Source organism: Gemmatimonas sp. (assembly GCF_046594945.1).
GTDB lineage: Bacteria > Gemmatimonadota > Gemmatimonadetes > Gemmatimonadales > Gemmatimonadaceae > Gemmatimonas.
The window spans coordinates 1-115,343 of record NZ_JBKJRB010000010.1 but is presented as its reverse complement, the minus strand read 5'-3'; the positions used below and the strand labels follow the sequence as shown (position 1 = coordinate 115,343).

88 protein-coding genes, 1 tRNA gene and 4 pseudogenes (1 of these 93 running past the window's edge) are annotated in these 115,343 nt (G+C 64.3%); 52 read left to right on the top strand and 41 right to left on the bottom strand.

Translation table 11 applies throughout. The features are described from left to right. Together ACLL97_RS01700 and ACLL97_RS01695 are read right to left on the bottom strand one after the other, a co-directional pair. On the bottom strand, positions 1–1,416 hold the 5' portion of the coding sequence (locus tag ACLL97_RS01700) for a SusC/RagA family TonB-linked outer membrane protein (protein ID WP_411278740.1). 1,758 nt of this gene lie to the left of the window's left edge; only the first 1,416 of its 3,174 coding nucleotides appear in the window; its start codon is at positions 1,414–1,416; its stop codon lies off the left edge, out of view. Positions 1,417–1,864: 448 nt separating this feature from the next. After that, on the bottom strand, positions 1,865–2,332 hold the full coding sequence (locus tag ACLL97_RS01695; RefSeq protein WP_411278739.1) for a c-type cytochrome: 468 nt from the start codon (positions 2,330–2,332) through the stop codon (positions 1,865–1,867). Between the two features lie 116 nt (positions 2,333–2,448). On the opposite strand from ACLL97_RS01695, the gene ACLL97_RS01690 reads away from it, so the two are divergent. Together ACLL97_RS01690 and ACLL97_RS01685 are read left to right on the top strand one after the other, a co-directional pair. Continuing rightward, on the top strand, positions 2,449–3,906 hold the full coding sequence (locus tag ACLL97_RS01690) for an FAD-dependent oxidoreductase (RefSeq protein WP_411278738.1): 1,458 nt from the start codon (positions 2,449–2,451) through the stop codon (positions 3,904–3,906). Further along, positions 3,906–4,262, top strand: coding sequence for a hypothetical protein (locus ACLL97_RS01685; protein ID WP_411278737.1), 357 nt, complete (start codon positions 3,906–3,908; stop codon positions 4,260–4,262). The genes ACLL97_RS01690 and ACLL97_RS01685 overlap by 1 nt, the downstream gene beginning before the upstream one ends. On the opposite strand, the gene ACLL97_RS01680 is transcribed toward ACLL97_RS01685, so the two are convergent. Genes ACLL97_RS01680 through ACLL97_RS01670 form a run of 3 tightly spaced genes read right to left on the bottom strand, consistent with a single transcriptional unit; the run spans position 4,159 to position 9,070 of the window. Then, positions 4,159–5,175 (bottom strand): MBL fold metallo-hydrolase, encoded by a 1,017-nt coding sequence (locus tag ACLL97_RS01680; RefSeq protein ID WP_411278736.1) that lies wholly within the window; start codon positions 5,173–5,175, stop codon positions 4,159–4,161. The two genes, ACLL97_RS01685 and ACLL97_RS01680, sit on opposite strands and share 104 nt — an antisense overlap. Continuing rightward, positions 5,172–5,735, bottom strand: coding sequence for a PepSY domain-containing protein (locus ACLL97_RS01675; protein WP_411278735.1), 564 nt, complete (start codon positions 5,733–5,735; stop codon positions 5,172–5,174). Before ACLL97_RS01675 ends, ACLL97_RS01680 begins: the two co-directional genes overlap by 4 nt. Beyond that, positions 5,732–9,070, bottom strand: coding sequence for a PDZ domain-containing protein (locus ACLL97_RS01670; protein ID WP_411278734.1), 3,339 nt, complete (start codon positions 9,068–9,070; stop codon positions 5,732–5,734). Before ACLL97_RS01670 ends, ACLL97_RS01675 begins: the two co-directional genes overlap by 4 nt. Before the next feature lie 274 nt (positions 9,071–9,344). Here ACLL97_RS01670 and ACLL97_RS01665 point away from each other — a divergent pair, with 274 nt between their 5' ends. Both ACLL97_RS01665 and ACLL97_RS01660 read left to right on the top strand, forming a co-directional pair. Beyond that, the gene (locus ACLL97_RS01665; RefSeq protein ID WP_411278733.1) at positions 9,345–10,553 is read left to right on the top strand and encodes a TonB-dependent receptor plug domain-containing protein; all 1,209 of its coding nucleotides are present in this window, start codon (positions 9,345–9,347) and stop codon (positions 10,551–10,553) included. Between the two features lie 4 nt (positions 10,554–10,557). Then, a complete protein-coding gene (locus ACLL97_RS01660; RefSeq protein ID WP_411278732.1) occupies positions 10,558–10,983 on the top strand; it encodes a surface-adhesin E family protein in 426 nt (141 codons plus the stop codon). On the opposite strand, the gene ACLL97_RS01655 is transcribed toward ACLL97_RS01660, so the two are convergent. Then, the gene (locus ACLL97_RS01655; protein WP_411278731.1) at positions 10,922–11,833 is read right to left on the bottom strand and encodes a DMT family transporter; all 912 of its coding nucleotides are present in this window, start codon (positions 11,831–11,833) and stop codon (positions 10,922–10,924) included. The genes ACLL97_RS01660 and ACLL97_RS01655 overlap by 62 nt on opposite strands. Positions 11,834–11,912: 79 nt before the next feature. On the opposite strand from ACLL97_RS01655, the gene ACLL97_RS01650 reads away from it, so the two are divergent. The 3 genes from ACLL97_RS01650 to ACLL97_RS01640 all read left to right on the top strand — a co-directional run bounded on the left by ACLL97_RS01650 (position 11,913) and on the right by ACLL97_RS01640 (position 17,739). Then, positions 11,913–15,239 carry a glycoside hydrolase gene (locus ACLL97_RS01650; protein WP_411278730.1) on the top strand — a complete coding sequence of 1,109 codons (3,327 nt, stop codon included), beginning with the start codon at positions 11,913–11,915 and terminating at the stop codon, positions 15,237–15,239. A 114-nt stretch (positions 15,240–15,353) separates the two neighbouring features. Next, positions 15,354–15,914, top strand: a complete 561-nt coding sequence (locus ACLL97_RS01645; RefSeq protein ID WP_411278729.1) for a DUF305 domain-containing protein — start codon at positions 15,354–15,356, stop codon at positions 15,912–15,914. A gap of 49 nt (positions 15,915–15,963) precedes the next feature. Then, a complete protein-coding gene (locus ACLL97_RS01640) occupies positions 15,964–17,739 on the top strand; it encodes an LVIVD repeat-containing protein (RefSeq protein ID WP_411278728.1) in 1,776 nt (591 codons plus the stop codon). Between the two features lie 64 nt (positions 17,740–17,803). Here the strand turns inward: ACLL97_RS01640 and ACLL97_RS01635 are convergent, their stop codons facing one another. Then, a complete protein-coding gene (locus ACLL97_RS01635) occupies positions 17,804–21,091 on the bottom strand; it encodes a sialidase (RefSeq protein WP_411278727.1) in 3,288 nt (1,095 codons plus the stop codon). A gap of 77 nt (positions 21,092–21,168) precedes the next feature. After that, the gene (locus tag ACLL97_RS01630; RefSeq protein WP_411278726.1) at positions 21,169–22,386 is read right to left on the bottom strand and encodes an NADP-dependent isocitrate dehydrogenase; all 1,218 of its coding nucleotides are present in this window, start codon (positions 22,384–22,386) and stop codon (positions 21,169–21,171) included. Positions 22,387–22,596: 210 nt separating this feature from the next. Between ACLL97_RS01630 and ACLL97_RS01625 the strand changes: the two genes are divergently transcribed. Then, complete coding sequence (locus tag ACLL97_RS01625; RefSeq protein WP_411278725.1) at positions 22,597–22,878, top strand: rhodanese-like domain-containing protein; 282 nt, start codon at positions 22,597–22,599, stop codon at positions 22,876–22,878. A gap of 19 nt (positions 22,879–22,897) precedes the next feature. On the opposite strand, the gene ACLL97_RS01620 is transcribed toward ACLL97_RS01625, so the two are convergent. From ACLL97_RS01620 to rpsP, 4 genes are read right to left on the bottom strand one after another with little or no spacing between them, the layout of a single operon-like run. Further along, positions 22,898–23,386, bottom strand: a complete 489-nt coding sequence (locus ACLL97_RS01620; RefSeq protein WP_411278724.1) for an asparaginase domain-containing protein — start codon at positions 23,384–23,386, stop codon at positions 22,898–22,900. Next, positions 23,383–24,228: a tRNA (guanosine(37)-N1)-methyltransferase TrmD gene (trmD, locus tag ACLL97_RS01615; protein WP_411278723.1), complete on the bottom strand. Its 846-nt coding sequence runs from the start codon at positions 24,226–24,228 to the stop codon at positions 23,383–23,385. Before trmD ends, ACLL97_RS01620 begins: the two co-directional genes overlap by 4 nt. 22 nt (positions 24,229–24,250) lie before the next feature. Next, complete coding sequence (rimM, locus tag ACLL97_RS01610; protein ID WP_411278722.1) at positions 24,251–24,772, bottom strand: ribosome maturation factor RimM; 522 nt, start codon at positions 24,770–24,772, stop codon at positions 24,251–24,253. Between the two features lie 13 nt (positions 24,773–24,785). Beyond that, on the bottom strand, positions 24,786–25,094 hold the full coding sequence (rpsP, locus tag ACLL97_RS01605; RefSeq protein WP_411278721.1) for a 30S ribosomal protein S16: 309 nt from the start codon (positions 25,092–25,094) through the stop codon (positions 24,786–24,788). 146 nt (positions 25,095–25,240) lie between these two features. Here rpsP and ACLL97_RS01600 point away from each other — a divergent pair, with 146 nt between their 5' ends. Continuing rightward, complete coding sequence (locus tag ACLL97_RS01600; RefSeq protein WP_411278720.1) at positions 25,241–26,503, top strand: putative glycoside hydrolase; 1,263 nt, start codon at positions 25,241–25,243, stop codon at positions 26,501–26,503. A gap of 34 nt (positions 26,504–26,537) precedes the next feature. Next, entirely contained in the window at positions 26,538–28,295 is a 1,758-nt protein-coding gene (ggt, locus tag ACLL97_RS01595) for a gamma-glutamyltransferase (RefSeq protein ID WP_411278719.1), read from the top strand. 634 nt (positions 28,296–28,929) lie between these two features. On the opposite strand, the gene ACLL97_RS01590 is transcribed toward ggt, so the two are convergent. From ACLL97_RS01590 to ACLL97_RS01570, 5 genes are all read right to left on the bottom strand, one after another. Then, complete coding sequence (locus tag ACLL97_RS01590; protein ID WP_411278718.1) at positions 28,930–29,502, bottom strand: DUF2911 domain-containing protein; 573 nt, start codon at positions 29,500–29,502, stop codon at positions 28,930–28,932. A gap of 97 nt (positions 29,503–29,599) precedes the next feature. After that, positions 29,600–30,049 carry a TerB family tellurite resistance protein gene (locus tag ACLL97_RS01585; RefSeq protein WP_411278717.1) on the bottom strand — a complete coding sequence of 150 codons (450 nt, stop codon included), beginning with the start codon at positions 30,047–30,049 and terminating at the stop codon, positions 29,600–29,602. 9 nt (positions 30,050–30,058) lie between these two features. Then, on the bottom strand, positions 30,059–33,163 hold the full coding sequence (locus tag ACLL97_RS01580) for a hypothetical protein (RefSeq protein WP_411278716.1): 3,105 nt from the start codon (positions 33,161–33,163) through the stop codon (positions 30,059–30,061). 72 nt (positions 33,164–33,235) lie between these two features. Further along, on the bottom strand, positions 33,236–34,873 hold the full coding sequence (locus ACLL97_RS01575) for an N-acyl-D-amino-acid deacylase family protein (RefSeq protein ID WP_411278715.1): 1,638 nt from the start codon (positions 34,871–34,873) through the stop codon (positions 33,236–33,238). Beyond that, a complete protein-coding gene (locus ACLL97_RS01570) occupies positions 34,870–36,555 on the bottom strand; it encodes an N-acyl-D-amino-acid deacylase family protein (protein WP_411278714.1) in 1,686 nt (561 codons plus the stop codon). The genes ACLL97_RS01575 and ACLL97_RS01570 overlap by 4 nt, the downstream gene beginning before the upstream one ends. A 149-nt stretch (positions 36,556–36,704) precedes the next feature. Between ACLL97_RS01570 and ACLL97_RS01565 the strand changes: the two genes are divergently transcribed. From ACLL97_RS01565 to ACLL97_RS01555, 3 genes are read left to right on the top strand one after another with little or no spacing between them, the layout of a single operon-like run. Further along, the gene (locus tag ACLL97_RS01565; protein ID WP_411278713.1) at positions 36,705–38,318 is read left to right on the top strand and encodes a SulP family inorganic anion transporter; all 1,614 of its coding nucleotides are present in this window, start codon (positions 36,705–36,707) and stop codon (positions 38,316–38,318) included. An 18-nt stretch (positions 38,319–38,336) separates the two neighbouring features. Further along, complete coding sequence (locus ACLL97_RS01560; RefSeq protein ID WP_411278712.1) at positions 38,337–39,107, top strand: carbonic anhydrase; 771 nt, start codon at positions 38,337–38,339, stop codon at positions 39,105–39,107. A gap of 9 nt (positions 39,108–39,116) precedes the next feature. Continuing rightward, positions 39,117–39,608, top strand: a complete 492-nt coding sequence (locus ACLL97_RS01555; RefSeq protein WP_411278711.1) for a hypothetical protein — start codon at positions 39,117–39,119, stop codon at positions 39,606–39,608. A 15-nt stretch (positions 39,609–39,623) separates the two neighbouring features. Here ACLL97_RS01555 and ffh read toward each other — a convergent pair whose 3' ends face one another. Next, complete coding sequence (gene ffh / locus ACLL97_RS01550) at positions 39,624–41,009, bottom strand: signal recognition particle protein (RefSeq protein ID WP_411278710.1); 1,386 nt, start codon at positions 41,007–41,009, stop codon at positions 39,624–39,626. A 291-nt stretch (positions 41,010–41,300) separates the two neighbouring features. On the opposite strand from ffh, the gene lon reads away from it, so the two are divergent. After that, positions 41,301–43,760 (top strand): endopeptidase La, encoded by a 2,460-nt coding sequence (gene lon, locus ACLL97_RS01545; protein WP_411278709.1) that lies wholly within the window; start codon positions 41,301–41,303, stop codon positions 43,758–43,760. 12 nt (positions 43,761–43,772) lie between these two features. Here the strand turns inward: lon and ACLL97_RS01540 are convergent, their stop codons facing one another. From ACLL97_RS01540 to ACLL97_RS01525, 4 genes are read right to left on the bottom strand one after another with little or no spacing between them, the layout of a single operon-like run. Next, positions 43,773–45,092, bottom strand: a complete 1,320-nt coding sequence (locus tag ACLL97_RS01540) for a DUF445 domain-containing protein (protein WP_411278708.1) — start codon at positions 45,090–45,092, stop codon at positions 43,773–43,775. A 4-nt stretch (positions 45,093–45,096) separates the two neighbouring features. Then, a complete protein-coding gene (locus ACLL97_RS01535) occupies positions 45,097–46,425 on the bottom strand; it encodes a hypothetical protein (RefSeq protein ID WP_411278707.1) in 1,329 nt (442 codons plus the stop codon). A gap of 11 nt (positions 46,426–46,436) precedes the next feature. Further along, a complete protein-coding gene (locus tag ACLL97_RS01530; RefSeq protein WP_411278706.1) occupies positions 46,437–47,282 on the bottom strand; it encodes a prepilin peptidase in 846 nt (281 codons plus the stop codon). A 51-nt stretch (positions 47,283–47,333) separates the two neighbouring features. After that, positions 47,334–48,101 carry a TrmH family RNA methyltransferase gene (locus tag ACLL97_RS01525; RefSeq protein WP_411278705.1) on the bottom strand — a complete coding sequence of 256 codons (768 nt, stop codon included), beginning with the start codon at positions 48,099–48,101 and terminating at the stop codon, positions 47,334–47,336. A gap of 111 nt (positions 48,102–48,212) precedes the next feature. Between ACLL97_RS01525 and ACLL97_RS01520 the strand changes: the two genes are divergently transcribed. Continuing rightward, positions 48,213–49,034 carry a M48 family metallopeptidase gene (locus ACLL97_RS01520; protein ID WP_411278704.1) on the top strand — a complete coding sequence of 274 codons (822 nt, stop codon included), beginning with the start codon at positions 48,213–48,215 and terminating at the stop codon, positions 49,032–49,034. A gap of 16 nt (positions 49,035–49,050) precedes the next feature. Here the strand turns inward: ACLL97_RS01520 and ACLL97_RS01515 are convergent, their stop codons facing one another. From ACLL97_RS01515 to ACLL97_RS01500, 4 genes are read right to left on the bottom strand one after another with little or no spacing between them, the layout of a single operon-like run. Continuing rightward, complete coding sequence (locus tag ACLL97_RS01515) at positions 49,051–49,881, bottom strand: purine-nucleoside phosphorylase (RefSeq protein WP_411278743.1); 831 nt, start codon at positions 49,879–49,881, stop codon at positions 49,051–49,053. A 41-nt stretch (positions 49,882–49,922) separates the two neighbouring features. Next, positions 49,923–50,993, bottom strand: a complete 1,071-nt coding sequence (add, locus tag ACLL97_RS01510) for an adenosine deaminase (RefSeq protein ID WP_411278703.1) — start codon at positions 50,991–50,993, stop codon at positions 49,923–49,925. Then, the gene (locus ACLL97_RS01505; RefSeq protein ID WP_411278702.1) at positions 50,990–51,286 is read right to left on the bottom strand and encodes a hypothetical protein; all 297 of its coding nucleotides are present in this window, start codon (positions 51,284–51,286) and stop codon (positions 50,990–50,992) included. The genes add and ACLL97_RS01505 overlap by 4 nt, the downstream gene beginning before the upstream one ends. A gap of 17 nt (positions 51,287–51,303) precedes the next feature. Beyond that, positions 51,304–54,513, bottom strand: coding sequence for a 5'-nucleotidase C-terminal domain-containing protein (locus ACLL97_RS01500; RefSeq protein WP_411278701.1), 3,210 nt, complete (start codon positions 54,511–54,513; stop codon positions 51,304–51,306). A 174-nt stretch (positions 54,514–54,687) separates the two neighbouring features. Here ACLL97_RS01500 and udk point away from each other — a divergent pair, with 174 nt between their 5' ends. The 3 genes from udk to ACLL97_RS01485 all read left to right on the top strand — a co-directional run bounded on the left by udk (position 54,688) and on the right by ACLL97_RS01485 (position 57,591). Continuing rightward, complete coding sequence (udk, locus tag ACLL97_RS01495) at positions 54,688–55,356, top strand: uridine kinase (protein ID WP_411278700.1); 669 nt, start codon at positions 54,688–54,690, stop codon at positions 55,354–55,356. A 12-nt stretch (positions 55,357–55,368) separates the two neighbouring features. After that, complete coding sequence (locus tag ACLL97_RS01490; protein WP_411278699.1) at positions 55,369–56,085, top strand: response regulator; 717 nt, start codon at positions 55,369–55,371, stop codon at positions 56,083–56,085. Positions 56,086–56,172: 87 nt separating this feature from the next. Further along, on the top strand, positions 56,173–57,591 hold the full coding sequence (locus ACLL97_RS01485; protein ID WP_411278698.1) for an ATP-binding protein: 1,419 nt from the start codon (positions 56,173–56,175) through the stop codon (positions 57,589–57,591). 113 nt (positions 57,592–57,704) lie between these two features. Here the strand turns inward: ACLL97_RS01485 and ACLL97_RS01480 are convergent. Further along, positions 57,705–58,517: pseudogene (locus ACLL97_RS01480) on the bottom strand (SIR2 family NAD-dependent protein deacylase); the annotation flags it as partial. A 213-nt stretch (positions 58,518–58,730) separates the two neighbouring features. Between ACLL97_RS01480 and ACLL97_RS01475 the strand changes: the two are divergent. The 10 genes from ACLL97_RS01475 to ACLL97_RS01430 all read left to right on the top strand — a co-directional run bounded on the left by ACLL97_RS01475 (position 58,731) and on the right by ACLL97_RS01430 (position 71,036). Continuing rightward, positions 58,731–61,505, top strand: a complete 2,775-nt coding sequence (locus ACLL97_RS01475) for a carboxypeptidase regulatory-like domain-containing protein (protein WP_411278697.1) — start codon at positions 58,731–58,733, stop codon at positions 61,503–61,505. A 184-nt stretch (positions 61,506–61,689) separates the two neighbouring features. After that, entirely contained in the window at positions 61,690–63,438 is a 1,749-nt protein-coding gene (locus ACLL97_RS01470; RefSeq protein WP_411278696.1) for a hypothetical protein, read from the top strand. A 91-nt stretch (positions 63,439–63,529) separates the two neighbouring features. Then, positions 63,530–64,165 (top strand): hypothetical protein, encoded by a 636-nt coding sequence (locus tag ACLL97_RS01465; protein ID WP_411278695.1) that lies wholly within the window; start codon positions 63,530–63,532, stop codon positions 64,163–64,165. Beyond that, positions 64,165–65,286 (top strand): phosphate ABC transporter substrate-binding protein PstS, encoded by a 1,122-nt coding sequence (pstS, locus tag ACLL97_RS01460; protein WP_411278694.1) that lies wholly within the window; start codon positions 64,165–64,167, stop codon positions 65,284–65,286. Before ACLL97_RS01465 ends, pstS begins: the two co-directional genes overlap by 1 nt. Positions 65,287–65,342: 56 nt before the next feature. Then, the gene (gene pstC / locus ACLL97_RS01455) at positions 65,343–66,299 is read left to right on the top strand and encodes a phosphate ABC transporter permease subunit PstC (protein WP_411278693.1); all 957 of its coding nucleotides are present in this window, start codon (positions 65,343–65,345) and stop codon (positions 66,297–66,299) included. Further along, entirely contained in the window at positions 66,296–67,177 is an 882-nt protein-coding gene (gene pstA, locus ACLL97_RS01450) for a phosphate ABC transporter permease PstA (protein WP_411278692.1), read from the top strand. The genes pstC and pstA overlap by 4 nt, the downstream gene beginning before the upstream one ends. After that, a complete protein-coding gene (locus ACLL97_RS01445) occupies positions 67,170–67,958 on the top strand; it encodes a phosphate ABC transporter ATP-binding protein (protein ID WP_411278691.1) in 789 nt (262 codons plus the stop codon). Before pstA ends, ACLL97_RS01445 begins: the two co-directional genes overlap by 8 nt. Further along, positions 67,955–68,731 (top strand): phosphate ABC transporter ATP-binding protein PstB, encoded by a 777-nt coding sequence (pstB, locus tag ACLL97_RS01440; RefSeq protein ID WP_411278690.1) that lies wholly within the window; start codon positions 67,955–67,957, stop codon positions 68,729–68,731. The genes ACLL97_RS01445 and pstB overlap by 4 nt, the downstream gene beginning before the upstream one ends. Beyond that, the gene (gene phoU / locus ACLL97_RS01435) at positions 68,731–69,444 is read left to right on the top strand and encodes a phosphate signaling complex protein PhoU (protein WP_411278689.1); all 714 of its coding nucleotides are present in this window, start codon (positions 68,731–68,733) and stop codon (positions 69,442–69,444) included. Before pstB ends, phoU begins: the two co-directional genes overlap by 1 nt. After that, the gene (locus ACLL97_RS01430) at positions 69,441–71,036 is read left to right on the top strand and encodes a Ppx/GppA family phosphatase (RefSeq protein ID WP_411278688.1); all 1,596 of its coding nucleotides are present in this window, start codon (positions 69,441–69,443) and stop codon (positions 71,034–71,036) included. The genes phoU and ACLL97_RS01430 overlap by 4 nt, the downstream gene beginning before the upstream one ends. A gap of 110 nt (positions 71,037–71,146) precedes the next feature. Here the strand turns inward: ACLL97_RS01430 and ppk1 are convergent, their stop codons facing one another. From ppk1 to ACLL97_RS01410, 4 genes are all read right to left on the bottom strand, one after another. Continuing rightward, positions 71,147–73,300: a polyphosphate kinase 1 gene (gene ppk1 / locus ACLL97_RS01425; RefSeq protein WP_411278687.1), complete on the bottom strand. Its 2,154-nt coding sequence runs from the start codon at positions 73,298–73,300 to the stop codon at positions 71,147–71,149. Positions 73,301–73,361: 61 nt separating this feature from the next. Next, positions 73,362–74,399, bottom strand: coding sequence for an anion permease (locus ACLL97_RS01420; RefSeq protein ID WP_411278686.1), 1,038 nt, complete (start codon positions 74,397–74,399; stop codon positions 73,362–73,364). A gap of 7 nt (positions 74,400–74,406) precedes the next feature. Continuing rightward, entirely contained in the window at positions 74,407–75,018 is a 612-nt protein-coding gene (locus ACLL97_RS01415) for a DUF47 domain-containing protein (protein ID WP_411278685.1), read from the bottom strand. Positions 75,019–75,155: 137 nt separating this feature from the next. Next, entirely contained in the window at positions 75,156–75,926 is a 771-nt protein-coding gene (locus ACLL97_RS01410; protein ID WP_411278684.1) for a rhomboid family intramembrane serine protease, read from the bottom strand. Positions 75,927–76,118: 192 nt separating this feature from the next. On the opposite strand from ACLL97_RS01410, the gene dnaK reads away from it, so the two are divergent. Then, on the top strand, positions 76,119–78,059 hold the full coding sequence (gene dnaK, locus ACLL97_RS01405; RefSeq protein ID WP_411278683.1) for a molecular chaperone DnaK: 1,941 nt from the start codon (positions 76,119–76,121) through the stop codon (positions 78,057–78,059). Positions 78,060–78,193: 134 nt separating this feature from the next. Then, positions 78,194–79,714, top strand: coding sequence for a trypsin-like peptidase domain-containing protein (locus ACLL97_RS01400; RefSeq protein ID WP_411278682.1), 1,521 nt, complete (start codon positions 78,194–78,196; stop codon positions 79,712–79,714). A gap of 74 nt (positions 79,715–79,788) precedes the next feature. Here the strand turns inward: ACLL97_RS01400 and ACLL97_RS01395 are convergent, their stop codons facing one another. Continuing rightward, positions 79,789–80,790 carry an alpha/beta fold hydrolase gene (locus ACLL97_RS01395; RefSeq protein ID WP_411278681.1) on the bottom strand — a complete coding sequence of 334 codons (1,002 nt, stop codon included), beginning with the start codon at positions 80,788–80,790 and terminating at the stop codon, positions 79,789–79,791. Between the two features lie 95 nt (positions 80,791–80,885). On the opposite strand from ACLL97_RS01395, the gene ACLL97_RS01390 reads away from it, so the two are divergent. From ACLL97_RS01390 to ACLL97_RS01375, 4 genes and pseudogenes are all read left to right on the top strand, one after another. Continuing rightward, a tRNA-Leu gene (locus tag ACLL97_RS01390) sits at positions 80,886–80,967 on the top strand. 214 nt (positions 80,968–81,181) lie between these two features. Then, positions 81,182–81,514, top strand: coding sequence for a hypothetical protein (locus ACLL97_RS01385; RefSeq protein ID WP_411278680.1), 333 nt, complete (start codon positions 81,182–81,184; stop codon positions 81,512–81,514). A 51-nt stretch (positions 81,515–81,565) separates the two neighbouring features. Then, a complete protein-coding gene (locus ACLL97_RS01380) occupies positions 81,566–81,976 on the top strand; it encodes a HipA N-terminal domain-containing protein (protein WP_411278679.1) in 411 nt (136 codons plus the stop codon). Next, positions 81,973–82,569 (top strand): annotated as a pseudogene (locus ACLL97_RS01375) (type II toxin-antitoxin system HipA family toxin). The gene ACLL97_RS01380 and the pseudogene ACLL97_RS01375 overlap by 4 nt, the downstream one beginning before the upstream one ends. A 404-nt stretch (positions 82,570–82,973) precedes the next feature. Here the strand turns inward: ACLL97_RS01375 and ACLL97_RS01370 are convergent. From ACLL97_RS01370 to ACLL97_RS01360, 3 genes and pseudogenes are all read right to left on the bottom strand, one after another. Next, positions 82,974–83,294 (bottom strand): annotated as a pseudogene (locus ACLL97_RS01370) (transposase); the annotation flags it as partial. A 206-nt stretch (positions 83,295–83,500) separates the two neighbouring features. Continuing rightward, positions 83,501–83,686: an AbiEi antitoxin N-terminal domain-containing protein gene (locus tag ACLL97_RS01365; protein ID WP_411278742.1), complete on the bottom strand. Its 186-nt coding sequence runs from the start codon at positions 83,684–83,686 to the stop codon at positions 83,501–83,503. 202 nt (positions 83,687–83,888) lie between these two features. After that, on the bottom strand, positions 83,889–86,117 hold the full coding sequence (locus ACLL97_RS01360; protein ID WP_411278678.1) for a protein kinase domain-containing protein: 2,229 nt from the start codon (positions 86,115–86,117) through the stop codon (positions 83,889–83,891). Between the two features lie 236 nt (positions 86,118–86,353). On the opposite strand from ACLL97_RS01360, the gene ACLL97_RS01355 reads away from it, so the two are divergent. The 6 genes from ACLL97_RS01355 (at position 86,354) to ACLL97_RS01330 (ending at position 95,177) form a co-directional block, all read left to right on the top strand. Then, entirely contained in the window at positions 86,354–89,176 is a 2,823-nt protein-coding gene (locus tag ACLL97_RS01355; protein ID WP_411278677.1) for a protein kinase domain-containing protein, read from the top strand. Between the two features lie 717 nt (positions 89,177–89,893). Continuing rightward, entirely contained in the window at positions 89,894–90,772 is an 879-nt protein-coding gene (locus tag ACLL97_RS01350) for a PEP-CTERM sorting domain-containing protein (protein WP_411278676.1), read from the top strand. Positions 90,773–91,116: 344 nt separating this feature from the next. Further along, positions 91,117–91,638 carry an OsmC family protein gene (locus tag ACLL97_RS01345; RefSeq protein ID WP_411278675.1) on the top strand — a complete coding sequence of 174 codons (522 nt, stop codon included), beginning with the start codon at positions 91,117–91,119 and terminating at the stop codon, positions 91,636–91,638. Position 91,639: 1 nt separating this feature from the next. Then, complete coding sequence (locus ACLL97_RS01340; protein ID WP_411278674.1) at positions 91,640–92,458, top strand: class I SAM-dependent methyltransferase; 819 nt, start codon at positions 91,640–91,642, stop codon at positions 92,456–92,458. A gap of 609 nt (positions 92,459–93,067) precedes the next feature. Continuing rightward, positions 93,068–94,147, top strand: coding sequence for a hypothetical protein (locus tag ACLL97_RS01335; RefSeq protein ID WP_411278673.1), 1,080 nt, complete (start codon positions 93,068–93,070; stop codon positions 94,145–94,147). A 52-nt stretch (positions 94,148–94,199) separates the two neighbouring features. Next, positions 94,200–95,177, top strand: coding sequence for an NAD-dependent epimerase/dehydratase family protein (locus ACLL97_RS01330; RefSeq protein WP_411278672.1), 978 nt, complete (start codon positions 94,200–94,202; stop codon positions 95,175–95,177). Positions 95,178–95,291: 114 nt separating this feature from the next. On the opposite strand, the gene ACLL97_RS01325 is transcribed toward ACLL97_RS01330, so the two are convergent. Continuing rightward, positions 95,292–96,947, bottom strand: a complete 1,656-nt coding sequence (locus ACLL97_RS01325) for an Ig-like domain-containing protein (protein WP_411278671.1) — start codon at positions 96,945–96,947, stop codon at positions 95,292–95,294. Positions 96,948–97,131: 184 nt separating this feature from the next. After that, positions 97,132–97,872 carry a hypothetical protein gene (locus ACLL97_RS01320; protein ID WP_411278745.1) on the bottom strand — a complete coding sequence of 247 codons (741 nt, stop codon included), beginning with the start codon at positions 97,870–97,872 and terminating at the stop codon, positions 97,132–97,134. Here ACLL97_RS01320 and ACLL97_RS01315 point away from each other — a divergent pair. After that, positions 97,866–98,207 carry a hypothetical protein gene (locus ACLL97_RS01315; protein ID WP_411278744.1) on the top strand — a complete coding sequence of 114 codons (342 nt, stop codon included), beginning with the start codon at positions 97,866–97,868 and terminating at the stop codon, positions 98,205–98,207. The genes ACLL97_RS01320 and ACLL97_RS01315 overlap by 7 nt on opposite strands. Here ACLL97_RS01315 and ACLL97_RS01310 read toward each other — a convergent pair. After that, a pseudogene (locus tag ACLL97_RS01310) lies at positions 98,156–98,491 on the bottom strand (protein kinase domain-containing protein); the annotation flags it as partial. The gene ACLL97_RS01315 and the pseudogene ACLL97_RS01310 sit on opposite strands and share 52 nt — an antisense overlap. A 144-nt stretch (positions 98,492–98,635) precedes the next feature. Between ACLL97_RS01310 and ACLL97_RS01305 the strand changes: the two are divergent. Then, the gene (locus tag ACLL97_RS01305) at positions 98,636–98,878 is read left to right on the top strand and encodes an FmdB family zinc ribbon protein (protein WP_411278670.1); all 243 of its coding nucleotides are present in this window, start codon (positions 98,636–98,638) and stop codon (positions 98,876–98,878) included. Between the two features lie 18 nt (positions 98,879–98,896). Next, on the top strand, positions 98,897–99,904 hold the full coding sequence (locus ACLL97_RS01300) for a dipeptide epimerase (RefSeq protein ID WP_411278669.1): 1,008 nt from the start codon (positions 98,897–98,899) through the stop codon (positions 99,902–99,904). Here ACLL97_RS01300 and solA read toward each other — a convergent pair. Continuing rightward, complete coding sequence (solA, locus tag ACLL97_RS01295) at positions 99,901–101,043, bottom strand: N-methyl-L-tryptophan oxidase (RefSeq protein WP_411278668.1); 1,143 nt, start codon at positions 101,041–101,043, stop codon at positions 99,901–99,903. The genes ACLL97_RS01300 and solA overlap by 4 nt on opposite strands. Positions 101,044–101,295: 252 nt before the next feature. Between solA and ACLL97_RS01290 the strand changes: the two genes are divergently transcribed. The 8 genes from ACLL97_RS01290 (at position 101,296) to ACLL97_RS01255 (ending at position 111,877) form a co-directional block, all read left to right on the top strand. Next, the gene (locus tag ACLL97_RS01290; protein WP_411278667.1) at positions 101,296–104,322 is read left to right on the top strand and encodes a SusC/RagA family TonB-linked outer membrane protein; all 3,027 of its coding nucleotides are present in this window, start codon (positions 101,296–101,298) and stop codon (positions 104,320–104,322) included. 13 nt (positions 104,323–104,335) lie between these two features. Then, positions 104,336–105,592 carry a hypothetical protein gene (locus tag ACLL97_RS01285; RefSeq protein ID WP_411278666.1) on the top strand — a complete coding sequence of 419 codons (1,257 nt, stop codon included), beginning with the start codon at positions 104,336–104,338 and terminating at the stop codon, positions 105,590–105,592. A 361-nt stretch (positions 105,593–105,953) separates the two neighbouring features. Beyond that, positions 105,954–106,931: a phytoene/squalene synthase family protein gene (locus ACLL97_RS01280; protein WP_411278665.1), complete on the top strand. Its 978-nt coding sequence runs from the start codon at positions 105,954–105,956 to the stop codon at positions 106,929–106,931. Between the two features lie 12 nt (positions 106,932–106,943). Then, the gene (locus ACLL97_RS01275; RefSeq protein ID WP_411278664.1) at positions 106,944–107,909 is read left to right on the top strand and encodes a carotenoid biosynthesis protein; all 966 of its coding nucleotides are present in this window, start codon (positions 106,944–106,946) and stop codon (positions 107,907–107,909) included. A gap of 70 nt (positions 107,910–107,979) precedes the next feature. Further along, the gene (locus tag ACLL97_RS01270; protein WP_411278663.1) at positions 107,980–108,270 is read left to right on the top strand and encodes a hypothetical protein; all 291 of its coding nucleotides are present in this window, start codon (positions 107,980–107,982) and stop codon (positions 108,268–108,270) included. Positions 108,271–108,317: 47 nt separating this feature from the next. After that, positions 108,318–109,829 (top strand): phytoene desaturase, encoded by a 1,512-nt coding sequence (locus ACLL97_RS01265; RefSeq protein WP_411278662.1) that lies wholly within the window; start codon positions 108,318–108,320, stop codon positions 109,827–109,829. Positions 109,830–109,961: 132 nt separating this feature from the next. After that, the gene (tig, locus tag ACLL97_RS01260) at positions 109,962–111,206 is read left to right on the top strand and encodes a trigger factor (protein WP_411278661.1); all 1,245 of its coding nucleotides are present in this window, start codon (positions 109,962–109,964) and stop codon (positions 111,204–111,206) included. A gap of 56 nt (positions 111,207–111,262) precedes the next feature. Next, positions 111,263–111,877 carry an ATP-dependent Clp protease proteolytic subunit gene (locus ACLL97_RS01255; RefSeq protein WP_411278660.1) on the top strand — a complete coding sequence of 205 codons (615 nt, stop codon included), beginning with the start codon at positions 111,263–111,265 and terminating at the stop codon, positions 111,875–111,877. Between the two features lie 112 nt (positions 111,878–111,989). Here ACLL97_RS01255 and ACLL97_RS01250 read toward each other — a convergent pair whose 3' ends face one another. Continuing rightward, a complete protein-coding gene (locus tag ACLL97_RS01250; RefSeq protein ID WP_411278659.1) occupies positions 111,990–113,399 on the bottom strand; it encodes a cytochrome P450 in 1,410 nt (469 codons plus the stop codon). Continuing rightward, positions 113,392–114,126, bottom strand: coding sequence for a hypothetical protein (locus ACLL97_RS01245; protein WP_411278658.1), 735 nt, complete (start codon positions 114,124–114,126; stop codon positions 113,392–113,394). The genes ACLL97_RS01250 and ACLL97_RS01245 overlap by 8 nt, the downstream gene beginning before the upstream one ends. Before the next feature lie 309 nt (positions 114,127–114,435). Between ACLL97_RS01245 and clpX the strand changes: the two genes are divergently transcribed. Further along, on the top strand, positions 114,436–115,343 hold a 908-nt coding region (gene clpX / locus ACLL97_RS01240; RefSeq protein WP_411278657.1), incomplete at its 3' end, for an ATP-dependent Clp protease ATP-binding subunit ClpX.

Genomic DNA, 115,343 nt, shown 5'->3' with positions numbered 1-115,343 from the left:
ACGCCACGGTCCTCCGAGTGCGTCTACCATCAGGCCGTTGCCGTTGTCTTCGTTCTGCGGAAGGCGCAGTTCGCTGTTCACATAGCCGCTCGACGCCTGTACGAACAGACCCTTGCGGAGCTCGGCGTTCACGTTGGCGCGGAAGCTGTTACGCGCCAGCGCGTTCGGACGCATGATGTTGGAGGGGAGTTCGCTCACGCCGCGGCGCGCCTTGAGACGCGTCACTTCGTTGTCCGGCATCTTGTAAATGCCCGTCTCGCCTTCGGTCTGCCCCGACACGAAGAACTGCACCTTATCGTTGCCGCCCGACGCCTGGAGATTGTACTGGCGACGGCTGCCGTCGCCGATGGGCGTGAGGCCTGGGATGTTGAGCACATTACCACGCGACAGCGAGTCGGTGGAGGTGCAGGCGCCCGACGCGACGGCGGTCAGCAGACACGGCACCGAGCGAGTCGGAGCGGCGGCCGTGCGGCCCCACAGCGACCACAGGTCCGGATACTTCGCCGTGTTGTTAATCTGGCCGTTTTCGATGCTCAAATTGTAGACCGTCTTGCCCGACTTACCGCGCTTGGTCGTGATGACCACCACGCCGTTGGCCGCTTCGGTACCGTACAGCGTGGCCGCTGACGGGCCCTTCACGATTTCGATAGTCTCGATTTCGGACGGATTGATGTCATCGAGGCGTGACGGACCCGAGCCACCGACACCGAGGCCGTTGTTCGTGGTTGACGTGGCGCGCACACCGTCGATAACGACGATGGGATCGTTCGACAGCGAGAACGAGTTCTGGCCGCGGATACGAATACGTGAGCCGGTACCGGTGGCGCCGGTTTGCACGACCTGCACGCTGGAGGTACGACCCGAAAGCAGGCTGCCCATGTTCGACACGGGGAGCTCGGCGAGCTTTTCGGCCACGTTGATCTGCGCGGTGGCGTTGGCCAGTTCGACCTTACGCTGCTGACCGGTCACCGTGGTGACGACGGCCGCGAGCGAGAAGGCGGCCTGCTTGATCTGCACATCGGCAACCGACGGCGCGGCCGCCGTGACGTTGACCGTGATCTTCTGTGCTTCGTAGCCGATGCGATTCACATCGAGCGTCACCGAACCGACCGTGGTCACGCGAAGCGTGTAGCGGCCGTTGTCGGCGGTGAGTGTACCGTTCTGCGTGCCGGCAACCAGTACGCGAACCTGTGCGACCGGGTTGCCGGTGGCGGCGTCAGTGACGCGTCCGGAGATGGTTCCGCCGGCAGCCTGCGCATCTACGCGCGGAGCCGCAAGCAAGGAGGCGCCGACGAGTCCGGTAAGCAGGGCAAGGCGTGCGCAAACAGCGGCCAGTGGGCGGCGAAAAACGGAATGATGCGACGAGCAGCTTCGCTGCTCGTCGCGATCAGTCGCGACGGGTCCGAACAATCGCATCTCGTGACTCCCTCAGAGAGCTGGATCACTCAACGGCCACCCAGTGTGGCCGAACATGGTCACGGCCAACACCAATCGCGCGCCGAAGGGCCTGCGATCCGGTTAACCATGCCACTACTATGCACGGGCGTGTGAACACCCGATTGGCGCGAGGGGAACGGAAGGACGCTGCGAAGATCGCGCATCGCTCCCGGGTGCGTGGCAAGCACGCGGCGGGAAACTGCGGTGATAAGAAAACAGTATTCGGAGGGACAACAGTCCGAACTGACAATCCGTCACCGAGGGCTGCGAAATCGCACGCGCCGCTATGAGACTGAGACAGTAGGACCGCGTGAGGGTACGATACGGTACATCCCCTGTCAACATGGAAGGCCATCAACCATGCATACAATTAAACAATGACATTCCCGTCGACGGACGAAGCGTCCGCCGACAGGGACGACGAGGATTACGGCACAAAATGAGGCGGCGGCGGCAGCTCGAACTTGAGCGTCGACATCGTCGCCGAATCGGACACCAGCGGCGTCTCCCCGGCCGGCAGTCCGTTGAGCTTCAGGATGTAGACCACCGAATGCAAGTACTGCTCAGGCGTCAACGTGCCCGGACCGTCGTCCGGCATGGTGGTCCGGATTTGCTCGTACATCTCGAACAGAGAACGCCCGACCCACTTCGTCCGGAAGTCGGCGCTGGTTACATCCTTTGTTTCATGACATCCGGAGCAGGTCGCGGTCCAGACCTTCGCCCCCTCCTCCGCTTGCGCTTCGGTATACAGCTTCGCACTGTCGACCACGAACATCGCCGCGCTCAACGGCGCGACCGCGAGCGGACGCTGGGCAGACATGCGGCTCCCGCCGAATACGCTGGCAGAGACCACGGTGGCGAGGAACGCGCTGGGAAGATAATTACGCATCGTCATAGCCCAGTAACGTGTGTCGCGACCCAAACGCTGACAAGCTGTGATCTACGCGGCATCTGTTAATCCTTTCGTGAAAGTCGATTGCGATTGTGCGCGGCCGTGGACATGTTCGCCCCATGACGATTACCCCGCTTGTCCCTGAACGTTTGGATTCCGCTGAAGATCCCGCGTCCCTCCCGCGCCGAGACTTTCTCCGAATCGCCGGAGTCGGTGCCGGCGCGCTGCTCGCATCAGGCTGCGCGTCGGCCGGCGCCTTCGCCTCGGCCGACCCCGTCCGTGGCATCGAACGCGGCCGCACCAAGGACGGCGGCGTCGGGCACGTCATCGTGATCGGCGCCGGCGCGTGGGGTGGCTGGACCGCCTACCATCTGCGCGAGCGTGGTGCCCGCGTCACACTCATTGACGCCTACGGACCCGGCAACTCGCGTTCCACCAGTGGCGACGAAACCCGCGGTATTCGCTCCTCCTATGGAGATCGTGCCGTCGGCGAGCTGTGGACACCTTGGGCCCGGGCCGCCATCGAACGGTGGCGCCTGTTCGAGAAAGAATGGGCACCCGTGTTCCGGACGTCATACTTCCATCCAACGGGCGACGTGATCATGCGGGCCACCGCCGAGCCGTTCATTACGAAGACGCTCGACTTGTGGAAGGCGAACAACGTGCCACACGAAGTGCTCAACGGCGCCGAGTTGCGAAAACGCTATCCGGTTATCAAAGCCGACGACATCACTATCGCCATTACCGAGCCCGACGCCGGTGTCGTGCGCTGCCGTGCGGCCACGCAGGCCGTGGCGGCGGTCGGTGGAAAGATGGGCGTGAAGCTCGTCATCAGCCGAGTACGTCCCGGACCGATCGTGAACGGATCAATGGACGGGGTGATCCTGGAAGACGGGACCACCATGCGAGGCGACTCGTATGTGTTCGCCTGTGGTCCGTGGCTGCGCAAACTCTTTCCGTACATGGAAAACAGAATGCGCGTCCCTATCGGCGTGGCCTGCTATTTCGGTGTACCCGTCGCCGACTCGCGCTTCACGTTCCCGAATTTGCCCAGCTTTAACTTTCCCGGTGTGACCGGCTGGCCCGTGCTCCCCGTCGATTCGCGCGGCTTCCGCGTGCGTGGGGCCATCGCACCGCCGGTACCGCCCGTTGGCACATCCCCAGCCGCAACACCCGCCGCCGTTGGGCCTGCCGCCGTTGGGCCTGCCGCCGGTGCACCGGTAGCGGCCGATCCGTTGCAGCAGGATCCGGACACCAGCAACCGCTGGGCCAGTCAGGATCGCATCGATGGGTCCCGACGATTCCTCGCGGCCCGTTTCCCGGCGCTCGCCAATGCCCCACTGCTCGAGACCCGCGCCTGTCACTACGAATCGAGCGTGAATGGCAACTTCATCATCGACCACGTGCCCGGCACCTCGAATGCCTGGATCGCCGGCGTCGGTCAGGCCGAAGGCTTCAAGTTCGGTCCGGTCGTTGGCGAGTACGTGGCGCAGCGCGTGCTCGGCATCACTGGCGACCCGAAGCTCGTGGCAGCGTTCAAGCTGCCGACCGAGGAATACGAGAAGCCGCCCGGATAATGCGACGCCCCGCATTGCTCGTGTTCGCGGCGCTCTTCTTCGCCTACGAACAGTGGTCGTTCTACACGTGGATGCAGATGCACGGCTCGGCATCGGCCGGGCTCGCGCACGCGTGGATGACCCTCCGTCAGGATCCCATGGTGTTCATGGCCTGGAACGATATGGGGGTGTTTACCGCCATCGTACTCGTGTGGCTGGCGCGCGATCTGCGCGCCCGTGGCCGCGCCATTTGGTGGTGGCCGGCCACGCTCGTCATGGGATGTCCGCCGCTGCTGGTGTATCTGGCAACCGGTAGCGACGCGTCTCCCCGTGCCGAAGCACGCGAAATCGATCCAGCGGCAAGCCGCGCGCGGTGAGCGCCGCCGCGAGATCGCGCGGCGGCTGATCCAGCGGCTCGTCGGTGAGCGCAAAGGTGCCCCAATGCACGCCGATGGCTTCCGACGCATTCACCTCGAGCATCACCTGCACCGCTTCGTCCGGGTTCACGTGTTGCGTGCGCATGAACCACCGCGGCTCGTACGCGCCGATCGCAATCGCGGCGGCGTCGAAGTGTCCGAAGCGCGCACCGATGGCACGCGGCTCATTGGAGTAGCCGAGATCACCGGAATACCAGAATCGGAAATCGGGATGGACGATGGCCCAGCTGCCCCACAACGACTGGTTGCGGTCGAGCATCGTGCGATTCGACCAATGCTGCACCGACAGAAAATGCAACTCGACATCGCGCGTACGTCCGGGCCAGCGCACCACGTCATCCCACGCGCAGCCGATCACCCGGGCACCTCGTGCCGCGCGCGGGAGATTCGTCGCAAACCACGACTCAGTACCGCGCGGTACGATGAACGCCGGCGCGCCACCCGTCTGCACCGCCACGTCACGCATGGAACGTCGGTCGAGATGATCGTAGTGATTGTGCGACAATAGCACGGCGTCGATGCGCGGCAACTGGTCGGCGCGAAGCCCAGGCGCTTGATGGCGTTTCGGACCGGCGAACCACACCGGTGAAGCTCGCGCACTGAACACAGGATCGACCAGCAGGTTTATACCGTCGATCTGCAACAGCAGCGACGAGTGGCCGATCCACGTAAGAGCGGGTTCGTCACGATTCTCATGAATGAACGCCAGATCTGGCGCCACACCCACGATCGATTGCTCCGGCGCACGGGGCAGTCGGTTACGCGTGCGCTGCACCATCCACGTCCCGGCACCGGCACCATCCACGTTGACGCCGGATCGATTCGAATACGGTGGGCCGGATGGCTCGGTCACGCAGCCGACGACGTCGCGGACGACGACGTCGCGGACGATGACGTCTCGCGCCGCTTCTTGGCGCGCGCGCGGAACGGCAACAGAAACAGATACATCCCCGTGATCCACAACCCGAGCACAATCACCGCGGCGGGGAGGAAGACCCAGAGCTTCACCAGTGGATGAAAGAATGATCCGTCGTGAATGCTCTCGATCAGATCCGAACGACGATACGCCGACTGCAACAGCGCACCGGTGGCAAGCTCCATCTGGAGCTCCCAGTTTGTAATCGTTGCCACCTTCACGATGCCCTTGCCCGGACGGACGTCGAGCCGATCGATGTCCGCCCAACTCGACACGTTCGCCTCGGGCACCGACTGCGCAGTGGCGAGGATCTGTTCCATCGTCACCGTTGGTACATGCACCGCGGTTTTCTGCTCGGTCGGCTGCACCCACGTGAGCTGCTTCTTGAGCTGCAGGAGCAGGCCGGTGCAAAGCACGATCACGAACGGCAATGCGACCGCAATGGAGCCCCAGCGGTGCAGCTTCCGATTCCAGATGCGTGGATTGAATGGGCTCACGGTTTCCGTTTACCCCACACCGGGGGCAAAGGCTCCTTCGTCGCGCGATCATTCTTCCACGTGGAGAGCAGACGCATCGCTTCCTGCACCGCGCGCTCCAGCTGCGGATCACGGCCGGCGATCACGTCTTTCGGAAAATTTTCGACATCGATATCGGGCGCCACGCCCTCGTTCTCCACGGCAAACTTGTCGTCGCGCGAGAAAAATCCGAAACGCGGTGCGATCATCGAGCCGCCGTCCACGAAGTTCGGCGTATCGGTCGTCGCCACCAGTCCGCCCCAGGTCCGCGCACCGACCAACGGTCCGAGTTTGCGACGTTTGAACATGTACGGCATCAGATCGCCGCCCGATCCCGCCATTTCGTTGATGATCATCACCTTCGGCCCCCAGATCCCGTTCGCGGGGCTGGTAAAGGGATAGCGATCACCGACCGGGTTGTTGAAGTACCCGTCGTAATCGCGCCCCAACAGATCCACGATGTAATCAGCCGCCGATCCGCCGCCGTTGTAGCGCTCGTCGACCACCACACCCTGACGGTCCTGCTGCGCGAAGTAGTAGCGATTGAAGCTGGTGTATCCCGGCTGACCCGTGTTCGGGAGATACACATACGCCAGCTTGCCGCCCGAGAGCGAATCGACCTTGCGACGATTGTGCTCCACCCACGCTCTGGTGCGCAGTCCCTGCTCGTTCGCGATCGGCATCACGGTCACGGTGCGCGCGCCCTGCAACTCGGGGCGCGCATTCACCGTGAGAATTGTCTGCCGGTTGGCGGTGCCATCGAGCAAACGAAAAATATTGTCGGGCGCGCGCAGCTCCACGCCGTTGATCGCCAGCACATAGTCGCCAGTGCTCACGTTCACGCCAGGCACCGCCAGCGGTGCCCGCAGCTCCGGATTCCAGCTCTCGGCGTCGTAGATGCGCGCCAGACGGTAGCGACCATTGTCGATCGTGAAGTCGGCGCCGAGCAGGCCGCCCGTGTTGGACGGCACGTCGGGGATGTCGCCACCGCGCACGTACGAATGCCCGATCGCGATTTCGGCGCCCATGTTGTCGATCAGATAATTCAGATCGGCGCGATGATTCACGTGCGCCAGCAACGGTTCGTACATCTGCTTCACGGCGGGCCAATCGGCGCCATGCGCGTTCTTCACGTACAAATTGTTGCGTTGATTGCGCCAGCCTTCGTTGAAAATCTGACGGAACTCTTCACGTGGGTCGATGTACGCGCGCAACGTGGCCGTGAGGCGACCAGCGCCGGCCGTCGGCACGGCGCGGTCGGCATCCACCAGGTAGAGTCCACCCTGCGCACCACCCGTGCGATACAACAACTTACGGCCGTCAGCGCTCACCACGTACTGCGCCACATCGGTGACGAACGGGGCCGCGCGGCGCGTGGAGAGCTGGAAGCGGTGCAATGTATTGCCGCGTGGCGCACCCGCGCCGCCCGTACCCGTCGCCGCCACCGACTCGAGAAAGAACACCGACCCCGCCGGACCGGCGCGCAAGGCGCCGTAATCGCGCTCGGTCACGCCCTGCACCGCGATGATGCGCTGCTGAATACCATCGAAATCGATACGCACCGCACGAGGCACCGGCACCACCGCCGGCCGCGTGCTGTCGGTGCGCGCCGATGCCGCGGACGCGGCCGGCGGCGTCGCACTATCGCCACGCGTGCGCGCCGCTTCTTCGTCGCTCTCCGGAAGCAACGGCGACGCGTCGCTCTTGGCCAGCACGGTGAGGTACAGCGACCGCGTTTCCGGACGATCGTACTTCGACATATCCAGCAGCGAAGAATTCAGCGCAAAATTTGTCGACGCGAGGAACCACAGGTATTTGCCACCCGCATCCCAAGCCGGTGCCGTGGCATCGGCGAGGCCGTCGGTGATCTGCTGCACCGCACCGCTCTCAGCGTCGTACACGAAGATTGCGCGGAACAGCGATTTGAGCCGCTTCGGATATGCCATGTAGCGCGAGTCGGCACTCCACACCGGCACGATCGATCGGTCGGCCATGAAATACGGATCGGTATCCGCCACCTTCGATTGCCCGCTCGCCACGTCGACCATCCAGATACGGAAGTGCGTATCCTGAAACGCGATCTTCCGCCCGTTCGGCGACCAGCTCGGCGCATATGGACGACTCGGCTCCGGCAGCGTGATCGCTCGACGAACGCCCAATCCATCTTGCGGCGCAATCACCAGCGTGTACTCGCCGCTGGCATCGCTGAAATACGCCAGCGACTTGCCGTCGGGTGACCACACGGGCGCGATCTCGGCCGCTCCGCTCGTATTCGTAAGGTTCCGCACGTCACCCTTCTCGGCGGGGATCGTGAAGATCTCTCCGCGCGCTTCGACCGCCGCGCGCTTGCCGGTGGCCGACAACGCCAGACTGGTGATACGCGATGACACATCCTTCCACGATGCCATCATCCACGGGAAGTCGCCGGTTGCCGTGATGTTCACCACGTGCGCACGGCCCGTTTTCGCATCGAGCTCGTGCACGTAGCCGGCCTGCTCGAATACGACCGTGCCCGCCCATGCATCGAGTGCCTTCACGTCGAAGTCACGAAACTTCGTGACCTGCGCCAGCTGCTTCGACTTCGTGTCGTACGCGAACACGTTGGACACGCCGTCGCGATCCGACAGGAAGTACACAGCGTCGTTCACCCACACCGGGTCCATTTCCTTCGAGTTCGTGAACGGCGTCGAGTCGAGCGCAAAGCTCTTGAGATCGAGAATCCAAATCGGTTTATTTTGTCCACCGCGATAGTTGCGACGTTCTTCATCCCATGAGCTTGGCATGCGATAGGCCACACGATTTCCATCGGCCGAAAGCTTGCCTTGATAAGCACGCGGCATTGACATCGGCGTTTCTACGCCGCCCGCTACCGGCACGGTCCAGAAACGCTGCGCGGCCGAGGGCGCCCACGAGGCACGCGGGCTCGCGAACATCACCGACGTCCCGTCGGGCGTCCATCCCTGCACTATGTCCGCCGACGGATGCCACGTGAGTCGCTTCGGCTGTCCACCACCCACCGGCACCGTGTACACGTCGGTGTTCCCCGCGTATTCGGCGCTGAACGCCACCAGTGAACCGTCGGGCGAGAGCTTGGGATTCTGCGCCTGTCCCTGAAAGCTGGTGAGCCGCCGCGCGGCGCCACCGGCGCGCTCGACGACCCAGATGTTGTTGGCATAGGCGAAAGCGATATGCTGCGCGCTCACCGTGGGGGTGCGCAGCAAACGCGTGCCGGACTGCGCACGCGCGGGAACGGCCGAAACGACAAAGAGAGCGAGCGCGGGAAGCGCTGCTCGCGAGCGGGCGATCAGTCGTGACATAGGGACGCCAGAGGGGGCCGCGAGATCGGGAGGGAATACACCGAGCACATCGCTTCAATGTTACTCAGTGGAGAGCAGCTGAGTTAGCCTTCCCGACCTGACTCCGCGTCGCGGCGCAGGAGATCATCGCCGCCTTGTGGCCAAGGAACACAGGCACGGGCACAGGGATTAACAGAAGGTGCCTTATGGTCCTCTTGATGAGCCGGGTGGCGCTTGGCATCATTCACCGGTTATCCTCACGGCTGGACCACACAAGCCAAACGCTCGGTCTCCCATGCCGCACTGGTCGTCCCTTCTGTTCATTGCGCGCGTAAAGCCGCCCCGCCGCCGCGGTTCCCGCGTCGTCACGCTCGCGTGGGCGACGTTGCTGGTGGGTCTGTGTATCGTGCCCGGCACGGCAATGCCGGCGCAGGTCGCGACACCGGTCCTTACCGGGACGGTCAAAGGCTCCGTGGTCACCGTGGCGCGGATCCCACTGGTGGGCGCGCAGATCCGATTTGGCAGCGCTACCGACGTCGCCGAATCGGATGACGCCGGTCAGTTCATCGCCGCCCGGGTAGGTGCCGGAGCGATGTGGGTGCGCGTCCGGCGCATCGGCTACCGCCCGGAGTCCCTGTTGGTCACCGTGCTCGCCGGTCAGTCCATCGAGCCCACGGTGGTAATGACCCAGATCGCCCAGAGCATTGCCGCCGTGAAAGTGGTTGGCCGACGGGATATCACCGGACCGATGGCAGGATTCTACAAACGATTGCAGGGCGGAGGCGGCCGCTACTTCACGCAAGCCGACATTGAACGGCGTAATCCCAGCAACATGACGGACCTACTCCGCACCGTGCCGGGCGTCCGAATCGAGACCCGCGGTTTCGAGAACAAAGTGCGTGTACGTGGTAGTCGTTGCTCGCCCTTGGTCTGGCTCGACGGCCAGGGGCTTTTTGCCGCCGAGTTCGATCTCGATGCGCTGGACCCGCGCACGTTTGAGGGGATAGAAGTGTACAGCGGACCCGCCAGCGTCCCCATGGAATTTCAGGGGAATCAGCGGATGAGCAGCAGTTGCGGAACCATTGTGCTCTGGTCGCGCCGCGGCGAGTTCCGGGAAAAGAAGGCGAAAAAGGGCGATCTCACCCCCGCCGCGCGCATCGCGCAGCTTCTCGAAGAGTCGACGATCTTCACCGCCGCCGACGTCGACGCCGGAGCACGCGTGGACTCCTCGACGATCGTGCGACCGTTCTACCCCGACTCCCTGTTCGACGCGCAGGTCGCCGGCGAACTGATCGCCGAGTTCGTGGTCGGCACCAACGGATCTGCCGTCATGGAAACGTTCAACGCGATGACGACCACGCATCGTTCGCTCGTGGAGCCGGTACGCCGTGCGGTGCGCGAGCAGCGCTTTGTGCCGGCAATGCGTAAGGGGCGGGTTGTGCAGCAAGTCATGCAGTTGCCATTCACGTTCGTACCGGACTCCACCGCCCGTCGCCGCCGCTAACCGCATGCACACTCACCTGTCCGTCACTGTCTGCGGCGCGATCACGCTCGCCGCCTCCCTCCTGATGGCGTCGTCCGCGCCAGCGCAGAAACTTGTGGAGATCGGCAAGACGTCGGTCGGCACGCCGGTGTTTCTCGAAGCGAAGTCGGACACGCGCAGCAACGGCATCGTCACGGCCACGGTGCGCGTGCGCTTGCAACCGCCGCTCAAGCACGCATTGGGGGATCTACGCAGTTCGCGCACGATCGCGATGTACGACTGCGCCAAGCAGACCGTGGCGACGAAAGAAAGCTGGTACTATCTCGACGACGCCGGCCAGAAGGTCGGTATGCACAAGCAAGTGAAAATCCCCGGTTTCGGTCCGTCGTTCAAAGGCTCGCTGGCCGACGTGGCGATGCGGCACCTGTGCGCGACTCCCCAGCCGCGCTGAGTAACACGCCGGCGATCACGGTGGCGGCGCCGGCCAGTCCCAGCGGCGACAGTCGCTCGCCCCACACGACATACGCGGCCACCACCGCGATGACGGGTTCCAAGGTGGCGATTGTGGCCGCGCGCGCTGACGGCAGTCGCTTCACCCCCTCGGCGTAGGCCAGGTACGCCGCGTACGTGCACACCACGGCCAGAAACGCTACGCCACTCCACGCCGATCGCGACAGCGATTGAAACCGCACGAACGGCACCATCGTGGCGGCGCCGATACTCAGCGCCCACGCCATGACGCGCGACGACGCGTTGTGTGAGAACAGCCGCCGCCCCACGAGAAAGTAGAGCGCGTACATCGCGCCCGAGAGCAGTCCCCACCCTACGGCGCCCGGCGACCAGCGCACCGCGCCGCTTCCACTGGCCAGCGCCACCATTGCGACGCCGACCAGCGTGAGGGTGAGGGCGGCCGTGGCCCGTGCATTCAGTCGCTCCTGAAAAAAGATCCACCCACCGATCGCAACCCAAATCGGCGCCGAGTACATCAGGATGGAGGACAGCGCCACACCACCCTGCTCGATGGCGTTGAGGTACGCGAAGTACAGCACCGCAACGCCGGCCACGCCGAGGAACAGGGCAGCGGGGCGATCAGCGCTTCTCAGGGGCTCAGCACGTGTGACGGCAGCGTGAACCGTGAACAGCGCGGCCGCAATCGCCGCCCGCCAGAAAGCGACCGTAAGCGGTGGTGTGCCATCGGCCATCGCCACGCGCGACATCACCCCCAGCAGCCCCCAACACAGGACCGCCAACAGGATGGCGATCGAGCCGAATCGAATGGTCGCGGGTGTGGGGTGAGTCATCGCACGGAATCTAGCAGCCGCTGATATCCAGCCCCATGTTGCACGGGTCCCGCACCCTCATCCTCCGCTCAGGCTACCCGTGCGCTTCCCGCGCTCTTTGCAGGCTCGCTGCTCGCTCGCGCTGTCCGTCGCGATCGCGCTCTTACCGATTGCGCGAGTACTCCCGGCGCAGTCCGCCCCGGGCTTCAGCGCGCTGCATTGGCGCGCCATCGGCCCTTTGCGCGCCGGTCGTGCGCGCGCGCTGGCCGGTGTGCCCTCGCAGCCCAGTGTGTTCTATGCCGGATTCGACAACGGCGGCGTGTGGCGCAGTACCGATTACGGCTCGAACTGGGTGCCCTTGTTCGACGACCAGTCCACCGGCTCGATCGGTGCGATCGCCGTGGCACCCTCGAATCCAAATATCATCTACGTGGGCAGCGGCGCCGGCATCATCCGTCCCGACCTCGCCGTCGGCGATGGCATGTACAAATCGATCGACAACGGAAAAACGTGGGCCCATCTCGGCCTGCGTGAGTCGCAGATGATCGCGATGGTCGACGTCGATCCGAAGAATCCGAACCGGCTGTTCGTGGCCGCGCTCGGCCATCCGTATGGCCCGAACAGCGAACGCGGGGTGTTCCGGTCGGTCGATGGGGGCGCGTCGTTTCAGCGCGTGCTGTACAAAGACGAATACACCAGCGCCAACGATGTACGCATCGATCCGCAGAATCCCGACATCGTGTACGCTACACTCTGGCAACAGCAACAAAGCTTCATTGAAGGTCAGGGTTTCGGCGGCGGCGGCAACGGCATCTTCAAGTCCACCGATGGCGGCACCACCTGGAAGCAGCTCACCGTCGGACTGCCGTCGATCCTGCAGGCGAACATCGCGTTCGCGCCCGGTAATCCCAAGGTGCTGTACGCCATGGTGGCGGCGGCACCACCCGCTGGTTCGGCGGCCGGCGCATCGGGTCCGATCGGTTTCTACAAGTCGACCGACGCGGGCGAGCATTGGTATCTCGCCGTGAACGGCCCGGGTTCAGTCGTCGGTGCCGCGCCGAAGTTCGTGGACAATCGTCCGCTGGCGCGCATTGGTGGTGGTGACCTCCCCACGATTACGGTGGACCCGAGTAACGAGAACGTGGTGTACAGCGCGTCGGTCGTGATGTGGCGCACCGAAGATGGCGGTCTCACCTGGTCGGCCGTACGTGGCGCGCCCGGTGGTGATGACTACCAGAAAATCTGGGTGAATCCCAACAATCCCGATCTCATCTTCACGGTGTCCGACCAAGGCGCGGTGGTGTCCGGAAATCGCGGCGCGTCGTGGAGCAACTGGTACACGCAGCCCACCGCCGCGATGTATCACGTGACCACCGACAACGCGTTTCCCTATCGCGTGTGCAGTGGACAACAGGACAACGGATCAGCCTGCGTGAAGAGTCGCTCCGACGACGGACGCATCACGTTTCACGATTGGCATCCGGTCAATATTCAGGAGTATGGCATCGCCGCGCCGGACCCGCGCGATCCCGAGGTGATCTTCGGCAGCCAGCGCACGAACGTCTCGAAGTATGACCGTCGCACCGGACAGACCGTGTTGGTCGGCCCCGACCTCTCGGTGCGCGGCCCCAAGGGCGAGAACTTCGGCCGCAACGTGCGCACGATGCCGTTGCACTTCTCACCGGTCAACCCCGACGTGCTGTACTACGCGTCGAACGTGGTCTGGAAGACACTCGATCGCGGACAGCGCTGGACGCGCATCAGCCCCGATCTGGCGCGGCAAACGTGGGACGTCCCGGCCACCGCCGGCCGGTACACCAGTAGCGTCACGCCGGCACCGGTTGGTGCGATTACCGCGTTGTCACCGTCGCCGCGCAGCGCGAGCGTGCTGTGGGCCGGCACCGACGATGGACAGGTGCAGGTCACCACGAATGGCGGCACGACCTGGAAAAACGTGACGCCGGGCGCAGTCAAGGCGTGGACGCGCATCTACAACATCGACGCCGGACACTTCGACGCCGGCACGGCGTATATCGCGGCCAATACGTTCCGCCTCGACGATTTGCGCCCGCACTTCTATCGCACGCACGATGGCGGCGCCACGTGGACCGAAATCAGCACCGGCTTACCAGGCAATGCGCCGGCCAACGCGATCCGAGAGGATCCCAAGGTAAAGGGGCTGCTCTACGGCGCCACTGACACGCAGGTGTGGGTGTCGTTCGACGACGGCGATCATTGGGAGTCGCTGCGCATCGACATGCCGGCCATTGCCGTGCGTGATCTGCAAATCAAGGATGACAGCAGCTGCCTCTGCAGCGATCTGATCGCCGGCACGCACGGTCGTGGTTTCTACATTCTCGACAACGTCACGCCGCTGCGGCAAATGGCGGCCGCGCGGAGTGCCGTCGCCGCTCGCGAGGCCCATCTGTTCGCGCCCGCGACGGCCGTGCGGGTGCGCTTTGCGACCAATGATCCCACGCCGTGGCCGCCGGAAATGCCGTCGGGCGAAAGCGCCCCGTCGGGCGCGTTCATCGACTACATGCTGGCCGCCACAGCGTCGTCACCGGTCACCCTCGAAATTCTCGACGCATCGGGCAAGTTGGTACGCTCGTACTCCAGCGCGCAGAAGGCCCTCGACCCGCATCCGTACACCGATCGCACACGCTACAACGAGGTGTGCAAGACCACGCCAACCGCGCCGTATTGCGGACTCCCGCTCTACTGGCCCGGCCCGCCGCAGGCCCTGTCCGACGACGCCGGACTGCATCGCTTCACGTGGGATCTCCACTTTGATCCGGTCACGCCGGAAGATGCGATTCCGCAAGGAGACGATGACGCCACCGGCGCTGTACCGGGTCGCACGTTGCCCGTGGTAAACGCCCCGTGGGCCCCGCCGGGCCGGTACACCGTGCGTCTGACCGTCAACGGCAAGCGGTTCGAGCAGCCGCTCACGCTCCGGCTGGATCCACGCGTGAAGACACCGGCCGCCGCTCTGTCGCGTCTGCATGCGCTTACCACCGAGATGTATCGCGGCGCCGTCGAAACGCACCGCGCCTTCGTGAGTGCCCGGGCCGTCGTCATGCAGTTGAACGGCATGAGCGGCGCCGATGTCGACGCGCTCAAGGCGCGGCTGGAAACGGTTGCGCCGTCGTCGGCCACCGCCCGCAATGTGCGCGGTTTCCGTCGTCGGGGCGCGGCACCCGTCTCGACCTCACTCGAAAGCGCGAGCACGGCGATGCTGGCCGCCGCGATGGCCATGCACAACGCCGACGTGGCGCCGACCGCTACCCAAATAGCGGCCTGCGCTGCCGCGCGCGCGATGGGGGTCAACGTATTGCCCACGTGGAACGCGCTGCGGACCACAAGCATCGCGGCCTTCAACACGAAGCGCAGGGCCGCCGGGCTTCCCACTCTCACGCTCCCCTAATCCATGACTACTCGCGCCACCGTCAGCTTCGCCCTGCTCGCGATCGTTGCGCTGCTCGGCGCCTGCGCATCGGGCAGCGTCCCGCGCGCCGGACGTCCGCTCACCCCAGCGCAAATGGCCGCGCAGGACGGCGGGATCCCACCGTACACGAAGGCGGATGTCTCCTTCATGCAGGGGATGATCAGCCATCATGCGCAGGCGGTGACGATGTCGGCGTTCGCCGAGCCGAATGGCGCCAGTTCGGAAGTGCGCGTGCTCGCCGGTCGCATCACGGTCGCTCAAACCGACGAAATCGCTTTCATGAAAACGTGGCTCGGAAAACGAAAGCAAACCGTGCCGGCCGGTGACATGGAAACGATAGCCCACGCCCATCATGCCGGAATGGATATGTCGACCATGGGCGGCAACGCCGCTGGGAGGATGATGCCCGGCATGCTCTCGCCCGCGCAGATGGACACGCTGAAAGCAGCCAACGGACCGGCCTTCGACTGGCACTTTCTGACCTTCATGATCCAGCACCATCGTGGAGCGATTAGCATGGTCGATGAGTTGATGAGTGCCAAAGGCGCCGCCAACGATGACGACGTGTTCAAGTTCGTCTCCGACGTCGTGGCCGATCAGAGTACAGAGATCGACCGCATGGAGTTGCTGCTGAAAGCGCGTTCCCGACCGTAGGCACCTGCATCGCAGACGTCCCTTTCCTTCCTCTCTCCCACTCGCTCCGATGCGAACGCTTCTTCGACCTCTCCTCGCCGGCGCGCTGCTAGTGGCCGGCAACGCGGCCGCGCCGCAGATGGTCCTCGCGCAACCGACACCCGACCCGCGCGTCGGCCTCAAAGCCGGATGGTTTGACGCTGGCGAAGCCGCGTGGAACATCAAGCTCGTCTCCACCACCAAGCCATCGGAATCGTTTCTCAACATGAGCACGCCCGGCGACGCGCGACTCAAGAACTCCGATCTCGCCTTCAGCGGCAATCTGGTCTTTCAAGGCAACTACAGCGGTTGGCAGGTGTGGGACATCGGCAACCCGCGCAAGCCGAAGTTGCGAACGGCGTTCGTCTGTCCAGGATCACAGAGTGACGTCACGGTTTACGGCAACCTCCTCTTCGTATCGGCCGAGGCGGTCGCCGGCCGCGTCGACTGTGGGCTCGGAGGCGTCGAAGCCGAAGTTAGCAAAGACCGCGCGCGTGGCATCCGTATCATCGATATCAGCGACGTTGAGCATCCGAAAACGGTGACCACCGTGCAAACCTGCCGCGGGTCGCACACCAACACGCTGGTGACCGATCCGAAGGACCCCGACAACGTATACGTCTATGTGTCGGGTTCGGCCGGCGTGCGCTCCAGCGACGAATTGGCGGGCTGCTCGGCGCTCTCGCCTGACGTCGATCCGAATTCGGCGCTCTTTCGGATCGAAGTCATCAAAGTGCCGGTGAAGAATCCGGCGGCCGCCGCGATCGTGAGCTCACCGCGCATCTTCGAAGGACTGGCCGAAGCCACGCGCCACGGTGATGCGGCGGCCGATCGGCGCGAGCGTCCTGCCGGCGCGCCGGTGCGCCCCTCGGTGGCGGGGCGCGGCCCCACGCAGTGCCATGACATCACGACCTATCCGGCGGTCGGTCTCGCCGGGGGCGCCTGCAGCGGCTACGGCATTCTGCTCGACATCAGCGACATCCAGAATCCCAAGCGCCTGTACGCCGCAGCCGACACGAACATGTCGGCGTGGCACTCGGCCACGTTCAGCAACGACGGCAGCAAAGTGCTCTTCTCCGACGAATGGGGCGGCGGAAGTTCGCCGCGTTGCCGTGCCACGGACAAGAAGGAGTGGGGTGCCGATGCGATCTTCGTGCGCAATGGCGACAAACTCGACTTCAAGAGCTATTTCAAACTCCCCGCTGCACAAACGAGCAACGAGAACTGCGTGGCCCACAACGGCTCGCTGATTCCCATTCCCGGTCGCGAAGTGATGGTGCAGTCGTGGTATCAGGGCGGCATCAACGTGTTCGACTGGACCGATCCGAATCACGCGTACGAAATCGCGTTCTTCGATCGTGGCCCGATGGACTCCACCGCGCTCGTTGGAGGCGGGCATTGGTCGGCCTACTGGTACAACGGTCTGATCTACGGATCCGAGATCTCCCGTGGTCTCGATGTGTGGGCGCTCACGCCCAGCGAGCACATCTCGAAGAACGAACTCGAGGCCGCCACGCTCGTGAAGTACGCGTACTTCAATCCGCAGGAGCAGCCGCAAGCGGTGTGGCCGGCGGCATTCGTGGTGGCGCGCGCGTACACCGATCAGATGGCTCGCAACAGCGCGGTGCCGAGGGCGTGGCTTGACGGGGTGATGGCGCAACTGGCAACGGCCGAGAAGGCCAAGGGCGACAAGCGCGTGACGGCGTTGAACACGCTCGCCACACAACTTGATACGGATGCCGCTGCCAGCCCGGAGGCGAAACGTGTGACGGCGCTTAGTGCCGTCGTAAAGGCTCTCGCCAAGTAGAGCGAGAACGAAACGCGGCGGGCCCTCGTGAACGGACCCGCCGCGTAACTCATTGTAGTGAATTCTACGGCACGATGCGCAGCGTCGGCCCTGCCCGATCCACGACCTTCGGCAGCCCCTTCGCATCCAGCTGCGCATTCAATGGGGCCAGCTCACTCGCCAGCACTCCGTCGATCAAGGCGAGATGCTGCTTGAGCTGCTCGCGCAGTATCCCATCAACCTCCACATGCTGTGTCGTCGGCGTGAAATCCGAACTCGACATGCCGTTCGCGAGATACCCCATCTTCGAGATGAGCATTGAGCCGAAGCGCACACCGTCCTGTCCCTGACCGGTCTGTCGCAAGTCTACGAGCTTCATCTCGACATCGAGTAGCTTCGTATCGAGCGCGCGAATGGCGCGGGCGACCTCGGCGTCGGTCGCGAGACGCTGCACTTGCTGCAACTGCAGACGTACCGACTCCACGCGATGCACCGCCGATCCCGCATCGTTGAGCTGCTGCTTGATGCCCGCCAGCAGCGCTACTTGCGCCGCGATCTCCGCCTCGGTGCCGCCGCTGTTCGGATCCTTGCGCACCTCCAGCGGCTGCGACTGCACGGTGCCGTCGACCGTGAGGCGCACCGAGTACACTCCTGGTGGCATCAGGATAGCGAGACGACTGGTTCCCGGCGCCGTGCGGCCCTGCGGGCCCGCCACGATATGCTCGGCGTACAGCGGGCTCGTGAGCAGCCGCACCTCCAGGCTCGGCTCATCGCGCAGATCCCAGGCCAGGCGATTCACGCCGGCCGTGTTCGAACCACGAAGCGTGCGGACCACCTTGCCGGCCCCATCGAGAATCTCGATCGTGGGCGCGGCCTTGGCCGACGCCTTCAGGTAGAAATTGATGCTCGCACCGTATTCCGGATCGTCGCCCGCCGTGGGGTCGTCGTACTGGGTACTCGGCGCCGTAATGCCGCGATAGCGATAGGCTGCGCGCGGCCGGAACAGGTGCGCCCCCTTCTCCAGCACCGACGCATCGAGCTGTTGCAGTGGCGCGAGGTCATCGAGAATCCAAAAGCCGCGCCCATACGTCGAGATCACCAGATCGTTGAAGTGCTCTTGCACGACGATGCCCGACACCGGCGCATGCGGCAGGTTGTTCTGCAGCGGCAGCCAGTGATCACCGGCGTCGTAGCTCAAGTAGATCGCGTTCTCCGTACCGAGATAGAGCATGCCACGACGCGTAGGATCTTCGATGATGATCTTGGCGTAGCTCAGCATGCTTTTCGGAATGCCGGTCACGATTTTCGCCCAGCTTTTCCCGAAATCCGTGGTGCGATACACGTACGGATCGCGATCGTTTTCCTGGTGCGCGTCGATCGTGAGATAGGCCGTCGCCGCATCCCACTTGCTGGCCGCGATCGACCGCACCGATCCCCACAACGGAATACCGGGCACGTTGGCCGTGAGATTCGTCCACGTCGCGCCGTCGTCGCGCGTGAGCTGCACGAGCCCGTCGTTGGTACCCACCCAAATCACGCCCTTCTGCTTCGGCGACTCGGCGATGCCGTACACCACACCGGAATACTCGACGCCGATGTTGTCGGGCGTGAGACCGCCCGAGCTCTTCATTTTGGAGCGGTCGTTGCGCGTGAGGTCGGGACTGATCACCTGCCAGCTATTGCCGGCGTCGCGCGTGCGATGCACGTGCTGACTGCCCGTATACACGGTGTGGTGATCGTGTGGCGAGATGAGCAGCGGCGCATCCCAGACGAACCGATACTTGAGCTGATCGGCGGCGCCGTTGGACTGCTGTGGCCAGACCTCGACGTTGCGGAACTGCCGACGATTCTCCTCGAAGCGCACCACGATACCGCCCACCATGCCCGAGCCCGACGCGGTGCTCCAGATGATGTTCGGATCGGTGGGATCGGGCGTGGCCCAACCACTCTCCCCACCGCCCACCGAGTGCCACATGCCGCGCGAAATACCCGAGCCGCGTCCGCCCTGCACGCGACTGTTGCTCGGCCCGCGGTAGCTCGGCTCATCCTGCTTGTTGCCGAGCACATTGTACGGAATGTTGTTGTCGACGGTGACGTGATAGATCTGCGCATTGTCGAGACGCTGCTTGAACCAGGTGCGTCCGCGCGTCGTCGTGATCGAGAGCCCCTGATCGTGCGCCACGATCTGCCGATCGGCGTTGGTCGGATCTATCCAGATATCGTGGTGATCGCCACCGGGCGCTTGCGGGCCCGTGAGCGTCGTGAGCGAGCGACCGCCATCGATCGACCGCGCATACGACGCGGTCAGGAAGTACATCTCGTTGTCGTTGTCGGGCGTGACCGCCATGCGCGAGTAGTAGTGTGCGCGGCCCATCACGTTGCGATCGCGATTGATCAGCGTCCACGTGGCGCCGGCGTCGTCACTGCGCCACAGCTGGCCGCTCTCCGTATCCTGATCGTTCCATGGCACACCGTCGCCCGTTTCGATCATCGCGAAAATGCGCTGCGGCTGCGACGGCGCGATCGCCAGCGCCACCTTCCCCACCGGCTTGACCGGCAGTCCATTTCCCTTGAGTCGCGTCCACGTCGCGCCGCCGTCGATCGATTTGAAGAGCCCGCTCCCCGGGCCACCGCTGGTGCGTCCCCAGGTGTGGATCTCAATCTGCCACATGCCGGCATACAGCGTGCGCGGATTCGACGGGTCCATTGCCAGATCGCTGCAGCCGGTATGCACATCGACGAACAGCACCCGCGTCCACGTGCCACCGCCGTCGGTGGTGCGGAAAACACCGCGCTCTTGCTGCGGGCCATATGCGGTGCCCAGCGCGCACGCCAGCACGACGTCGGGATTGGTTGGATGAATCGCCAGTCGTGCGATGCGCCCCGTTTTCTCGAGCCCCATCAGCGTCCACGTCGCGCCGGCGTCGGTGCTCTTGAAAATCCCCTGCCCGATGGAGATGTGGCTGCGAATGTGGGCTTCACCGGTACCGGCCCACACCACATTCCGGTCGCTGGGCGCCACGGCGATCGCCCCCATCGACATGACCGACTGTCCGTCGAAGATCGACGCCCAGTGCACGCCGGCATCGGTGGTCTTGTAGATGCCGCCCGACGCCGCGCCCACGTAATAGGTGGACGGATCGCCGGCGATACCCGCTGCAGTACTGAACCGATTGCCTTCGGGACCGATATGGCGCCACGGGAGCGCGGCGTACGCCGCAGGCGTGACGGCGGCCGAGATGGCGGCGGCCGGATTGGTGGACTTGGCCGGCGCACGCTGGGCGCCGGCAACACCGGCCGAAACAACACCGGCGGTGGTCACACCCGCCACGACGATCAGCGTTGCTGCGGTTTGACGGAGGGCGAAATGCATGAGGACCTCAGAAGGGGGACGTAGCACACATGCTACTGCCTTTTGAGGTCCTCGTCAAAACGGGTGGACGCCTGTGCTTACGCCATCTTCGCCTGCAAGCGGCGATCGATCGCATCGAGGAATGCTTCCGTGTGCAGATACGGGCTGTCCTTGGAAATCAGAATCGCGAGATCCTTCGTCATCTCACCGGCTTCCACCGCTTCGATGCACACTTGCTCGAGCGTATCGGCGAATGCCGTGACGGCCGGCGTGCCATCGAGCTTGCCGCGATGCGCCAGACCACGCGTCCAGGCGAAGATCGAGGCGATCGGGTTGGTGGATGTCTTGTTGCCCTTCTGATGTTCGCGGTAGTGGCGCGTGACCGTGCCGTGCGCCGCTTCCGCTTCCATCGTCTTGCCATCGGGCGACAGTAGCACGCTGGTCATGAGGCCAAGCGAGCCAAATCCCTGCGCCACGATATCCGACTGCACGTCACCGTCGTAGTTCTTGCACGCCCACACGTAGCCGCCTTCCCACTTGAGCGCCGACGCCACCATGTCGTCGATCAGGCGATGCTCGTACGTGAGCCCCGCGGCGTCGAATGCAGCCTTGAATTCGCTGTTGAACACTTCCTCAAACAGATCCTTGAACTGGCCGTCGTAGGCCTTGAGGATCGTGTTCTTCGTGCTGAGGTACACCGGGTAGTTTCGCTGCAAACCGTACGTGAGGCTGGAGCGAGCGAAGTCGCGGATGGAATCGTTGAAATTGTACATACCCATCGCCACACCACCGTCGGCGCCGAACTTCACCACTTCAAACTCCATCGGCGCGCTGCCATCGGCCGGCGTGTACGTCATCGTCACCGTGCCCGCACCCGGCGCCTTGAAGTCGGTCGCCTTGTACTGATCGCCGTGCGCATGACGGCCCACCACGATCGGCTTCGTCCAACCCGGCACCAGGCGCGGGATGTTCGAGATGATGATCGGCTCGCGGAAGATCACGCCGCCCAGGATATTGCGGATCGTGCCGTTGGGGCTCTTCCACATCTTCTTGAGCCCGAACTCCTTCACGCGGGCTTCATCGGGCGTGATCGTCGCACACTTCACCGCCACGCCGTGCTTCTTGGTGGCCTCGGCCGAGTCGATCGTGACCTGATCGTTGGTCGCATCGCGGTGCTCGATCCCGAGGTCGTAGTACTCGAGTTCAACGTCGAGATACGGGAGGATCAGCTTGTCCTTGATGAACTGCCAAATGATGCGCGTCATCTCGTCGCCGTCCATTTCGACGACGGGGTTCACAACCTTGATCTTGGCCATCGGGCGATACCGAAGAAGTTCGGAAAGGGGAGTGGGAATGAATCTCGAACAATACCGTCGAGGCGGGCCGCATGGAACGGTTCAGCACTCCGGTCGCCGAGACGGCGGAATCGGCTATCTTGCCGAGCTATGCATATATGCGTATATATAGGAGGTCAAGCGCGACAGACGCGACCGTTGATCCTCTCATTCCCTCGTCCGGGCCCGCTCATGCCGTCGTTTCGCCAGAAGCCAGTCGACATTGTGATCGACGTTCGCTCCAAGGTCGAGTTTTGGCTCGGCCACCTACCGAGCGCCGTCTGCCTGCCCGTGCAGACGATTGCCGCGACCATCCCCGATCAGCCAGGCATCAGCAAGGATTCGAAGATCCTGCTCTACTGCGCCAGCGGAGCGCGATCGGCCATGGCGGCCGAAATCCTGAAGTCCCACGGCTATCGCCGCGTGGTCGACGGTGGACCGATATCTTCAGCTCGGGGTGAGTTCGCCGCGTAAGAAACTCGGGCGAAAACGGCTATCCCAGCGACTCGAACACCCCTACGTCACGGTTTTTGCGCACGTCGTCCCAGCGAAAGCAGCGGCCGTTCATGGCCACATATACTCCTGGCGCGAGCGCCTGCACGAAGCTCAGGGCGCTGCCAAGGTTGAAGAGTCCATCGGAGCTGCCGAAGGCATAGGGCACCATCGCGCCGGTCAGCACGATGGTCTTGGTCGTCACCAAGGCAGCGATCACCGCGGCCGTGTCCACCATGGTGTCTGTGCCATGCGTGATCACGATCTGCGTTTCCGCGCACGTTGCACAGGCCTCGACGATACGCTGTCGATGCGCCTCCTTCATTTCGAGACTGTCGATCATCATCAGCACGTCAACATGCACCTCGAGCATACACCGACCACGGCGCAGCATCTCTTCAACGTGTGTCGCCTCGAAGTGCAGCGTGCCGGTCAGCTCGTCGTACTCTTTATCGAACGTGCCACCCGTGACAAACACGCGCAGACTCACTCGGCCTCCGTGGCGCCGGGCGCGTCAGTGGCGATCTTCCGTGCCGCACGTGCTCTCGCACGTTCTTTCGCGGCCTTCTCTTTCGCTTTCTTGAGCGCCTTCGCCGCCTGCACACGCTCCACGGCCGCGATCGCCTCTTCACGGGTCGAACTCATCTGCTCGCGCGCGGCCCACTCGGCGCGATCGCGTGCCTCGGCATCGCGTGTACGCTGCAGGCTTTGATCGTCGCGCCACGCCACCACCTTGGCGTGATCACCGCCCACTAACACGTCGGGCACGGTATGGCCGCGATATTCGGCCGGACGCGTGTAGCTCGGCGCACTGATACCACGATCGAAAAACGAATCGGTACGCGCGCTCTCAATGTCACCCATGGCACCCGGTAGCAGCCGCACCGTGGCATCGATAATCGCCAATGCCGCCGGCTCACCGCCGCTCAGCACGAAGTCGCCCAGTGAGAGTTCTTCGGTGGCCAAGTGCGTAGCCACGCGCTCATCGACGTCCTTGTAGTGTCCGCACAGCAGCGTGAGCTCGGTGCCCGCCGCGAAGCGCACCGCGTCGGCGTGCGAGAAGCGGCGTCCGCGCGGCGACAACAACACGATCGGTGCCATCGCCTGCACCGACTCCACCGCCTCAAAGAACGGACCGGGCTTCATCACCATGCCCGGGCCACCGCCAAACGGATAGTCATCCACCGTTCGGTGGCGATCGTACGTGAACGTGCGCAGATCGATCAAGTTGTACGACACCCCACCGGTGCCGGCCGCCTTGGCGGGAATGCTGAGAGACAGCGGCCCCGCGAAGAACTCGGGGAAGATCGTCACGACGTTGATGCGCAGCACGGCGATCGCTCGGGTGAACGCGTTAGTGGTCGAGCAGGCCGTCGAGCGGCTTGAGCACGATCGTGTTACGCTCTTCGTCCAGGCGCTCGATAATCTCGGGATGCCAGGGCACGAGCGGACGACCGGTCGCGGTCTCGACTTCGAGAATCAGCCCCTGGGGCGCGTCGTACACATCGCGCACCACGCCCACATGACCCTGACCCTCCACTTCAACGTCCATGCCGATGAGCGCGAAAATGTACACCTCGTCGTCGTCCGGCTCGGGCATGTCTGCGGTGTCGGCCAACAAATAGCGTCCGCGCCACGACTCGGCCACATCGCGATCGGTCACTTCAGTCACGCGCACGAGCCAGTCCGTGTTCATGGGACGGCCGTCATCAATGTGCAGCATGGCGGCGGTGGGATCACCGCTGATGTTGCCCTTCCGGTCACCCGCATAAATGACAACGCCGGACGTGAAAATCACGTCCGGCGCCGCAGATAGCGACTCGACGGCCCAGGCACCGCGCACACCATGTGCGCGACGCACCTTGCCGACAATCACATATTCAGGCAGATCACGCCTCGGGGAGAGCGACCGCGGTGGCCTTGAGCTTGGCCGCAAGGCGCGCTTCGTGGCGCGACTTGAGGATACCGGCGCGGCGGAGCAGCGAGCGCACGGTGTCGGTGGGCAGCGCGCCCACGTTCATCCAGTACTCGACACGATCGTGCTTGAGGTTGAGCGCATTCTCGCCGAGCTGCGGCTGGTACTGTCCGATGATCTCGATAAAACGGCCATCGCGCGGCGCCTTCGAATCGGCAATGACGATACGATACATCGGGGTCTTCTTCCGGCCTTCGCGGCGGAGACGGATCTTGACGGCCATGTGATGATCTCAGTTCAGACAGTTGGGACAGCTCGCCAGTCGTATCGCCACCGGCGTTCCGGGCTCGTCGCGAAGTCGGCGTTTCCGACCCGCACCCGGGTCCCCGTTTCCGGGGAGCCTCGAAGCATAGTCAGGTTGACGCGCTGATGCCACTCCAACGGCTCGTGTACTACAAAGGCGGGTACTCCACGACACGCCGCCGTCCCTTCTTCATTCGCCGCACCGACGAGACGCCCGTGAACTCATTCCGTCCCCGCCTCGCCCTGTCGCTGACCGTGGGCCTCTCTTTGGCCTGCCTTGGCGGCTGCCTCGACAGCCGTGCGGAGTCGGCATCCGGCACCCGTGAGACGGCTGCCGCCGAGACGGCTGCCGTATCAAAGACTTCGACGGTCGTCGGCCCCAGGGATACTGCAGTCGCGCCAGCAGCGCTGCCCGCCATTCGGGCGCTCTACGTCAATCGCTTCGCGGCGCAGAGCAGGAAGCGGATGCACCAGCTGTTGGCGATCGCGGACAGCACCGAAATCAACGCGCTGGTTGTCGACATGAAAGACGAGTTCGGCCTCAATTACCTGTCGAGCGACCCGTCGATCGCCCGAAACGCCGGCACGCAGACCAAGATCCGCGACGTCAACGCACTGCTCGACTCGCTCCGGGCGCACAAAGTGCTGGCCGTGGCGAGGCTGGTCGTCTACAAGGATTCGGTGGCCAGCCGAATGAACCCGGAAGACGTGATCCGGCGATCGGACGGCACGGCTTGGCGCGACCACAAGGGGCTCAGCTGGGTGAACCCGTACAGCATCCGTATTCAGGAGTACAACCTGGCCGTGGCCGAAGAGCTCGTCCGGATGGGTTTTGGCGAGATCCAGTGGGACTACATCCGTTTTCCCGAACCCTACAAGTCGCTGCCTCCGCAGCTGTTTCCCAACAGCAACGGGCAATCCAAGCCCGACGCCATCGCCGCTTTCTTGAAGCAAGCGCAGACGCGGCTCCATGCCCTCGGCGCGCGAAGCACGGCCGACGTGTTCGGGCTAGTCACGACCGTGCCTGGGCCGCTGGAGGTCGCGCAGCACTGGGAGAAGCTCGCCCCCGTTACCGACGTGCTGTTGCCGATGGTTTACCCATCGCACTACCCGCGCGGGGCGCTCGGGGTGGCGCGTCCCAATGCCGACCCGTATGCCATCGTGAACAAGGCCATCGCCCGCGCCAAGCAGCGAAACGACGCACTCGGCCTGACAGGTGAACGCGTGCGCCCGTACCTGCAGGCATTCTCGTTGGGCCAGCCGCCCTACGGTGCCCACGAGGTGCGTCAACAGATCAAGGCCGTGTACGACGCCGGCTACAACGGCTGGGTGCTCTGGCATCCTGGCTCCAAATACGAACCCTTCATGACGGCGCTCGAGCGAAAGTAGATTCGGCATACGTCACCCCTCCCTCCACGCCCCCATGATCCCCTCTCTGCTCTCCCGGCGACGCCCGCCGAATCTCGTCGCGTCGCGTGCTCTGATGGCCGCTTGGCCTTCGGTCGCCTCGCTCGCCTTCAGCGGTCTCCTCGGCGCGCAGGAACCCGCCGCCGCGCGGGCTCCTCGTGCAGCCGTGAACGCCCCCAAGGGCATGGTGGTCTCAGCGAGCGCGATCGCCAGCCAGGCCGGCCGCGACGTCTTGGCCAAGGGCGGCAACGCCATCGACGCCGCCGTCGCCACCGGGTTCGCCCTGGCGGTCACCTACCCCACCGCCGGCAACATCGGCGGGGGCGGATTCATGGTGGTGCGCTTCGCCGATGGCAAAACCACCACGATCGACTTCCGCGAAAAGGCGCCGTCTCGCGCGACACCGGAAATGTTCACCGATAGCACGGGCGCCTACTCCGCACGCATTCACCACAGCTCGCACAAAAGCGTGGGCGTGCCCGGTACGGTGGCCGGCTTCGCGCATGCGCACCAGAAGTACGGCAAGGTCTCGTGGGCGAAGCTGGTTGACCCGGCGGTGAAGCTGGCCGGTAATGGCTTCGTGATTCCGTCCGGATTGGCCGCTTCGCTGGCCGGCACGCGCAACAAGCTCGCCGCCTATCCCGCGTCCATCGCGGCATATTACAAATCCGGCCAGCCCTACGCCGCCGGTGAGAAGCTCGTGCTGGGAGATCTGGCGAAGACACTCACGCGCGTGCGTAACCAGGGGCGCGACGGCTTTTACAAGGGCACCACCGCTAAGCTGATCGCCCGGGAAATGGCGTCGCACGGTGGATTGATCAACGAAGCCGACTTGGCGGCCTATCAGCCAGCCGAGCGCGCCGCGGTGAAGGGCACGTATCGCGGCTACGAGATCATCTCGATGCCGCCGCCGAGTTCCGGTGGAACCGCGATGATCGAGATGCTGAATATTCTCGAAGGCTACGACCTCAAGCGCTTCGGCCACAACTCCCCGCAGTACGTGCACTATCTGGCGGAGAGCATGCGGAGGGCGTTCCGTGATCGCGCGCTGTACCTCGGGGATCCCGATTTCACCAAGCCGCCGCTCGAGAAGCTGATGAGCAAGGCCTACGCCACGGAGTTACGCCGCTCCATCATGAACGACAAGGCGTCGCCGTCGTCACCGGCCGATGTGGCGCAGGGCTACGAGAGCGACGAGACCACGCACTACTCGGTGGTCGATAAAGACGGAATGGCGGTGTCGGTCACATACACGCTCGAAGCTGGCTACGGCTTAGGTGCCGTGGTGGACGGCGCCGGATTTTTGCTGAACAACGAGATGGGCGATTTCAACGGCAAACCCGGCCTCACCGACAGCACGGGATTGGTGGGTACGACGCCCAACATCGCGCAGCCCGGCAAGCGCATGCTCTCCAGCATGACACCAATGATTCTCGCCAAAGACGGCAAGCTCGTAGCCGTCGTGGGCAGCCCCGGCGGACGCACCATCATCAACACCGTGATGGAAGTCGTGCTTAATCTGGTCGACTTTCAGATGCCCGTGCAAGACGCCGTGAACGCGCCGCGCTTACATCATCAGTGGTTGCCGAACGTGATCACCATGGAACGCTACGGCACCTTACCGGAAACGGTGAAGGCACTGGAAGCCATGGGCCACACCGTGCGACTGGGCGGCAATCAGGGCACCGCGCATTCAATCTTCGTGAACGCCAAGGGTGTGCGGCAGGGTGCGGCAGACCCGCGCGACCGGGACGCGGGGGCAATCGGGCACTGAACAAGAGCGTGACCTACGCGAAATCGCGCGACGTCGGTCAGCGCAACTACGTGCTTCCTGCTTCGCCGCGCGCATCACGGGCTTTCTGCGAACGCTCGTCGACGCCCGCTGCAAATACGAGGGCGACAACGACGATTCCAGCAGGGATGCCAACCACCAGCCCCGCAGCGAACAGCACAAGATTATTCACTGCGGTCGCGGTCGATGAGAAGCGCGACGCTACCAAACGACAAAATCGACGGAACCCACAGTCCGACGTACAATCCTTGGTCGTGGTGGCCCGTGAACCACAGCGTCACCGATAGCAGGAATGATGCGAACGCGGATACAAGTATGACAATCGCAGCACTGCGCCGCTGTTTGTTGCGCGACATCTTTACTGACCTCGCTCTGAACGGAAGGCCTCATTACCGGGGCTACGGTAGAGACGATAGAAGACCACAGATCCGGTCGATGTTCCCACGTTTTTTGAAATGACATGGCAACAGCTCGCGATTCGACGCCATCACCGCGTCCAGTATCGAACGTTCTTGGCACTCGTCCCGAGGATTCAAGACCAACGGAGTCGTAGCAAATCGCCCGGGTGCAAAAAAACGGGGTACGAAGCGAACTCGCTCCGTACCCCCCCTACTCCCTACTTAACCGTAAACCCCGCCACGGCCTTGTAATTGTCCCACGCGATAATGATCTCGCCGCCCTTACCCGCCGGCTTCACTATGATCTCCATCTTCTCGACCACGGGGTTGTTGCTCGTCACCGTCATCGGAATGCGTACGAGATCCTGCTTCGGGTCATAAGCCGTGCCCCACTGCTTCGTCTGCTTGTTCACGATCAGCTCCCACTTGCCGTTCTCTTCGATCTTCGTGAACAGCGTGTACGTACCGGCCGGCACCGTGATCGCGCCGAACGCCAGCGGCTTGGCCGTGGTGAAGTGCGTGGCTTCGTTGGCACCCGTGCGCCACACCATTCCCCACTTCATGTCACCGAGGCCATTGAACAGCACGCGACCGCGCTTGGACGGGCGGCCGTAGTTCACGTTGATGTTGGCGCCGGCGATCGTGGTGATCACCGAGTCGCGCGGCGACGCGGGCGCCTTGGAATCCATCTTCATGCCGCCCATGGCGCCCTGGGCCGAGGCCGACACGGAGATCAGGGAAAGAGCGGCCACGGCGTAGGCGCCGCGGAAAAGCGTACGGGAAAGCGACATAGTGTTTGTAGAGTCGGATACGGGATGAAAGGCGCAGCGAACAACTGGGAAGTTTACCCGATCGGCGCCGGAAGGGTTCCCGGCGGCGACGTCGCCCCTACTGCGCCTTCTTCCGTGCCTGGGCCAGAAACGCCGGCTCCAGCTGCAACAGGCTGGCCAGCTTCCGCATGACGTACGACTCCTGGCTATCCAGAGAGCCGTCGGCCAGCGCCACCTGCCACATCAGCTCCGCCAGCACGATGCGCTGCGCGACGTCGTAGTCCTTCACCACCCGCCGTGTGAACACGAAGTGGTCCACCGCGTCGTGATTGGCCGCCGCCGCTTCGGCCAGCATCTGCTTCGCACCGGCTTCGTCCACGCCGAACTGCCGCTGCAGGATGTCCATGATCCGCGCCTGCTCAGCCTCGCTGAAGTCACCGTCGGCACAGGCCAGCTCCACCAGCAGGGCGCACGCCGCAACGCGCACGTCGTGCATATGCCCCCGGGAGTGCGCGCCGGGGGTCCCCGGCACGCTGTCTCCAATCAACTTGCGAATCGCCTCGAGCATCGATCGCGACTACATGCGCGTGGCCGGCCCGATCGCGCGATCGAGCTTGGCCTTCGCCGCTTCCAATTCCTTGCGCAGGAACGTGTACCGCTGGTACGCGTCCTGCCCGACCTTCTGGTCGGCTCGCGCCGTCATACCGGCCAGATACGTGATGTGCGCTTGCAGTCCCGGCTTGCCGTAACGAATGGGCTGCGTGTTCACGATGTCACTCACTTCCTTCACCTTCGTCGCGGTATCCGCCGCGGCGCCGGTAGCCCCCTTGTACTTGGCTTCCGCCGTTTTTACGCGCACCAGCAGCGCGTTCACGTCGGCTACCATCTCGCGCATCTTCAGGTTGTGCGTGTACTGCGCCTGCAGATCCGCTTCGGTGGTGCCGTCGGCTGCCAAACGCGGATCGATCCGCAGGCGCAGCGGCACCGACTTCGTGATGCCACCAGCGGTGACCTTCACCGAGTACGTGCCCGGCGGCGAACCGAGTCCGTTGGAGTGCTGGGCACCCCACACGAAGCGGTTCATGCCGGCGTTCTTGGTCACCAGGTTGACCGTTGGCGCGACGAGTGGCTGACGCGGACCACGGCCTTCCATCATCGCGGCATCGGGGTCATCGTCGCCGCCGAAGCGCGGACGCGGGGCCTGCGGCACAATGCCACTCTTGTATGTGTTCACCACCTTGCCCGCCGCATCCAGAATCTCGATGCGCACGGTGTCGCCCGGCGCGCTGGCCAGGAAATAGTCCACCGCCGGACCGAGCAGCGCCGGCGTGGTGGTCGTGCGATAGCCGTCACGCGGCGAGAACAGCGTAAGCGCTGCGTTCTGCGTGGCGGGACCGATTTGCTGCAACGCCGAGATGTTGTCCATGATCCACGCCGAGCGCCCCTGCGTGGCAATCACCAGATCGCCGCGATGGACCTTGATGTCGTTGATCGGTATCTGTGGCATGTTCAGGTTGAACGGCTGCCAGTGGCCACCGTTGTCGAACGAGATGTAGAGACCGAACTCGGTGCCGGCGTACAACAGCCCTTCACGTACGGGATCTTCGCGTACCACGCGCGTGGGCGCATCGGCCGGAATACCGTTCTTGCCATCAGTGAGCAACTTCCATGTTTTGCCGTAGTCGTTCGTGAGATAGATGTACGGCTTGTAGTCGCCCAGCAGGTAGCGGTAGGTCGCGAAGTAGGCCGAGCCCTTCCGGTGCGGCGACGCTTCGATCCACGCCACGCGTCCACCTTCACCGAGTTCCTTCGGCGTCACGCGCGCCCAGGTTTTGCCATCGTTGCGCGTCACCGAGAACGGACCGTCGTTCGACCCCGTCCAGATCACGCCCTTCTCCAGCGGCGATTCCGTAATCGCGTACAACGTGCTGTAGAACTCTTCACCCGTCACGTCGCGCGTGATCGGTTCGCCGCTGCCGCCCTGGCAGCACTTCGGGAACCAGGTGAGGTCGGGGGAGATCTTCTCCCACGTCGCCCCGTTGTTCCGCGTGCGATGCAGATACTGCGAGCCGTAGTACAACACCTTCGGATCGTGCGGCGACAACGCCATCGGCGTCGTGCGCTGCATGCGATACTCGAGATCACCGCCATCGTTGCCGTACAGCGATTGCGCACCGATCCAATAATTCTTGGTCACGCCGGCTTCGACGTTCATCAGGGCATACTGCCCCTTGCAGTTGCCGTGAATGAGATTCCGGTCGCTCGGGTGCGGAATGATCGGCCCCGTTTCGCAGCCCGGCCCCGTGCGCACGGTGCTCATATTGAACACGTCGTTGTTGCTCGGCACGATGTACGTGCTGTTGTCCTGCTGCGCCATGTACAGCTTGTACGGGAACGCGTTATCCAGCCACACGCCGTAAAACTCGGCCGTGGGCTGAATGTCTTGCGAGCTCCACGTCTTGCCGCCGTCGAACGACACGTTGGCACCACCGTCATTCGACTGCACCATCGTGTTGCTGTTCGTCGGATTGATCCAGATGTCGTGATTGTCGCCGTGCGGCGTGCGAAACGGCGCCACGGTCTTGCCGCCGTCGGTGCTCTTGTAGAACGTCTCGGCGCCGGCGAACACGACGTCGGCGTTCGACGGATCCGTGCCCAACGAGGTGTAGTAGAACGGCCGCGTGATCAGGCCGGGAGTGCTGTTCATGAGCGCCCAACTCGCACCGGCATCATCGGAGCGATAGAGCCCGCCGCCCGGCATCGCTTCCACGAGTGCATAAATGCGGTTCGGGTTGGCCGCCGTGACCGCCAAGTTGCCCTTGCCGGTGATCTGGTTCGGCAGTCCGCCCACCATTTTGGTGAAACTGTCACCGCCGTTCGTGCTCTTGTAGAAGCCACCTTCGCGCGAGCCGGAAATGATTGACCACGGCTTCCGCTCGATGTGGTTCATCCACGCGTACACGACGCTCGGATTACCTGGCTGCAACTCGACATCCATCGCGCCCGTGCTGTCGCTCACGTACAGCGTCTTCTTCCACGACTTGCCGCCATCGGTGCTCTTGAAGATGCCGCGCTCGTTGTTCGGCTTGAAGATGTCTCCATACGCCGCCACCCAGACGATGTCCGGATTGGTCGGGTGGACGCGCACGGCGCCGATCTGTCCCGCATCGTAGAGTCCGCTGAACTGCCACGACGCGCCGTTGTCCACACTCTTGTATACGCCGCGGCCGGTGGACACGTTGCTGCGCACGCCGTCCGAACCGGTGCCCACGTAGACAATATTCGGATTCGATTCCGCCACCGCGATCGAGCCGATCGAGCCGAGGGGGATCTTGTTGTCGGTGATGAAATCCCATGAGTCACCACCGTTCGTCGTGCGCATCACGCCACCGCTGGCCACGCCGGCGTAGAACGTCTTCGGCTGCGACGGCACACCGGTCACCGAGGTGACACGGCCACCACGGGAATGGCCAACGAGACGGTAGCTGAGCCCCTTGAACAGAGCGGGGTCAGCCGACGCCATCATCGGCGCGGCGAGCGCTTTCACGGCGGGCTTGGCGACCGCACGAGCCGGGGTGGTGGCCGGCTTGGCTTGGCCGCCCAACGGGAGACCAAGGGGCAGTGCGGCGCAGGCCGCCGAGATCGAGAGGAAGAGTGTTCGGCGAATCATCTCAGGGATCATGAGGAGAGGCGGGACGAAGGGCTACTTCAGTGCTACGTCCGGTGGCGGCAGACGTTGAGGGATAGCGCGTGATTACGCGGGACGAAGTACTTGCCCCGCCCCGGCCGATGGCCGTTGACCGTCGCGCACCGAGATCACGCCGTTCACGACCACCGCCGCCATGCCCAGCGGGTATTGGAACGGGTTGGCAAACGTGGCCGTATCGGCCACCCGGGCGGTGTCGAATACCACGACATCGCCCGCCATACCGGGGGCGAGCTTCCCGCGATCGACCAAGTGCACGCGGGCCGCGGGCACCGCGGTCATTTTGCGGATCGCACTGGCCAATGAGAGCGCCTTCCGCTCGCGCACGTAGCGGCCAAGGACCCGCGGAAAGGTGCCGGCGCCGCGCGGGTGCGGGCTGCCGCGCCGCGTGGGGCCGTCGATCGCGAAGGCGCCACCATCGGAGCAAACCATGCTGAACTCGTGGGCCAGCAGGCGGTCGATGGTATCTTCGCTCATCGCGAAGCCCAGCATGCCTACGTCGGCTCGGTTGCGTTCCAGGAGGCCGACCGCCGCTAGATATGGGTCGACCCCCTTGGCCGACGCGTAGGCGCCCAGGCGCTTGCCTTCGGCGTCGCGGTCGATGGCTTCGGCCACTCGCGAGATCTGTACGTTTTCCCAGCCGCCGATCAACTCCACTTTGGCCAGCGCCTCCGTGCGAATGCGCGGCGCCACCGTGGGGTCTTTGAGTCTCGCCAGAAAAGCGTTGGTGCCGCCGTCTCGACTCCACACCGGAAACAGGTTGGTGAGTCCGGTCGAATACGCTTCGTACGGGTACACATCGAACTGCACGTCGATACCCGCCGCGCGCGCAGTGGCGATGCGCGCCAATGCGGTGTCCAGCTTCGGCCAGTTCCGCGTGCCCTGCATTTTCAAGTGTGAAATCTGTAGCGGGCATCCGGCTCCACGCGCCACCGCAATTGACTCGTCGATGGAGTCGAGCACGCGGTCGTCTTCGTTGCGCATGTGGGTGGCGTACGGCAACCGCTTGGCGGCCAGCGGGCGACAGAGCGCGATCAACTCCTCCGCGCTCGCGAACGCCCCCGGCGTGTATTCCAGTCCGGTCGACGCCCCGCAGGCGCCGGCGGCGATGGCCTGCTCCACCATGCGCACCATCCGCTGGAGTTCGTTAGCCGTCGCCTTCCGATCGTCATCACCGACCACGGCGCCGCGCACGCTACCCAAGCCGATCATCGCCGCCACATTCACCGCCGGTCGCGCCGCCTCGAGCGCGGTGGCCCACGCGTTGAAGCTGTGCGCCCCGTCTCCCTGAAAGCGAGAACTCCCGTCGGCACCGGCCACGATCGTCGTGATGCCTTGACGCACCACCGACTCGGCGCGCGGATCGTCCAGCAACGAGCCGTCGCCATGCGAGTGGATGTCCACAAAGCCGGGCGCAACCGCGAGTCCGCGCGCGTCGATCTCTTCTTCACCGGCGCCGCCAATGCGCGGCGCGATCTCCGCAATACGTCCCGCACTGATCGCGAGGTCGGCGAGGCGGGGGGCTCCGCCGCTCCCGTCGAAAATCGTGCCGCCACGAATCACCAGATCGTGCGCGGGACGTCCCGGGCGCACGTTGATGCCGAACCGCACGTCACTGCTGACCACCGCCGCGACCATGCCAGCGGCCTGCAGAAACTCCCGCCGTGTGCTGATGCCGTCGCTCATCGCTTGGCTCCGGCACCGAGTACGACACGGCCCGGCTTCGCGCCCGTGTGTTCACCATCCTTGAGCACCTGCACGCCGTTCACAAATACGTGACGCATGCCGCTGGCGTACTGATGCGGCTGCTCGAACGTCGCATTGTCGCGAATGGTCTTGGGGTCGAACAGCACCACATCGGCGAAGTAGCCGGGCTTGAGCATGCCGCGACGTGCGAGCCGGAGGTTGCTGGCCGGGAGCGCGGACATGCGCCGCACGGCTTCCTGCAGCGTGAGGACCTGTTCGTCGCGCGTGTACTTGCCAAGCACGCGCGCGAAGCTCCCGTAGGCGCGCGGATGCGGACTGCTCTTCAAAAACTTGCCTTCCGATGCCAGCGAGCCGGCATCGGAGCCGATGCTCACCCACGGCTTCCTGATCTGCTTCACGATGTTGTCTTCGTCGATAATGAAGTAGATCGTGCCCACGCGCGTGCCGTCTTTCACCACCAGATCCATCGCCGTCTCCTCCGGTGTGGTACCACGCATCGTTGCCACCGCCGCAAGAGTTTTTCCGGTGTACTGCTTGAGCGAGTCGGCCTTGAAGCCCGACAGGACCACGCGTTCCGGCGACCCGGCGGCCAGCAGCAGGCTTTCCCACTGGTCGGTTGGCGTGCGCATCTCCGTGGCAACGCGCTGGCGGATGGCCGGATCCTGCAGACGCTTCGCCCACGAGGCGTAGCCGCCTTCCTGCACCCAGGGCGGCATCGCGGCGTCGAGTCCGGTGGCACCGGCCGTGTACGGATAAATGTCGGCCGTGATCTCCAGTCCTTCGGCGCGCGCGGCTTCGATGCGCGCCAGCACCTTCTCCATTTTCGGCCAGTTGCTCTCGCCGGCGGCCTTCAGGTGATAGATCTCCGCGCGCACACCGGCTTCGCGGGCAATCGTGATCAACTCCTCCACGGCTTCCTCAAGGCGCGCGCCCTCGCTGCGCATGTGCGAGATGTACATGCCACCGAATGGCGCGGCGGCCTTCATGAGCGCCACCAGTTCCGGCGTCTTCGCATAAAAAGCCGGCGCGTAGATCAATGACGAGCCCACGCCGAGCGCCCCTTCTGCCATCGCCGAACGCACTTCGGCCTGCATCGCGTCGAGTTCTGCCGCCGTGGGAGCGCGATCGTCCCATCCCACATGATTGATCCGCACCGTGGTCGCGCCGATGAACGACGCGATGTTGGTGCTGATGCCCTTCTTTACCAGCGAATCCTGATACCCCCGTAACGTGCGCCAGGTAATCGGGAAGGTGATGTCGCCCTGCTGAGACAGCATGTCGGCGCGCAGCGTATCGGACAGCGGCCCCATCGACTCGCCCTCGCCCATGACTTCCAGCGTCACTCCCTGTCGGATGTCGCTCTGACTGCGTCCATCTTCGATCAACGACTCCGTAGCCCAGCTCAGCATGTTGATGAAGCCGGGGGCCACCGCCAGTCCCGACGCGTTTATTTCGATCCGTCCGGTCCCGCCGATCGTGCCGATGGCCACGATGGAATCACCGCGAATCGCCACGTCCGACGCGGTCGGTGCCCCGCCCGAGCCGTCGAACACGGTGCCGCCACGAATGACAACGTCATAGTCTGCCGGCGCAGAACAGGCGGCCACAACCAGCAACGCAGCCAGTCGACGTACTGCACGAAAACGGATGAATCGAGTCATAAACGGACGTTACGCGCTGCGGACGCCTACCGGAACCGTCAGCGCCGTCGACCGGATTTCCCTCGGGGAACCCCTCGACAGAGGTTATGTATTGTACATCGCTTCCGCTTCAACGTAGCTGCCAGCTCCCCGCCCCTGAATCCTGACGCATGATGGGAACCCGAACGATCGATCCACCCGGCGCCGCCATTGAGGTCCGCCTCGTCGCACGAACCAGCCTGTTCGACACGTGGCGCGACGACGTGCCGGCGGGCATCGTCGTATTCCTCATCGCCCTGCCGCTCTGTCTCGGCATCGCCGTCGCCTCCGGCGCTCCGCTTATCTCCGGCGTTATCGCCGGCGTGGTGGGCGGACTCGTGGTTGGCGCCTTATCAGGGTCACCGCTCATGGTCAGCGGCCCGGCGGCCGGCCTCACGCCCGTGGTGCTCCTCGGCATTCAGCAGGTGGGCGGCTTTGAACGCTTGCTGCCAGCCGTTGTCCTCGCCGGCATCCTGCAACTGTTACTCGGTGGCCTTCGCGCCGGCGTCGTCGCGTACTACGTGCCGTCGTCGGTCATCAAAGGCATGCTGGCCGGTATCGGCCTCACGCTCATCTTGAAGCAGCTGCCGCACGCGCTGGGGTACGACGGCGACTACGAGGGCGACATGTCGTTCATCGAGTCATCGGGCTCCACCACCATCGGCTCACTCGGCGAAGCGCTGCAGCAGATTCAGCCCGGCGCGGTCGCCGCGGCGTTGCTCGGGGTCAGCGTCATGCTCTGGTGGCCGCGCTCGCCGTTCGCGCGTATGAAGCTGCTGCCCGCACCGATGGTGGCCGTCGGCATCGGCGTCGCGGTGAACGAAGTGCTCCGCCTTGTCCTTCCCGACTTCGCGATCCGCGGCACGCACCTGGTGTCGTTGCCGACGATCACCGGTGGGGATCTTATGCAGCACGTCAAACTCCCCGACTGGAGTGCGCTCTCCAGCCCGGTCGTGTGGCAGCTAGCGCTGATCATCGGTCTCGTGGCTAGCCTCGAATCACTGCTCAGTCTCGAAGCCACAAACAAGCTCGACCCGCAGCGTCGCGACGCGCCCGTCAATCGCGAACTGTTGGCGCAGGGTGCCGGCAATATCCTGGCGGGCCTGCTCGGCGGCTTGCCGATCACCGGCGTCATGATCCGCAGCTCGGCAAACGTCGACGCCGGCGCGAAGTCGCGCTTATCGGCCATGGTGCATGCGGTACTGATGCTCATTGCCGTCGTCGCCCTCGGCTTCATACTGAATCGCACACCGTTGGCCGCGATCGCCTCGGTCCTGCTGGTCACCGGATTCCGTCTTGCCGCGCCCGCGTTGTGGGCTACCGCCTGGCGTCTCGGCTACAGCCACTTCATTCCGTTCATGGTCACCGTCGCGGCCATTGTGTTCACCGATGTATTGCGCGGTATCGGGGTTGGCCTCGTGATCGGCATTGGCTTCATCATCATGGAGCATCTGCGCAGCCCTGCGTTATCGCGCATCAGCCCGCCCGGCGCGGTGCTCACGCGCTATGCGCTCCCTGAGCAGGTGACGTTCCTCAGCAAGGCCAGTCTCGCTCGCGCGCTCAATGCGATGGCGCCCGGCTCCCGCGTGGAAATCGACGGTCGACGCACTACGCGCTTCGACTACGATGCCCTTGAAGTGCTCCTGCTGTTCCGCGAAACCGCCAAGGCTCGCGACATCGATTACCGCCTCGTCGGCATTCCCGAAGCCGAGCTGACCCCGGCGCACGTGCGCACCATTTCCTGACGACCCCGAGAACTCCTCATGGAAGAATTCCGTCGTATCATCGAAGGCAATCGTGCCTGGGCCGCCCGAGTCAAAGCCAGCGATCCTGATTTCTTCAGCGAAAGCGCTCAGCGTCAGGAACCGTTGTTTCTGTACATCGGATGTGCCGACAGCCGCGTGCCGGCCAACTCGATTACCGGCACGAAACCGGGTGAACTGTTCGTGCATCGCAACATCGCAAACCTTGTGATGCCGAGCGACATCAATGCGATGAGCGTGCTGCAGTACGCCGTCGAAGTGCTCGACGTGAAGCACGTCATCGTGACCGGTCACTACGGTTGCGGTGGGGTGAAGGCCGCGATGTCCGGTCAGCAGCATGGGTTGGTGGACCACTGGCTTGGCCCCATTCGCAACGTACTGCGCTGGAACAAGGTGGAGCTCGACGCGATCGCCGATCCGCAGGCGCGCTTCGACCGCCTCGTGGAGCTGAACGTGCTCGAGCAGCTCTACCACCTCTCTGAAACGCCGATCATCCAGCAGGCCTGGGCGCGCGGCCGGCGGCCGTTGTTGCACGGACTCGTCTACAGCCTCAAGGACGGCATCCTGCACGAACTGGCGACCGGTATCGACTCGCAGGACGCGGCTGATCATCTGGCCGATCGACGCTTGTCCGGCGTCGCGGCGGGCCCGCCGCCAATCGGGCGCGTAACCGCGCCGATCTTGGCCGGCGAAGGACTGGCCGATGAAATCGCGCGTCGGGTGGTCGCCCGGATGACAGAGGCCTCGGAAAAGCGCCCCCCGTCCCGCTAGGTTGCGTCAATGGCCAAGTCACCTACTCCCTATCGCGCACTGACGCCCGAGCGGCGCCTGTTGCTCGTTACGTCCGCCCTCGCCAAGCACAAGGGCGCGCGCACGCTGTACTCGCAGCGCCTCGCCGCCAAAGGCGGCGGGTTTCGCGCCGCCACGCTTCTGTCGTGGCCGGTCGACAAGCTCGCCCGAGAATTCGTGCGACTGAATGCACAGTCGCCGCAGGATGAGCTGGAGCTACTGCAGCTGCTCTATGTCGATCTCGAGCCGCAGATCCAGATCACCTTTCTCGATGCCGTCGGCGTAACGCACGAGGCCGGTGTCATTCCCGAGGAGCTCGAACCGCCGTATGCCGACGCCGAGTCGGTGGCGCGTGGCGCCGCGGCCGTGCTCGCGCGGCATGACGCGGAGGGGCAACACTACCTGCGCACGCTGGTGGTGTACAACCTCCCTTCGTGGCCGGGACTCGATACGGCGCTGCCCAGCACAGAAACGGCGAGCTAACGCTCGCCGTTTCGTTCACCGCATTCCGAACATCCCGCCGCCGCCAAATGGCATTCGGGGCATACCGCCGCCCCCCTTTCCACCGCCACCGCCGGGCCCGGCGCCGCCGGGACCGCCGCCCATCTTCTTCATCATCTTCTGCATTTCGCGGAACTGTTCGAGCAGCTTGTTGATCTCGCTCACCGGGCGACCGCAGCCCTTCGCGATCCGCGCGCGACGTGAGCCGTTCAAAATCTCCGGCTTCTTCCGCTCCTGCGGCGTCATCGACAGCACGATGGCCTCGATGTGCTTCATGCGCTTCGGGTCCATTTTGACGTCTTTCAGCATCTTCGAGTTCACGCCCGGCAACAGCTTCAGCAGATTCTCGAGCGGGCCAAGTTTCTGCATCTGCCGCATGGCCGTAAGGAAGTCCTCGAGATCCATGCCTTCCCGGCGAACCTTCTTTTCGAGCTTCTTCGCTTCGGTGGCATCGAAGGTTTCCTGCGCCTTCTCCACCAGCGACACGATATCGCCCATCTGCAAAATGCGCCCGGCCATCCGCTCCGGATGAAACTCCTCGAGCGCATCCGGCTTCTCGCCGACACCGATGTACTTGATCGGCTTCTTGAGCACGCCGTAGATCGATAGCGCGGCACCACCGCGCGCATCACCGTCCAGCTTGGTCAGGATGACACCGGTCACGTTCAGCGCTTCATCGAAGCCCTGCGCGATCTTGACCGCTTCTTGACCGGTCATGCCGTCGGCCACAAGCAGAATCTCGTCGGGCTTGATCGCCGCCTTGAGCCGTTTGAGCTCGTCCATCATGTCGGCGTCGATCTGCAAACGACCGGCCGTATCGACAATGACCACGCGATCACGAGCCCGCATGCCTTGGTCGATACCGGCCTTCGCGATCTTGACGACGTCCTTCGTGTCGCGATCAGCGTACACCGGCACATTCAGCGCTTTCCCAAGCGTCTCGAGTTGGTCGATGGCGGCGGGGCGGTACACATCGGCCGCCACCAGTCGCGTCGCTTTATTCTCGAGCATCAGCTTGCGGGCGAGCTTGCCGGCGGTGGTCGTTTTACCCGACCCCTGTAGGCCGACCATCATGATGATCGTTGGCGGCACGGTGCTCATCTTGAGCCCCTCGCGCCGCTCGCCGAGCATCGCGGTCAACTCGTCGTGGACAATCTTCACCAACTGCTGAGCTGGCTGGATCGTCTTGATTTGCAACACGCCGACGGCCTTCGCCTCCACCCGTTCGAGGAACTCACGGGTAAGCGCAAAGTTCACGTCGGCTTCGAGGAGGACGCGCCGAACTTCGCGCAGTCCTTCCTTGATGTCGGCATCGGTGAGAACGCCACGTCCGCGAAGCTTCGCGAAGACGTTCCCGAGTTTGTCTGAGAGCTCGTCAAACATAGACTGGAAAGGCTAACCCACGCGGTCTCCTCATACAACTATCACGAAGTGGCTCAGGGGTCCGCACTCGTCACGGGGCCGTCCGGTCACGGCACCCGAGCCGGGCCGTGACGCCGCACACCGGTTTCGGGACAAGGGGGTGACGGAACGGGCCACCCATGACGCAACTTGCGTCGGAAGCACACGTCGTACGTCTTTTCGCTCAGCCTAGATTGATGTAGTTCGGATCACGCTGTCACTTTCTTTGCCCGTCACGTGTCACGATCGAATCCGCGGTACCCCAGCATCCCGATGCCTCGCGGCCAGCGCAAGGAAGAAATTCTTCGCGCCGAGCTGCCCCCAACGCTGCCCATGATGGCGCTGCGCTCCACGATCGTCTACCCGTTAGGGACGATCGCGGTGCAGATGGGCGCCCCCGAAAACCTCGCGCTCCTCCGAGCGCATGAGGAATCCGGGCTGGTGGTCGCGCTCGTCGTTGCCTCCGGAGATGGAGACGAGGCGATCGATCCGCACAATTTCATTGGACGGGTGGGCGTGGCGGCTCGAGTGCACGAGCGCATCAACCTGCCCGGCGATACGGTCCAGATCACTCTACAGGGACTGCGGCGCATCACGATCGATGCCATCGATCAGGTGAACCCGTTCGCCATCGCGCAAATCCAGGGCGCCAAGGAAACGCCGGCCGACGTGCTGGAGCTCGATGAGCTGGTGGCGCGTACCGTATCCGCCGCCGAAACGCTGGCCGAGTTGGTCGATCGCATTCCCAACGAGGTGCCGCAGATCCTCAAGATGAACGTGTCCGATCCCGGACGCTTCGCCGATCTCGCGGCCACGAACATGAACCTGCGCATCTCCGACAAGGAAGAAGTGCTGCAGCGTCTCGATATCGGTCATCGCATCCGCTTCATTCTCTCACGGCTCGAGCGCGAAGTCGCCCGCGCCCGCGTGATGGAAGACGTGAAGAAGCAGACCGAGGTCAAGATCGAACAGCATCAGCGCGAGTTCTATCTCCGCCAGCAGCTACGCGCGATCCAGTCGGAGCTCGGCGAGGCCGATCCGAACGAGAAGGAGTCGGTCGATTTGCTGCGCCGCATCGATGACGCGCATCTCCCCGAGAAAGTCGCCACCGAAGCGCGCCGCGAAACGGAGCGGCTGCGCATGCTCTCGCCCGCGTCCAGCGAGTATCAGGTGTTGCGCACGTATCTCGATTGGGTACTCGCCCTGCCTTGGCATGCGCGCAGCGCCGACGATCAGGAAATCGTGCTCGCCAACGTCGAAGACGCACTCAGCGATCGTCACTACGGCCTCGACGAAGCGAAGGAACGCATCATCGAATATCTCGCAGTGCGCAAACTGCGCGGCGGCGATCCCACCGGTCCGATTCTCTGCTTGGTGGGACCGCCGGGCACCGGCAAGACGTCGCTGGGCGAAGCGATCGCCACCTCCATCGGCCGCGAGTTCTATCGCATCTCGGTGGGCGGCGTGCGTGATGAAGCGGAGATCCGCGGACACCGCCGCACCTACGTGGGCGCTATGCCAGGTCTGCTCATTCAGGCGCTGCGTCGCGTGGAAGTGCGCGACCCGGTCATCATGATCGACGAGATCGACAAGATGAGCAACGGCGGCAGCTCGGGAGACCCCACGGCGGCGATGCTCGAAGTGCTCGATCCATCGCAAAACACGTCGTTCGTGGACCACTACCTGAACCTACCGTTCGACTTGTCGAGCGTGCTGTTCATCTGCACCGCGAACAATCTGTACGACATCCCCGGTCCGTTGCGCGATCGCATGGAAGTGATCCGCATAGCCGGCTATACCATCGAAGAGAAAGTCGAGATCGCGCAGCGGTATCTCATGCCGCGCTTGCTCGAAGACCACGGACTCACCACCGACGACATCGTCGTACCGGAGCAGACGCTGGGCTTCATCACCAGCCGCTATTCGCGTGAAGCCGGCTTGCGTACGTTCGAGCGGTCACTCGCGTCACTGCTGCGCAAGCGCGCCCGCGCCAAGGCCGATGGCGACATCACGTCGTGGGAGATCGGCATCGCGCGCGCCGAGGAGATCCTCGGCACGCCGCGCTTCTCAATGGAAGAAGCCGAGATGGAGCCCGAGATCGGCGCCGTGACCGGACTCGCGTGGACGAGCACCGGCGGCGACATCATGACGATCGAAGCGTTGCGTATGCCGGGCAACGGCAAGCTCACCGTGACCGGTCAGCTGGGCGACGTCATGCGCGAATCCGTGGACGCCGCGTATTCGTTCGTGCGATCGCGCGCGACTACGCTCGGCATCGAGGATATCGAGTTCCGTGAGTCGGACATGCACCTGCACTTCCCCGCCGGCTCCATTCCCAAAGACGGCCCGTCGGCGGGTATTGCGGTCACCCTCGCTCTTGCCAGTGCCCTGTCGCGCCGCCCCGTGCGTCGCGATCTCGCACTGACCGGCGAAGTCACGCTGCGTGGTCGAGTGCTGGAAATCGGCGGCGTGAAGGAAAAGGTGCTGGCGGCGTATCGCGCGGGGCTGCGCGAAGTCATCATGCCGAAGGGCAACGAGAAGGACGTGCGCGATGTGCCGCAGGAAGTGCGCGACAAGATGGCGTTTACGTTTGCAGCCACCATGGACGAAGTGTTGCACCTCGCGTTGTTGCCGCATGCGGATACGCACCCGGCCGATGCCGTGCCGCTCGACGTGAGCAGCGCGGTGACGACATCGGATGACCGCCCCACCGTGGTCACGTTGGATCGGTAGCGCCGACGCCAGTCACCGGTTGAGTAGCAACCCCGCCGAATACAGGATCAGCCCGACCAGTCCACCTACGATCGTGCCGTTGATCCGAATGAACTGCAGATCGCGACCGATCTGCAGTTCGATTTTCCGGGATGTCGCATCGGCGTCCCATGCCGCCACGGTGGCAGAGATCAACTTCGCGACTTCCTCGCGCGCCTGCTCCACCGAGTACGACACGATCTCCACAATCCAGCCGTCTACCTTGGCGGAGAGCACCGGATCCTCCAGCACTGCCTGCCCGAGCCCGGCCAACCATCGCTCGATCTGGTCCGGCTCCTTCTCGGCGTCGTCGGCCAGCCGCTCGGCGTAGGTGGCGAGGCGCGCCTTCACATCGCCCCACACGTCCCGCGAGAAATCCGCCACCCCGGGGTGGGCCAGCACATCGAGCTTGATCTGCTCGAAGCGCGCGATGGTGTCAGGGTTCTCCCGCAGCGAAGCCACAAAGCGATCTACCGCCTCGTCGTAGCGCTGACGGAGGGGATGATCGGGATCGGCCGCGACCGCCACCAACGTCTTTTCCACGCCGCTCACGATCTTGTCGCCCACGCGACTGTCCACCGCCCCGGGCACCCACCACGGGCTCTCCGCTTTCACCTTTTCGCGGATCATCGCCTCGTTCTCGTTCAGAAACTTGGCGGCGAGGCGCAAGGCGTCATCCAGCAGGGCCTGATGCCGACCGCCGGTCGTGAGCAACTCGAACAACCGCGCCATGAGCGGCGCCGCCTGCATGCGCCGCAACCTCGACACGATGCCACGATCCACCATCTCCTGCACGTCTTCGTCGCGCATCACGCCCACCGCACCCGACAGCCCGTGCGCCGCGTGTCGGGCCAAGCGCCGACTATTCTCGGGCTGCGCCAGCCACTGCGCCGCGCGGTCACCAAGATTCATGGCCGCGATCTTGGACGCGACCACCTCGCGCGTGAGGAAATTTCGCTGCACGAAATTGCCGAGCGCGGTGCCGATGCGATCCTTCCGCGACGCCACGATGGCCGTGTGCGGAATCGGGATACCCATCGGATGACGGAACAAGGCGGTCACCGCGAACCAGTCGGCAATGCCACCCACCATGGCGGCTTCGGCGAACGCCCGCACAAAGCCGAGCCAGGGATACCGCGACTCGAGCAGGCGCGTGACCACGAACAGCAGCGCCACGCCGACAAGCATCAGCGTGGCCACGCGCTTCATCTGCACCAGCCGGACGCGTTTGACTTCGTCGTCGGGCGTGATCTGCAGGGCGGCCGGTACCGCCGCCGATGGCGTGACCGGTACCGCGACCGGCGGGATCGCCATCGGGCTAGCGGACGACGGTGATGCCGGCCGGGTCGATCAGCTTGATGCCGATCCGTGCGGGAGTATCCATGTATATCACTACGGGCTGGCCGCCCAGCTGTTCCAGCGCGAGCGTCACCGTTCTCGCGATTCGGGTGCCCTTTGCCGGCACATCGTAGTGCCGTGTCGTGGCGCCGCCCGGGATCGCGAGGCGCGCCAACTCGTACCGCCGTCGCGCGGCATCGCCCATGAGGTCGAGAAAATCGGCGGCGTCCACCGCCGAGTCCCAGGCCGTCGCCCACACCAGCGCATCGCCGTCTGGCGTGCGGATCACCGTGAACTTGTCGCCGTCTCCGCCACCCGCGCCGCGACGGGCCAGCGCCTCGTCCTTGAGATGCTGCACCAACAACAAGCGCGTTTCGAATTCACCGAAGCTGTTGCTGTACACCACCGTGCCGGTACGTGGCGCGGGCAGTGCAACCGTGACCGGCACGTCGCGCGCGGCCTTGTTGTCGGTGAAGTAGGCCGCGTCGTTGAGAATCTGTTTAGTGGAGATCGGGAGATCGGTGAGCAGTTCCTTCTCAGGACGCTTTTGGATGAACCGCCGCACGAAATCGGCCCCACCGAGATACGGGAAGAGCAACCCTTCGCGCACCGAGCGCGGCGCGGCCGAAAACACCGGCATACCCGTCTGGGCATCTTTCATGGCGTCGCGGATACGATCCCAGCCCCCAGGCATCTTCAGCATCGGCCCCGCGTTGGGGTCCATGCGAAGCTGGAGCAACACCGCCTGGCCTTCGAGCACGGCCTGCGCTGCGGCCTGACGATCGGCGTTGTCCACCTGCGCCTGCACCGAGTCGATCTTCACGTACTGATCCTGCAGCGCGTGCACCAGTTCGTGCGACACCGTCTGACGCAGCATTACCGGCGGGGCGCCATCCACCACGTACAGCACCTTGGTCGCGGGATCGTAGTAGCCGACAATCTGCTCCTCGAGCAGCTTCTGCAGCAGCGCCAGCAGGTTCATGGTGTCGGGCACCATCCCCAGCAGCTTGTACGCCGACTCCTGGCCGGCCAGTTGCGTGCGCGCCCGTTCGCTTTCGAGCTGTTGGCGCACGAACGCGCCGACCTCGTCACGCGTGCGCGACTCGATCCGCGGTGCCGTTTTGAACGTCAGTCCCGTTTCCTTCTCGATTTTCGGCACGAACTCAGCGACGAGTTCCGCGTACGGTCCCTCCCCCTTCGGCATCTTCTCGCCGCAGGCGGCGATCGTGGTGAGCGAAACGCAGGCGCCCAGCAGGCGCGCGTACAGCACCGTGCGGCGAAGAGTCGAAATGAGGAGAGTAGCTCGCATCAGCATCGATATCAGGTCGGGAACGCGCGCTGCAGATACCACGCGATAAGGGGATCTCCCCAAAGCAAGACGAGCATGGCAGCAGGCGCAAGGAAGACACCGAACGGCACATCGGGGAACTCGAACGCCGCATCGGTACCACGCGTGCGCCACTTCACGATGGGTCCGACAATGAGCAGAAACACCACCGCACCCACGAATGCCCCTACGATGATCGTGAGCAACGAGCGCTCCGCGCCCAGTGCCGCGCCCACCACGGCCATGAGTGTCGTATCACCAAAGCCCATGGCCTCGCGCTTCATGATCACTTCGGCGAGCCAGCCGATAATCGTGATCGCCCCAGCGCCGGCGCAGGCACCGATGAACGCCGCCCACGGCGACGCGAAGTGCGATGTCTCGCCGATGAAGAAATTCGCGATCGCCGCCGCAAATACCATCGCCAGTCCGCTGATCGTAAAGCCGTCCGGGATCAGATACGTCATCGCATCCGTTACCGCGATGCCGAACAGGACCGTGCCGAACACCGCGACGCGCAGCGCCTCGAAGGTCAATCCGAAGGCCACAAAGCTCGCCACCCACCCCAGCGCCACCAGCAGTTCGACGGCCGGATACTGCATCGAAATCGGCAGTCCGCAACCGCGGCACTTGCCCCGCAGTAAGAGCCAACTGAGCAGCGGAATGTTCTCGTGCCAGGCAATCGCGCGCTCGCACTTCGGGCAGCGCGAGCGCGGACGCACGACACTGAGCTCGGCGGGCCAGCGAGCGATGCACACGTTCAGGAACGACCCGATGGAGGCCCCGAGCAGGAACACCGGCAACAGTACGAGCGCGAGGAAATCAGCAGTGAGTGGAAGCACGGAAGGGGGCGAAGGCCAGACAACGAAGGCGAACCGGCGACGATGCAACGACTACCCGACACGCAGCGCGTGCAGCAGGATCCCTGCGGCCACCGCTACGTTCAGCGACTCGATACCGGGCGCCATCCGGATTGCCACTCGCGACGTGACTGCCGCGGCGACGTGTGCCGATAGCCCGGCCCCTTCGTTACTCACCACCAGTGCCAGATGCGCTGGCAAGGAGTCCGCCGCAACCTGATCGAGAGGCACCCCATCGGTGTCCGCCGCCCAGACGGGCACGGAGTGCGACGCGGCAAATTCCGCGAACGCGTCCCACGACATCGGCAACGCCGGGTGCACGAAGAGTGCGCCCATCGTGCTACGGACGACTTTAGCGTTCCACAGGTCAACGGTTCCCGGCAAAGCGACGGTGGCCGTGACGCCGAGCGCCGCGGCGGTCCGGATCACCGTGCCTACGTTACCAGGGTCCTGAAGGGCATCCAACACCAAGAATCGACTGGAGGGGCCTTCAGGGGCCCGCAGTGACCGCTCCGGGATCGGCGCCACGGCCAGAACCCCCTGCGGGGTCTCCGTGCCCGCCGCGCTCTCGAGCTCCTCGTCGCTCACCTCGACCACGGCGATGCCCCTCCCGTCGGCCACCTCCACCAGCTGCCGTCCACGGGCCTGATCACGAAGGATCGCGGTCACGAGCATCCCCTCTACCGGTAGCCCCGATGCCAGCAGCGCCTCGACGGTGCGCACCCCCTCCGCCACAAAACGGTGCTGCCGATCACGCGCTTTCCGGCGCTGCAGGTCACGAGCCAAGCTCAGTAGCTTCACGGATGCAAACGGGTGCGAGTGGGGTAAGACTCAGCGCGTGGCACGGGCTATGCCATGTTGGACGATAGAAGCACCTTGACATCAGACCAGCATTCCAGACAGGCGACAGCCATGCGTGAGAATACACGACGGAACAGCAAGTTGGCGATGATCGGCCTCACGGCGTTGCTCGCGGCGACGGCGTGTGTGCCGGCCACGCCGCAAGAGGTGGCGATGGGCAACGACTACGCGCAGCAGGTCGAGCGCGAGCTGCCCATGATCCGCGACCCCGACATCGTGCGATACATCAACGTGCTCGGCGACTCGATCGCCCGGGTCTCCGACGACCGAAGCCTGACCTGGCGTTTCAACGTGGTTGACCAGCCGGAGATCAATGCCTTCGCGGTGCCCGGAGGCCATATCTACGTGTATCGTGGCCTCATCGAGAAGTCCACGAATATGTCCGAACTCGCCGGCGTTCTCGGCCACGAGATCGCCCACGTGACACAGCGCCATAGCATGCAGCAGATGGCCAAGGCGCAGCGGGCGAACATCGGACTCACAGGGCTCTGCCTGTTCGTGCCCTCCGCCTGCCAAGGCGTGGCGGGGGCGGCCGTGCAGATCGGTGCGCAGGCCGGCTTCGCGAAATTCAGTCGCAACGACGAGGCCTCGGCTGACAAGTACGGCGTTACGTATGTGACGCGGGCCGGCATCGACCCGCGCGGCATGCCGAGCATGTTCCGCATTCTTATCGCTGAACGCCAGCGCAACCCGAGCGGGGTGGATGCGTTCTTCGCTTCGCACCCGATCGAAGAAAGCCGCGTGGCCAACACCGAAGCCGAAATCCGGAAAATCAACCCGGTGGTCCTCAAGTCCCTCACCCGAGACACCCGCGCCTTTCAGACATTCAAAACGCGCTTGGCGGGGCTGCCGCGCACGCCGGCGAAGCGATAGGCGTCGAGGGGACGCACTACGGCAGGCGCGCCACGAACTCGGTGATCAACGCTTCAAAGCGGCCGGCCACCGCTCGACCTGCTTCCATCACCTCGGCGTGATTGAGCTTCTCGAGTGATAGTCCAGCCGCTTTGTTCGTGATGCACGATACAGCGGCCACGCGCATACCTAGCGCGCGCGCCACGATCACCTCGGGCACCGTCGACATCCCCACGGCATCGACGCCGAGCCGCTCCAGCATCCGCACTTCGGCCGGCGTCTCGTAGGTCGGCCCCAGCAACCCGCAGTACACCCCATCGTGCAGGGGCACGCCGGTTGTTCGCGCCGCCTCGTGCAGCAGGGCGCGCAGCTTGGCGTCGTAAGGATCGGACATGTCAGGGAAACGTTCGTCGCCCGGCTCCGCGGCCCCGAACAGCGGATTGCGGAACATCATGTTCATATGATCGGAGATCACCATGAGGTCGCCCGGATTGAAGGTGCGGCGCACACCACCGGCCGCGTTCGATGCGCAGTAGACCGTGATCCCCAGCGCGTGCATCACGCGCACGGGGAACGCCGCCAACGCCGCGTCGTGTCCCTCGTACATGTGAAAACGACCGGCCAGCGCAAACACCTGACGACCGCCCAGCATACCGACCAGGAGCTGTCCGGCGTGTCCGGCCACCGTGGCCAGGGGAAAGCCCGGTACATGCGAAAACGGAATTCGCACCGCGCGCTCTATGCGGTCGGCCAATCCGCCCAAGCCGGAGCCAAGCACGATCCCGCACACGGGCACGGGCGCCTCGGGGCCGAGACGCTGTCGGATGTACGCCGCCGCCACCGCAGCGGCAGCGGCCCCCGGCGCCATCCGCTGCGATTCAAACGTCTCCGTCGCGAAGGCGCGCTCGCTCATACGGTCACCGCGATGTCTTCGGCGTTGGCGAGCAGGTCGCCGATCTCGATCGCGATATTCTCGCGCAACGTCTCCCGCTCCACGTGCGGCAGGAACGCCGAGTCGAATGATGTAATGGCCAGCATCGCCAGCGTGTCAATGTCGAAGTTCAGGTGCTGCGCGCAGCGCACGTACTCGTCGGTGAGCGACAGGCCGCTCATCAGACGGTTGTCGGTATTGATCGTGACCACCGCCCCCATGACGACATAGCGCGCCAACGGGTGATCGGCGAAGGTGGGCACCACGCGCGTCTGCACGTTGCTGGTGGGGCACACTTCGAGCGGGATCCGATGATCGATCACGTACGCCTCCAGCGACGGATCTTCCCGCAACCGCGTTCCATGCCCGATCCGATCGGCAGCGCAGCGATGTAGCGCGTCACGAATGCTGTTCGGGCCATCGCCTTCGCCCGCATGCACGGTGACGGCGAGATCGTGTGCGCGCGCGTAGTCGAACGCCAATGCGTGCGCCGAGGCTGGATTACCAAGCTCGCCGCCGGCGAGGTCGAAGGCCACGACACCCTTGCCCTTGTACGCCACCGCCAACTCGGCCATTTCCATCGCATGCGGCCACGGGACGCTGCGCAGCGCGCAGACAATTACGCGCGCCAATGTGCCCGTCTCCTTCTCGCCGCGCGCTAAGCCACGCAACACGGCCTGCATCACGTCGTCGAGTGAAAGACCAGCACGCACACTGAGCGCGGGACAGAATCGCGCCTCGATATAGCGCACGCCGTCGAGCGCCGCATCGAGGACGAATTCGTGCGCCACACGCTCCAGCGACGCCGCGTCCTGCATCACAGCCAGCGTGACGTCGAATCGTGCGAGGTAATCCTCGAGATTGCGAGCGTCGTCCACCCGCATCCACTCGCCAAGTGCCGCGGCCGTCGACACCGGCAGCGTGAGACCGCGCTCCGCGGACAGCTCGAGCAGCGTAGACGGCCGCAATGAACCGTCGAGGTGACAGTGAAGATCCGCCTTCGGCATGCGCTGGACGATCTCGACAAACGCCGGGTTCACCGTGCTCACGACGTCACCTCGGCACTACCCGCCTCGGCGCTACCCGCCTCGGCGCTACCCAGCTCGGGCGCCGCGTTGACCTGATCGCGCACCGGCACGACCCGATAGATCGAGCCCCCAACGAGCGCCTGCGATGCGTCTACCGGTAGGCCGCGGCTGTCGGTGAGACGCTGACGCCCGGCGTCCACTTCGGTCGCCAGTTCAGGGAAGAGCGCCCGGACGGCGTCGACTGCCAGCGAACCGTGCGGCACCGATACGCTCCGTTCGTTCACATAGACCCGAAGCGAATCGGGGACGGACATCGGAGAAACGACATCACTCATTTCGGTGCTCCCGCGCCAACGGCGCGAATACGTTCGGTCGCATCGCCGCGCACGGGCTGCGGCAGCGCTTGCAGGTAGCTCGCCAGCATGTCGATGTCACGCACCGTCAGCACCTCGACCGAAATCGTGCGCGCCAGCGAGGCACCTTCGGGATCGTCGATCATGAAGTCGTTGACGGCCAGCGAGTAAATCCGGTCGGCATCGAGTGGCGCGCCGTTGGCGCCGAGTACGCGCACGATGCGCTGCCCCTGCGGCTTGGCGGGATCGTATTCGATCGTGAGTCCACTCACATGCGAATTCGGTCGACCGTTCCAGACCCACCGCTCGGCCGCCGCCACGAGATCGCGTCCGCGCAGGCGAATACGCACCAGCACGTTGCTGAAGGGCGAGATGTTGTGCACGCCGCCGAACGTAATCGGGCCCGCCGGAATATCGGTGCGGATACCGCCGTTGTTCCAGGCGCCGAAGTCGGCGTTACCCTTCACCCGTGCGGCATCAGCCACGAGGTTGCCCAAGGCGTACTGGTTACCGCGGCGCAGCAACCCGTCGGCAATGGTCGCCACCGGACGATCCATCCGTGTCAGCACCTTCGCGGTGGCCGCCGTCACGATCGAGTCGACGATCGGATCGGCACCCGCCCGCTCGTCGCCGTACACGTGGCGGATCTCGGCGCGCGCCTGACCGCCTTCCAGCGGGATGTCCACCACCGCGATGGCTCGGCCATTCGACGACGTCTGCACCACGGGCATATTACGCCGACGCAGCACGATATTCGTGTGGGAATGACCCATCACGAACACGTCGGGCGTGTCGGTGAGCTTTTCGATGATGTCGAGGCCGCCGCCGGAGCAGACATCCGGCTTCTCTCGATCGCAACGGGCGCCATCGTGCGCGAGCGCGATAACAATCTTCGCGCCGCTGGCGCGCAAGGCGCGGACGCGCTCGCTGATAATGGGTGCGGCGTCGAGGAATTTGAGCTGGCGCACATTACGCACTTTCGTCGACGTAGCCGTGTGCTCGCCGGCAGTACCCACGATGCCGATGCGTACGCCACCTCGCACCACCATGGTGTCGGCGCGCATCCATGGCAGCGGACGGCCGTCGGCCGCGCGCACGTTGGCCCCCAGCACCGCGTACCGGAGCTCGTTGAGACGCACGCGGAGTGTATCCTGCCCGAAGTCAAATTCGTGATTCCCGATCGCACCGGCCGCCACGTGCAGCCGGTTGAAGACCGCCACCGTGGGCTTCCCGGCGTCCCAGTCAGAGGCTGGCGCACCGGAGAACAGGTCACCCGCATCGACCACGACGCTTTGGCACTGACCGGTGCACTCACGCTGCGCCTTCTCGATCGCCGCCGACAGCGCGACCGCTCCCCCCTGCGAGCGGCCACGTTCATCTGGTCGGGTCGAGAGCGCACCATGGAAATCACTCATGCTGATCACGCGCAGCGTACGCCCCGTCGGAGCGACCGTCGGGGACCTCGCAGACGCCGCCGCCGGCGCACCACCAGCGGCCTCTCCGGCACGACCGCGATTCTGCTCGCGATACGCGATCGCCCGCGCCGCGGTCGGCTCCAGACGCCAGTTCACCGAGGCGTATTTGGCCGGATCAAGCGTGCCCGCCTTGGCCACCTCGTCGATGATCAGCGAACGGATGTCGACGTCCTTCTGGAACACGACTGGCGCCGAGGCTAGCATCGCGTACCCACCGCCACCGCTTTGCCGATAGTTGTTCAGTGCCATCGTGAACGAATCCATCGCCTGCACGTCGCGACCATTCCGCGTAAGCGTGGTGATGCGTGCACCAGCGGGCTTCGTCAGGTCGATCACGTAGTCCACGCCCGTGACCACGTCGAAGTTGTAGCCGGGAATCTTTGGATCCACCAACCCGCCGGCGGGCGCCGTGCCATCGGGCGAGAGCGTGCGGTAGTACAACGCCGACTGCTCGAGGAAGGCGCGCAGCTGGGCGCCGGTAATACGCACGGCCCGTAGCGTATTCTCGTAGGGATACAGGCGCGACAGCGCCGCCTGCGTAACCGCACCGGTGTCGAGCGTCGCGTCGAGCGAGAAGGCCGCAGTGGCCGCAAGCTCCGCGCCCGACTCGCGGCGCATCACCTCGTTGATCAGATCGGTGATCGGCGCGTCGACCACGCGGGAACTGTCGGCGCGCCAGGTCACCGCCGTGCGACCCACCGGGGTGTTCACCCAAGTGACCGTGGCTCTGTGCGTCGTGGCGGATGCGGCCAACACGGCCGGCGACTCCGTATGGCCGGCCACCTTGACCGACTGGCCACGGTGTTTCACGACCGCCCACTTGCCCTTTGACTTTTCAAGCGTCAGCGTAGCCAATGCCACCGATGCCGCCCAGTTACGCGGCTGCACCAGCAACGCCCCGTTGATCGTGGAGTCCACCAGTTCGCGGTGAGAATGACCGTAGACCACGAGGTTGATGCCGTCAATCTCACGCGGCACGCGCGCGGCGACATTCTCCGAGGCGAGCCCGGTTGCCACCGTGTCGTAGGTCGCGGCCTCGTCCAACCCGGAATGCAGCAGCACCACAACTACATCGGCCTTCCGACGCTTGACCTCGGCCACCGCGCTGCGCACCGAGGCCACGATATCGGATACCGTGAGGCCGGCCGCGCGCAGATTGTCGCGATCCCAGAGCATGGAGCCCGGCGTGGTGCCGCCGATGATCGCGATGCGCACCCCGCGTCTGTCGATCAGCGTGTAAGGTGCCACGAACGGGCGCCCCTGCGCGTCGCGCACATTGGCGGCCACGAACGGGAAGGCCGCCTTGGCGATCGCCGCCCGCAGCGCCGGCACTCCGAAGTTGAACTCATGATTCCCGAGCACCGCGGCGTCATAGTGCATGACGTTCATGGCCGCGATCACCGGATGGACCGGCGGCGGGGCGATCTTGGCGGCCACGTACAGCAGCGGATTGCCCGAGAGGATATCGCCGCCCTCGACCAAGAGGACTCGGCCAGGATTGGCCGTCCGAACCGAATCCACGATCGTGGCCGCCCCGGCCAGCGTACGAGCGAGATCGGGGGCGTTGGCGTAGTAGTCCCAGCCCCGCAGACGTCCGTGAACGTCGGTGGTGGCGGCAATGACGAGGTCGAACCGTCCCGACTGTGCCGGCAGCGGGGCAACCGCGGCCAGCGTCAGAACAGCCGTGGCGAACAGCGAAGGCAAGCGTTCCATAGAGAGAAGCTAGCAACGGCCGTGGCCAACCGCTTGCCCCTCCTCTCAGCCCCCGCGAACTTGCCCGTATCGGTCCCGGCCGCCGATACGCTTCCGTTACACCGTCGTGGCGGTCCGGTCACGACACAGGGACAGGTTGATCATCGTGCAGTGTCGGAACCGGAACAGCCGCTCATGAAACCGTTGATTATCGGGATCGCAGGCGGCACCGGCTCAGGGAAGTCCACGGTTGCGCGCAAGGTCGCCGAAGCACTGCCTGTGGCGTCGGTTGCCTTTCTCGAGATGGACGCGTACTACCACGATTTCCGGCACCTCACGCTGTCGCAGTTGCATCACGTGAATTGGGATCATCCCGATGCCTTCGACGTGGAGTTGCTCACCGTACATCTCGCGGCGCTCTCGCGCGGCGAGCCGGTGGATATGCCCGTCTACGAATTCGCGACCCACTCCCGTAGCGAACGCACCCGACGCATTGCGCCGGCAGACGTCGTCGTCGTTGACGGCATTCTGCTGCTGGCCGACGCCAATGTGCGCGCGTTGTGCGACGTGAAGGTTTTTGTCGACGCTGATCCCGATATCCGACTCATACGACGCATTCGCCGTGACACGGCCGTGCGCGGACGGACGCTGGAATCGGTGCTCGATCAGTACTTGAAAACCGTGCAACCCATGCATCTGCAGTTCGTCGAACCCAGCAAACGCTACGCTGACGTGATCGTCCCGAGAGGCGGCAGCAATCTGGTCGCCATCGAAATGATCGTCGCCAAAATCCAGCGTCGGCTCATCTCTCGCGCAGCAACGCGAACCCCCTTGTCCGTGCCCGTAACGGCCGAACCGGCCTGAGCCAGATACCGTATGCAAGCTGCGCCGTCTACTGAACGCATTCTCGTGGTCGATGACGAGCCGGAAATCGTGGCGCTTGTCACCTATCATCTCGCCAAAGTCGGGTACCGGGTGGCGACGGCGGCCACCGGGCAGGAGGCACTCGATCATGCCCGCCGTGAGCGACCGTCGTTGATCGTGCTCGATCTCATGCTGCCCGGCATCTCGGGCTTCGATGTCCTCGAGCAGCTCCGCTCCGACGAGAGCACGCGCGACATCGCGGTCCTCATGCTCACCGCGCGCCGTGAAGAACCCGACCGGATTCGCGGCCTGTCGCTCGGGGCGGACGACTATCTCACCAAGCCGTTCAGCCCCGCCGAGCTCGTACTGCGCGTCGGCGCCATCCTGCGCCGCACCGGCAACACCGCGCCCGTGAATGCTGACACGTTGGTGATCGGTCCTCTGCACGTCGACCGGGCCGCGATGGCGGTCAAGGTGGAAGGACAGGAAGTCGACCTCACCCCCACGGAATTCAAGCTGTTGCTCACCCTGGTCGAGCGGCGCGGACGCGTGCAGGGACGCGGCCTGTTGCTGGAAACGGTGTGGGACGCCGCGCCTGACATTCAGACGCGCACCGTCGACATGCACGTACAGCGACTGCGCACCAAACTCGGCGCCGCCGGTGACATGATTGAAACCGTGCGCGGCTTCGGCTATCGCTTCCGGGCGGCCATGCCGCGCGGCGGGTGATCCCCGATCCGCCTCGCCATCGCCATCGCCACATTACGCAGGCGTGAGCGTGTCATGAGTGTGTCATGAGTGTGTCATGAGAGTGTCATGAGGCTTGCGCCCCGCATCGTGTTGAACAGCTTCGTGGTCGCGACGCTGCTCGTCGGTATCGTGCTCTTCGCCGTCGAACGACGCGTCACCGAGCGCGTGCGGGCCGAAGAACCAACCGCTGTTGCCTCGTCTGATGAGTTTCTGGCCAAGGTGCGTCGCGATATCGTGATCGCCGGGCTCGCCGCCCTGTTGGTGGGTGTCGCACTCGCGCAAGTGCTCGCGGCGCCGGTCGCGCGTCCGATCGAAGAGCTCCGCGACGTCGCACGCGGCCTCGCAGCCGGTGATCTCACGCAGCGCCCGTCACGCGCCATCGCCGGGGGTGAAGTGGGCGATCTGGCCGACGCCCTGCGCCGGCTGGCCGAGCAGCTCGAGGCGCGCCTGCAGGCGCTACATGGCGAGGAAGCGCTGCTGGTCGCGCTCACGGAGTCCCTGAATGAGGGCGTGATCGCCGTCGATGCGCGGCAACGAGTGGTTCGCATCAACGAGACCGCGCGGCAACTGCTGCGGCTGCGTGAACCGGTGCCCTTCCCCGCCGATTTTCTGCCGCGCGACCGCACCTTGCGCGAAGCCCTTGCGGCAGTGCTTTCCGGATCGGGGGCGGTGCCCGAGGAGGTTCGCGTCGACGACCGAACAATGTCACTCACCGCCCGGCCGTTGCCTGGGGGCGGTGCCGTGCTCGCGCTCTATGATCTCACTCCGATCCGTCGACTCGAAGCCGTACGCCGCGACTTCGTGGCCAACGTCTCGCACGAGTTGCGCACGCCACTCACCGTGATCGGCGGTTTCGTGGAAACGCTCCAGGACGAAGAACTGCCCCCCGACTTGCGCCGTCAATTCCTCGCCATGGCCGAGGGCAACGTGCGACGTATGCAACGCATCGTTGACGACCTGCTCGACCTGTCACGAATCGAGTCGGGCGGATGGGTACCGAATCCCGTGGATCTCGACGTCGCAGCGGTGGCAGCGGAGGTGTTTGCCCCGCTGCAATCGGCCGCGGCCGCCAAGGGCATTGTGTTGCGCACCGAGATTGGCGTCGATGCAGCGCATCTCGACATCGACCCGACCGCCGCGCGCCAGATTCTCAGTAATCTGACCGAGAATGCGCTGAGACACACGACCGCCGGCGAGGTCGTGCTCTTTTCGCAGCAGGACGACGGCGGCGTGCGGATTGGCGTGCGTGATACCGGCTCGGGGATCGGGGCCGAGCACCTGCCGCGCATTTTCGAGCGGTTTTACCGGGCGGACCCCGGTCGCTCGCGAGAGGCTGGCGGCACGGGACTCGGCTTGGCCATCGTGCGTCATCTGGCCGAGTCGCATGGGGGCAAGGTGAAGGCCGAGTCGCAGCCCGGTGTCGGAACCACGATTTCGGCCTGGATCCCTCGCGCTGACGAAGCCGTGGACTACTCCAAACGCTGATCTGAAGGATGATCCGTCGGCGATGTGCCGATCGGGAACTCGACCGACGCCGATGGGGGAACAACATGGTCCCGGATCGGCGGAGCCGTCGATTCATGGCGACGAGCCCGACGTCCAGCGAACGCCTCCGCGATGAGCCGCGGCAGCATGACCCCAGCCGGCCCTTCGATGGGCAGGATGCTCGGTCCGCGGCGCTGCCCTGCCATGGTCGGATTGACCACGATCACGGTGGCCCCGTGCGTGGCCGCGATCCACGGCAGTGATGCCGCCGGCTCGACCACGTTCGACGTGCCCACCGAGAGGAACACGTCGCACGCGACCGCCGCATTGCGAGCGGCCTCAAACTCAGCCATCGGCATCTGCTCGCCAAACCACACCACGTCGGGACGCATCAGGGCGCCGCACGTCGGACACGGCGGGGGCTCGGCGGCCTGCGCCTCGGTCGGCACCATTGTACCCGGGCACCCCGCACTGCAGCGGGCCCGCATCAGCGATCCGTGCAGTCCGATAATGTCACGCGAGCCGGCCCGCTCGTGCAGATCATCCACGTTCTGGGTGACCAAGGTGCAATGCGCGACCCGCGAGGCGAGGGTCACCAAGGCTTGGTGCGCCGGATTGGGCTGAGCCGCCCGGACCATCGAGCGTCGGGCCGCATACCATTGCCATACGCGGGTTGGATTGGCCGCGAAGGCCTCGGGCGTGGCCAGCTCCTGCGGGGAAAACTTCGCCCAGAGTCCGGTGAGCGCATCACGGAATGTTGGAATGCCGCTCTCGGCCGACACGCCCGCGCCTGACAGCACGCAGACGTGTTCAGCCGCGCGGAGGGCGCGGGCCGCGACCGAGAGCGCTTCAGCGCGCGTCTGCGGATCGGTCGGCGGGGGCGACGCGACGCGTCGTCTTTCGAGCAAAGGATCAGAGGCAGCCATTATGCCGGCGAGAATATCACGACAGGGCTCGCCGCACCAGCCCCCTCCCGATCCCATTCTCCGTGACACGTTCGTTGCACAACCGTGGGGAGATCGAAACCTGCGTCACGAAGCTTACAGGTTAACCGGATGCCCTTGGGAGTCCGGACTACTGAACCTCGAGCGCCCGAGAGGGCGTGCCAGCAATCTTCATATATACCGACCCGATCATCCATGCGGACCTACGCACACGTGCTCTCCCGTTTCGCGCGTCAGTTGATGCTGGCGATGACGGCTGCCGTCGTCCCCGCTTCTACGCTCGTCGCACAGGGAGCTGACGCTCCTGTCGGCCGGATCACCGGTCGCGTTATCGACACCAAGTCCGGCCAAGGCATTCCGTCGGCCGGCGTGCAGATCGTCGGTACGACGATCGGTACGCAATCGGGCGTTGACGGTCGATACACCATCGCTCGCGTACCGGCGGGAACGACCACGCTACAGGTGCGCCGCATCGGCTATGGGCCGAAGACGATCACTGGCATCATGGTTCCGGTCAACGGCTCGATCGAACTTGACATCTCGCTCAACTCGGCCGACGTGCAGCTGGCGGCGATCAGCGTGACGGCGACGAAGGAAAAAGGCACCGTCAACGAAGCGTTGAATCAGCAGAAGAATGCGACGAACGCCGTCAACGCGATTACCGCTGAGCAGATCGCCCGCAGCCCGGACAACGATGCGGCCCAGGCGGCCCAGCGCGTGAGTGGCGTGACGGTGCAGGACGGTAAGTACTTGCAGGTGCGTGGACTCGGCGAGCGCTACACCACGGCTTCGCTTAACGGCGCGCGTATCCCGAGCCCGGAGCCCGAGCGCAAGGTCGTGCCGCTCGATCTGTTTCCCGCCGGCCTGCTGCAGGACGTCACGACGACCAAGACGTTCACGCCAGACCAGCCGGGCGACTTTGCTGGCGCGAACGTAAATATCCGCACGAAGGAGTTTCCGGCGACGCGTCAGATCAACTACTCCACCAGCTTTGGCGCCAACACCAGTGTGCTTGGCCAGACGTTGCCGTTTGCGCCGCGGGCGGGCGGCGAGCTGATCGGATTCGCGGGCACCGCACGCTCTCGTCCTTCTGCCATCGCCAGTGCCAACTTCCTAGGCAACGTGACACAGAACGACTACAACCAGATGGCGCTTCAACAGCGCAACGTTTGGAATGCCGCTCCTCGTGCCGGCGGGATGAACGGTTCGTTCGGTGCCTCGACCGGTGGCAACACGATTCTCGGCAAGCGCCTTGGCTATGTGCTCAGCGGCAACTACGGATATTCGGAAGAGACGCGTGCGAACGAGCGATTTGCGGTTGGTAACCAGGGTGCCAACAACACCGTGGTGCCGCTCACGTCCGTGTCGGGTTCCACCGGCCGCTCGAGCATTCAGTGGGGCGGCATTGCCAACTTCTCCAAGCTGATCGGCAAGAGCTCGCGTCTGTCGCTCAACACCACCGCCACGCGCAGCGCCGACAACGAAGCGCGCATGGACCGCGGCTTCGACGAAAACCTCTCGGATAGCATCGCGCGCACGACACTGCGTTACGTCGAGCGCGGCGTCGCCACGGTGACCGGTCAGGGCGAGCACCAGTTGAGCGATCGCAACAAGACGGCGTGGTCGGCCACGTACGCGAGCACGACCCGTCGCGAGCCGGATCGCTCCGACGTAGTGTACTCGCGCGGCGGCGACGGCAAATTCTCGCTGCTGGCCTCACTCGACGGCGCGCGTCGTCTGTATTTCGACCTGCGCGAAACCAACAATACCGCGCAGGTCGACCACACGATCAACGTTGGCAACATCGCCAACCAGAACGTGGTGAAGGTCGGTGCGTACGCACGCTCCACCAACCGTTCGGCACAGGCGCCGATCTACTCGTTCATCTCACGCGCCGCGGAAGATGTGCGGGCGCAGTCGGCCGATGTGATCTTTGGCGCAACACAAGCATGCGCCTCGTGCAACCAGATCAATGTGCAGCCGATCGGACAGGCCGGATCGTACACGGCCGAAGACCGCACGACGGCGGCCTACCTCATGACGGATTGGGGCCTCGGCGAAAGGATTCGCGTGATCGCCGGTGCGCGCGTTGAAAAGGCCAAGATCGATGTGGCCTCGAGCACGCAAGGCGGGTTCACCGCCGGAGCCGCGCTCGACAACACGGATGTGCTGCCGTCGTTGTTGATCAACACCAAGCTCACGGAAAACCAGAACCTGCGCTTCGGTATCACGCGCACCCTGGCGCGTCCGGAGTACCGCGAGCTGGCGCCGGTGACCTTCCGCGACGTGCTCGGCGGCGTCAGTGTGACGGGTAACGACAAGCTCAAGCGCTCGCTCATCGACAACGTCGATCTGCGCTATGAAGCGTTTCCCAACACCGGCGAAATTCTCAGCATCGGCGTCTTCGCGAAGCAGTTCGATCGCCCCATCGAGCGCGTGGAATCGGCGACGTCGGGTGCGTATCAGGCGCGCTTTCAGAACGCCCTCAAGGCCGTAAACGTCGGTGTTGAGCTCGAAGCGCGTAAGCAGCTCAGCTTCCTCGGCGATTGGGCGATGCCCTTCACCGGCTTCAGTAACGTCACCATCATGCGCTCGTCGGTGGACCTCGATACCACGACGGGACTGACGGTAACCGACAAGTCTCGTCGTCTGGTGGGCCAGGCGCCGTTCGTCGTCAACGCTGGACTCTCCTACTCGTCGGAGAGCGGTCGGACGAATGCGACCGTGCTGTACAACGTGGTCGGCGACCGCATCTATGCGGCTGGTGTGACCCCGCTTCCGAACATCGTGGAGAAATCTCGTAAGGTCCTGGATCTCTCGCTTCGTTTCCCCGTGATGGGCAGCCTGTCGGGCCGAGTGGACGCCCGCAATCTTCTTGACGCGCGGTACCGCTTCATGCAGGGCAACCTCGAGCGCGAAGGCTACAATGCCGGCCGCACGTTCTCCGTCGGCTTGTCCTGGCAACAGTAGTCCCCACCAACAACACGCGTTGGCGCAGCGCGCCGACGCGGTCGGTAATCCCCGACACACATGACCCGGTCACGGTGACCCAACCGTGACCGGGTCATAACGCATTCGGGACAGAGTATCGCGTTACTTCCGTGCGTAGCACCGCCTTTCCCGACGCTCCACCAACTACATCCCAGGACCGCCGATGACGACGTTCACGCGCTTGCGCGCTCTTGCCCTGACGTCATTCAGCCTGCTCGCGCTCGCCGCGTGCGGCAGTGATGATCCGACTCAACCCGTCACGCCCACCAACGGTACGCTCACCGTCACGGTGTCCGGACTCCCCGCCGGTGTGAACGCAGCCGTCACCGTTACCGGCCCGAGTTCATACACGCAGTCGGCGACCGCGTCCGCTTCGTACAGCGTTGCGGCCGGCAGCTACACCGTAGCCGCCGCACAGGTCATTACGAACAACGTGCGCTACAACGCGGCAATCGTCGGCTCGCCGGCGACGGTCACGTCGAACGCGACGGCAACGGCGACCGTGACGTACTCGATCACCGGCAACCCGACCATCACGATCAGCGGTTCCATCGCGGCCAACCGCACGATGACGCCGGACACGAATTACGTGCTGCGTGGATTCGTCTATGTGAACAGTGGCGCCACCCTCACGATCAATGCCGGCACCAAGATCGTCGGCGACACGACCGCGCTCGGATCGGCACTCTTCGTGCTACGTGGCGCGCGCATCGTCGCCACCGGCACGGAGGCGGCCCCGGTTGTCTTCACGTCACAGCGTAGCGCTGGTAATCGGTCGCCCGGTGACTGGGGTGGCCTGATCATCGTTGGCAACGCGCGGAACAACCGCGCGGGCAACATCATCGTCGAAGGCTCAGACGGCTCGGTCGTCGGCGGAAATTCCGCTGGGGTGATTTACACCGGCGGTACGGTGGACACGGACAACAGTGGCACGCTGCGCTACGTGCGCGTGGAGTTCGCGGGATACGCCACGCTCACCGACGCGGAGCTGAACTCGTTCACCTTTGCCGCACTCGGTAGTGGCACGACGCTCGAGTACCTGCAGTCGGTGACCGGCCTCGACGACTCCTTCGAGTGGTTCGGCGGCACGGTCGACGGTAAGTACCTCGTTTCGTACGAAGCCGGCGACGATCATTTCGATACGTCGGAAGGGTACCGCGGTCGCAACCAGTTCTTGATCGCCTATCAGTCGGCCTTCGCGACGCCGCGTGCCGGTGCCGGTGCCGTCTCGACCGACCCGCAGGGCTTCGAAGTGGACGGCTGCAACGGTGGTGGCTGCACGGCACCCGCCGGCGGCAACGCGCAGAGCGCTGGCGCCGCTGACGGCCTCTTCACCATGAACGTGTTCGCGAACTTCACGGTGATCGGCGTCGGCGCTGGCGTTACGACGCCGACCAACGGCGGCGTGGGCATGGTGCTCCGACGTGGCACGGGCGGTTACTACGTGAACGGTGTCGTCGCGCGCTGGCCGCGACAGGCCGTCTCGATTCGTGACACGACGTCGAACAATCGCTTTCAGGTTGACTCGCTCATCGTGCGCAACCTGTATTTCGCCGATAACGGTTCACAGAATGGCGGTGTGGTCTTCGATCCAACCGGACCGAACTTCGGACAGGAGTCCGCCTTCACCGCACGCAACAGCAACATCAGCGTGGCAGCGGGCACGGTCACAGCGGCCAGTCTCTTCACCGCGCTCCCGGCCGGCGGTACCACCGCGCCGACGGTCGCTGGATTCGATTGGTCTCCGGCTGCTGGCTCTCCGATCGCGACCGGCGGCTTGAGCGCCTTCACCGCCGATCCGAGGATTGCCGCTCGCGCCGGCACGTTCATCACGGCGACGGCCTACCGCGGTGCCGCTGCGCCCGGCGGTACGAAGTGGTGGGCGAACTGGACGAACTACGCACGGAATTGACTCCGGCGGTAAGCGCATAAGCACGCTAGCTTCTTCGAAGTCCGAACGGCCAGTGCCCCTCGGGCACCGGCCGTTCTCTTTTTCACGACCTATGTCTATACGAACTCTGCCGCGGATGCTCGGCACCGCGCTTTCCGTCGCCATCGTCGCCAGCTGCACGGACAAGGCGACGCCGACGTTTGATGACCAGGCGGCACACGTTGCCGAGGTGGCTGCTGCCGGCGGAGTCGTTGATTCGATTCTTCCGATTGCGGAGCATCTTCGCCGTTTTCGCGCCTCGCTCCCGAAAACAGACACACTCCGGCACGCGAGTCCGACCATGGCGGCACTGGTGGAACGATGGGCCACCGCGATCGGCACCAACGACGCTACTGATCTCAATGCGATGATCATGGATCGCGCTGAGTTCGCCTGGCTGTATTACTCCGAGTCTCCCATGAGTAAGCCCCCGTATGAGGCCCCCCCGGAGCTCCTCTGGGGTCAACTGTTGGCGTCATCGAACAAGGGCGCAGCCAAACTCGTGAGCCGCTTCGGTGGGAGTCGACTGACCGCGAGCCGCCTTCGGTGTGCTGCGCCTCCCGATACCCAGGGCGTCAACCTGCTGTACAACAAGTGCGAAGTGCGCCTCTCGGCGCCCGGCAAGCAGACTATCGAAGGGGTGATGTTCGGGACGATCCTCGAGCATCTCGGTCGTTTCAAGTTCGTCGGTCTGTCGACCAGCCTGTGATGCGACGCCTCGCCCTCCTGCTGATTCCGTCGCTCGTCCTAAGCGCCTGCAGCAACCCCGCGAAGGAAACCGCGATTCAAAACGATAGCGCGTCTGCCGCTCCCATTCCCAACACCTCCCGTGTCGACCTCACCGGCGCCGGCGCCACGTTCCCGTATCCGCTGTACTCGCGTTGGTTCAACGAGTACGCCACGCGCACCAACGTGCGGATCAACTATCAGTCGATCGGATCCGGCGGTGGCATCCGCCAAGTGGTCGCCCGCACGGTCGACTTCGGCGCGACCGATGTCCCCATGACCGATGAAGAACTCGCCAGCGCGGGCATGCCGGTGTTGCATATCCCGACCGTGATCGGCGCCGTCGCTATCACGTACAACCTCCCGGCACTCGCGCGACCGCTCAAGCTCAGCCCCGACGTGATCGCCGACATCTTCCTCGGTACCGTCACCCGCTGGAGCGACCCGCGCATCGCGGCGCTCAATCCCAAGCTCACGCTTCCCGACACCGACATCCTCGTCGTGCATCGCGCCGACGGGAGCGGAACGTCGTACATTTTCAGTGATTTCCTGACCACGGTGAGCCCCGCGTGGGCCGCCGGTCCGGGGCGCGGCAAGGACGTGCGCTGGCCCGTCGGCATCGGCGGCAAGGGCAATGAGGGCGTGGCCGGTCAGGTGAAGCAAATGCCGGGCGCGATCGGCTATCTCGAGGTGGTCTACGCGCGACAGAACCGACTGCCAGTGGTGCATGTGCGAAACGCCGCCGGTCGGTTCATCTCGCCCATGCCGTTCGAAATCGCGTCGGCGGCCACCGCCGTGCTGGAGGCCGATCGCAAGCTGGGCCCGACCGACCGCAACGGCACACCCGACTTGCGCGTCTCGCTCGTGAACGCGCCGGGAGCGCAATCGTATCCGATCGCGTCGTTCACCTGGATGCTGATCGCTCCGTCGGCAATCGGCCCCGAGAAGAGCCGCCAACTGGCCGCCTTCATCCGATGGGCCCTCCTCGACAATCCGGACATGGCCAGCACCCTCGGCTACGTACCATTGCCCTCCGAAGTCGCCAGTCGCGTCGTTGACCGCCTCGATGCCGCCCTGGCAGAAAGACGGCCTGGGTCGCCGTGACAGAGCCGTTACATATCATCGGCCGGTCGCGAGGCGCGAAATCCTAGCTTCACTGAATGCAGACCCCGCTCGGTGACCGTCTCTATCGCACGGTCACGACGGTGTGCGCCGCCGCGATTCCCCTCGTGCTCGTGCTGCTCACCGCCGTGGTCCTGCGCGCCGCATGGCCGGCCCTTTCGCTCCACGCCCGCGATCTCGCCTTCGGCACCACCTGGGACGTGCCACGCGCGCGCTTCGGCGCCCTCCCCGCGATCGTCGGCACACTGCTCTCCGCACTGATCGCGCTGGGCATCGCCACGCCATTGGCCATCGGCGTGGCCATTTTTACCGTCGACATCGGACCGCCGCGATTGCGCGAACCGGTGTCGTTTCTGGTCAATCTGCTCGCGGCGATTCCCTCGGTCGTGTATGGACTCTGGGGCGTGTTCGTATTGGTGCCGTTGTTGCGCAGCACGGTCATGCCGGCCCTGCTGCCGCTGGGCGCGGCGATTTCGCTCTTCCGCGGCCCGGCCTACGGCCCGAGCCTGCTCGCCGCCAGCCTCGTGCTCGCGATCATGATCCTGCCCTACATCGCGAGCGTGAGCCGCGACGTCCTGCTCGCCGTCCCCTCGGCCCAACGCGAAGCGGCGCTCGCCCTCGGCGCCACACACTGGGAAGTGGTGCGCGATGCCGTACTTCCCGCTGCCCGTTCCGGTCTCGTGGGTGGCGTCATGCTGGGGCTGGGTCGCGCGCTCGGTGAAACGCTGGCGGTGACCATGGTCATCGGCAATCGACACGCCATTCCCGAGTCCCTGTTCGATCCCGCATACACGATGGCGTCGCTGCTGGCCAATGAATTCGCCGAAGCGTCGAGCAACGCGCACCTCTCGGCGTTGATGGCCGTCGCCGCCATGCTGCTGCTGATTACCCTGCTGGTGAATCTCTTGGCGCGCTGGCTGGTGCGTCGCGTTGCGACCGGCTTGCCCGGTGGACGGTGGTCCGGTGGTCCGTGGTCAGGTGGACGGTGGCCATGAACGCTCGTTCGCACCGCCGCCAGCGTGCGGGTCGCCTCATGACGGCGCTCACCTGGACGGCCGCGATCGTGGCCGTCATTCCCCTCGTGATCATTCTCGCGCACCTACTGCTGAACGGACTCGGGCAACTCACGCCGACATTCTTCACGCAGTTGCCGACACCCCCCGGCGTACGCGGCGGCGGCGTCGCCAACGCCATTGTCGGTTCGATCATCTTGGTCGCCATTGCGATGACCGTGGCGGTACCGATCGGCATCGGCGCCGGACTCTATCTGGCCGAGCATCGTCGCAGGCGCTTCGCGCAGGCGGTACGGCTGCTGGCCGATGTCCTGAGTGGTTTGCCGTCCATCGTCCTCGGCATCTTCGTGTGGGAACTGATCGTGCGGCCCTCCGGGCACTTCTCGGCGTGGGCGGGCGGCATCGCGCTGGGCTTGCTGGTCCTGCCGCTCGTGGCCCGTGCCACCGAAGAGATGGTGCGTCTGGTGCCCGTCGCCCTCACCGAGGCCGCGCTGGCCCTCGGTTTCTCACGGTGGCGTACCTCGCTCACCGTGGTGCTGCGCACCGCCATGCCGGGCATCGTGACCGCGATGCTTATTGCGATGTCGCGCGCCGCCGGAGAAACGGCGCCGCTGTTGTTCACCGCATTCGGCAATCCGTTCTGGTCCGTCGATCCGGCGCGGCCCATCGCCGCGTTGCCGCTGCAGATCTACACGTATGCCCAGAGTCCGTACGACGAATGGCGCGCGCAGGCCTGGGCCGGCGCGTTGGTGCTGCTCATCCTCGTCACGATGATCAGTGTCACCGGACGCGCCGTGGTGCGCGCACGCGCCAAGCTATTGTCGGAGGTCGCACCTCGCGTCGGGCGCTTCGATGAGTGAGCCGCGTGCGACGAACGCCGCGGCGCCTCACGTGCGGCTCGGCAATCTCTCGGCCGGCTTCGCGGACCGCAACGTGCTCCGACAGCTCAACGTCGTCGCCCCGGCGGGACGCGTGCTCGCGATCGTCGGTCCATCGGGTTGCGGCAAGAGCACCGTGCTGCGCTGCATCAATCGCCTGCACGAACTCGACGAAGGCGCGTTCGTGAGCGGCCAGGTGGAGATCAGCGCGTTTCCGGTCTATGCGCCGACCACCAACGTGGTCGCGCTGCGGCGTCGGGTGGGCATGGTCTTTCAACGCCCCACGCCTTTCGTCACGCTGTCCGTATTCGACAATGTGGCCGCCGGTATTCGCGCCCATCGTCGCGACATCACCCAAAGCGACTTGGAGGCACTGGTTGAAGTCGCCTTGCAGCGCGCCGGGCTGTGGCGCGAAGTGGTGGATCGACTGTTCGGTTCCGCGATGGCGCTCTCCGGCGGCCAGCAGCAGCGACTCTGCATTGCGCGGGCGCTGGCGGTGCAGCCCGATGTCCTGTTGCTCGACGAGCCAACCGCGTCGCTCGACTCGATGGGCACACAACGCATCGAAGAACTGCTGTATGATCTGCGTGACACGGTCACCGTGATCATGGTGACACATAACATGCAGCAGGCCGCGCGCATCTCCGACGTCACGGCATTTCTGCTCGATGGTCGCATTGTGGAGTGCGCGCCCACGCGACAGCTCTTCACCACGCCGTCCGACGCGCGCACCGAAGCGTACATCACCGGCCGGTTCGGATGACCACCGACATCCACCGTCTTGCCGGCGCGGTCGTGCTCGAGCGTTTCTCGGCGTGGTTCGGGAGCACGCCGGCCCTGCACAACATCGACCTGGCCGTGCGCCCGCAGTCTGTCACCGCACTCATCGGGCCATCCGGCTCCGGCAAGAGCACCCTGCTGCGCGCGATCAATCGCCTCAACGAAGCACTGCCTGGTGCACGTAGTAGTGGGCGACTGCTGCTTGATGGCGTCAACGTGTATGAACCCACGGTGGATCTGAGCGAACTGCGGCAACGCGTCGGCATGGTCTTCCAACGCTCCAATCCATTTCCCCGCTCGGTGTTCGACAACGTGGCCTATGGTCCGCGACTCAACGCCGGACTCGAGGGCCGCGCCCTTGACGACACGGTCGAAGACGCGCTCCGTCGGGCCGCTCTCTGGGACGAAGTCAAGGATCGGCTGCGCGAGAATGCGTTGACCCTCTCGGGTGGTCAGCAACAACGACTCTGCATCGCTCGCGCGCTCGCCAATCGGCCAGCGGTGCTCTTGCTCGACGAGCCCACCAGCGCCCTCGACCCGCAGGCCACGCAACGCATCGAAGAGCTCCTCTACGATCTTCAGCCGGACCTCACCATTGTCATCGTGACGCACAATTTGCATCAGGCCGCGCGTGTCTCGCGCCGCACCGCCCTGCTGATCGACGGCGTGCTCGTGGAAGAAACCGCCACCGACCAACTCTTCACGCGCCCGTCGGACTCGCGCACCGAAGCGTTTATCACCGGGAGGTTCGGCTGATGCGGAACGCCCCCGCGGGATATCGACATTTTCACGACGAGTTGGCGTTGCTCAAGCAGCGGTTGCTCGACATGTCCGAGCGGGCCGAGTCGCTGGTGGCCCTCTCGATGGAAGCCCTCATCGAGCGCGATCGGGACAAGGCCATTGCCGTCATAGAAGCCGACGAAGAGCTCGACCGACTCGAGGTGGAGGCCGAGAATCAGGCGATCGCGATGTTGGCGCTGCAGCAGCCCATGGCGCGCGACCTACGCTTCCTCATCGGCGCGATCAAGGTGTCCAGCGACCTCGAGCGGGTGGGTGACCACGCCGTCAACATCGCGCAGTGCGCGGTGCGTCTGGTTGATCAGCGCACGGCGGTGCCGGTCGTCCCCGCGTTGGCCGATATGGCCCGGCGCGCCCGCGCCATGTTGAGCGACGCCCTCGACGCGTTCATTCGCGGCGATGGGGCCCTCGGCCGAGCGGTGGGCCAAGCCGACGACGACGTGGATGCACAGCACGAAAGCATCTTTCGTGCGCTGCTGGCCGACATGATGGGCGACCCGCAGACCATCGCCCCGTCGCTCGAACTGCTGCTCGTGAGCCGCAATCTGGAGCGGGTGGCCGACCTCGCCACCAACATCGGAGAAGACGCCGTGTATCTTGCCGAGGGGAAGCAGATTCGTCATCGGTTCGACGAAGACGCCCCGATGCCCTCTTCCGGCCACGCGACATGACGGCACCAATCACGACCGCATCGACCGACATCCGGATCGCCGCGATCGACATCGGCTCCAACTCGGTGCGGCAGATCGTGGCGGACGTATCGCCGACCGGTCAGATCCGTGTGGTGGACGAAATGAAGGCGATGCCGCGGCTGGGTGAAGGACTGGAGGCTACCGGCGCGCTGTCGCCAACCGCCATCGATGCTGCCGTGACCGCCGTACAACGCATGGTGACGCTGGCCGGGCAGTTGGGTGCGGCCCGCATCGAGATCGTGGCCACCAGCGCGGTGCGCGATGCGGCCAACGCCGCCGATTTTACGGGTCAGGTGGAAGTACTCACCGGACATCAGGTCCGTATCCTGACCGGTGAGGAGGAAGCGCTGCTCTGCTTTCGGAGCGCCTTGGCGCACTTCGAGTTGGGCGCCGGCCGTACCGTGGTCATGGACATCGGCGGCGGCTCACTCGAACTCGTGCTGGCCAAGGATGGTCTCATCGAGCGCGTGGCTTCGCTGCCCTTCGGTGCCGTCCGTCTCACCGAACGCTTCCTGACACCCCGGGTGAACCCGCGCCGCGTGCGCGCGCTTCGCGAGCATGTGCGCGATGGTCTCAAGCGCGCAGTGCCGGTAAAGGACTGGCGCGGCGCGCAGGTTATCGGCTCCGGCGGCACCTTCACCAACCTCGCCGGCATCGTGCTGTCGCGGCAGCATGTGGCCGTGAAATCGCCGCACGGTACACGGGTGACCCGGGTGGAGCTGGAGCATGTGCTCGACTGGCTGCAGCGTCTCGACTCCAACGAACGCGGGCATGTGCCGGGTCTCAACCCAGCGCGCGCCGACATCATCGTGGCCGGTCTCGCCGTAGCCGCCGAAGTTCTCTCGCGCTTCGATCCGCGAGATCTGCTCGCCTCGGCCTACGGCATTCGCGAAGGGCTGCTGCTCGAAGCGGCGCGCGTCGCGCCGGTGGTCGCCGACCCCGGTGTGGCACGCGAGCGCTCCGTGCGCGAGTTCGCCGAGCGTTGTCGTTACGAGGAACCGCATGCGCGCCAAGTGCAGGCGCTGTCACTGCAGCTGTTCGACGCGCTCGCCCCGCGGCTGCAACTCGACACGCGCGATCGCCAGGTGCTCGCCGATGCGGCGCTGTTGCATGACGTGGGGTACCACATCAACTACGAGAAGCACCACAAGCACTCGTTTCATCTCATCTCGCACGCCGACCTGCTGGGCATGACGCCCGCCGAGCAGATTGTCGTGGCGCATGTGGCCCGCTACCATCGTGGCACGCCACCCAAGATGAAGCATCGCGGCTTCGCGCAGCTCGATCGCGCATCACGCGACAAGGTCGTCAAGTTGGCCGCGCTGCTGCGTTTCGGCGACGGGATGGACCGCGGTCATGTCGCGGCGGTAGGCACGTTGCAGCTGAAGCTCACCAACGACGCCTTGCGCGTGCGTGTGGTGGAGGCCCAAGGCGCCACCAGCGTGCGCCTTGAGTGCTGGGGCGCGAGCCGTAAGCGCCATCTGCTCGAGGAACTCCTCGGCCGTCCGATCGTGGTGGTGGCGCCCGACGGCAGCGAGATCCGCGCGGACGACGACGGAGACGGCGAGTAGTCGCGCCGTCCCCATCCCTTGTGGTCGATGCTGTTCATCGGCGCAGATTGGTGTGATTCTGCGGTAAAGGCGGTTCGGCCGTGGTCGCCGCGAGTGGTTGGCGACCACGATCACCGATGCGGCGCTTGCTTAGGTGGCGCCACGTCCGACGCCTCACTCCGCTTCCGTTTTGTGCTCGACTTCGCGCTCGCCTTCGTCTCGAAGCCGCCCCACGGATCGCGCATCAGCGTGGCCTGCGTGGCGCGCTCCTCGGCGCCATTCGGCGAGCGCCGATGATACGTACCGTCGGCCCCGAGCTCCCAGGCCTGTCGGTTGTCGGCCAGACACATTTCCAGCACACGCTGCAGGCGACCGTGCCACGCCACATCGTCGATGGGCGCCATGGCTTCCACGCGGCGGTCGAAATTACGCGGCATCCAGTCGGCCGACCCGATGTAGTACTCGGGATTTCCGCCGTTCGAGAAGAACGCGATCCGCGAGTGCTCGAGAAAGCGGCCGATAATGCTGACCACGCGGATGCGATCGCTCACGCCTCGAAGCCCCGGCAGCAGACAGCAGATGCCGCGCACGATCAGATCGATCTCCACCCCGGCCTGCGACGCGCGATACAACGCCACGATGATCTCGGGATCGACCAACGCATTCATCTTGGCGATGATACGCCCGCCGCGTCCGGCCTTCGCGTGCGCCGACTCGCGTTCGATCAGTTCGAGTGTGCGCTTCCGCAAGTTCGCCGGGGCCATGATCAGCCGCCGGTAGAACTTCTGCCGCGACACGCCGGTAAGCGAGTTGAACAGGTCACTCGAGTCGGCTCCGATCTGCGGATTGCAGGTAAAGAGCCCGATATCCGTGTAGAGTCGCGCTGTTTTCGAGTTGTAGTTGCCGGTGCTGACATGCACATAACGTCGGATGCCGTCGGCATCGCGTCGCACCACCAACACCGTCTTGGCGTGCGTCTTGAGCCCCGGCAGCCCATAGGCCACATGGATGCCGTAATTTTCCATCGTACGCGCGAAGGTGATGTTGTTCTGCTCGTCGAATCTCGCCTGCAATTCGATAATCACCGCCACCTGCTTCCCCGCTTCGGCGGCCTCTGTGAGCGCGCGCACGATGGCCGTGTCACCCGACGTGCGGTACAGCGTGAGCTTGATGGCGAGCACCTGTGGATCGCTCGACGCTGCTTCGAGAAACGCCTCCACCGACGAGCTGAACGACTCGTACGGGTGATGCACGAGGACATCGCGTTCGCGAATCGCCTCGAAGATGTTGCGCCCATCGCGAAACGGCGCCGGCACCACCGGCGTGTAGGGTGCGTCGCGCAGCTCCGGTACCTCAAGACCGGCAATCTGCAACAGATCGCCCAGCTCCAGGAGATCATCCCGGTCGTGCACATCGCGCGCGCTGAGCGGAGCCACGAGCTGTGTCTCGCTCTCACTCAGCTCCTCCAGCAGCAGCTGCCGCATGGACTGCGGCATGTCGCGCTGCACTTCCAGTCGCACCACTTCGCCGAAGCGTCGCTGAAACACCTGCTGCTCGATCGTCTCCAGCAGATCTTCGGGCTGGTCGATCTGTCCGAGATCGAGATCGGAGTAGCGCGTGACTCGGAAGGTGAACCACCGCTTCACCTCCATACCCGGGAATAACGTGCCCAAATGCTCGCCGATCACTTCCTCGAGCGGCACGTAGACGTGCTCACCCTCGCGATCGATCGGCACCCACCGGGGCAGCGAGCGGGGCACCTTCACGCGCGCAAAATGCTCCTTGCCGCTATCCGGATCACCGATGTCCACCGCGAGCGACAGCGACAGATTCGAGATGTACGGAAAGGGATGCCCAGGGTCGACGGCCAACGGCGTGAGCACCGGGAACACTTGCGATTCAAAATAGGCGTGTATCCGATCTCGCTCGGTCTCGTCGAGCGACGACATCGGCACCAGCTTGATGCCTTTCTCCTCGAGGACTGGCAATAGCAGCGCATGCAGCGCATGATGCCGACGCTGCAGGAGCTCGTGCACCCGCGTCCGGATGGCTTCGAGCTGCTCGGGAGGCGACAGCGGATCGGGCGGATACTGTGGCGCGCCCGACGTGACCTTCCGACGCAGTCCCGCTACCCGGACCATATAAAACTCGTCCAGATTCGTGCTGAAGATCGCCAGAAACTTGAGGCGCTCCAGCAACGGCACGCGGGTGTCCAACGCTTCTTCCAGCACGCGCGCATTGAAGTCGAGCCAACTCAGCTCGCGATTCAGGTACGGCAGCGACAAAGCGGTTGACGACGGGATAGCGGCGGTCCGGCGCGGCGTACCGCGCCGGACGGGAGGCGGATCAGAGTGGATTGAACGCGGCCAGTAGTTTGTACGAAATCGCCGCCATCGCGGCCGCGGCCGGAATGGTGATCACCCACGCCCACACGATCTTGCTCGCCAATCCCCAGCGCACCGCTGACAGGCGGTTCGTGGCGCCGACGCCGACAATGGCGCCGGTGATCGTATGGGTGGTGCTCACCGGGATCCCGAAGCGCGACGCCGACAGAATCACCAGCGCGCCGGCCGTCTCAGCACAAAAGCCACCCACCGGGCGCAACTTTGTGATGCGTGTGCCCATGGTGTGCACGATACGCCAGCCACCGAACAGCGTGCCCAGCGAAATCATCGTGTAGGCGCTCAGTTCGACCCATACCGGGATCGAGTCGAGCGACGTCACGTACATGTGACTGAGTAGCCCCGTTTCGCCGACGAATGATGCCTGCGTGGCGACCAGCAGCCCAACGATGATACCCATCGTCTTCTGCGCGTCATTGCCGCCGTGCGCCAACGACAGCAGCGCCGAACTGGTGAGCTGCGCTACCCGGAAGAACTTGTCCGCCTTCGTACTCGTCACGCGCTGAAACAAGTTGAGCACGAGCACCATCAGCACGAATCCCATCAGCATACCGATCGCCGGCGAGAGCACGATCGCCGAGAGCGTCTCGATCCACTTCTTGCCCCAGAGCAACGCCGAGAATCCAACCTTCGACACCGCCGCACCAGCGTAGCCGCCGATAAGTGCGTGCGACGAGCTGGAGGGAATACCAAACCACCACGTGAGCAGGTTCCACATGATCGCGCCCAGCAGTCCGCCAAGAATAACGTTCGCATCGACCACCTTGAGATCGATGAAGCCGGCGGCTACCGACTTGGCGACGGCTGTGCCCACAAAGAACAGGGCGGAGAAGTTGAACACAGCCGCCCAGACCACGGCCGCCAACGGACTCAGGACTCGCGTGCCGACGATCGTGGCGATCGAGTTGGCGGAGTCGTGAAATCCGTTGATGAAGTCGAACGCCAGTGCGACGACGACGATGAAGATGACGAAGTTGACCACAGATCCGTCAGCTGTTCTTGAGCGCGATGCTTTCCAGCACGTTCGACACATCTTCGCACTCGTCGATCGCTTCTTCGAGCGAATCGTAGATCTCCTTCCACTTCAGCACTTCAATGGCCGGCTCGTCGTGCTCGAACAAGGCCCCCACCGACTGTGCATAAAGCACGTCACCTTCTTCTTCCAGCGCTTTAATCTTGCGACCATGCTCCAGCATCTTCACGCGCTTGGCGACATCGCCCACCGACGCCAGAATCTCCGCACTGGCCCGCACCAACACGTCGGCCATCTCCACCGCGCCACCACGCGGCGCCTTCACCCGGAACATCACGACACGTCGGGCCGCCCCATTGATCAGATCGATCACGTTGTCCAAGCGCGTCGCCAGCACATGAATGTCCTCGCGATCGAGCGGCGTCACGAAGCTGGTGTCGATGCGCTGGTTGATCAGGTGAACAACCGCGTCACCATCGGTTTCGACTTTCTTGATTTCGACCGCGATCCGCGCGGCATCGGCGGGGTTCTCGAAGAGGGTGCGAAGTAGGCTCGACGCACTACCCATGTACACGGCAAGCTGCCGGAAATGATCGAAAAACGTTTCGTCTTTTGAAAAGAGCTTCACGGCTCGGATGGCTGAGAGAAGGCGTACCGCACACGGGGTGACCTACGCACCGTAACGATTGCGTCACCGGTGCCGGAACGCCACGTGTGACCTTTATCGTTACAGGACGTTGACGTACGGAGCCGGAACCGAACGGTTCAGCGCCAAACCACTTTCGCGTCGCTGACCGCCACCTTGCGACGCACCAGCTCCGCGTTCTCAAACCAGCGCGCCAGCAACGCCCCCACCACGAAGCCGCCCACGTGGGCCCAGACGGCCACGCCACCAGAGATCTCACGGCGCAGTGGCGACAGTTCCGGCAATCCTGCCACGACCTGGCTGCCGAACCACAGGATGAGCACCGCCCACGCCGGAAACCGCAGCAGAAAGAACGGTGGAATGAAGGTCCGCACCTTCACCCGTGGATAGAGCATGAGGTACGCGCCCATAATTCCTGAAATGGCCCCAGACGCCCCCACCGTGGGCACCGGCGACGACGGATCGACCGCGAGATGCGCCACCGCGGCGGCGACGCCGGTAAGCAGATAAAACGCCAGGAAGCGCCAGCGCCCCATGCTGTCTTCCACGTTGTTGCCGAACACCCACAGGTAGAGCGAGTTGCCGATAATGTGCCCCCACCCCCCATGCAGGAACATGCTGGTGATCGGCGTAAGCCAATTGACGGCGTAGTCGTCGATCACACAGGCCAACGCCTGATCGCCGAAGCGCCCCAAGGGCACCCCGTAGCCCACTGGCGCCAGCCGAGTCAGCTCCCCCGGCACCATGCCCAGGTCGCACACGCTGATCGCCAGCGGCAGGGGACTCCCTGCCCCCTGCACGAAAAACCAGACCGCCCACGTGATCCCCAACAGCCCGATGGTCATCACCGGCGTTCGAAGGGTAGGATTGTCGTCCGAAATGGGGAACATGGCACCCTCAGCAGGTCAAATTGGCAGACTGCCGCCACGACAGCCTCGACTCCCCCACCGAACCGTCAGAAGTACGCCGGTCCGGCAGGCGCATCGCGGCCCACCGCTTGCCTTTAATACCCGCAGCAGTGGAACACAGCAAGCACGTATCGAAGTAGTCCCTACTGGCTGCAACTCCTCAACGAGACCTCAATGGCTGAAAAAGTTATCGGCATCGACCTTGGAACCACCAACTCCGTGGTGTCCGTTCTGGAAGGTGGCGATCCGGTGGTCATCCCGAACGCCGAGGGCGGTCGGACCACCCCGTCGGTTGTCGGCTTTACGAAAGACGGCGAGCGCCTGGTGGGCCAGATCGCCAAGCGTCAGGCGGTGACCAACCCGCAGAACACGATCTTCTCGATCAAGCGCTTCATGGGTCAGCGGACCACCGAGGCGCAGGCTGAGCAGTCGCGCGTGCCCTACAAGATCGTCGCCGGCCCGAACGACGTCGCCTCGGTCGAGGTAGGTGGCAAGCGCTACACGCCGCCCGAAATTTCGGCCATGATCCTGCAGAAGATGAAGCAGACGGCCGAAGACTACCTCGGCCACAGCGTGTCCAAGGCTGTCATCACGGTGCCCGCGTACTTCAACGACGCGCAGCGCCAGGCCACCAAGGACGCCGGCAAGATCGCCGGCCTCGACGTGCTCCGCATCATCAACGAGCCCACGGCGGCGGCGCTCGCCTACGGTCTCGACAAGAGCAAGAAGACCGATGAAAAGATCGCCGTGTTCGACCTCGGCGGCGGTACGTACGACATCTCCGTCCTCGAGTTGTACGACGTGGATGGCACGCGCCAGTTCGAAGTGAAGTCTACCAATGGTGATACGCACCTTGGCGGCGACGACTTCGACCAACGTGTGGTGGATTGGCTGGTGGCCGAGTTCAAGCGAGATCAGGCCATCGACTTGAGCAAGGATCCGATGGCGATCCAGCGTCTTAAGGAAGCGGCCGAAAAGGCGAAGATGGAGTTGTCGAGCGCGAACAGCACCGACATCAACCTCCCGTTCATCACCGCCGACCAGGCAGGACCGAAGCACCTGAACTACTCGCTCACACGCGCCAAGTTCGAGCAGCTGGTGGACGATCTGATTCAGCGCACCCTCGAGCCCATGAAGAAGGCGCTCAAGGATGCCGGCATGCAGCCGAGCGAAGTCGACGAGATCATCCTGGTTGGTGGCTCCACGCGTATTCCGAAGATCCAACAGGTCGTCAAGGAGTTTTTCGGCAAGGAGCCGAACAAGGGCGTCAATCCAGACGAAGTCGTGGCCGTGGGCGCCGCCATCCAGGGCGCGGTGCTCACCGGCGAGCAGAAGGACGTGCTGCTGCTCGACGTCACACCGCTGTCACTCGGCATCGAAACGCTCGGTGGCGTGATGACGGTGCTCATTCCGCGCAACACGACCATCCCGACCAAGAAGGCGGAGACGTTCTCCACCGCCGACGACAATCAGACGACGGTCGAAATTCACGTGCTGCAGGGCGAACGCGAATTAGCCGTGTACAACCGCACGATCGGCAAGTTCCAACTCACCGGCATCCCACCCGCTCCGCGCGGCATGCCGCAGGTCGAGGTCACGTTCGACATCGACGCCAACGGCATTCTGCATGTGACGGCGCGCGACAAGGCGTCTGGCAAGGAAACGAAAATCCGCATCGAAGCATCGAGTGGCTTGTCTGATGGGGACATCGACAAGATGGTCAAGGATGCCGAGAAGAACGCGGGTGAAGACAAGCAGCGTCGCGAAGAGATCGAGACGCGCAATCGCCTCGATTCACAGACATACGAAGTCGAAAAGAACGTGAAGGAGTGGGGCGAGAAGGTTTCGACGGAGCTGAAGGAACGGATCGACGCATCGATCGAGCGCTCGCGTAAGGCGCTTCGCGGCGACGACATGACCGAAATTCGAGCCGCACAAGAAGAGCTGACGAAGGCCTACAGCGAAGCGGGCCAGGCCTTCTATCAACAGCAGTCGGCCGAGGGCGCGGCGGCCGAAGCCGGTGCTGCTCCGGGCGGCGCGCCGGAACCGGGTGCCGCGAAGGCCGACGATGTGGTCGAAGCCGACTACGAGATCGTCGACGACACCAAGAAGTAAGCGCCACGTGGGTGTATCGAGACACCGGACTCCTGCGGAAACTGAAAGCGGGGGTCCGGTGTCTTATTCTATGTAGGTCTCAGGCTAGCTTTTGACCGCACCCAGCTCGTACCGCATTCAACGGGTTCAGACACATGGCTTCTCGTTTCTCCCGATTCCGCTTCGCCGCCGCCGCGGCGGTGAGCTTTTCCGCCGGCGTCCTCTTCGCGTCCGGCATGGACTGGACGAAGATCAGCTGGGCGCAGGGTGGCACAACCTCGCGCTCGGCCTCCGTGCGCGGCCCCATGGCCCCCGAAGGAAGCTCGTTCGCCGACATTGCCGAACGGGTCACGCCGGGCGTCGTGGCGGTGAACACCACCCGCACTGCCCGCCCCCGTCCGCAAGCTCGCGGCCGCGCACCGCAGGGCATGGAAGACTTTCTCGAGCAGTTCGGACCGCAGCAGCCACGGCAGCAGCGCGGCGAAGGCTCAGGATTTATCGTGACGCCGGACGGATATATCGTCACGAACAACCACGTGGTGGCCGACGCTGACCAGGTGTCGATCACGCTCAGCGATGGTCGGACCTTCAAGGCGAAGGTGATCGGCACCGACTCCACCACCGACGTGGCGGTCGTGAAGATCGACGCCAAGGGCCTGCCCACGCTCGCCATCGGCAACGACGAAACCACGCGCATCGGTGACTGGGTGCTCGCGGTGGGAAATCCGCTGGGTCTCGACTTTACCGTTACTGCCGGTATCATCTCGGCCAAGGGACGTGGCTCGGAAATCCAGCTGCCAAACGCCGGCAACTTCACGATCTCCGACTTCATTCAAACGGATGCCGCGATCAACCCCGGCAACTCTGGCGGGCCGCTCATCAACCTGCGCGGCGAAGTGATCGGTTTGAACAGTGCCATCGCCAGCCAGACCGGTTTCTACTCGGGGTACGGCTTCGCGATTCCGATCACGCTGGTGAAGTCCGTGACCGATGACCTGATCAAGGAAGGGCGCGTGCGCCTGCCCGTGATGGGTGTGTCAGTTGGGAGCATCGATCCGGAAGACGCCGGCATCAACGGTCTCGCCCGGGTGGCGGGTGTGAAGGTACGGGGCTTTAATCCGGCAGACGGTGGCCCGGCCAAGAGTGCCGGCATCGAAGTCGGTGACATCATCATTACGGTAGACGGCAAGCCGGTGGATCGCGTGGGCTCACTGCAGCGTGTGGTGCGTTCACGACGCGTGGGTGACCTCGTGCCGGTGGAAGTGATGCGCTTCGGCACCAAGAAGAGCTACAAGGTGAAGCTGGTGGAAGCCGACGTGATCAGCCGCGTGGCGACGTCGCCGGAGGTGGGTCCGACGACCGTACCGGCCGCAGGAAAGCTTGGCATCACGCTGGAAGCCGTGCCAACCGAAGTCGCCGTGCGAATGAAGCTCGAAGGTCGTGGCGTACGCGTTACTGGAGTGACTGAAGACGGCCCGGCGCGCGACAAGCTCGCCCCGGGAAGTGACATCGTGCTCGAAGTGCTCTACCCGACCCCGCGTCGTGCCGTAAAGACAGTGAACGATTTGCAGGGTGTGCTGTCGGGTCTTAAGGACGGAGATTACGTGAGTCTGCTGGTGCGCAACATGGATCCGCGAGTAGGTGAGCGCGTGGTAAACATTCGCGTGGGCGGCTGATCGCGCAGGGACATCTCAACGGCGCGAAACGAACGGGCGGCATCGCAGTGCGATGCCGCCCGTTTTAGTTTTGGTTACTTTCGAAGAAAGGCTTCGACGGCGGGCCAGACGAGCTCAGGGCGTTCGGCGTACGCGAAATGCGCCGCCCGAGGCACCTTGACCAGTCTGGCGAGTGGCAGCGCGGCAACCCATTCCTCGACCAGATCCATCGGAATCGCCTCCTGCTCTCCGTGAATGATGAGTGTCGGCACACGGAGGGTGCGCAGCTGAGCGCGGATATCCCAGTCGCCGTACGAGCCCATCACCACCCGATTCGTGGTCGAGAGTCCGTATTGAATGCCGCGTGCATCACTGGCGCACAAGTCGGAGCGAATCAACGGCAACGTGCGCGCCGGCTCCGCGAGACGCGGTACCATGGCCGCCCGCCAATAGTCGCGACAAGCGGCACGCACCGAGTCGCCGGCAGTGGCGCTCTGCAACCGTCGGCTCGCACTCGACAGCTCACGTTGCCCAGCGCTATCCATGCGCGACGCCGAGTTCTCGGCAAAGCGACGCCAGAAATCGCCGCGACGTGGCGGCACGGGCCCCATGAGGATCATTCGACGAACATGATCCGGGTGGGCGATCGCATAAGTCGCCGCGAGCAGCGGACCATACGAGTGCGCGATCAACGTGACCCGATCGAGGCGAAAATGCGTGCGAATCGCATCGAGGTCTGCGATCTGCTGCGTGGCGTTCAGTCGCGCGGTGTCAGCGGGTAGCGTAGAGCGTCCAGTCCCACGCTGATCGTAGAAGATCACCGTATGCTTCGCGTTCAACGGCGTGAAGTCACCGGCAATGCTTTCCAGATCCACCCCCGGCCCGCCGTGAATCGCCACCAGCGTATCGGCACGACCACCCACGATTCGATAGAACAAGCGGGCGCCGTCGGCGGTCGTCACGTAGCCTTCGCGGGCCCGTTGCCCCGTTGGGCGCGGCTGCGCTTCTGCTGGGGTCGTGACCGCAGGCATCGAGGCGGCGACGATGAGCGCGGCCGCGCGGAGACGGACGGAGCACGGGCGAGCGAGTCTGGGCATACGGCGAAGCTACGCGTACCTTGACGGCTCGGCCAACCCAGCGCGGAGCCGCTACATCCGATCGCGGCCGGGTATTACTTTGCGTCCAGAGGTTGGCGGACGTGGCGAAATTGGTAGACGCACCAGCCTTAGGAGCTGGCGGGTAACACCATCCCGGTTCGAGTCCGGGCGTTCGCATGTGAGATGGAAAACCGATGATTGTGCGCGCCCCGCCGGCAGTTCGCTCGCGGGGCGTCGTTGTCTCATACTTCTGAAATTTGACCGGCTCGAAGCCGCACCTCGGGCGGGCCCCGGCCGCCATGAGGGAACACTCGCAACACACACAAACGGCTGTTAGGTTATCTTGGTAATACATTAAAGCTGTTTTGCGTTTTCTACAGCAAACATTCGTATGCCTACGCCAACGGCACCTGTCCCCTCAGAGGTCAAGCGCGCCCTCGAACGCCTCGGCGCCGATGTCAGTGAGGCCCGGCGCCGCCGCCGACTTCCCATGGAAGTGGTGGCCGATCGCGCGCTGACCACTCGGCAAACGGTGGCCCGGCTCGAGCGCGGCGACCCACGGGTGGCGATGGGGACGTGGGCCAGCGTGCTCTTCGCCCTCGGGCTCGCGAACCGCTTGGGAGAGCTGGCCGCGCCGGCCGGCGACCGCGAGGGGCTGGCGCTGGAGGCCGAGCGCTTGCCCAAACGCGTCCGGCTGCCTCGGACAGAACGGGGGAATCCATGAGCGCCCCGACCGCCTGCGTGTACATCGACACTACCGGGTCGCCGCGTCTGGTTGGGCGCCTGTTCGTCACCGCGCATCGCGCATCGCGAGACCGCAGCGTTTCAGTACGACGACGCATGGATTGCGAGCGACCACAGCTTTGCCCTCGAACCAGCGCTGACCGTATCACGTGCGCCGCACTACGCGGGCGAAGCTCGCCGCATGTTCGGCGCGCTCGGTGATTCTGCGCCCGATCGCTGGGGGCAGACCCTCCTGCGCCGCGCTGAACGTCGTCAGGCCAAGGCCGAGAACCGGGCACCGCGCGCCCTGCGCGAGGTCGACTTCCTGTTTGGGGTCACGGACAGTGTCCGGCAGGGTGCGCTGCGTCTCGCGCTTTCAGAAGGCGGCCCGTTCGTTGCGCCCGAAGGTCCAGCGGGAGTGCCCCCCCCTCGTCGAGCTCCCGGCGCTGCTCGCCGCATCTGATCGATATCTGGCCGACCAGGAAACCGCCGAGGATCTGCGCCTCCTGCTCGCCCCGGGGGTCGTCGCTGGGCGGTGCCCGTCCGAAAGCGTCCGTCCGCGACGCGAGCGGCGCCCTGCTGATCGCCAAGTTTCCCAAGCGGAACGAGGACGACTACCGGGTCGTCGCGTGGGAGGCCGTGGCTCTGCAGCTCGCCCGCGAGGCCGGTCTTCGTACGACAAAGTCCCGCTTGGATCGCGTCGCCGACAACGATGTGTTGCTCGTCACCCGCTTCGACCGCCAGGTGACCGACCACGCTGTGCGTCGCATTCCATACCTCTCCGCCATGAGCATGCTCGGCGCAGTGGACGGGTAGAGGCGGAGCTACCCGGAGATTGCGGATGCGTTGCGGGCGCATGGAGCTGCTGCGGCGCAGGATCTGGCCGAACTGTGGCGGCGCATCGTGTTCTCGGTGCTCATCTCCAACACCGATGACCATTTGCGCAATCACGGCTTCCTGTACGTGGGCGCCGTGGGCTGGAGACTGTCGCCGGTGTTCGACGTGAACCCTGTGCCATCGGACATCAAGGACCGCGACCAATGGGTTTACCACTAGACGTCGCCGCTCATTCAGTTGGTGTCGGAGCATCTGTACAGACCGCAGAGCCTCTTCGACGAGCGCTTCGCGCGCGAGTACGGCTCCGGTCACGTTAACATCCGTCGAGCCGAGTCGTTCATGTAGGCCGCTAGCCCGAATTTCTCACCAGTGCGTGAGATCAGGCGGTCACGGCGCGCGCGAGGGGGTTGAGGATCTTGTTCGGTGAAAATGGCGAGTGTTTGGCCTTCACGGTGACCTGATCGGACGGCAGTGGCGCTGGCAGCGCGTCTGCGCGCGGGTTTTTCGAGGGGTATGCTGGTGACGGGGTCGCGCCGCGGCCCCGCGTCGGGGATGGGCATGATACGCGGTGCGGATTCAGCGCACGATTTCGCTCGCGTTGGACATCGATGCATCTGCGTGCACCTGCGCGAAGAGCCCGCGTGCGGGCACCCATTCGCGAGCGCGAGCCACACGTTGCGCACGGTGACGCGGATCCGCGCCCCGACTTTCAGCAGCGTCAGACGGATCGTGGTGCACTGCGCCTTGGCGAGCGCCGTGCCCGCGAGGCCGAGCCGCCGCAGGGCCGCGAGCAGCACGTACGCGACGGTTGAGCAGTAGAGTCGCAGTTGATGCGCGCGGAAGGTGGCCGCACTCGTGCGATCCGCAAAGAGGCCCAGCTGTTGTTCCTTGATCCGATGCTCCAGCTCGCCACGCGCGCCGTACACGACTTCGTAGAGCGTGCGCAGCACGGCCCCGCCGTCGGAGGTCAGCGCGCCGCCGTCAACCCGCGCCACCACCTGACGCCCCGCGACCCCGTGAAACGTCAACGGTTCGGTCGTACACGCTGTGGACATTACGGCCGTCTCCGGGTTGCGCGTAAGGTGTTCTCGACAAACCCTTTCTGCCACGCGAAGCGGCCGTGATGCAATACCCTCGTGAGAAATTCGGGCTAGTGTTGTCCATACAGCGGAAGGAGCGGGCGCTGGGCGACGTAGTGACGAACGCCGTGCCACTCAAGCGCAGACTTGCCGCCAACGTGCAGGCCCTCGTGCATTGCCTCCAGTGCCTTCAGACTCGGATAGAGCTTGAGTCCATCGTCTGGTCGGCTGCAGACCCCCCGCGCGAGCCTGAGCAGCCACCCTCGCCAGGACAGAGTGCACCGCCAAGTTGTTCGATGCGCCCCTGACGGGGTGAGCCGGCCGAAGAGTCGCGTACAACAGTTTTAGCTTTGTTGGCGCTCTCGTCGCCATGGTACGACCGTATGGCTTTTTTCAAAGAACGCAACGATTTGAGAAACGTACGAATCCAGTAGCAAAACTACCAAAGTCAGGTGTTCCTCAAATGAGGCGACTCGAACTCGCGAGCAGCGCCTGGTACTCCGCATCAGCGACGAGAGGCCCCAGAAACCCGCCGCCCGAGGCCAGGTCATGCGGGTTGATGAAGCCACGCTTCATCGCAGCGCGCAGCGCGCGAAGCGCCTCTCGCTTGCGGCCGAGCAGCGCCCAGCCATCCGCCATGAACCTGAGCAGCCACTCGTTGGAAATCGAACCCTCCATCTCCTCGGTCCCAACCCGGAGCGCTCCCGCCTCGTCTCCTTCGAGCGCGCAGCGCAAGAACGTCGCGAACGCGCCGCGCAAGTCGTCGGCGCCCGCGGCCACCAAGTCGAGAATCCTGGCCGCCTCGATGCGTCGACCGGAGATCGCGATCCACCACGCAGCGCTGATCTGGATCCAGGAGTTGTCGGGCGCGAGCTCGATCGCGCGGTGAGCCGGCGCCGCGGCCTCCTCACGTGGGCCGTGCGTCCCGAGGTACATGGCCAGGATCAAATGGGTCTGCGGAGTCAATGGATCGATGCTCACCAGCCGATCGACGACCTGCTTCGCGCCCGCTGCGCCCGTCGCGAGCGAATAGCGTGCAGTCTCCACCAGCATGTTGGCGTCGCCGGGCTGGAGTTCACACGCGCGGCGCAGATCGACGAGGCCGAGCTCGGGTTGTCCACGGGTGCCGGCTACGAGCCCGCGCACAAAGATCGCGAGCGGGCAGTCCGCATCGATCGCGAGCGCCTCCCCCACCAGCCGCTCCGCGCGGTCGAGCGCCCCGTCCGTCGCCGCAAGGGGAACGTTCACCAGGTTCCACGCGAGCTGTCCCTTCATCGCCAGCAGCAGGGGGGCACGCCCGACGATCGCGATCGCTTCATCCACCAGCCGCACGGCGTGGATCTGCGCATCGGGCGTCCAGTTGTACATGAGCCGTGAGGCGCGGAGATAGCAGTCGTACGCGATCGGGTCCGCGATCGGCCGCTCACCCACGCGTCGCGCCTCCGAGTTCGTAAGCGTGAGCCGGAGCGCGGCGACGATCTGCCGGGAGATGTCTTCCTGAAACCCGAACACGTCCTCCATCGAGCCGGAGAACTTCTCGCTCCACATCGGAGTGTCGACCTGTGCATCCACCAGCTCCGCGGTGATCCGGAGCGACGGCCCCGCCCGGCGGACGGTGCCCGTCACCACATACCCGACCCCGAGCTCCCGGGCGAGCGTGCGCGTGTCCTTGGTCGTTCCCTTCAACGTCATCGCCGAGTTACGCGAGATGACTCGCAGGGCTGACACCCGGGAGAGATCTGAGGTGACCTCGTCCGTGAGCCCGTCGCTGAAATACTCCGTGTCCGGATCGGGGCTCCGGTTCGCGAACGGCAGCACCACGAGCATGGGGACGGTTGGCGCCAGCGGCGTGGGCTTCACGTCGCGCCGCGCGAGCCCCGCGCTGAAGAGCGCGGCGCTCGCGAAGCGGCGGTCCGCATCCTTGGCCAGCGCGGTCGTCACCACGTCGTCGAGCGCCGCCGATACTTCGTGCCGGAGCGCCCGCACCGAGGGGACCGGCTCGGTCGCTTGGTGCGCGAGGACCTGCAGCGCCGTGCGTCCGGCGTAGGGTGGTGCGCCGATGAGCATCTCGAAGAGCACACATCCCAGACTGTAGATGTCCGCCCGGTGGTCAACGTCGGTGTCACCCATGACCTGCTCCGGACTCATATACCCGATGGTCCCGAGCGACGCGCCGGTTTCGGTCAGGCGTGTGCTATGCGAATCCGGCGTCCGCGCGATGCCGAAATCCGCCACCAGCGCCTGACCACGCGAGAGCAGGATGTTCGAAGGCTTGATGTCGCGGTGGATGATTCCCTGCTCGTGCGCTACGTCCAGCGCGTCGGCCACGTCGGCAGCGATCCGGATTGCGTCCGCGATCGGCAGCCGCCCCTCGCGATCGATCCGTTCCCTGAGCGTCTCACCATCAACGAACGGCATCGTGTAAAAGAGGAGCGTGTCCGCGACGCCCGAGTCATGGAGCGGCAGGATGTGCGGATGCTGCAGGTTCGCGGTGGTCCGAATCTCGGCCAGGAACCGCTCGGCGCCGAGCACCATCCCCAGCTCGGGCTTGAGCACCTTCAGCGCCACCTGCCGATCGTGCCGGAGGTCCCGCGCGAGGTAGACGGTCGCCATTCCGCCGACGCCGAGCGGCCGCTCGATGCGGTATCGGCCCTCGAGGGCGGCGTTGAGACGCTGGGCCAAGTCCATATGTGTCGATGATGAAGGTCACGGGTAAGGCGGACCTGTCTCGGCTCCCGCAGTACATCAACCTACCGCTAGCTGGCGCATGACACCCGACCGATCTGCGTCGGCGATGGGCCCCTTCGTCGCGCGCGCGCCTACGCTAAACGTGCACGTCAAAACGTGATCGCGATATATCTGCGCTGCAGCACGAGTCGGGCCATCCCCTCGCGGCTGCGCGGTGCGACGCGCACATTGCTGACATGACGCCACGCCCTGAGCTGACGGCCGCCCTCGGCGAGCGATATGTCCTGATGCGGGAAGTAGGCGTCGGTGGCATGGCCAACGTGTATCTCGCCAAGGATACGCGCCACCATCGCCAAGTGGCCGTAAAGGTGCTTCGCGCCGAACTCGCGTCGAGCCTCGGCGCCGACCGGTTCCTGCGGGAGATTACCATCGCCGCCGGACTGCAGCACCCGAACATTCTGCCGCTCTTCGATTCCGGCGGCAGCGGCGACGTGTTGTACTACGTCATGCCCTTCGTGGATGGCGAGTCGCTGCGCGATCGGCTGACGCGAGGCGGTGCCCTGCCCGTCGACGACGCCATACGCTTCTTACGTGACGTGGCCGACGCCTTGGCTCACGCGCACCGACGCGGCCTGATTCATCGCGACATCAAGCCGGAGAACATCATGCTGGCCGACGGTCACGCCCTGGTGACCGACTTCGGCATTGCGAAGGCCGTGAGTGATGCGGCGCCGGATGCGGCGCTCACCGCTACCGGACTCGCCATGGGCACGCCGGCGTACATGGCGCCCGAGCAGGCGATGGCGGATGCGGGACTCGATCATCGCGTGGACCTCTATGCCTTCGGCGTGATGGCGTACGAGATGCTCGCAGGGCACGCACCGTTCAGCGGGTCCAGCGCCCAGCAGATCGTCGCCGCGCACCTTACGCGAACGCCGGAAGCGATCGCCGCGGTGCGACCCAACGTGCCCGCCGCTCTGGCGCAGCTGGTCATGCGGTGCCTCGAGAAGTCACCGGCGGATCGCGTCCAGAGCGCCGATGAGATTCTGCGCATCATCGACAGCATGAGCGCGGGATCTACGGGGACAGTCGCCGCATCAGCTGGCTCGGCGACGAACGCGTCGACGCGCGCTCGTCGCGGGCTGCGTTTCGCTGCCGGCATCGCACTCGTCGCTACGGCTGTCGGCGCCACGATCTACACCAAGGTCGGACGCGCCGGCACCCTCATCGGGAACAATGCACTGGCGGAGCATGACATCGTGCTGGTGGCGGAGTTCCAGAATCGCACCACGGACTCCACCCTCTCCGCCACCGTCACCGACGCCGTGCGCACCGAACTGCAGCAGTCGCGAGCCGTAGAAGTCATGAGCCAGCAAGCCACATGGGCGGCACTCACGCGCATGGAGCTCGCACGCGGCACGGCGCTGCCGGAAAACGCCGTACGCGAGCTGGCCGAACGTGAAGGGGCGAAGGCGTACATCGTGGGCGACGTGGCACGTCTCGGAGGCGGCTACCAAATCTCCGCGCGCGTCGTCGCCACCCGCGAAGGGAGTGAAGCGCTCACGGCGCGGGCGACGGCCGCCAGTGATGCGGAGTTGATTGGGGCCGTGGAGCAGATCGGCCGCGAGTTGCGGAGGCGCATTGGGGAATCGCTGCGCTCCGTGGCGGCCTCCACACCGCTTGCCCAGGTCACCACGGCCTCGTTGCCGGCGCTTCGCCTCTACACCACGGCCGCACGCGCGGAAACGAACGGCGAGCGCCCAAAGGCGATCGCGATGGCGACGCAGGCGATCGCGCTCGACACGGCATTTGCTTCTGCGTGGTCGCTACTGGCCGTGATCTACTCAAATATTGGGCAGGTGAGTGGCGCCACGGATGCCACCAAGCGCGCCTACGCTTTGCGCAACCGGATGTCGGATGTGCAACGGCTGTCCACGGAGGCACGCTACCATAAAATCATGGGCGACGCGCCCGCCGAAGAGGCGGCGTGGTCGAGCCTCGCCGAGTCAGGTTCGGCATCGGCGTTCTCGAACTTCGCCAACTTCCTCGCCGAGCATGGACGCGTGGCCGAGTCGGAGATCATGGCACGCCGGGCCGTCAGCGCCGATTCCACGTCGTCGATTGCGCTCTGGAATCTCGCCGAGGCGCAGGTGGCGCAGCACCGTTTCGCCGCGGCAGAATCCACCGCCGCATTGGCTCGGGCGCGCATTCCAAGCAATAACTATCGGTACTCGATCGAGCTCAGTATTCTGTTCGCGAAACGCGACTTGGATTCGTTGACGCGGTATCTGGCCTCGCCGACGGCGCCGCCGCTGGCGGTTCAGACGGAGGTAAACTGCCTGCTCGACCTCCAGCGTGGCCGTGTGCAGCGATGGCGCTCCTGTCGTTCTGGCAAGGGGCCGTTCGTACGCCAAGAGCTGATGCTGGTGCTCGCGGAGTACCGGCTAACGTCGGACAGCGTGCGGGCCCTCGCGAGCCTGCAACCGTTTCTCACCAGCGCGCTCAAGGATCGCGATGTTGACAGCTACTCGGGAGTGATCGCCGTGCTCGCCGATGTTGGCCGCGTGAGCGATGCCCGCCGCCTGCTTGACGAGTGGCGTGCGCGCGGCGGCGCAAGCGATCCATCCTTTCGCGCCGACTCGTCGCTGGCACTCGGCGCCATTGCAGCCGCTGAACAAAACTGGGAGCGTGCCGCGAGCCTGTTCCTGGCTTGGAACCGCACGCCGGCCGTGTCGGCCGCGCACTGGTACAATCGTGGATTTCCAGAAGCGGCCGAGATGATGCGCCGTGCCGGCAAACCCGATTCGGCCATCGCACTCGGTGAGCGCGCACTCGCCTCGTCGAGCACGGCGTACGGCTATTACTACGAGCCATCCTGGTACGCGCCCTTGCTCGAATCACTCGGCGACCTGCATGCGGAGCGCGGGAATCGCGCCAAGGCGGCCGAATACTATCGCGCTTATCTGCAGCTGATGAAGGACGCCGAGGCGCCGGTAACGACACAGGTGGCGGGTGTGCGCGAACGGCTCGCGAAGGTGACCGGCGAGCCGGTGCGTTAAGCAACTGGGGCTGGCGTAACGCACCAGACGGAGACGAGCCAAATCAGCGCGCCCCCGCAGGTGATATTTCGACGTCGAGCGGGAGCCGACGCCCGGTTCGGTTTTTGGCGAGTCCTTACCGGCGCACCCCAGCGGGTTTTCCGTGCACCGATACGCGCCCGCGGCGCCTGCATCATGACGTCGGCTTCGCCGTTGCCGACAAAGGTATGCCGTGCCACAGCACGTCGCATGCTCTCGTTTTCGTATAGCCTGACGCAGTAAGGTTCAGGTTGCCGAACTCCAAAGACATTCGACGCGACGCGCCGTCGCCCCGGGAAGAAGGACGCGCGCGCCGAACGGCTGCGCGCGTGGTTCGAGGCGTCGAGGTATTACGAAGACCTTTCGCGCGCTGTCCGAGAGCACCCACGGCGCCAGCCTCGCTGTGCTTGAGCCTGAGGAGCTGGCGGGGCAACCCATCCCGGTTCGAGTCCGGCCGTTCGCATGACGGAGAAGAAAATCGGCGTGCCTCGCCCGCAGCGACAATCCGCGTACGGGCGACTTCAAGACGCGTAAATGCTTGAGCACGCTTTGCACAGGCGGATGGCAGCACACCGGTCCATCTGTGTCGCTCCTGAGAACAGGGTGACTAGTGCGCCGCGATCACGCGGCAGCTACGTTTTCGCGGCACTCTCGTAAGTGAACTCGTGTCATTTCTCCAATCCCCAGAGGACGTTGCATATGACGCACCGTACTTCGCGAGTGAACGGCCCCGCCGTACTGGCGGTCGCCGTTCTCTTCGCACTACCACCGACGCTTGCACATGCGCAGGTCGTTCGATCCGACGCGGGCATCGGCACCACCAATGCAACAGCAGCGCGTGATCTGTTCCGATCCGACATCGGAGGCGGCACTGTCCCAGGCACGAACGGTTCGTTCGGCGGACTGCGCCGCGAGATCAACTGGGATGGTGTCCCCGCCTCGTCTTCAACGCCAAACAATCTCGCTGCCAACTTCTTTAACACGAACTCTCCACGCGGAGTGGTGTTCAGCACCCCTGGCACTGGCTTCCAGGTCAGCGGCGCCGTGGGTGACGTCGTTGCCGCGGTCAACTTCGGAAATATCAACCCGCAATATTCATCTGTCTTTAGTGCGTTCAGCGCGCAACGATTGTTTACACCCATCGGGAGCAACATCACCGATGTGACGTTCTTCGTCGCGGGCACAACCGCCGCCGGACTCACCAGCGGCTTCGGCTCGATCTTCAGCGATGTCGATCTTGCGAACGTGACATCCCTCCAATTCTTCGACGCTTGGAACGGCTCGCTGGGCAGCTTCATGGTGCCGAATGTTGTGGGCGCGACCGCACAACACTTCTCGTTTCTTGGTGTGTCGTTCGCAACGCCGATCATCAGTAGAGTCCGTATCACCACGGGTAATGCGGCACTGGATGCGAGTAGGTCCGATCAGAACGGCAATCTCAATGATCTGGTCGTGATGGATGATTTCCTGTACGGAGAAGTCGTCGGGACGGTCGTTCCCGAACCAGCGACGTGGGGCATGCTCGCATTCGGTTTGGGTGCGCTCGGCTTGGCCGCGCGACGTCGCCGTTTGGTCTGACGGCCTGAGGCACCCGCCGACGCCACGATCGCCCGCCGGCGGTGTCGCGTCGACGGCGGGCCTGCCGGCCCACTCCGCGCCGAAAACGCCTGCCATCCTCACGGTCGTAATCGGACGCGCGTGGCGATTACATCGCTCGCGCACTCACGCGATAATCCGTCCGTCGAAGTAGCCGCGGGATCATACCTACGGCAACGTACGAACGCCGACCGGCAACGAGTCGGCCAAGATTAGCCGATGCAGCATTGCCAAGGGCGCAAACACCGCGATGAGCCCCCACGCACGCTTTCCGCAAGAGGCTCGAGAACGCCATATTTATCGCGTCCCCCACCGGAGTGCGAAGAATGTCTGACGCTCAGCACATTAAAACGGCGTTCGAACGTGTTGCCAACGCCATCTCACGTCGCCCGTCGCTCGGCCACGGCACCGGCAAATCCGTCACGCGTGTAACGAATGGGTTGCGTTGCGAGTCCCGAGAGGGACCGTGGCAGGTCGTGACTGACATGCCCGAAAATGCCGGCGGTTCGAGTTCCGCGCCGACCCCTGGCGTATTCGGTCGCGCCGCCCTCGGCAGTTGCCTCGCGATTGGCATCACGATGTACGCCGCCAAGCTGGGCATCGCGATTGAAGCACTCGAAGTCGAGATCCAGGCGGACTATGACGACGGCGCAATATTTGGCGTGGGTGACACCCTCCCCGGCTACACCGAGGTGCGCTACGCGGTGCGGATTGACAGTAGCGCTGACGAAGACGCGATTTTGCACATGCTCGACGAGGCCGAGCGCCACAGTCCGTACCTCGATGTGTTCAGGCGCGCGCAGGTATGCCGCCGCAGCGTACAGATCAACGGCAACGCGGAGCAGTAGCATGGACCCCAGACTGCAGCGACGCGTGCAACGCTATGGATGGGACAAGGCCGCGGCGCATTACGAGACCTACTGGCGACGACAGCTTGAACCTGTGCAGTCGCAACTGCTGCGACAGACCAGTGCGCAGCGCGGGGAGTCCGTGCTCGATGTCGCCTGTGGTACCGGACTGGTCACGTTTCCTGTCGCGGAACAGGTGGGGTCGACCGGTTCGGTTCTCGGCGTCGACCTCTCCGAAGGAATGATTGCCGGTGCACGGACGATCGCCGAGAAACGCGGCATTGCGAACGCGCGGTTTGAGCGCATGGACGCCGAACTACTCGCGTTGGAAGATGCCACGTTCGATGCAGCGCTCTGTGCGTTGGGCCTCATGTACGTCCCAGATCCACGACGCGCACTCGCGGAAATGCACCGCGTCGTGAAACCTGGTGGGCGCGTGGTCGCGTCGGTGTGGGGACGACGAGTCAACTGCGGCTGGGCCGAAATCTTTTCAATCGTCGATGCACGCGTCAGCTCTGAGGTCTGTCCGATGTTCTTTCAACTCGGCAACGGTACGGCACTGCAAGACGAGTTTGCGGCCGTTGGATTTACGCACATCACGACTGAACGGATCTCGGCTCAACTGCGGTACGCCACGGCCGATGATGCATGTGGGGCCGCCTTCGACGGCGGGCCGGTAGCATTGGCGGCATCACGCTTCGACGACATCGTTCGCGCGCAGGTGCGTGAGGAATATCTGGCGTCCATCGATGCGTATCGTGATGGTACTGGCTTCGCGATACCGGGCGAGTTTGTCCTCGTCAGTGGACATCGAGCCTAACGTTTTGCCCTCGGCGCCAACCAGTGCGCATCCTAATCTTGTGCGCTTGCATCACACGATCGCGCTCTTTGCTCGGACCGAGCGCGGTCGTTTTGCCGCGTGGCGCCGCGAATGCTGCCTCGCGCGCGCGACGTGCCGATCGGTTGACTCGTATTGGCGGACAATCGGCGATCGATGCGTTCCACTGCCATTGTGGGAGACCATCCCGGTTCGAGTCCCGGGGGTCGCACAACCGGACGTGGATATTGCCGCGCCTGACACGTCGGCGTTTCCGCGCCTCCATCAAAGAGGGATTGCGTGCCGATCATGTCGCACACCACCGCCTGGTCGACGATTTGAAACGAGGGGCTTGAATCAGGTGAGGAGACGATGCGTAAACGCTGCCTGTTGCGCCGCCCTTCAACGCGTCGTGCCGCCTGATGAACCGTCCCGTCCGCCGTGCTAACACAGGATCCAAAGCGCGCGGAGCGACGAGGCAAGGATACGCAGCCGTCGAATACTGACTGGCGGCGCATGCTCCCACCATGCACGTTTCCTGTCATCGATCGGCTGGTGCACGTGGCACCGCCATCACTCGATGTAATCCCCTCGTTGGTCCGGGAGCGTCACGTGCGTACTTCCATTCGCCGCGTCGTGATCGCGGCTGCCATAGCCTGGCCCTCTGCGTTGCTGGCGCAGGACGTCACGGTTGAAAGTGTCGTCGACACCAAGTTTTATGGCGCGCTTGGCAAGGTCGTGGGCATCGCGGCACGCTTCGGAGGTGCCAAACTGAACGACGTGCCGACCACGACCATGGTGTCCAGGCACAAGATGCGGACGGAGACCGAAAGCTCTGCCACCGTGATCGACGTGGACGCCGGCCAGTGGATGGAGGTGGATCACAAGCGGAAGTCGTACACCACCATGACCTTCGCCGAAATGGCCGCCGCCATCGACGAGGCCACCCGTTCGGCCAAGTCATCGAAGGACAAGAGCGCGGCGGACAACGCGAAAAATCCCGATGCCGCCAAGGGTGACGTGAACCTGAAGTATGCCGTGGCGGTGGACCGCACCGGCGAGCGTCAACGGATTGCCGGGTACGACGCCGAGCGGCTGTTCATCACGATCACAGTGGAAGCCGAAGTCACACCCGAGGGCGAGAAGGCCCAGCAGGCAGGAAGCCTGGTCATGCTGCTCGATCAATGGATGGCGAAGAGCGCCCCGCAAATTGCGGCCTCGGAAGAGTTCTACAAGGCGTTCGCGGCCAAGTCGGGCCAGGCGTTCCGGAAGCAGGCGGACGCGATGCAGGCGGCCTTCCAAGCCGATCCTCGCCTCAAGGGGGGAATGGAGGCGGCGGCGAAGGAACTGAAAAAAGTGTCGGGCATCTCGCTGCGCAGCGCCACTTACGCGGTGTTGCTTCCGGTCGGCATGAAGTTCGACCGCAAGCTGGTGCTCAACGACGTGGCCGTGGCGTCACCAGACGCTACCGCCGAGAAGCCCAAGAAGGGATTGCGCGGGATGATGGGGGCCATGAAGGCAGCGGCGGAGGAAGCGGCCAGCAAGGGCTCAGACAACAAGGAGCCGCAGCCGATGAAGCAGACCACGCTGCTTGCCGTCACCGATGAAGTGAAGTCGATCAGCACCGGGGCGGTGCCGGCGTCGATGTTTGCACCACCGGCCGGATACAAGTTCGAAGCGCGGCGTCGGTAACCGCGCCCCGACCGACTCAGCCCGGCGCCCCACGTCCATCCCCGTAAACTCCATGGCACGCGCTCTCGTGATCGGCGGCACCTTGCTCATCGGCCGCACCCTCGTCGAACAGCTTCTCGCACGCGGCGACGAAGTGGTGATTATGCACCGTGGCCACGGCACAGCGTTCGGAAGCCGCGTGCGCGAGATCCACTGCGATCGGAACGACGTGAAGGCCGTGGCATCAGCGCTCGCGCACGAGCAGTTCGACGTCGTGTACGACAACGTGTACGACTGGCAGCGCGGCACCAGCGCCGAACAGGTGAGCGCCGCGGCCACCGCGTCGGCAAAGGGGCTTCGTCGCTACGTTTTCACGTCGTCGGTTGCGGTTTTCGCGCCGGGCGGGCCGTACGACGAAGATGGTGCACTCGTGCCGTCCGATTTTGCGAACGCATACGGCGCGCAGAAGGCCGACAGTGAACGCGCGTTGTTTGCACTTGGCCGCACACAGGGCATTCCCGTCACGACGATCCGGCCAGCCTTCATTTTCGGACCGCACAACGCGTTCGACCGCGAGGCTTTTTTCTGGGACCGCATCGTCGCCGATCGTCCGGTCATCATACCCGGTGACGGACTCTCCACGATGCAGTGGATCTCTTCCCGCGATGTCGCACGCGCCGCGATCGCGGCCACAGTGCACGACGCGGCGATCGGCCGCGGCTACAATCTGGCCAACGTGCCTGAGATTACGCAGCTGGACTTCGTACGCCTGCTCGCACGCGTAGCGGACAAGGAGGTCGAGGTGGTGCACGTTCCGCGCGAGACCATTGCCGCGCTCGGCGGTGGCATCATGGAGCCGCCCGTGTACTTCGGCGCCTATCTCGATATCCCACCGATCACCGTACGTAACAACCGCCTGCGCACCGACCTCGAACTCGAGCTGACGTCGCTGGAGGACGGGTTGGAGGAGACGTTTCGCTGGTATGCCGCGCAGCAACGGCCGACGGCGGATTTCTCGTGGGACGAGAAGGCGATCGCGGCGGCCGAGTAGGCGTTTTGCGGCTGGGCTATCATGGCCTGCTGGAAAGGTCCCGAATCCCGTGGCGAGATGGCCGATCTGAGTCCGGGCGTTTGCAGACGTATAGCTTCGATGGACACCTCGCGCTCACTCAAACCGTATCTGGAGGGGTTCGGACGGACGACTGATGTCGAGCAGGCCGAGGAACGGACTCTCTCCCCAGCACCACACCGCGCCGCGCGTGTCGAGTGCGCAGGCGTGCCGAGACCCGCCGGCGATGCGCACGAACAGCGTCTGCGGATCGAGCATCGGCACCAGTCGGGGCAGCGTGCTGCCAGCGGTGGAGTTGCGAAGGCCAGTTGGTCCGTGACACCAGGTGCCGGAATCGGTGATGCCGCAGAAAAAGCTTCCGGCCGCCGCGATACTCTGGAAGATCAGGCCGCCGGGCATAGGAGCAGGCGTACCGAAAGTGCCGGCCCCGACGCCAGCGCCAAGTTGGTCGCTGATCTGCCCCCAACAGGAAGCGCCGCCGCTCGCCATCAATCCGCAGTTATATAGGCCGCCGACCGTGACCGACGTGAAGGTGCTGCTGCCCGAGGCGAGCGCTGGTGCCACCACGTTCCATCGCGATACACGACTCCAGCAATACACCGCGCCACTCGCCGTGCGGCCGCAGACGCCGCCCGGCCCGCCGGTCCCGCTCGTCAAGTCGACAAAGGTGAGCGCGCCGGCCACGGGCGTCGGGACCAGTATCGCGTCACTCAGGTGCGATGCGCCCCAGCAGGCGGCGCGACCGGTCGAAAGCAGTCCGCAGGCCAGCTGATCGGCCGCCACGACAGACCGGTACGTCGCGGAACCGCTCACGCGCTGCGGAGACGGGTTGGCGGTTCGATTGCCGACGCCAAGTTCCCCGGACGTGTTCCATCCCCAGCAATACGTGGCGCCAGCCGTGGAGATACCACAGCTCAACAGGTTGCCTGCCGAAATGCTGCGGAATGTCAGGTTGCCAGGAACGCGGGCGGGCGAATGTTGCACACTGCCGTTGCTGGTCACGCCTGCGCCCCAGCAGAAGGCGGTGCCTGCCGGCGTGCTAGTGCCGGTTGCCGCGAGTGCGCAGCTTTGGTTGCCGCCCGCGCTGATGTCCGCCATGCGGATTGTCGGTGGCCCCGTGGTAATGCTGAGAAACGTCGATGCCGTCTTGCCGCCGCTGGTCAGGCTGAAGGTCGCAGTGCCGACGCCGCGCGCCACGACGGTTCCGTTCGCACTGACCGATGCGATCGCCGGGCTTTCTGAGCTCCATGCGGTCGACTGCAACGTGACGGCGTTGCCGGAGAAATCACGCGCTGTTGCCGAGACACGTGTCACCTGTCCGACGAGGAGCGTGGCGTGCGAGACCGTGGCGTCGAGTTGTGCCAATGCATCCGACGTTACGGTGATGACCGCCGTCATCGTCTTGCCACCAGTGCTTGCCAGCATCGTCGTCTGTCCGACGGCAATACCGCGCACACGTCCACCTACAACGGCGGCAACCGTTGCGTCGGCGATCGAGAGCGTTGGCGCATCGACGCACAGGACAACGAGGCTTCCGTCGGGCTTCAACACTTCGGTCTCGACGTACACCTCCTCACCGACCCGGACCGAAGGCGCCGCCGGTTTGAAGCGGATGCTGCCGACGGGTTCGTTGCCGTTTGAGCACAGATCCTCCCAGTCGCCCAGCCCCGTGCTGACGGTGCACCCTGCGAGCACGGCCCCGATGGCGACAAAGAGCGCGCAGCGCGTACTAGCAATGGGGAAAGTCGACATCAGAGCACTCTCGACGAATGCGCCGTCAGATCGGCCTCGGTCGAGGTGACCCCGGCGTGCACAGCAGGGTACCAGTTGCCGTACTACCGTGACATACGTCAGGCGACGTAGTTCGAACGACCGCCTGCGCGCCAACTTCGAGCTCGAGCTGACGCCGCTCAACGACGGGTTGCTGAAAACGCTTCTACCCGCGCGCTCGCACCTCGGCGACCATGTCCCGGAGATGGCGATCCAGTAACGTGGCGTCCTCGAGGTCAAAGTGCCCCGACGCAGGCTCAATGACCAGCGCACCAGAGCGGTGGTACGATCCGAGCAGGCGACGCTGTTTTTGGGCTTGCTGAAGCTCGCGTACCAATTGACGGCAGTGCGCGGTGTCTTCAACGACGCAGCGGAGTGCCGGGCCCCGCTTGGCGCATGCGCCATACCATCCCGCGAAAGCGCCGAACCGCTCGCCCTCGTCGAGGGGACTGGCAATGTCATAGGCGAACCGCTGAAGCACGCGAAAGTCATCGCGAAAGCGGCGTGCCAACCGCGCTAGGTATTCGCTCATATCCGCCCACCCCTGAAGCGTCTGCGGGGCGTCTACCACGCGACGGAGATAGGGAAGGACCTCGTCCTGGCGGGCGAACGTCATTTTCGCGAGGACGGCGCTCCCGAATGCCGATTCTATGGCCAAATTTGGCGACGTCGCCAGCACGGCGTCGATGGGTCGCGAGTCGGCATCGTTCGCTGCGGCGAACCGAAGCGCCAAATCCGCGCCTGCAGAATCGCCCACCAGGATCACGACACATGGCTCGGCCGTGACGATGACGTCGTTCAGGAGCCCTCGAGCCAGACGAAGATGATCGTCGAGCGAGAGCACGGCCCGGCAGTGACGGCTCGATTCGAACCCGAAGAGCGCGGGAGCGATGGCACCTGTTGCCACCGGTCGGCCGGACGCTTCTCGAGGCATCGCGCCGCGAGCGCCGAGCGCCCCGATGGGATGGATGGGCGCACGGTACCGAGGGGAACGACGTCGCGAGTGGAGTGCGCGACGATTTGTTGTTGCGGCGAGAGATCGGCGAAGGGATGCCGACCGGCGAGCAACTCGTACCAGAGGAGACCGATCGAGTCAAGTCGGTTCGGTGGTCGAGCTTTGGATCACCGACCGCCTGCTCGGGTGCCATGTACGCGGTCGTGCCGATCGCGAAACCGCTGCCGGTCAGGTTCGACGCGTTCGCCAATGCGCGCGCAATGCCGAAGTCGGCGACTCGCGCGTGATCGCCCGCGAGCAAGACGTTTTCAGGCTTGATGTCACGGTGCACGATGCCTCGGGCATGGGCGTACGCCAACGCACTGAACACGCCGCGCATGATGCGGATCGTATCGGCGACCGCAAATTCACCGTGCTGCGAGAGGCGCGTGCGGAGCGAATCGCCAAAAAGACACGGCATCACATAGAACAGCGTCCCACCCGCTTCACCCGAGTCCAGCAGACTGACAATGTGGGGGTGTCCGAGCGGCGCGGCGATCTCGATTTCGCGCCGAAACCGTTCGTGAGCCATCGGCAGCGTGGGATCGCGGCGCAGCGGCTTACGCTGCAGGCTCGTCCGGGGCAAGTCGAGTGGATCGTCCGCGACCACTCGCCGGCGTATCTTTACGGTGCATCCCCTTACGATGATCCCGTTCCTCTGCCCGACGAATCGACCATGCCCGTCTACGTCTACGAAACGATTCCGCAGTCCGACGCTGACTTCCCGCTGACCTTCGAGCTGCGCCAGTCCATGTCGGAGGCCCGCCTCACCGCGCATCCGGATACCGGCGTGCCCGTGCGGCGCATACTATCCGGTGGTCTCGCCACATTCACCGGTGGTGCGGCCGGAGCCAGTTCCAGTAGAGGACCGACGTTCGGCGGTGGCGGGTGCGGCGCCGGTTGTGGCTGCGCGTCCTGAGACGCCGATGATCAAGATATGATCACCGGCGCCGTGGCGATCGAGCAGTGGGAACTCGTCGAACCGTTCGAAATCGCGCGCGGCGTGATGACCGCGATTCCGCTGATCGTGCTTACCCTCTCCGACCGTGCCGGCAACATCGGTCGCGCGGAAGCGGCGGGCGTGGACTACGACGGCGAAACGCCGGAGATGCTGCAGTCGCAGATCGAAGGCGTGTTACCGCTGGTGCTGGCTGCTGCACCCGGCGACGTGGTGAACGACGCCACATTGCAGGCCGTGCAGGAGCTGCTTCCGTCGGGCGGTGCTCGTAACGCGATCGACTGTGCGCTGTGGGATCTGCGCGCCAAGCAGTCCGGCATCCCAGCGTGGCGGTACGCGTCGCTGCCGGGATTACGTTCGCTGACCACCGTGTACACCCTCGGCCTCGGCACAGAAGCAGACACGCGTCGGAAAGCGCGAGCGGCTCGCGGCTATCCGTTACTCAAGCTCAAGTGCGACGCGGACCGTCATGTCGATGTCGTGCGATGGGTGCGCGAGGAGCATCCCACGGCGCGCATCGCGGTCGATGCCAATCAGTCGTGGAATCGCGATCTGCTGGAGCGCGTGCTGCCACCGCTTGCCGCCCTCGGCGTCGAGATGGTCGAGCAGCCGGTGCCGCGCTTTCACGATGCTCAGCTCGATGGGTTGAACGCCGTACTGCCATTGGCCGCCGACGAATCGTGCGTCGACCGCGAGTCGCTCGCCGAGTTATTCGGGCGCTATCAGTTCGTCAATATCAAGCTCGACAAATGCGGCGGCCTCACGGAAGCGCTCAAGATGTCGAAGGTGGCGCTCGCGCACGGACTGCAGCTGATGGTCGGCAACATGTGCGGCACCTCGCTTGGCATGGCCCCAGGCTTTCTGATCGGACAGTGTTGTCGCTATGTGGATCTCGACGGTCCGCTGCTGCAGATGCGCGATCGCGAACATGCAATCACGTTCACCGACGGGGTCATGCAGCCGCCGTCATCGTCGCTCTGGGGCTAACGCAGGCGATCGGAGAAGCGCCCGAGCCCGAAGAGGGCGATGTCGTGCGACGTGGTTCCAGTCTCCACGAGATCGGCGCAGATCTCCCCAATCACACTGCAAAACTTGAAGCCGTGTCCTGAGCACGGTGACACCAGCAGCACTTCCGGCGTGTCCGGCGCGCGATCGATGATGAAGTGCTCGTCGGGCGTGTTCGTGAACAGACATGCCGACGACGACTGCAGGGCGCCGTTCGCATCCGGGAAGTAGCGGGCGACCGCCTCGCGCAGCACTGCTTCGTCTAGCGGATGCACGGTGCGATCCATCGTATCGGGATGGACGCGCTCCTGGCGATGATGGTAGCGACCGATCTTGAACCCCGGCACGCCATACTCTGGGAAACCATAGTAGATGCCCTGGGCGGCCTCCAGCACGAACACCGGAAACGCCGTGGGCGCGAAGCGGGCGTGGTCGGCAATCTCGAACCAGCCGAGCACCTGACGCTCTGGTGTGAGCAGCGGCTGCAGTGCGGGGGCGAGGTCGGCCATCCACGGGCCGGCGGTTAGCAATAGTTGTGCGGCCTCGTATTCGCCTCGGTCGGTGCGCACCCGCACGCTGCCACGGCTCGCGGTGTATCCGAGCACCTTCTCGCGGGTGTGAATCGTGGCGCCGTGCAATCGCGCCCGAGCGGCGTAGGCGAGAATGCAGCGCTCCGGGGTGAGAAACCCGGCGTCGGGTTGAAACACCGCCATTGCATTTGGTGCGGGGTGCCAGCCCGGAAAGCGCGCCGCCAGCGCAGTGGCGTCGAGCACCTCATGCGGAAGGTCGTGTTCGCGACAGCTTCGGAGCGAGCCCTCGAACACCAGGCTGCCAGCGAAACCCACGTCGAGTCCGCCGGTGATGTGCAATAGGGGCTCCTCGAGTCCCTCCTCCAGCTCGCGCCACAGGGCGAAGGCGCGACGGAGGAGCGGCACGTACGAGGGATCCTCGAAATAGGCTAACCGGATGATCCGGGTGAGTCCGTGCGACGAGCCGACGCTGTGCCCGAGCTCATGCTGCTCCAGCGCGAGGACGCGCAGCCCCCGGGCCGCCAGCTGATATGCCGCGGCGCTGCCCATGCCGCCGACTCCGGCCACGATTACATCGAACGAGTGAGACACCGATGGCGACCTCAAGAGTGTGCAGCCGGCGACACGTCGCTGCGGTTTGTCCCCACAAATTGCCGTCTGCCATTCGGAATCTGGGTCCAAACGCAAAATATTAGCGCCAAACTGTCAAAAATCGTCGTGATGAGAGTGGCAAATCCCTTAAAGCTGAGAGAGATTCTCCACATCTCGGTACTTCGTTTCGTAACCGGGACGCGTGTGGGGTGCACACGCTCTGCTCTTCATTACCCATCGGAAGGAGACTCGATGTTTCACCGAGCGATCATTTGTCGCTTGTCGGTAATCGCCGCCGTTCTGCTGATCGCGGTCCCGTCTCGTGCGCTGTTGGCACAGACTGGAACGATCAGCGGCAAGGTGACTGATGCTGCCACTGCGCTGCCCGTAGCCGACGCCCGCGTAGTGCTTGCAGGAACGACATTCGAGGCGCAGACGAACAGGACCGGCGACTACCGCCTCACCAACGTCAAGCCCGGCCGTACGGGTGTGTCCGTGTTCCGCCTTGGCTACAAAGCGAAGCGCGACAGCGTGATAGTGGTGGCCGGACAGACCGCCACGCTGGACATCGCGATGACTCAGTCGGTCATCAACCTGGCCGAACTGGTCGTGACGGGCACCGCCGGCAACCAGGAGCGGAAGGCGCAGTCCGCCCTCGTGGCGACGGTAAAGACCGCCGACATCATCAGGGACGCCCCGATCACCAGCGTGGCCAACCTGCTGCAGTCGCGCGTGCCGGGCGTCTCCCTTAGCGCGCAATCGGGCACGGCGGGCACGGCCACGCAGATCCGCATCCGCGGCGCGTCGTCGATCAACCTGTCGAACCAGCCGTTGCTGTTCATCGACGGTGTGCGCATCAACGAAGGCCAGATCGGATCAGGCCAGGCCGGTCAACAGTTCGATCGCTTGAACGACCTCAATCCCGAAGAGATCGAGAGCATTGAAGTGGTGAAGGGTCCGGCCGCCGCCACGCTGTACGGCGCCGACGCCTCGGCCGGCGTGATCCAGGTCATCACCAAGAAGGGCCGTGCGGGCTCGTCGAGCTTCGAGCAGAACCTCCGCTTGGAAACCGGCTCGTCGGAGCTCGTCAACTACACCCCGCCCGACAATTACGCCCGGTGCACGGCAGCGAGCGTGGTGGCGACCAGCACCAATCCGCTGTGCCGCAACCAGACGGTCGGGACGCTGGTAAGCGACAACCCGCTCACACGTGTCAATGCGTTCCGGAAAGGTGAAGATCGTGTGTTGAACTGGAACGCGCGCGGCGGTGGCCAGAATTATGGCTTTAACCTGTCGTACGGCTCGCAGAACACGGCGGGCACATTGCCAAATAACCGCTACAACCGCTACAACGTTCGCACAAACGTGAACTATGTCGCGAACTCGAAGCTAAACGTCGACGTCGGACTTGGCCTCACCCAGAGTCAGACCGATCTGCCCGACAACGACAACAACGGCTTTGGCTGGCTGGGCGGTGGCCTGCTTGGCAGCCCGCTCACCCGCAACGACGGGCCCACTGGGCAGCTGACGCAGGACGGCTGGTTCGGCGTCCGTCACTACAACGCCATCAACTCGATTCAGCGCCGCTTGCTCACGAAGCGCGTGACCACGTCGGTGACGGCGAACTACACGCCAACGAGCTGGTTCACCAACCGCATCACCGGCGGCATGGACTACGCCAACGACGATCAGCGGACCTTCCTCCCGAAGAATGACAGCCTGTGGTACGGCGGCCTGAACGACGGTGGCAACAATACGTCGCAGTCGCGCGGCGCCGAACGCTACACGTTCGACTACCTCGGCAACATGAAGAAAGGCTGGGGCGCGGATTGGGAAACCAACCTGTCGTTCGGGCTGCAGGTCATCTCCTCACGCAACAACTTGCTGACCGCCAATGGCATCGGCTTCGTGACCAACTCGAACAACTCCGTGGGTTCGGCGGCACAGACCACCGGCGGCGGCGGGTTCACCGAGCAGCGGCAGTTCGGCTACCTCAGCCAGCTGCAGATCGGCAACCAGAACAAGCGGTTCCTGCAGGTTGGCGTGCGCATCGACCGGAACTCGTCGTTCGGTGCGGCGGCACCGTCGTTCGTGCTGCCCAAGATCGGTGGTAGCTGGGCCATCTCGGAAGAAGACTTCTTCCGTCCGCTCGCCGGCATCGTGAACACGCTGCGCTTGCGCGCCGCGTATGGTACCACGGGTCGCTCACCGAACCCGGGCGACGCGCTCACCACGCTCGTGGCCGCGCCGTTCAACATCGTCGGCAGCACGTTCGCCGGCGCTATCCCGGGCAACCCGGGCAACAGTGATCTCAAGCCGGAACGTGGCACCGAATTCGAAGCAGGCCTCGACGCCGGCTTCTTCGACAACCGCGTGTCGGCCGAGCTCACGTACTTCAAGAAGACCACGAAGGACCTGATCATCGCCAGGCCGATTCCGCCGTCACTCGGTTTCCAGACCAACCCGCTGGCGAACATCGGCTCACTGTTGAACAGCGGCGTCGAGCTTGCACTCAATATCAACGCGCTCAACACACCAAACGTGCGCTGGGATATCCGTGCCGGCGCCAACACCCTGCGTAACGAACTCACGAGCCTCGGCACGGTGCTGCCGTTCCCGCTCGGCGGCGCTGGTCGGACGATCGTCGGACAGCAGCTTGGCGTGATGGTCTCCAAGCGTATCGAGTCGATCAACGAGGCGACGAAGGTGGTTACGGTAAGCGACACGTTAGCGCCGATGGGCAACCTGTTCCCGACGTTCGAGTGGAACATCAACAGCACGGTCACGCTCTTCAAGAATCTCCGTGTGAGCGCGTTGCTTGACGCGAAGCGCGATTTCATGGTCCAGAACTTCACGGCGTTCTTCCGCGAAACGCAGATCGTGCGTTCCAACCTGCGCATCGACACAACGGCACTCTCGGCCAGAGAGCGCTTGCGTCGCTACGGCAATCCGACCCCGGGCCAGCCGGCGTTCGTGACAAACAAGGGCAATCCCTCGACCGTCAACGACGTGATTGACGCATTCCTCGAGCGTGGTGATTTCGTGAGGCTGCGCGAGCTCTCCGCCACCTTCACGGTGCCGAACAGCCTCGCCCGGAAGATGGGCGGCGTCGTGGACGGCGCATCGGTCACGTTCGCAATGCAGAACATCAAGCTCTGGACGAACTACTCGGGACCCGATCCCGAAGTGAACGCCCAGACCGGCGCGTTCTCGCGCCAAGACTTCCTCACGTTGCCGAACCCGCGGCGGTCCGTGCTCCGTTTCAACTTCACCTTTTAACCGCGAGATGACCATGAAAAAGATCCAACGCGCGGTTACGCGCACGCTGGCAGCTACGTCGCTGGTGTTCGGCGCGGCCGCCTGCTCCGACCAGTTCCTAGAGGTTACCAACCCGAACGTCATTGACGCGGCCACGGTCGACCCGACAACGGCCGGTGCGACGCTGGCGGCATCGGCGCAACAGAACTTTGCGGCGGCGCTTGGCTGGCTCTCGATGTACAGCGGATGGTTCACGACCGAAGTCAACGTTTCGGACACCTTTCCAACGCGGAACGAGTTCGGCTTTCGCACTGTGTCCGATCTCAACGGCTCGCTGAACACCGACGTCTGGGCACCGATCTCACTGGCTGTGGCGTCGGCGAAAACCGTGCTTGACCTCACGCTACCGAATCCGACCACCAACATCAGTCTTGCGCGCGCCGCCACGTTCCGCGGCTTCTCGATCCTGATGATGGCCACCGATTTCTGCACGGGGGCGCTGTCGTCGGGACCGGAACTGACCACGGCGCAGCTGCTCGATTCCGCATCGTTCTGGTTTACCCGCGGCGTTGATGTTGGCAGAGCCAATGCCACGGCCGACGGTATCGCGCTGTCAAACGCGGCGCTGGTGGGCCGCGCGCGTGCCAAGCTACAAAGGGGTGACAACGCCGGTGCCGCGGCCGACGCCGCACTGGTGTCGGCGGGCTTCGAATACAACATGCGCTACACGGACGATTTGAACAGCCGCACGCGCCTGTCGAACCGCCTGTACCAGTTCAGCTTCGACCGCGGTGCCATTAGCGTGGCGCCGTGGTATCGCCAGACCGATCCTCGCGTGCCTTTCCGCGCACCGGGTTCGGGAACTGCGGCCCCTTTTGATGCAGTGCCGGGCGGCTTCTTCCAGCAGGCGAAGTTCACGGGCTATGCCTCGAACATCCGCCTCGCCTCGAAGCTTGAAGCGGATTACATCGCCGCGGAAGCCTCGGGCAGTGTGACACCGCAGCTGGCACTGATCAACGCCCGTCGTGCGGCGAACGGCCAGACGGCCTACGCAGGCGCCACCGATGCGGCGAGCGTCAAGACGGAGCTGTTCAATCAGCGTGCGCTCGAGTTCTTTCTCGAAGGCAAGCGCTTGGCGGACTTCCGTCGCTCGCCGGCCTCGGTCGCGACGACCGTCACGGCCTCCGGTGCGCCGTACTTCAAGCCCGGGTACGGCTCTACGGGTACAGACACCTGCTATCCGTTGCCGCGCCCCGAGCGAGACAACAATCCGAACATGGCCGGCAAGTAAACGCCACGGGCCTGCGGCTTGAGCGACAAAACGGGCGCCGGGGATTCTCCCGGCGTCCGTTTTGCGCAACGCCGGCCACCGTCACGTTTTCCTGACACTCTCACTGTAAAGAATCGTTGACAGTTCGCGGTCGCGATCCCACCTTAATGTTGTGTTTACCCATGAGATGAACGAACTTCGCAAACCGGCCGCACGAGAAGGAACCTGTCGTCGTCAGCCGCGTTGAGCACTCAGGGCCGTTTCTGTTCCTGCGCTCGAGTTCGCGGTCGCCGTCATCCCGCCTGACCACCGTTTTGATGAGTTCTCGTGCCGGCATGATGAGTCCTTCAACGCAGCCGATGCTGCCCAGGGTAGCATGATCGTGAACGCGTCTCTCAACGACGCGTCCGAATGCGCCCGCATCACGATGTTCCACGCGCGCACCTTCTCGCTGGCGAGCAAACTGCTCCCCGGGCCGAAGCGTCGCGCTGCCTACGCGCTCTATGCCTTCTGTCGGATCGCCGATGATCTGGTCGATCAGGCAGATCACGACAACGTCGTTGAGCTCGCCGTGCAACTCGACGATTATCGGAATCAGCTGCAGGCGGCCCTCGGCGGGCGCCCCAGTGGGCCGATCTTCCGTGAGGTTGCGTGGGTGGCACGTGAATACGAGGTGTCACCCGCCCCGCTGTTCGAGTTGCTCGACGGCGTGCAGCGCGACCTCGAGGCCCATACTTACGCCACCTGGCTCGAGCTCGAGCAGTACTGCGAAGGGGTCGCCAGCTCCGTCGGCGAGATGTGCACCTACGTGTTCGGCGTCCCCGCCGGCCCCGCCATGCGCTCCCAAGCCATTCAGTACGCCCGCACCCTTGGCACGGCCATGCAGCTCACCAACATCCTTCGGGATGTCGGCGAGGACGCCCAGCGTGGTCGCTGCTACCTGCCGGCGGAAGACATGGCGCGGTTCGGTCTCACCCCGCACGATGTCCTCTCTCGCGGCCCAGAGCTGGCGCGCCATCCCGGATGGGCTCCGCTCATGGCGTACGAAGTAAGCCGAGCGCGGGCATTGTATTCGGCCGCGATGCCAGGTATTGCGTTGCTCGACGCCGACGCCCAACGCTGTGCCGCGGCGTGTGCGAATGGCTACGCCGGTATTCTCACGGCTATTGAGGCGCAACACTACGACACCATTTCGACCCGCGCGCGCATTGGTCGCCTCGCGCGCGTTGGCATCCTCTGGAACGCCTGGCGCTATCGCGCGCCGGCGCCTGATCTTTCCGCGCTGGGACACGGTCCACGGATCGTGTGGGAACCCAACACGGTGGCTTCCAACGCCGATTCCCTGATCCGACTGGCCTAAGGGGTTCCACGCATGACCGCTACTACCGACCTTCGGGATACTCTGCGGGACACCTCGCCGTCCACGCTACTCAAGATTGCCGGACTGACGCTGCTGGGTCACGCGTTCTTCAGCGCGTTCTCGGCGTTCGCGTTCGCGACGTTTCTCGTGCCGCCGTATCCGGAGTGGTTGCAGACGGCACAGAACCAGAAAGTGATGGCCGTGGGCTTCGCGTACGGTGGAGCGACCACCGTCACCCTCGGCGCCCTCGCCGGGTTGGCGTTCCTCGCCCACTGCATCGGTCACCGCCGCGCCATGCTGGTGTTCGTCGTGTCATTCGGTCTGGCCTTTATCTCCGAGTATGCCGGCACCGTTACCGACTATCCGTTCGGTGCCTACGAGTACACGAGTCAGCTGGGCTACAAGTTGTTCGGTCGGGTGCCGTTCAATATCCCGACATCGTGGTTTTATATGCTGGTCGCCTCGCTGGCGATCTGCGGACGATTCCTCCCGGCCAAGGACGACAACACCTCAAAGTGGTACTGGGCGCTTATGGGCGGCTTGGTGCTCACCGCGTGGGACGTCTCGATGGACCCCGCGATGGTGAAGACGAACCACTGGTTCTGGCAGATCGGCACCCTCGCCGATCGTTCCGCGTTCGAGCAGTTCATCGGCAGGCCGATCTTCTTCGGTATGCCGATCACCAATTGGCTGGGCTGGCTGTTCACGGGAATTCTCGTCGCGCGTGTGATGCTCGCCATCGTGCCGCCCACCATGTGGGCTGCCAAGGTGTCACCGAGTCGACTGCCGATCACGCTGTACGCGGTAAACGGCCTGCTTCCGCTCGCGATCTGCTTCCGTCAGGATATGGTGCTGGCTGGCGTGCTGGGCACGATCGCCATGGCGATTCCGCTTTGGGCTGCTCTGCGTAACGAACCACAGCCGCTCGGCACTGCCGGTACGGCTCCGATGCCTCGCGTCGCGGTTTCGGGCCGCTGATGACGCGTCTGGCCGACCGGCGCGCTGGCACCGTAAACACGGCCAATGCGTTAACGTCATGAATGGCGCGATGGACCAACTCACTCCGATCTTCGATTCCGACGCGCTCCCGATCGGCATTCTGGTGCTCATCGTGCTCGAGGCGGCGGTGCTGTTCGCGTGGCAGCGACGGCATCCCTCGTCGCCCTTAGGCTCGCCGAATACGGCACGCATCGTTTCGTTTCTCGGGGCGGGCGGGTCGCTCCTCGCGGCGATGATTTTTCACCGCCGGCCGGATCCGTCTCCTGAGGGCTTTGCGTTGGCAATGTTGGCAGCCTTCGTGATTCACCTCTGGCACATTACAGTGCTGCTTCGCCGCTGAGCATCGCGGGGGAGCGGCGCTCCCCGCTTTCTTCAGCAACTCGGTGCATGCGCATTGTTGTCATCGGCAGCGGCTTTGGGGGATTGGCGGCCGCGATTCGCCTTCAGGCACAGGGCCACGACGTTACGATCGTCGAAAAGCTCGACAAGGCCGGTGGCCGTGGTTACGTGTTTGAGCAAGACGGATTCACGTTCGATGCCGGCCCGACCATCATCACGGCGCCGTGGCTCATCGACGAACTGTTCGCACTGACCGGCAAAAAGACCGAAGACTACATCAAGCTCGTACTGCTCGATCCGTTTTATAACATTCGGTTCGAAGATGGATCGGTCTTCCATTACAACGGCGATCGCGAGGCCATCGTTCGTCAGGTGGGTGAGTTCAACCCCGACGACGTCGCCGGCTACCTGAAGTTCCGCGAGAAGGCGTGGGAGATCTTCAACGTCGGGATGCCGCTTATCGACAAGCCGTTCCTCACTGCGGGCTCGATGCTGAAGATGCTTCCCGACCTGATCCGCACCCGCTCCGATGTATCGGTGGCCGACCTCGCCGACAAGTATCTCAAGGATGATCGCCTGCGGCAGGTGTTCTCGTTCCATCCGCTACTGGTAGGCGGAAATCCGTACAAGACGTCGTCGATGTACGCCCTCATCCACAAGCTCGAGCAGCAGTGGGGCGTGCTCTTCGCCATGGGCGGCACCGGTGCGCTGGTACGGGCGCTGGTGCAGGCGTTCGAAGATCTGGGTGGCACGATTCGCTTCGAGAGTGAAGTGAAGGAGATCACCGTCGACGTGGCCCGTCGTCGCACCACGGGTGTAAAGCTCGTGGACGGCGAAACGGTGAAGGCGGATGCGGTCGTGTGCAACGGTGATGTGGCGCAGGCCTATCGCACGCTGCTACCTCCAGAGGCCCGGCCGTCCATGAGCAATGCCAAGGTGGAGCGGATGCGCTTTTCCATGTCGCTGTTCGTGATCTACTTCGGCACCGACAAGCAGTACGAGAATATCGCGCACCATGAAATCATCATGGGTCCGCGTTACAAGGCGCTGCTGGAAGACATCTTCGAGAAGAAAATCCTGTCCGACGACTTCTCGTTGTACCTGCATCGCCCCACGGCCACCGACCCGTCGCTCGCACCGCCGGGTCACGATTGCTGGTACGTGCTCTCGCCCGTTCCTCACCTTGGTGGCGACGTTGACTGGGCCGCGGTGGGCGATCGCTATCGCGACCGCATTATGGGCTATCTCGAAGAGCGTTACATGCCCGATCTCAGCAAGCATATCGTGACCGAGCGTCGAATCGATCCGCGGTATTTCGAGAAGAGCCTGAACAGCTACCTGGGCAGCGCCTTCGGCCCGGAGCCGGTGCTCACACAGTCGGCGTACATGCGACCGCACAACGTCAGCAAGGACATCCCGAACCTGTATTTCTGCGGTGCCGGCACGCATCCCGGCGCCGGACTGCCGGGCGTCATTTCCAGTGGCAAGATCGTCGCCGAGCTCATCGGCGGGGCTCCCGCCCGAGCAGCTGTCGCGGCTCCGGAGCTGTCGCTGCGCTGAGCCCTACCGGCCGGTGATCGTGATACCGCTGGCTGACTCCCTCGATCGCAGGGCGGCTGGCCGGCACCTTTCCGACGGCGGCCCTGTTTTCGCAGTTCACCCCGACTCCCTGCCTCACTTAGATTCCGCCGCATGACCATCACCATTACCCCGACCGAGAGCGCGGGTGTCTCGCGCCGGATGCAGATCTCGGTGCCGGCCGACACCGTCGCGTCGTACGAAGATCAGGCGGCGCGCAAGTACGCGACGCAAGCCCGCATTCCCGGATTCCGCCCCGGCAAGGCACCCGCCGCGATGGTGCGCAAGCGCTACGCCGCCGAAGTGCGCCAGGAAGCGATCGAACTCGCGATGAACGATGCGTTCCGCGAGGCCGTCGAGCGCGAGGGACTGAAGCTCGCTGCCCAGCCGCACGTGCACGACCTCAAGGCCGAGCCCGGCCAGCCGCTCGAGTTCGAATTGCACTGTGAAGTGCGTCCCGAACTCGCGCTCGAGAAGCTTGAAGGACTCACGGTTACCCGTCGCGACTCGATGGTGACCGATGATCTGATCGAAGCGCAGATCGAGAAAATCCGCGAGCAGAAGGCGGATTGGGCACCGGTCGAGGACAAGCCGGCGCCCGGCGACATGGTCACCGTGATGCTGTCCACCGCCGACGCCGATGGTTCCCTGCCCGAGGGCAAGGAGTACCGTCTCGTCCTCGGCGGCGGCCAGGCAATCGCCGGCATCGAAGAGCTCATCATGGAGACCGCCCCCGGCGGCACCACGGAGCGCCAGGTGCGCTGGCCCGAAGACTTCCCCGACGAGTCGCAGCGTGGCGCCGCGAAGCTCGTACGCGTCGTGCTCACCGACGTGAAGCGCAAGTCGCTGCCAGCGCTCGACGACGCGTTCGCGCGCGAGATCGGCGATTTCGATACGGTGCAGATCCTGCGCGACGCGGTCCGCGCCGACATGGGCGAGCACTCGAAGCGTGAAGCCGATGCCGAAGTGCGCGGTCAGATCATCGACCAGATCGTCGAAGCGAATCCGTTCGACGTGCCCAACGCGTGGGTGATGCAGCTCGTCGACGGTTACATGAAAATGTACGGCGTGCCCGATGCCGAAAAGCAGCGCTTCTCGCAGGAATTCATTCCGATGGCCGAACGGCAAGTGCGTCGCGATCTGATCATCGACACGATCGCCGAGCGCGAGTCGCTCACCGCGAGCGCGTCGGCGGTGGATGCCCGCATCGAGGAGCTCGCGAAGGCCCGGAACGTGGATCCCGGCCAAGTGTACGCGCAGCTCCAGAAGTCGGGTCGTTTGCAGGAGATCGAGCGTGAACTCACCGAAGATCGCGTCTTCGGTTGGCTGCTCGAAAAGAATCCGGTCACGACGGCGTAATCATCCGATTCCCGTTCGAGACACCGCCCGACCAACCGTTTCAGGAGAGTCGTAGCATGGCATCGATTTACATGCCGTACATCATCGAGCGCTCAAGCCGTGGCGAGCGCACGTATGACATCTTCTCGCGCCTGTTGATGGACCGTATCGTGTTCCTGGGGTCGCCGATCAACGACGACGTCGCGAACATCATCATCGCGCAGATGCTGTTCCTCGAGGCCGATAATCCCGAGAAGCCCATTCACCTGTACATCAACTCGCCGGGTGGCAGTGTATCGGCCGGCTTGGCGATGTACGACACCATGCAGTTCATCAAGGCGCCGGTGCACACCACCTGCATGGGCATGGCCGCCAGCATGGGCGCATTTCTGCTCTGCGCCGGCGCCGCCGGCCATCGCAGTGCGCTGCCGCACTCGCGCATCATGATTCACCAGCCGTCGCAGAACGGTGGCGGTGGTTCAGCGTCGGATATTGAAATTCAGGCACGCGAGATTCTGTATCTCCGCTCGAAGATGAACGAGCTGATGGCCAAGCACTCCGGCAAGCCGGTCGAGCAGGTCGAGCGTGACACTGATCGTGACCGCTTCATGAGCGCCGAAGACGCCAAGGTGTACGGGCTGGTGGATAATGTGATTCAGCATCAGGCGGAACTTGTGCCGGTGGCGAAGTAGGGACGCAACTGCCAACGGCTTCGGAAGCAGGAGGGAGATGTAGCAGGGGGGAGGAAGCAGGCCGCTTTTCGCGGGTCCTGCTCCCTCCCCCTGTTGTACGCCACCCTGCGTCCTAAGCCGTTGGCTGTTGAGCCGTTGGCCGTTCCCCGACCGCGCCCACGCGCATCATCACCTCCACCGCTGGCCTGGTGGTGAGCCGCGCAAACGGCCGTACACTTTCAGCATCCAGCGTCGTAAAGTCAAAACGACGCACCAGGCTGGCCAATATCAGTGCCGTCTCGATCGTGGCAAACGCGGCCCCCACGCAAATGCGTGGCCCTGCACCAAACGGGATGTACGCGCCCGGCGTCATCTCGGCTTCTCGCTCGGGGAGGAAGCGATCGGGATCGAAGCGATCGGGGTTCACCCACATCTTCTGATGTCGATGCATGCTCCACGGCGCGATCATGAGCATGGTGCCGCGCTTCACGCGACGGCCCGCGATTTCAGTGTCGTGCGCGGCCACGCGCGGCAAGAACGTGATCGGCGGATACAACCGCAGCACTTCTCGGAAGAAATTACGCACGTACGGCAAACGCTTGGTGTGTTCCAGCAGCACCGGTCCATCACCCACCACGCGCCCCACCTCCTCGCGCATGCGCGCCACGACCTCGGGGCGTACGGAGAGAATGTAGAACGCCCACGTGAGGGAGCTGGCCGTCGTTTCATGTCCGGCCAGGAAGAACACGCCTAACTGGTCGATCAACTCTTCGCGCGTAAACGGCTGCCCCGTGTCGGTGTCGCGCGCGTCGAGCACAGCGCCGGCGATATCATCGAGTCCGGGCGTCGCGATGCGCGTGTCGAGCATGGTGCCGAGGTGCCTGCGAATACGCGCACAGGCGTCGCGAACCGGCTGCGGCTGCATGGTCGGGGACCACGGCCTGTCGAGCAGCAAACGCTTGATGTCGATGCTGCCGACCTGCCGCTCGAAGCGCATGAAGTCCTCGAACACCTGTTGCGACGTCTCCCCTTCCAGCGGCACTGAGAAAATCGTGCGCGTAATCACGTCGGCCGTGAGATGACTCATCGCGGCATCGAGCGAGAACGTCTCGCCCGACGCCGACCGTGCCCGCAATCGCGCCTCGAAGTCGTGGACCGCCGCCGCCATGAAATCGAAGGCGCGGTGGATGCGCATGTGCGAGAAGGCCGGGTCGACCATCTTGCGCTGCCGCCGCCACGTGTCGCCGCTGGTGACAAACATCGAGTTGCCTACCAGATCCTCGAGCGCTTCCACGAACAAATCGTTTTTCGGGAAAAGATCGTGATCCGTGAGAATCTTGTTTACCCACGTCGGGTCATTCACGAGCAGGATCCCGCGGCGCGATGACCCCAGCGGTGTGACCATCTCGCGGTAGGCGAGATCGGGAAGGAGGCTGAGCAGATCCTTCTGGCGGCGCCAGAGCAACCGGAGCAGCGATGTGACCGGCGCACGCGGCACCGGTGCCGGCGGACGGTACAACGTGGACAGCGTCGCGTCAGGCACCCTGCGTGGTCATCCGCGCCGGCCGACGCTGCGAGAGACGAAGGCGCATCTGGTGGTAGATGATGATGGCCAGTCCGACAACCAGCGGAATCGACCACATCTTGGGATTGAGCGCATGGTGCGGCATCAGGCGCACGAACCCGAAGGCCATGAACGCGGTGTATACCGAGATGCCCGAGCCCACGATCGCCTTCACGTGCTCCAGCTGATACGTGATACGCGATGGGGTCGGCGTGTAGATGAACCAGAGGTTGGTGAGCCCAGACGCCACGCCGACGACTGCAATGCCCATCATGAGCACCTCGTCGATCAGCCAGCCGCGGTAGGCACAGAGCAGCGCCATGGCGATCACGAGCAGGTTGAGCCCCACATTGAGCCAGCGGCGGTTCTCAAGATGTTGCTGCTTGTTGCGCACCGTCACCAGTCCGTGCCATACCAGACTGATCGTCAGGACGGCCAGGTAGAGCATCATCCAGCCAAAAATCCCCTGCACTCGGGCGGGCGGCCAATCGATGAGATGGCTATGGGTAGCCACCGGGGCCAAGATAGTATTTATCGCCATGCCGATCGCCATGGTGGCTGTGACCAGCATGAGGTACGCGTACACCGTGCCGAACTTCTTGTGGTTTCCCCCCCCTTTCTTGCCAAAGACGGGGATCCAAAAAAGGACGAGCCCGATCGCGCCGGTGGTGACGTGCAAGAACAGGAACCATTTGAACGTCCACATATGCTACGACTTCTCCCTCGGGAAGACAGCCCGGGTTCGCGGGACCACGTGTCTTTCCGGCCTCTGCCGGGTATGAGTGAGGGTACGACCGGCGCGTCGGCGACGCCAGCATGAAATCCACTCCCGCCTGCGCCAGGCACAGTTTTTTGTCGTCGCGGCCGACACTCATCACGGAGGGTTTTGCCCGCCTTCCTGTGGCAAGACAACCCCCTTCGCTTGACCCTGCGTGTCCAAGCGAGTTAACTGTATGTAGGCAGGTGGCTTGTCTCGCCACTTCCCGTCATCGATGGCCCACCGTTCCGGACCGACATGTCCCACGACAAGCATCTCCGCTGCTCCTTCTGCGGCAAGTCCAAGGACGCCGTCCGAAAGTTCATTTCGGGCCCGTCGGTCTACATCTGCAACGAGTGCATTGCGCTCTGCAATGAGATCCTGTCCGAAGACGAGGAGCGGGAAGTCGCCGAGGCGATCACTCAGGTGCCGACGCCCCGGGAGATCAAGAACATCCTCGATCAGTACGTCATCGGCCAAGAGAACGCGAAGAAGGCGCTCGCGGTGGCGGTCTACAACCACTACAAGCGCATCAACGCGGCGGGCAACGCGCGCGAAGACGACGTGGAGCTCGACAAGTCGAACATCCTCCTGATCGGCCCCACCGGTACCGGCAAGACGCTGCTCGCGCAGACCCTCGCCCGCATTCTCGATGTGCCATTCACGATCGCCGACGCGACCACGCTCACCGAAGCCGGTTACGTCGGTGAAGACGTGGAAAACATTCTGGTGCGCTTGCTCCAGGCCGGTGACTTCAACGTCGCGGAGTGCGAGCGCGGCATCGTTTACATCGACGAGATCGACAAGATCGCGCGCAAATCCGAGAACCCGAGCATCACGCGCGACGTGTCGGGCGAAGGCGTGCAGCAGGCCCTGCTCAAAATCCTCGAGGGCACCGTGGCGAGCGTGCCGCCGCAAGGTGGCCGCAAGCATCCGCAGCAGGAATACATCCAGATCAACACCAAGGATATCCTGTTCATCTGTGGTGGCGCCTTCGATGGATTGGAGAAGATCATCGAGGCCCGCACCGGGCGTCGCCAGCTCGGCTTCGACACCAAGAAGCACGACGGCAAGGTGGTCTCCATCAAGCAAACCACTGCCAAGACACCGTTCGCCGAAGTCGAGCCCGACGACCTGCTCCGTTTCGGGATCATCCCCGAACTCGT

Excerpts from the sequence above, each read along its gene's own strand:
- ACLL97_RS01465 (WP_411278695.1), top strand. The coding sequence starts at position 63,530 with ATGTCTATACGAACTCTGCCGCGGATGCTCGGCACCGCGCTTTCCGTC.
- ACLL97_RS01340 (WP_411278674.1), top strand. The coding sequence starts at position 91,640 with ATGGACCCCAGACTGCAGCGACGCGTGCAACGCTATGGATGGGACAAG.
- pstC (WP_411278693.1), top strand. The coding sequence starts at position 65,343 with ATGCAGACCCCGCTCGGTGACCGTCTCTATCGCACGGTCACGACGGTG.
- ACLL97_RS01330 (WP_411278672.1), top strand. The coding sequence starts at position 94,200 with ATGGCACGCGCTCTCGTGATCGGCGGCACCTTGCTCATCGGCCGCACC.
- ACLL97_RS01475 (WP_411278697.1), top strand. The coding sequence starts at position 58,731 with ATGCGGACCTACGCACACGTGCTCTCCCGTTTCGCGCGTCAGTTGATG.
- ACLL97_RS01660 (WP_411278732.1), top strand. The coding sequence starts at position 10,558 with ATGCACACTCACCTGTCCGTCACTGTCTGCGGCGCGATCACGCTCGCC.
- ACLL97_RS01445 (WP_411278691.1), top strand. The coding sequence starts at position 67,170 with ATGAGTGAGCCGCGTGCGACGAACGCCGCGGCGCCTCACGTGCGGCTC.
- ACLL97_RS01640 (WP_411278728.1), top strand. The coding sequence starts at position 15,964 with ATGCGAACGCTTCTTCGACCTCTCCTCGCCGGCGCGCTGCTAGTGGCC.
- ACLL97_RS01560 (WP_411278712.1), top strand. The coding sequence starts at position 38,337 with ATGGAAGAATTCCGTCGTATCATCGAAGGCAATCGTGCCTGGGCCGCC.
- ACLL97_RS01485 (WP_411278698.1), top strand. The coding sequence starts at position 56,173 with ATGAGGCTTGCGCCCCGCATCGTGTTGAACAGCTTCGTGGTCGCGACG.
- ACLL97_RS01325 (WP_411278671.1), bottom strand. The coding sequence starts at position 96,947 with ATGTCGACTTTCCCCATTGCTAGTACGCGCTGCGCGCTCTTTGTCGCC.
- ACLL97_RS01665 (WP_411278733.1), top strand. The coding sequence starts at position 9,345 with ATGCCGCACTGGTCGTCCCTTCTGTTCATTGCGCGCGTAAAGCCGCCC.
- ACLL97_RS01645 (WP_411278729.1), top strand. The coding sequence starts at position 15,354 with ATGGCCGCGCAGGACGGCGGGATCCCACCGTACACGAAGGCGGATGTC.
- ACLL97_RS01275 (WP_411278664.1), top strand. The coding sequence starts at position 106,944 with ATGACCGCTACTACCGACCTTCGGGATACTCTGCGGGACACCTCGCCG.
- ggt (WP_411278719.1), top strand. The coding sequence starts at position 26,538 with ATGATCCCCTCTCTGCTCTCCCGGCGACGCCCGCCGAATCTCGTCGCG.
- ACLL97_RS01300 (WP_411278669.1), top strand. The coding sequence starts at position 98,897 with ATGATCACCGGCGCCGTGGCGATCGAGCAGTGGGAACTCGTCGAACCG.
- ffh (WP_411278710.1), bottom strand. The coding sequence starts at position 41,009 with ATGTTTGACGAGCTCTCAGACAAACTCGGGAACGTCTTCGCGAAGCTT.
- ACLL97_RS01515 (WP_411278743.1), bottom strand. The coding sequence starts at position 49,881 with ATGGCGCCGGGGGCCGCTGCCGCTGCGGTGGCGGCGGCGTACATCCGA.
- ACLL97_RS01385 (WP_411278680.1), top strand. The coding sequence starts at position 81,182 with ATGCCTACGCCAACGGCACCTGTCCCCTCAGAGGTCAAGCGCGCCCTC.
- ACLL97_RS01360 (WP_411278678.1), bottom strand. The coding sequence starts at position 86,117 with ATGGACTTGGCCCAGCGTCTCAACGCCGCCCTCGAGGGCCGATACCGC.
- ACLL97_RS01245 (WP_411278658.1), bottom strand. The coding sequence starts at position 114,126 with ATGTGGACGTTCAAATGGTTCCTGTTCTTGCACGTCACCACCGGCGCG.
- ACLL97_RS01290 (WP_411278667.1), top strand. The coding sequence starts at position 101,296 with ATGTTTCACCGAGCGATCATTTGTCGCTTGTCGGTAATCGCCGCCGTT.
- ACLL97_RS01520 (WP_411278704.1), top strand. The coding sequence starts at position 48,213 with ATGCGTGAGAATACACGACGGAACAGCAAGTTGGCGATGATCGGCCTC.
- rpsP (WP_411278721.1), bottom strand. The coding sequence starts at position 25,094 with ATGGCCGTCAAGATCCGTCTCCGCCGCGAAGGCCGGAAGAAGACCCCG.
- ACLL97_RS01500 (WP_411278701.1), bottom strand. The coding sequence starts at position 54,513 with ATGGAACGCTTGCCTTCGCTGTTCGCCACGGCTGTTCTGACGCTGGCC.
- pstS (WP_411278694.1), top strand. The coding sequence starts at position 64,165 with ATGCGACGCCTCGCCCTCCTGCTGATTCCGTCGCTCGTCCTAAGCGCC.
- ACLL97_RS01255 (WP_411278660.1), top strand. The coding sequence starts at position 111,263 with ATGGCATCGATTTACATGCCGTACATCATCGAGCGCTCAAGCCGTGGC.
- ACLL97_RS01410 (WP_411278684.1), bottom strand. The coding sequence starts at position 75,926 with ATGTTCCCCATTTCGGACGACAATCCTACCCTTCGAACGCCGGTGATG.
- ACLL97_RS01590 (WP_411278718.1), bottom strand. The coding sequence starts at position 29,502 with ATGTCGCTTTCCCGTACGCTTTTCCGCGGCGCCTACGCCGTGGCCGCT.
- phoU (WP_411278689.1), top strand. The coding sequence starts at position 68,731 with ATGCGGAACGCCCCCGCGGGATATCGACATTTTCACGACGAGTTGGCG.
- ACLL97_RS01635 (WP_411278727.1), bottom strand. The coding sequence starts at position 21,091 with ATGCATTTCGCCCTCCGTCAAACCGCAGCAACGCTGATCGTCGTGGCG.
- ACLL97_RS01690 (WP_411278738.1), top strand. The coding sequence starts at position 2,449 with ATGACGATTACCCCGCTTGTCCCTGAACGTTTGGATTCCGCTGAAGAT.
- ACLL97_RS01600 (WP_411278720.1), top strand. The coding sequence starts at position 25,241 with ATGCCACTCCAACGGCTCGTGTACTACAAAGGCGGGTACTCCACGACA.
- dnaK (WP_411278683.1), top strand. The coding sequence starts at position 76,119 with ATGGCTGAAAAAGTTATCGGCATCGACCTTGGAACCACCAACTCCGTG.
- ACLL97_RS01395 (WP_411278681.1), bottom strand. The coding sequence starts at position 80,790 with ATGCCCAGACTCGCTCGCCCGTGCTCCGTCCGTCTCCGCGCGGCCGCG.
- ACLL97_RS01540 (WP_411278708.1), bottom strand. The coding sequence starts at position 45,092 with ATGGCGATCCCGCCGGTCGCGGTACCGGTCACGCCATCGGCGGCGGTA.
- ACLL97_RS01505 (WP_411278702.1), bottom strand. The coding sequence starts at position 51,286 with ATGTCCGTCCCCGATTCGCTTCGGGTCTATGTGAACGAACGGAGCGTA.
- tig (WP_411278661.1), top strand. The coding sequence starts at position 109,962 with ATGACCATCACCATTACCCCGACCGAGAGCGCGGGTGTCTCGCGCCGG.
- ACLL97_RS01695 (WP_411278739.1), bottom strand. The coding sequence starts at position 2,332 with ATGACGATGCGTAATTATCTTCCCAGCGCGTTCCTCGCCACCGTGGTC.
- ACLL97_RS01355 (WP_411278677.1), top strand. The coding sequence starts at position 86,354 with ATGACGCCACGCCCTGAGCTGACGGCCGCCCTCGGCGAGCGATATGTC.
- ACLL97_RS01570 (WP_411278714.1), bottom strand. The coding sequence starts at position 36,555 with ATGACTCGATTCATCCGTTTTCGTGCAGTACGTCGACTGGCTGCGTTG.
- ACLL97_RS01470 (WP_411278696.1), top strand. The coding sequence starts at position 61,690 with ATGACGACGTTCACGCGCTTGCGCGCTCTTGCCCTGACGTCATTCAGC.
- pstB (WP_411278690.1), top strand. The coding sequence starts at position 67,955 with ATGACCACCGACATCCACCGTCTTGCCGGCGCGGTCGTGCTCGAGCGT.
- ACLL97_RS01535 (WP_411278707.1), bottom strand. The coding sequence starts at position 46,425 with ATGCGAGCTACTCTCCTCATTTCGACTCTTCGCCGCACGGTGCTGTAC.
- lon (WP_411278709.1), top strand. The coding sequence starts at position 41,301 with ATGCCTCGCGGCCAGCGCAAGGAAGAAATTCTTCGCGCCGAGCTGCCC.
- ACLL97_RS01670 (WP_411278734.1), bottom strand. The coding sequence starts at position 9,070 with ATGTCACGACTGATCGCCCGCTCGCGAGCAGCGCTTCCCGCGCTCGCT.
- ACLL97_RS01270 (WP_411278663.1), top strand. The coding sequence starts at position 107,980 with ATGGACCAACTCACTCCGATCTTCGATTCCGACGCGCTCCCGATCGGC.
- ACLL97_RS01305 (WP_411278670.1), top strand. The coding sequence starts at position 98,636 with ATGCCCGTCTACGTCTACGAAACGATTCCGCAGTCCGACGCTGACTTC.
- pstA (WP_411278692.1), top strand. The coding sequence starts at position 66,296 with ATGAACGCTCGTTCGCACCGCCGCCAGCGTGCGGGTCGCCTCATGACG.
- ACLL97_RS01565 (WP_411278713.1), top strand. The coding sequence starts at position 36,705 with ATGATGGGAACCCGAACGATCGATCCACCCGGCGCCGCCATTGAGGTC.
- ACLL97_RS01630 (WP_411278726.1), bottom strand. The coding sequence starts at position 22,386 with ATGGCCAAGATCAAGGTTGTGAACCCCGTCGTCGAAATGGACGGCGAC.
- ACLL97_RS01400 (WP_411278682.1), top strand. The coding sequence starts at position 78,194 with ATGGCTTCTCGTTTCTCCCGATTCCGCTTCGCCGCCGCCGCGGCGGTG.
- ACLL97_RS01265 (WP_411278662.1), top strand. The coding sequence starts at position 108,318 with ATGCGCATTGTTGTCATCGGCAGCGGCTTTGGGGGATTGGCGGCCGCG.
- ACLL97_RS01585 (WP_411278717.1), bottom strand. The coding sequence starts at position 30,049 with ATGCTCGAGGCGATTCGCAAGTTGATTGGAGACAGCGTGCCGGGGACC.
- udk (WP_411278700.1), top strand. The coding sequence starts at position 54,688 with ATGAAACCGTTGATTATCGGGATCGCAGGCGGCACCGGCTCAGGGAAG.
- ACLL97_RS01350 (WP_411278676.1), top strand. The coding sequence starts at position 89,894 with ATGACGCACCGTACTTCGCGAGTGAACGGCCCCGCCGTACTGGCGGTC.
- ACLL97_RS01430 (WP_411278688.1), top strand. The coding sequence starts at position 69,441 with ATGACGGCACCAATCACGACCGCATCGACCGACATCCGGATCGCCGCG.
- ACLL97_RS01580 (WP_411278716.1), bottom strand. The coding sequence starts at position 33,163 with ATGATCCCTGAGATGATTCGCCGAACACTCTTCCTCTCGATCTCGGCG.
- ACLL97_RS01285 (WP_411278666.1), top strand. The coding sequence starts at position 104,336 with ATGAAAAAGATCCAACGCGCGGTTACGCGCACGCTGGCAGCTACGTCG.
- ACLL97_RS01555 (WP_411278711.1), top strand. The coding sequence starts at position 39,117 with ATGGCCAAGTCACCTACTCCCTATCGCGCACTGACGCCCGAGCGGCGC.
- ACLL97_RS01575 (WP_411278715.1), bottom strand. The coding sequence starts at position 34,873 with ATGAGCGACGGCATCAGCACACGGCGGGAGTTTCTGCAGGCCGCTGGC.
- ACLL97_RS01490 (WP_411278699.1), top strand. The coding sequence starts at position 55,369 with ATGCAAGCTGCGCCGTCTACTGAACGCATTCTCGTGGTCGATGACGAG.
- ACLL97_RS01625 (WP_411278725.1), top strand. The coding sequence starts at position 22,597 with ATGCCGTCGTTTCGCCAGAAGCCAGTCGACATTGTGATCGACGTTCGC.
- ACLL97_RS01655 (WP_411278731.1), bottom strand. The coding sequence starts at position 11,833 with ATGACTCACCCCACACCCGCGACCATTCGATTCGGCTCGATCGCCATC.
- ACLL97_RS01685 (WP_411278737.1), top strand. The coding sequence starts at position 3,906 with ATGCGACGCCCCGCATTGCTCGTGTTCGCGGCGCTCTTCTTCGCCTAC.
- ACLL97_RS01345 (WP_411278675.1), top strand. The coding sequence starts at position 91,117 with ATGTCTGACGCTCAGCACATTAAAACGGCGTTCGAACGTGTTGCCAAC.